The 94,783-nt window shown below is 64.7% G+C and carries 92 protein-coding genes and 2 tRNA genes (1 of these 94 only partly in view); 56 read left to right on the top strand and 38 right to left on the bottom strand.

Annotated elements, in window-relative coordinates:
• Positions 1 to 363: 363 nt before the first annotated feature.
• Positions 364 to 2,388, bottom strand: coding sequence for a S1 family peptidase (locus OUZ49_RS10955; RefSeq protein ID WP_266150422.1), 2,025 nt, complete (start codon positions 2,386 to 2,388; stop codon positions 364 to 366).
• A gap of 214 nt (positions 2,389 to 2,602) precedes the next feature.
• Here OUZ49_RS10955 and OUZ49_RS10950 point away from each other — a divergent pair, with 214 nt between their 5' ends.
• The 3 genes from OUZ49_RS10950 (at position 2,603) to OUZ49_RS10940 (ending at position 5,327) form a co-directional block, all read left to right on the top strand.
• Positions 2,603 to 3,481: a pseudouridine synthase gene (locus tag OUZ49_RS10950; protein WP_266150421.1), complete on the top strand. Its 879-nt coding sequence runs from the start codon at positions 2,603 to 2,605 to the stop codon at positions 3,479 to 3,481.
• Positions 3,482 to 3,546: 65 nt separating this feature from the next.
• Complete coding sequence (locus tag OUZ49_RS10945) at positions 3,547 to 4,614, top strand: class I SAM-dependent methyltransferase (protein ID WP_266150444.1); 1,068 nt, start codon at positions 3,547 to 3,549, stop codon at positions 4,612 to 4,614.
• Positions 4,611 to 5,327: a pseudouridine synthase gene (locus OUZ49_RS10940; protein WP_266150420.1), complete on the top strand. Its 717-nt coding sequence runs from the start codon at positions 4,611 to 4,613 to the stop codon at positions 5,325 to 5,327. The genes OUZ49_RS10945 and OUZ49_RS10940 overlap by 4 nt, the downstream gene beginning before the upstream one ends.
• Before the next feature lie 7 nt (positions 5,328 to 5,334).
• On the opposite strand, the gene OUZ49_RS10935 is transcribed toward OUZ49_RS10940, so the two are convergent.
• A complete protein-coding gene (locus tag OUZ49_RS10935; protein ID WP_266150418.1) occupies positions 5,335 to 5,535 on the bottom strand; it encodes a hypothetical protein in 201 nt (66 codons plus the stop codon).
• Positions 5,536 to 5,772: 237 nt separating this feature from the next.
• Here OUZ49_RS10935 and OUZ49_RS10930 point away from each other — a divergent pair, with 237 nt between their 5' ends.
• Complete coding sequence (locus OUZ49_RS10930) at positions 5,773 to 7,332, top strand: protein adenylyltransferase SelO (RefSeq protein WP_266150417.1); 1,560 nt, start codon at positions 5,773 to 5,775, stop codon at positions 7,330 to 7,332.
• Here the strand turns inward: OUZ49_RS10930 and trxC are convergent.
• The gene (gene trxC / locus OUZ49_RS10925) at positions 7,329 to 7,766 is read right to left on the bottom strand and encodes a thioredoxin TrxC (protein ID WP_266150416.1); all 438 of its coding nucleotides are present in this window, start codon (positions 7,764 to 7,766) and stop codon (positions 7,329 to 7,331) included. The genes OUZ49_RS10930 and trxC overlap by 4 nt on opposite strands.
• A 158-nt stretch (positions 7,767 to 7,924) precedes the next feature.
• Here trxC and OUZ49_RS10920 point away from each other — a divergent pair, with 158 nt between their 5' ends.
• Positions 7,925 to 8,332: a hypothetical protein gene (locus OUZ49_RS10920; protein WP_266150443.1), complete on the top strand. Its 408-nt coding sequence runs from the start codon at positions 7,925 to 7,927 to the stop codon at positions 8,330 to 8,332.
• A gap of 54 nt (positions 8,333 to 8,386) precedes the next feature.
• Here the strand turns inward: OUZ49_RS10920 and OUZ49_RS10915 are convergent, their stop codons facing one another.
• From OUZ49_RS10915 to OUZ49_RS10905, 3 genes are all read right to left on the bottom strand, one after another.
• Positions 8,387 to 9,169, bottom strand: coding sequence for an SH3 domain-containing protein (locus OUZ49_RS10915; RefSeq protein ID WP_266150415.1), 783 nt, complete (start codon positions 9,167 to 9,169; stop codon positions 8,387 to 8,389).
• Positions 9,170 to 9,291: 122 nt separating this feature from the next.
• A complete protein-coding gene (locus tag OUZ49_RS10910; RefSeq protein ID WP_266150414.1) occupies positions 9,292 to 11,163 on the bottom strand; it encodes a DEAD/DEAH box helicase in 1,872 nt (623 codons plus the stop codon).
• 125 nt (positions 11,164 to 11,288) lie between these two features.
• A complete protein-coding gene (locus tag OUZ49_RS10905; RefSeq protein WP_266150413.1) occupies positions 11,289 to 12,212 on the bottom strand; it encodes an oxygenase MpaB family protein in 924 nt (307 codons plus the stop codon).
• Between the two features lie 259 nt (positions 12,213 to 12,471).
• Between OUZ49_RS10905 and OUZ49_RS10900 the strand changes: the two genes are divergently transcribed.
• A complete protein-coding gene (locus OUZ49_RS10900; RefSeq protein WP_266150412.1) occupies positions 12,472 to 13,557 on the top strand; it encodes a 3-deoxy-7-phosphoheptulonate synthase in 1,086 nt (361 codons plus the stop codon).
• A gap of 8 nt (positions 13,558 to 13,565) precedes the next feature.
• Here OUZ49_RS10900 and OUZ49_RS10895 read toward each other — a convergent pair whose 3' ends face one another.
• Together OUZ49_RS10895 and OUZ49_RS10890 are read right to left on the bottom strand one after the other, a co-directional pair.
• Positions 13,566 to 14,408 carry an intradiol ring-cleavage dioxygenase gene (locus OUZ49_RS10895; RefSeq protein ID WP_266150411.1) on the bottom strand — a complete coding sequence of 281 codons (843 nt, stop codon included), beginning with the start codon at positions 14,406 to 14,408 and terminating at the stop codon, positions 13,566 to 13,568.
• Between the two features lie 115 nt (positions 14,409 to 14,523).
• The gene (locus tag OUZ49_RS10890; RefSeq protein ID WP_266150410.1) at positions 14,524 to 14,949 is read right to left on the bottom strand and encodes an OsmC family protein; all 426 of its coding nucleotides are present in this window, start codon (positions 14,947 to 14,949) and stop codon (positions 14,524 to 14,526) included.
• Positions 14,950 to 15,107: 158 nt separating this feature from the next.
• On the opposite strand from OUZ49_RS10890, the gene OUZ49_RS10885 reads away from it, so the two are divergent.
• Both OUZ49_RS10885 and OUZ49_RS10880 read left to right on the top strand, forming a co-directional pair.
• Positions 15,108 to 15,383 carry a GNAT family N-acetyltransferase gene (locus OUZ49_RS10885; RefSeq protein ID WP_266150408.1) on the top strand — a complete coding sequence of 92 codons (276 nt, stop codon included), beginning with the start codon at positions 15,108 to 15,110 and terminating at the stop codon, positions 15,381 to 15,383.
• Between the two features lie 173 nt (positions 15,384 to 15,556).
• Positions 15,557 to 16,255: a DUF1345 domain-containing protein gene (locus tag OUZ49_RS10880; RefSeq protein ID WP_266150406.1), complete on the top strand. Its 699-nt coding sequence runs from the start codon at positions 15,557 to 15,559 to the stop codon at positions 16,253 to 16,255.
• Between the two features lie 45 nt (positions 16,256 to 16,300).
• Here OUZ49_RS10880 and OUZ49_RS10875 read toward each other — a convergent pair whose 3' ends face one another.
• Entirely contained in the window at positions 16,301 to 16,783 is a 483-nt protein-coding gene (locus OUZ49_RS10875) for a YajQ family cyclic di-GMP-binding protein (protein WP_266150405.1), read from the bottom strand.
• Between the two features lie 110 nt (positions 16,784 to 16,893).
• Here OUZ49_RS10875 and OUZ49_RS10870 point away from each other — a divergent pair, with 110 nt between their 5' ends.
• Together OUZ49_RS10870 and OUZ49_RS10865 are read left to right on the top strand one after the other, a co-directional pair.
• A complete protein-coding gene (locus tag OUZ49_RS10870) occupies positions 16,894 to 18,072 on the top strand; it encodes a BaiN/RdsA family NAD(P)/FAD-dependent oxidoreductase (RefSeq protein ID WP_266150404.1) in 1,179 nt (392 codons plus the stop codon).
• A gap of 71 nt (positions 18,073 to 18,143) precedes the next feature.
• Complete coding sequence (locus OUZ49_RS10865; protein ID WP_266150403.1) at positions 18,144 to 19,031, top strand: NAD(P)-dependent oxidoreductase; 888 nt, start codon at positions 18,144 to 18,146, stop codon at positions 19,029 to 19,031.
• A gap of 210 nt (positions 19,032 to 19,241) precedes the next feature.
• Here OUZ49_RS10865 and OUZ49_RS10860 read toward each other — a convergent pair whose 3' ends face one another.
• Complete coding sequence (locus OUZ49_RS10860; protein ID WP_266150402.1) at positions 19,242 to 19,709, bottom strand: YaiI/YqxD family protein; 468 nt, start codon at positions 19,707 to 19,709, stop codon at positions 19,242 to 19,244.
• On the bottom strand, positions 19,706 to 20,587 hold the full coding sequence (locus OUZ49_RS10855) for a PhzF family phenazine biosynthesis protein (protein WP_266150401.1): 882 nt from the start codon (positions 20,585 to 20,587) through the stop codon (positions 19,706 to 19,708). The genes OUZ49_RS10860 and OUZ49_RS10855 overlap by 4 nt, the downstream gene beginning before the upstream one ends.
• A gap of 165 nt (positions 20,588 to 20,752) precedes the next feature.
• Here OUZ49_RS10855 and OUZ49_RS10850 point away from each other — a divergent pair, with 165 nt between their 5' ends.
• The 3 genes from OUZ49_RS10850 (at position 20,753) to OUZ49_RS10840 (ending at position 22,990) form a co-directional block, all read left to right on the top strand.
• On the top strand, positions 20,753 to 21,355 hold the full coding sequence (locus tag OUZ49_RS10850; RefSeq protein WP_266150400.1) for a rhomboid family intramembrane serine protease: 603 nt from the start codon (positions 20,753 to 20,755) through the stop codon (positions 21,353 to 21,355).
• Positions 21,356 to 21,473: 118 nt separating this feature from the next.
• A complete protein-coding gene (locus OUZ49_RS10845) occupies positions 21,474 to 21,836 on the top strand; it encodes a hypothetical protein (RefSeq protein ID WP_266150399.1) in 363 nt (120 codons plus the stop codon).
• A 20-nt stretch (positions 21,837 to 21,856) separates the two neighbouring features.
• Positions 21,857 to 22,990, top strand: coding sequence for an aminopeptidase (locus OUZ49_RS10840; RefSeq protein WP_380004435.1), 1,134 nt, complete (start codon positions 21,857 to 21,859; stop codon positions 22,988 to 22,990).
• 10 nt (positions 22,991 to 23,000) lie between these two features.
• Here the strand turns inward: OUZ49_RS10840 and OUZ49_RS10835 are convergent, their stop codons facing one another.
• A complete protein-coding gene (locus OUZ49_RS10835; RefSeq protein ID WP_266150398.1) occupies positions 23,001 to 23,822 on the bottom strand; it encodes a cytochrome c in 822 nt (273 codons plus the stop codon).
• 491 nt (positions 23,823 to 24,313) lie between these two features.
• On the opposite strand from OUZ49_RS10835, the gene pncB reads away from it, so the two are divergent.
• The gene (gene pncB, locus OUZ49_RS10830; RefSeq protein ID WP_266150396.1) at positions 24,314 to 25,513 is read left to right on the top strand and encodes a nicotinate phosphoribosyltransferase; all 1,200 of its coding nucleotides are present in this window, start codon (positions 24,314 to 24,316) and stop codon (positions 25,511 to 25,513) included.
• Positions 25,514 to 26,427: 914 nt separating this feature from the next.
• On the opposite strand, the gene OUZ49_RS10825 is transcribed toward pncB, so the two are convergent.
• The 3 genes from OUZ49_RS10825 to OUZ49_RS10815 all read right to left on the bottom strand — a co-directional run bounded on the left by OUZ49_RS10825 (position 26,428) and on the right by OUZ49_RS10815 (position 29,009).
• Positions 26,428 to 27,228 carry a MetQ/NlpA family ABC transporter substrate-binding protein gene (locus tag OUZ49_RS10825; RefSeq protein WP_266150395.1) on the bottom strand — a complete coding sequence of 267 codons (801 nt, stop codon included), beginning with the start codon at positions 27,226 to 27,228 and terminating at the stop codon, positions 26,428 to 26,430.
• A gap of 69 nt (positions 27,229 to 27,297) precedes the next feature.
• Positions 27,298 to 27,966 (bottom strand): methionine ABC transporter permease, encoded by a 669-nt coding sequence (locus OUZ49_RS10820; RefSeq protein ID WP_323134928.1) that lies wholly within the window; start codon positions 27,964 to 27,966, stop codon positions 27,298 to 27,300.
• 11 nt (positions 27,967 to 27,977) lie between these two features.
• Entirely contained in the window at positions 27,978 to 29,009 is a 1,032-nt protein-coding gene (locus OUZ49_RS10815) for a methionine ABC transporter ATP-binding protein (RefSeq protein WP_266150394.1), read from the bottom strand.
• Positions 29,010 to 29,170: 161 nt separating this feature from the next.
• Here OUZ49_RS10815 and OUZ49_RS10810 point away from each other — a divergent pair, with 161 nt between their 5' ends.
• Positions 29,171 to 29,656: a glutathione peroxidase gene (locus tag OUZ49_RS10810; protein ID WP_266150393.1), complete on the top strand. Its 486-nt coding sequence runs from the start codon at positions 29,171 to 29,173 to the stop codon at positions 29,654 to 29,656.
• Here the strand turns inward: OUZ49_RS10810 and dacB are convergent.
• Positions 29,641 to 31,098, bottom strand: a complete 1,458-nt coding sequence (gene dacB, locus OUZ49_RS10805) for a D-alanyl-D-alanine carboxypeptidase/D-alanyl-D-alanine endopeptidase (RefSeq protein WP_266150392.1) — start codon at positions 31,096 to 31,098, stop codon at positions 29,641 to 29,643. The genes OUZ49_RS10810 and dacB overlap by 16 nt on opposite strands.
• 274 nt (positions 31,099 to 31,372) lie before the next feature.
• On the opposite strand from dacB, the gene OUZ49_RS10800 reads away from it, so the two are divergent.
• Positions 31,373 to 31,855, top strand: coding sequence for an FKBP-type peptidyl-prolyl cis-trans isomerase (locus OUZ49_RS10800; protein ID WP_266150391.1), 483 nt, complete (start codon positions 31,373 to 31,375; stop codon positions 31,853 to 31,855).
• Between the two features lie 53 nt (positions 31,856 to 31,908).
• Here OUZ49_RS10800 and OUZ49_RS10795 read toward each other — a convergent pair whose 3' ends face one another.
• Both OUZ49_RS10795 and OUZ49_RS10790 read right to left on the bottom strand, forming a co-directional pair.
• Positions 31,909 to 32,991 (bottom strand): phospholipase A, encoded by a 1,083-nt coding sequence (locus OUZ49_RS10795; RefSeq protein WP_380004659.1) that lies wholly within the window; start codon positions 32,989 to 32,991, stop codon positions 31,909 to 31,911.
• Between the two features lie 141 nt (positions 32,992 to 33,132).
• Positions 33,133 to 33,519 carry a hypothetical protein gene (locus OUZ49_RS10790; RefSeq protein ID WP_266150389.1) on the bottom strand — a complete coding sequence of 129 codons (387 nt, stop codon included), beginning with the start codon at positions 33,517 to 33,519 and terminating at the stop codon, positions 33,133 to 33,135.
• Positions 33,520 to 33,802: 283 nt separating this feature from the next.
• Here OUZ49_RS10790 and OUZ49_RS10785 point away from each other — a divergent pair, with 283 nt between their 5' ends.
• The gene (locus OUZ49_RS10785) at positions 33,803 to 34,948 is read left to right on the top strand and encodes a winged helix-turn-helix domain-containing protein (RefSeq protein WP_266150388.1); all 1,146 of its coding nucleotides are present in this window, start codon (positions 33,803 to 33,805) and stop codon (positions 34,946 to 34,948) included.
• Between the two features lie 9 nt (positions 34,949 to 34,957).
• Here OUZ49_RS10785 and OUZ49_RS10780 read toward each other — a convergent pair whose 3' ends face one another.
• Positions 34,958 to 35,371: a hypothetical protein gene (locus OUZ49_RS10780; protein ID WP_266150386.1), complete on the bottom strand. Its 414-nt coding sequence runs from the start codon at positions 35,369 to 35,371 to the stop codon at positions 34,958 to 34,960.
• 376 nt (positions 35,372 to 35,747) lie between these two features.
• Between OUZ49_RS10780 and OUZ49_RS10775 the strand changes: the two genes are divergently transcribed.
• The 6 genes from OUZ49_RS10775 (at position 35,748) to OUZ49_RS10750 (ending at position 39,859) form a co-directional block, all read left to right on the top strand.
• Positions 35,748 to 35,957, top strand: a complete 210-nt coding sequence (locus OUZ49_RS10775; RefSeq protein ID WP_114823570.1) for a cold-shock protein — start codon at positions 35,748 to 35,750, stop codon at positions 35,955 to 35,957.
• A 277-nt stretch (positions 35,958 to 36,234) separates the two neighbouring features.
• Positions 36,235 to 36,444, top strand: a complete 210-nt coding sequence (locus tag OUZ49_RS10770; protein WP_019465668.1) for a cold-shock protein — start codon at positions 36,235 to 36,237, stop codon at positions 36,442 to 36,444.
• Between the two features lie 193 nt (positions 36,445 to 36,637).
• The gene (locus OUZ49_RS10765) at positions 36,638 to 37,468 is read left to right on the top strand and encodes an alpha/beta hydrolase family protein (RefSeq protein WP_380004425.1); all 831 of its coding nucleotides are present in this window, start codon (positions 36,638 to 36,640) and stop codon (positions 37,466 to 37,468) included.
• A 52-nt stretch (positions 37,469 to 37,520) separates the two neighbouring features.
• A complete protein-coding gene (locus tag OUZ49_RS10760) occupies positions 37,521 to 38,579 on the top strand; it encodes an NADH:flavin oxidoreductase/NADH oxidase (RefSeq protein WP_266150383.1) in 1,059 nt (352 codons plus the stop codon).
• A gap of 46 nt (positions 38,580 to 38,625) precedes the next feature.
• Positions 38,626 to 39,483 carry a pirin family protein gene (locus tag OUZ49_RS10755; protein ID WP_266150440.1) on the top strand — a complete coding sequence of 286 codons (858 nt, stop codon included), beginning with the start codon at positions 38,626 to 38,628 and terminating at the stop codon, positions 39,481 to 39,483.
• Between the two features lie 73 nt (positions 39,484 to 39,556).
• A complete protein-coding gene (locus tag OUZ49_RS10750) occupies positions 39,557 to 39,859 on the top strand; it encodes an Mpo1-like protein (RefSeq protein WP_266150382.1) in 303 nt (100 codons plus the stop codon).
• 16 nt (positions 39,860 to 39,875) lie between these two features.
• On the opposite strand, the gene OUZ49_RS10745 is transcribed toward OUZ49_RS10750, so the two are convergent.
• Positions 39,876 to 40,265, bottom strand: coding sequence for a cytochrome C (locus OUZ49_RS10745; RefSeq protein ID WP_266150381.1), 390 nt, complete (start codon positions 40,263 to 40,265; stop codon positions 39,876 to 39,878).
• A 141-nt stretch (positions 40,266 to 40,406) separates the two neighbouring features.
• Between OUZ49_RS10745 and OUZ49_RS10740 the strand changes: the two genes are divergently transcribed.
• The gene (locus tag OUZ49_RS10740; RefSeq protein ID WP_266150439.1) at positions 40,407 to 41,261 is read left to right on the top strand and encodes a tRNA threonylcarbamoyladenosine dehydratase; all 855 of its coding nucleotides are present in this window, start codon (positions 40,407 to 40,409) and stop codon (positions 41,259 to 41,261) included.
• A 168-nt stretch (positions 41,262 to 41,429) separates the two neighbouring features.
• On the opposite strand, the gene phbB is transcribed toward OUZ49_RS10740, so the two are convergent.
• Both phbB and gluQRS read right to left on the bottom strand, forming a co-directional pair.
• Positions 41,430 to 42,170 carry an acetoacetyl-CoA reductase gene (gene phbB / locus OUZ49_RS10735; RefSeq protein WP_266150380.1) on the bottom strand — a complete coding sequence of 247 codons (741 nt, stop codon included), beginning with the start codon at positions 42,168 to 42,170 and terminating at the stop codon, positions 41,430 to 41,432.
• Between the two features lie 155 nt (positions 42,171 to 42,325).
• Positions 42,326 to 43,186, bottom strand: coding sequence for a tRNA glutamyl-Q(34) synthetase GluQRS (gluQRS, locus tag OUZ49_RS10730; protein ID WP_266150379.1), 861 nt, complete (start codon positions 43,184 to 43,186; stop codon positions 42,326 to 42,328).
• Positions 43,187 to 43,334: 148 nt separating this feature from the next.
• Between gluQRS and htpX the strand changes: the two genes are divergently transcribed.
• The 6 genes from htpX (at position 43,335) to OUZ49_RS10700 (ending at position 48,908) form a co-directional block, all read left to right on the top strand.
• Positions 43,335 to 44,234 (top strand): protease HtpX, encoded by a 900-nt coding sequence (htpX, locus tag OUZ49_RS10725; RefSeq protein ID WP_266150378.1) that lies wholly within the window; start codon positions 43,335 to 43,337, stop codon positions 44,232 to 44,234.
• A gap of 109 nt (positions 44,235 to 44,343) precedes the next feature.
• Positions 44,344 to 46,215, top strand: a complete 1,872-nt coding sequence (gene htpG / locus OUZ49_RS10720) for a molecular chaperone HtpG (protein ID WP_266150377.1) — start codon at positions 44,344 to 44,346, stop codon at positions 46,213 to 46,215.
• Between the two features lie 139 nt (positions 46,216 to 46,354).
• Positions 46,355 to 47,257, top strand: a complete 903-nt coding sequence (locus OUZ49_RS10715) for an AEC family transporter (protein ID WP_266150376.1) — start codon at positions 46,355 to 46,357, stop codon at positions 47,255 to 47,257.
• A 115-nt stretch (positions 47,258 to 47,372) separates the two neighbouring features.
• Positions 47,373 to 47,771 (top strand): RNA-binding S4 domain-containing protein, encoded by a 399-nt coding sequence (locus OUZ49_RS10710; RefSeq protein WP_266150375.1) that lies wholly within the window; start codon positions 47,373 to 47,375, stop codon positions 47,769 to 47,771.
• A gap of 105 nt (positions 47,772 to 47,876) precedes the next feature.
• Entirely contained in the window at positions 47,877 to 48,452 is a 576-nt protein-coding gene (locus OUZ49_RS10705; protein ID WP_266150374.1) for a response regulator, read from the top strand.
• Between the two features lie 204 nt (positions 48,453 to 48,656).
• Positions 48,657 to 48,908 carry a hypothetical protein gene (locus OUZ49_RS10700; protein WP_266150373.1) on the top strand — a complete coding sequence of 84 codons (252 nt, stop codon included), beginning with the start codon at positions 48,657 to 48,659 and terminating at the stop codon, positions 48,906 to 48,908.
• Positions 48,909 to 48,968: 60 nt separating this feature from the next.
• On the opposite strand, the gene mutS is transcribed toward OUZ49_RS10700, so the two are convergent.
• On the bottom strand, positions 48,969 to 51,548 hold the full coding sequence (gene mutS, locus OUZ49_RS10695) for a DNA mismatch repair protein MutS (protein WP_266150371.1): 2,580 nt from the start codon (positions 51,546 to 51,548) through the stop codon (positions 48,969 to 48,971).
• Positions 51,549 to 51,833: 285 nt separating this feature from the next.
• Between mutS and OUZ49_RS10690 the strand changes: the two genes are divergently transcribed.
• The 10 genes from OUZ49_RS10690 (at position 51,834) to OUZ49_RS10645 (ending at position 62,430) form a co-directional block, all read left to right on the top strand.
• The gene (locus OUZ49_RS10690; protein WP_266150370.1) at positions 51,834 to 53,237 is read left to right on the top strand and encodes an amidohydrolase family protein; all 1,404 of its coding nucleotides are present in this window, start codon (positions 51,834 to 51,836) and stop codon (positions 53,235 to 53,237) included.
• Positions 53,221 to 54,366 (top strand): dipeptidase, encoded by a 1,146-nt coding sequence (locus tag OUZ49_RS10685; RefSeq protein ID WP_266150369.1) that lies wholly within the window; start codon positions 53,221 to 53,223, stop codon positions 54,364 to 54,366. Before OUZ49_RS10690 ends, OUZ49_RS10685 begins: the two co-directional genes overlap by 17 nt.
• Before the next feature lie 96 nt (positions 54,367 to 54,462).
• Entirely contained in the window at positions 54,463 to 54,969 is a 507-nt protein-coding gene (locus OUZ49_RS10680; protein ID WP_266150368.1) for a CinA family protein, read from the top strand.
• Positions 54,970 to 55,091: 122 nt separating this feature from the next.
• On the top strand, positions 55,092 to 56,129 hold the full coding sequence (recA, locus tag OUZ49_RS10675) for a recombinase RecA (protein ID WP_266150367.1): 1,038 nt from the start codon (positions 55,092 to 55,094) through the stop codon (positions 56,127 to 56,129).
• A gap of 17 nt (positions 56,130 to 56,146) precedes the next feature.
• A complete protein-coding gene (locus OUZ49_RS10670) occupies positions 56,147 to 56,761 on the top strand; it encodes a short chain dehydrogenase (RefSeq protein WP_266150438.1) in 615 nt (204 codons plus the stop codon).
• 19 nt (positions 56,762 to 56,780) lie between these two features.
• Positions 56,781 to 57,281, top strand: coding sequence for a regulatory protein RecX (locus tag OUZ49_RS10665; RefSeq protein ID WP_266150366.1), 501 nt, complete (start codon positions 56,781 to 56,783; stop codon positions 57,279 to 57,281).
• 84 nt (positions 57,282 to 57,365) lie between these two features.
• A complete protein-coding gene (alaS, locus tag OUZ49_RS10660; protein ID WP_266150365.1) occupies positions 57,366 to 59,999 on the top strand; it encodes an alanine--tRNA ligase in 2,634 nt (877 codons plus the stop codon).
• 265 nt (positions 60,000 to 60,264) lie between these two features.
• On the top strand, positions 60,265 to 60,471 hold the full coding sequence (csrA, locus tag OUZ49_RS10655; protein ID WP_266150364.1) for a carbon storage regulator CsrA: 207 nt from the start codon (positions 60,265 to 60,267) through the stop codon (positions 60,469 to 60,471).
• 73 nt (positions 60,472 to 60,544) lie between these two features.
• Positions 60,545 to 60,637, top strand: a tRNA-Ser gene (locus OUZ49_RS10650).
• Positions 60,638 to 61,356: 719 nt separating this feature from the next.
• Entirely contained in the window at positions 61,357 to 62,430 is a 1,074-nt protein-coding gene (locus OUZ49_RS10645) for a YXWGXW repeat-containing protein (protein WP_266150362.1), read from the top strand.
• 88 nt (positions 62,431 to 62,518) lie between these two features.
• Here the strand turns inward: OUZ49_RS10645 and OUZ49_RS10640 are convergent, their stop codons facing one another.
• From OUZ49_RS10640 to OUZ49_RS10610, 7 genes are all read right to left on the bottom strand, one after another.
• Positions 62,519 to 63,247 carry a UDP-2,3-diacylglucosamine diphosphatase gene (locus tag OUZ49_RS10640; protein ID WP_266150361.1) on the bottom strand — a complete coding sequence of 243 codons (729 nt, stop codon included), beginning with the start codon at positions 63,245 to 63,247 and terminating at the stop codon, positions 62,519 to 62,521.
• Between the two features lie 8 nt (positions 63,248 to 63,255).
• On the bottom strand, positions 63,256 to 63,957 hold the full coding sequence (locus tag OUZ49_RS10635) for a peptidylprolyl isomerase (protein WP_266150437.1): 702 nt from the start codon (positions 63,955 to 63,957) through the stop codon (positions 63,256 to 63,258).
• Between the two features lie 89 nt (positions 63,958 to 64,046).
• Complete coding sequence (locus tag OUZ49_RS10630; RefSeq protein ID WP_266150360.1) at positions 64,047 to 65,564, bottom strand: Ppx/GppA phosphatase family protein; 1,518 nt, start codon at positions 65,562 to 65,564, stop codon at positions 64,047 to 64,049.
• A gap of 81 nt (positions 65,565 to 65,645) precedes the next feature.
• Positions 65,646 to 67,748 (bottom strand): polyphosphate kinase 1, encoded by a 2,103-nt coding sequence (gene ppk1, locus OUZ49_RS10625; protein ID WP_266150359.1) that lies wholly within the window; start codon positions 67,746 to 67,748, stop codon positions 65,646 to 65,648.
• 93 nt (positions 67,749 to 67,841) lie between these two features.
• Positions 67,842 to 69,104, bottom strand: coding sequence for a phosphate regulon sensor histidine kinase PhoR (gene phoR, locus OUZ49_RS10620; protein WP_380004411.1), 1,263 nt, complete (start codon positions 69,102 to 69,104; stop codon positions 67,842 to 67,844).
• A gap of 82 nt (positions 69,105 to 69,186) precedes the next feature.
• Positions 69,187 to 69,876 (bottom strand): phosphate regulon transcriptional regulator PhoB, encoded by a 690-nt coding sequence (gene phoB, locus OUZ49_RS10615; RefSeq protein ID WP_266150358.1) that lies wholly within the window; start codon positions 69,874 to 69,876, stop codon positions 69,187 to 69,189.
• Between the two features lie 117 nt (positions 69,877 to 69,993).
• On the bottom strand, positions 69,994 to 71,679 hold the full coding sequence (locus OUZ49_RS10610; RefSeq protein ID WP_266150356.1) for a M48 family metalloprotease: 1,686 nt from the start codon (positions 71,677 to 71,679) through the stop codon (positions 69,994 to 69,996).
• A gap of 242 nt (positions 71,680 to 71,921) precedes the next feature.
• Between OUZ49_RS10610 and grxC the strand changes: the two genes are divergently transcribed.
• The 4 genes from grxC to OUZ49_RS10590 all read left to right on the top strand — a co-directional run bounded on the left by grxC (position 71,922) and on the right by OUZ49_RS10590 (position 75,092).
• Positions 71,922 to 72,185, top strand: coding sequence for a glutaredoxin 3 (gene grxC / locus OUZ49_RS10605; RefSeq protein WP_266150355.1), 264 nt, complete (start codon positions 71,922 to 71,924; stop codon positions 72,183 to 72,185).
• Positions 72,182 to 72,592 carry a carboxymuconolactone decarboxylase family protein gene (locus tag OUZ49_RS10600; RefSeq protein ID WP_266150354.1) on the top strand — a complete coding sequence of 137 codons (411 nt, stop codon included), beginning with the start codon at positions 72,182 to 72,184 and terminating at the stop codon, positions 72,590 to 72,592. The genes grxC and OUZ49_RS10600 overlap by 4 nt, the downstream gene beginning before the upstream one ends.
• Positions 72,593 to 72,793: 201 nt before the next feature.
• Positions 72,794 to 73,810: an isocitrate dehydrogenase gene (locus OUZ49_RS10595; protein WP_266150353.1), complete on the top strand. Its 1,017-nt coding sequence runs from the start codon at positions 72,794 to 72,796 to the stop codon at positions 73,808 to 73,810.
• A 178-nt stretch (positions 73,811 to 73,988) separates the two neighbouring features.
• Positions 73,989 to 75,092 (top strand): sterol desaturase family protein, encoded by a 1,104-nt coding sequence (locus OUZ49_RS10590; protein ID WP_266150352.1) that lies wholly within the window; start codon positions 73,989 to 73,991, stop codon positions 75,090 to 75,092.
• Between the two features lie 134 nt (positions 75,093 to 75,226).
• On the opposite strand, the gene OUZ49_RS10585 is transcribed toward OUZ49_RS10590, so the two are convergent.
• From OUZ49_RS10585 to OUZ49_RS10565, 5 genes are all read right to left on the bottom strand, one after another.
• Positions 75,227 to 76,171, bottom strand: coding sequence for an aspartyl/asparaginyl beta-hydroxylase domain-containing protein (locus OUZ49_RS10585; protein ID WP_266150351.1), 945 nt, complete (start codon positions 76,169 to 76,171; stop codon positions 75,227 to 75,229).
• Positions 76,172 to 76,276: 105 nt separating this feature from the next.
• Entirely contained in the window at positions 76,277 to 77,062 is a 786-nt protein-coding gene (gene thiD, locus OUZ49_RS10580) for a bifunctional hydroxymethylpyrimidine kinase/phosphomethylpyrimidine kinase (RefSeq protein ID WP_266150350.1), read from the bottom strand.
• A 9-nt stretch (positions 77,063 to 77,071) separates the two neighbouring features.
• The gene (locus tag OUZ49_RS10575) at positions 77,072 to 78,451 is read right to left on the bottom strand and encodes a PhoH family protein (RefSeq protein WP_266150349.1); all 1,380 of its coding nucleotides are present in this window, start codon (positions 78,449 to 78,451) and stop codon (positions 77,072 to 77,074) included.
• A 151-nt stretch (positions 78,452 to 78,602) separates the two neighbouring features.
• Entirely contained in the window at positions 78,603 to 79,064 is a 462-nt protein-coding gene (locus OUZ49_RS10570) for a peroxiredoxin (RefSeq protein WP_266150348.1), read from the bottom strand.
• A gap of 273 nt (positions 79,065 to 79,337) precedes the next feature.
• A complete protein-coding gene (locus tag OUZ49_RS10565) occupies positions 79,338 to 79,901 on the bottom strand; it encodes a glycine cleavage system transcriptional repressor (protein WP_266150435.1) in 564 nt (187 codons plus the stop codon).
• 289 nt (positions 79,902 to 80,190) lie between these two features.
• Between OUZ49_RS10565 and dapA the strand changes: the two genes are divergently transcribed.
• Complete coding sequence (gene dapA / locus OUZ49_RS10560; protein WP_266150347.1) at positions 80,191 to 81,084, top strand: 4-hydroxy-tetrahydrodipicolinate synthase; 894 nt, start codon at positions 80,191 to 80,193, stop codon at positions 81,082 to 81,084.
• 38 nt (positions 81,085 to 81,122) lie between these two features.
• On the top strand, positions 81,123 to 81,716 hold the full coding sequence (locus OUZ49_RS10555) for a hypothetical protein (RefSeq protein WP_266150346.1): 594 nt from the start codon (positions 81,123 to 81,125) through the stop codon (positions 81,714 to 81,716).
• 99 nt (positions 81,717 to 81,815) lie between these two features.
• Here the strand turns inward: OUZ49_RS10555 and fdxA are convergent, their stop codons facing one another.
• Both fdxA and OUZ49_RS10545 read right to left on the bottom strand, forming a co-directional pair.
• Positions 81,816 to 82,139: a ferredoxin FdxA gene (gene fdxA, locus OUZ49_RS10550; protein ID WP_266150345.1), complete on the bottom strand. Its 324-nt coding sequence runs from the start codon at positions 82,137 to 82,139 to the stop codon at positions 81,816 to 81,818.
• Positions 82,140 to 82,187: 48 nt separating this feature from the next.
• Positions 82,188 to 82,263: transfer RNA gene (locus tag OUZ49_RS10545), tRNA-Glu, on the bottom strand.
• A gap of 185 nt (positions 82,264 to 82,448) precedes the next feature.
• On the opposite strand from OUZ49_RS10545, the gene pcnB reads away from it, so the two are divergent.
• The 6 genes from pcnB (at position 82,449) to pgi (ending at position 88,304) form a co-directional block, all read left to right on the top strand.
• Entirely contained in the window at positions 82,449 to 83,810 is a 1,362-nt protein-coding gene (pcnB, locus tag OUZ49_RS10540) for a polynucleotide adenylyltransferase PcnB (RefSeq protein WP_266150344.1), read from the top strand.
• Positions 83,807 to 84,289, top strand: coding sequence for a 2-amino-4-hydroxy-6-hydroxymethyldihydropteridine diphosphokinase (folK, locus tag OUZ49_RS10535; RefSeq protein WP_266150343.1), 483 nt, complete (start codon positions 83,807 to 83,809; stop codon positions 84,287 to 84,289). The genes pcnB and folK overlap by 4 nt, the downstream gene beginning before the upstream one ends.
• A 56-nt stretch (positions 84,290 to 84,345) precedes the next feature.
• Complete coding sequence (gene panB, locus OUZ49_RS10530) at positions 84,346 to 85,176, top strand: 3-methyl-2-oxobutanoate hydroxymethyltransferase (RefSeq protein WP_266150342.1); 831 nt, start codon at positions 84,346 to 84,348, stop codon at positions 85,174 to 85,176.
• A gap of 29 nt (positions 85,177 to 85,205) precedes the next feature.
• The gene (panC, locus tag OUZ49_RS10525; RefSeq protein ID WP_266150340.1) at positions 85,206 to 86,051 is read left to right on the top strand and encodes a pantoate--beta-alanine ligase; all 846 of its coding nucleotides are present in this window, start codon (positions 85,206 to 85,208) and stop codon (positions 86,049 to 86,051) included.
• A 102-nt stretch (positions 86,052 to 86,153) separates the two neighbouring features.
• Positions 86,154 to 86,540, top strand: a complete 387-nt coding sequence (gene panD / locus OUZ49_RS10520) for an aspartate 1-decarboxylase (protein ID WP_111983712.1) — start codon at positions 86,154 to 86,156, stop codon at positions 86,538 to 86,540.
• A gap of 111 nt (positions 86,541 to 86,651) precedes the next feature.
• Positions 86,652 to 88,304 (top strand): glucose-6-phosphate isomerase, encoded by a 1,653-nt coding sequence (gene pgi, locus OUZ49_RS10515; protein WP_266150339.1) that lies wholly within the window; start codon positions 86,652 to 86,654, stop codon positions 88,302 to 88,304.
• A gap of 7 nt (positions 88,305 to 88,311) precedes the next feature.
• Here the strand turns inward: pgi and queG are convergent, their stop codons facing one another.
• Positions 88,312 to 89,388, bottom strand: a complete 1,077-nt coding sequence (queG, locus tag OUZ49_RS10510) for a tRNA epoxyqueuosine(34) reductase QueG (protein WP_266150337.1) — start codon at positions 89,386 to 89,388, stop codon at positions 88,312 to 88,314.
• Between the two features lie 59 nt (positions 89,389 to 89,447).
• Between queG and OUZ49_RS10505 the strand changes: the two genes are divergently transcribed.
• The 4 genes from OUZ49_RS10505 to mutL all read left to right on the top strand — a co-directional run.
• Positions 89,448 to 90,932, top strand: coding sequence for an NAD(P)H-hydrate dehydratase (locus tag OUZ49_RS10505; RefSeq protein WP_266150336.1), 1,485 nt, complete (start codon positions 89,448 to 89,450; stop codon positions 90,930 to 90,932).
• Positions 90,932 to 91,387, top strand: a complete 456-nt coding sequence (gene tsaE / locus OUZ49_RS10500; protein WP_266150335.1) for a tRNA (adenosine(37)-N6)-threonylcarbamoyltransferase complex ATPase subunit type 1 TsaE — start codon at positions 90,932 to 90,934, stop codon at positions 91,385 to 91,387. Before OUZ49_RS10505 ends, tsaE begins: the two co-directional genes overlap by 1 nt.
• A gap of 212 nt (positions 91,388 to 91,599) precedes the next feature.
• Positions 91,600 to 93,201: an N-acetylmuramoyl-L-alanine amidase gene (locus tag OUZ49_RS10495; protein ID WP_266150334.1), complete on the top strand. Its 1,602-nt coding sequence runs from the start codon at positions 91,600 to 91,602 to the stop codon at positions 93,199 to 93,201.
• Positions 93,202 to 93,448: 247 nt separating this feature from the next.
• Positions 93,449 to 94,783 carry the 5' portion of a DNA mismatch repair endonuclease MutL gene (mutL, locus tag OUZ49_RS10490; protein ID WP_266150333.1) on the top strand. It continues 501 nt past the right edge of the window, so only the first 1,335 of its 1,836 coding nucleotides appear in the window; the start codon lies at positions 93,449 to 93,451; its stop codon lies beyond the right edge, outside the window.

The following is a 94,783-nucleotide window of genomic DNA, read 5'->3' as shown; positions in this document are numbered from 1 at the left end:
AAAAGCCCGCAGGGTGGCTCGCAGGGATGCGAGCCAGTTTGTCGTCAGGGCAGGAGGCCCTGTCGACAAACCTCCGTAACCCACCCGCGCACCTGGAGGGCGTAGCCCGGAAGGCGCGCCATCGGGGTGGCCTTTCTCTTGGTTACTTCTCTTTGGCCACGCAAAGAGAAGTAACCCGCTGTCCGGCAGGACAGCGGAAGCCCGCGGCAGGCGAGCCCGGTCGCGGTCACATCGCAACAGAGCGAAAGGCGCTGGGTATCAGCTTGACCAGCCATTCGGCTGTTGAGAGTCAAAAGGACGATGAATAAGCCCGACCGACGTAACCACTCGGTCGGGCCCGCGGCCCATCAACCTGCCCCCGCATCAATGCTCATTGATCTGCAGCTTCTCCAGCAGCAGATTGAGCTTGCCCTTCATGGCATCTTCCGGTCGCGGTCCATCCACCCCGTAAAACGCCGTGTACAACACGTTCGGCTTGGCGTCCGCCGATACCGGCGTGCCGCCCACCGTGCCGATATACGTCATGTCGTTCTCGCTGTACGGCACACCATCGTCCGGGTGACTGCGGCGCAGCACCTTGCCCCAGTAGTTGCGGTAGCTGTCGTCCAGGTCGTCGGATGGTGCGATGTGGCGATTGACGCTGATCTTCTCGGCATTGTCGATATTGGACTTCACCACGACGTTGGAAACGTCCCACACCACCTTGCCGTGGTCTTCGAAGTAGGACATGCCCAGCACCAGCTGGCTGTCCTTGTCGATCTTCTGCAGCGCCGGCGTATAGGAGAAATCCATGCGCTTGGACTGATAGCGGAAGTCGTTGTCGTAGTCGAAGCGGATCGCGATATCCGATAGCACCGCTGGCAGCAGCTCTGTATTGGCCAGGTACTCCTTCCACTGCTCCAGGGTGCCGCTGTAGGAGACATAGAAGAAGTTGGCGAGAGCCTTGAGGTCACCCATCTCTTCGTGCGCGGATTTCGCCGTGACGACGCGGACCATCGCCGCGTAACCATCGGGAACCGGCAGCAGGAAGGCGATGAGCTTGGAGTTGTCATAGGCCATCGGCCAGACGCGTACCTGCCAGTGGCGCTGGTAGGCATCGGTGAAGGTCTGTTCCTCGCTGGGCTTGCCCAGCGAGGTCACCTTGACCTGCTCGGAACCCACGCGGCGCTGCAACGGCGCACCCTTGAGCAAAAGGTCCATGACCAGCTTGGGATCGCTGTAGAGCTGCTTGCTCGACACGTCATCGGGCTTGCGCAGATGGAACATCAGCTGATTGCCCACAACCGCCTTGGACACGTAGCCGTTGTGCGGCAGCGTGCCCTTGCTTTCGCTGGTGGTGGTGGCCACCCAGGTGCCACTGCTATTGCGATGAAGCAGGGTCGGGAACGGGTTGAGATTGGAGCTGCTATGCAGCATGCGGCTCGAACCCGAACCTTTCGGGAACATCGTGTCGGCGTTCTCCGCCAACAGGTCGTGCAGCTGCTGGTCGACGTAGGCGTCGTACAGCTTCTGAAATGTCGCGCTGAAATCCGCAAAGCTTTTGGGCAGCGGAAACTGCGCCTTGAACGTACCTGAGTGTTTGTCGTCGATGGCGTCCAGCTGGTACAGCTGGCGCGTGTCCGCAACCGCGAGGTCAGCCGGTGCCTTCAGCACCAGGTCGATGGGCAGGGCATAGTTGAGGTTTTCGTCGGGCGACTTCATCAACACGACGCCGATGACCTTGCCATCGCGGTCGAGCAGCGGGCCGCCGCTGTTGCCGGGCGAAGCCGCGGCCGAGAAGCGCATCCATTTCCAGCGACCGTTTTCCTCCTCCGGCGTCTGCGAGGTGTACAAGCCATCGCGAATCACGATGCCCGTGCCCAGCGCATTGCCGACGGCGTAGACGACATCGTTCATGGCGGGCTGCGTGTTCACTTCCAGCGGCGCGATCTTCGGTGCGTTCTTCAGCGTGAACTCGACAAAGTCTTCCTGCAGCGAGAAGCGCGTGATCTTGTCGATCGCATACACGTTGCCGTTGGCATCACGCACGGCCGGTTCGCCCATCAGGTTGCTGATGCCGATCGCCAGCACGTGGCCGGCAGTGACGTAGCGGTTGTCACCGACCGCAAACGCCGTGCCCACCGAGTAGTACTTGTCGTTGCGCAACTGGAACGGCAGCTGGTCCAGCGGCAATGGCTTTTCGTAAGTGAGCGGGTCGTTGACCGGCTTGGGCACCACGACCTCGAACGTCGCGGCCTGTACCTTGGGCAGTACCGCGGGATCGAGCGTCGCCGCGGCGAGCATAGGGGCGACCAACAGTGCCAGCCAGGCGACCCAGGCCACGGTGGGCCGCGATGCCTGCCGATTCGGGAAATGCATGTTCCGAGCGCTGCCTACCGGTTTTTCCATGTCCCGCCCCCGCCTCATATCCGTCGCGCCTTGGGGGCGCCGTCCCCGGGCCAGTGCCCATTCACGGGGGAAGTGTAGCGAAGGTTCTGGCTGGCGAAACGGGCTGCATGCACGTGCCGGCAGGATGCCTCGAGCGGGTCAGCAGCCGTCCATGGCGGAAGGCGCAAACGTGGGCGCCAGGCTCTAAGCTGCGGACTCCATACGGAAGTTACGCATGCCCCGTTCGATTGCCGCCAGCACCTTCCATTTGCCGCCCGGACCGTGGTCGACGGTGTTGGACGGCCTGTGCGCGCAATTTGCGCAAATCCCGCGCGCGCAATGGCTGGACCGGTTCGCGCGGGGACGGGTGCAGGATGAGCAGGGTCGCGCGCTGCCGGCGGATGCGCCATACCGCGTCGGCCTCTGCGTGCGTTATTTCCGCGAGGTGGCAGACGAGGTACCCATTCCCTTCCGCGAGACCTTGCTGCATGTCGACGCGCACCTGGTCGTGGTCGACAAGCCGCATTTTCTGCCGGTCACGCCGGCCGGCGGCTTTGTTCAGGAAACGGTGCTGACCCGGCTCATTCGCACGCTCGAGAACCCTGATCTGGTGCCCTTGCATCGTATCGATCGGCATACGGCGGGGCTGGTGATGTTTTCCGCCGATCCGGCCAGCCGCGCCGCCTACCAGGCCTTGTTTCGCGAGCACCGTATCGAAAAACACTACCGGGCCTGGGCGCCGGCCTTGCCACAACTCGAGTTTCCGCAGGTACGGCGCTCGCGCATCGTTGCCGGCGAGCCGTTCTTCCGCATGCAGGAGGTGCAGGGCGAGGCCAATAGCGAGACGCGTATCGATGTACTGGAGCGCGCCGGCCAGCTCTGGCTCTATGCGCTGCAGCCGATCACCGGCAAGAAACACCAGCTGCGCGTGCACATGAGCGGCTTGGGCGCGCCGATACGGCATGACACGTTCTACCCCGGGCTGACGGAGCAGGCGGCGGACGACTATGCGCACCCGCTGCAATTGCTGGCGCAGGCGCTTTCCTTTGTCGATCCGCTGAGCGGCAAACGGCGTCAGTTCCTCAGCGAGCGTGAGCTGCTTTCGCCGGAGTGAAGCGGTTTCGCCCGGCGGGCGGTTAAAATGCGGCTCTACTGATTGAGTTGGATCTTCCCTGCGTGATGGCTGCCGTGTTCTCCGCTGCTGCTCCCGATGCGGCGCTGGAGGCTTTGTTCGTTCCGTTCGAGACGGGGCAGCTCAGCCTGCCGGCGGACGGGCGCGTGTTATTCATGCGCGCGCGAGATGGCTTCCGTGTGCGCGAGATGGCGCGTCCGGGCTGGGTCTGTGAGCAGAGCTTCAAACCGTTCGCGGATGCGCTGGAACGCAGCAGATTGCGGCTGGGTGCGCCCGATAGCGAAGAGCGTTACCCCTTGGTCCTGGTGCTGCCACCGCGGCAACGCGACGAGGCGCGCGCCCTGTTCGCGCAGACCATGCGCCGTACCGCCCCCGGTGGGGTGGTGCTGGTAGCGATGCCCAATACCGAGGGCGCCAAGTCGGGCGAAGCAGACCTGGCTCGCCTGGCCGGCCCGCTGCAGGTGGTCTCCAAGCACAAATGCCGTGTGTTCTGGACTTCGCCACTGGGTGACGAAGCCACTTCGGCGCTGCTCGACGAATGGTCCGCGCTCGATGCCCCGCGACCCAACGGGGCGGGTTATATCAGCCGCCCGGGACTGTTCGCCTGGGATCGCGTGGACCCCGCCTCGGCCCTGCTGGCAGAGCACCTGCCGGCGGATCTTGCAGGACGGCTGGCGGATCTTGGCGCGGGCTACGGCTATCTCGCCACCCAGGTGCTGGCACGCTGTGCCGGCGTGACGGGTATCGACCTGTACGAAGCGGAACGACGCGCGCTGGAGCCGGCACGACTGAATCTGGAAGACGCGCAGCGTGTCTGCGGCAGGCCGGTGGCATTCGCCATCCATTGGCATGACGTGACGCAGGGACTGCCCCATCGTTACGACGCCATCGTCAGCAATCCACCGTTCCATCAAGGCCGCGCCGACCTGCCTGAACTGGGTCGCGCGTTTATCGATACGGCGGCCGGCGCATTGTTGCCGCACGGCCGCCTGTGGCTGGTGGCCAATCGCCATCTGCCCTATGAGGCCACGCTGGCCGCTCGCTTTACCGAGGTACGTACGGTGACAACGCAGGAAGGTTTCAAGGTGATCGAAGCACGCGGAGTACGCGCATGAAATTGGTCAAGCTGATCGCCAATCTCGGTTATGGCAGCCGCAAGGACGTGGCGCTGATGTTTCGCGAAGGACGCATCACCGATCCCGCTGGCGAAGTGTTGTACGCCGATGACAAGGTGCCGCACGAGCACATCCGCGTCGACGACGAGCCGCTCGATCCGCCTGCGGGCCTGATTCTTATGATGAACAAGCCACTGGGCGCCACCTGCTCGCGCAAGGATCAGGGACGCGTGGTGTACGACTTGCTGCCGCCACGCTATCGGGTGCGCGATCCGGCACTCTCAACCGTGGGTCGGCTGGATCGCGACACCTCCGGCCTGCTGCTGTTCACCGATGATGGCGCGCTGCTGCACCGGATCATCTCGCCGAAGTCGAGGGTGGCCAAGGTGTATGAGGCCACGCTAGCGCAGGATCTGCGCGGCGACGAAGGCGAGTTGTTCGGCAGCGGCAAGATGATGCTGGAGTCGGAAAAGGAGCCGCTGGAGCCGGCCGTGCTGGAGGTGTTGTCGCCGCGCCATGTGCGCCTGACCCTGACCGAAGGACGCTATCACCAGGTACGCCGCATGTTCGCTGCGGTCGGCAACCACGTGGAAACGCTGGCGCGAATTTCCGTCGGTGGTCTCACCCTCGGTGAGCTTCCGGCCGGCCGGTGGCGTGCGCTGGACGCGGGCGACGTGGCAACCCTTTTTGCGGGGCCGACGTCGTCCGCGTGAACGTGGCTCAGCCGGTCAGATACTCGCGGCGGCGGGCCAGTTCGTCTTCCCGGCGCGAATGGGCGCCGGGTTGCCAGGACACCAACTGAAACGGGTTGGGATCCTGGGCTTGAGTATTCGCCGCGTCCTGCGTATCCCTGTGGGGGAGCATCCCTGCTACCAGCTGCATTCCACGCGCAAAGGTGGAACGGGCAAGAAGCATGTGCATAGTGTCACTCCCGGCTACCCCTGCGCAGCCGACGGGTACCACTCTAACCATCTTCACTGGCTGTACACAAATGCCAATCGTCACTGAACGGAATTGCGCTTGTTGCAGGGCTGCGCGAGACGTTCATAAAGGTGAAGACGCGATCTCCCTGGCATATTTGCGGGGACGTCTTGCACCAAAACTGCCATGACCAAATATCGAGGCAGGCGCTTCACATCACCGGGAATAGGGCAGCACATGCAGCAATTGCGATTCGATAACGCCTTTACCCGTGAGCTTCCGGGTGACCCCGAAACGGGTGCGCGTCAGCGCCAGGTGTTCAGCGCGCTGTACTCGCTGGTCGAGCCGACGCCGGTGGCGTCACCGCGTGTCGTCGCCTATTCGAGCGAGATGGCGCAGACGCTGGGCCTGAGTGAGGCTGATCTCGCCAGCGCCGATTTTGCGGCCGTCTTTGGTGGCAACGCGTTGCTGGAGGGCATGCAGCCTTATGCCGCGAACTACGGCGGCCATCAGTTCGGGGTCTGGGCCGATCAGCTGGGCGACGGGCGTGCGATCTCGCTGGGTGAAGTGATCGACGCGGATGGCCTGCGTTGGGAGCTGCAACTGAAGGGCGCCGGTCGCACGCCTTATTCGCGTGGCGCCGACGGACGCGCCGTGTTGAGATCCTCCATTCGCGAATTCCTCTGCAGCGAGGCGATGCACCATCTCGGTGTGCCGACCACGCGAGCACTAAGCCTTGTCGTTACCGGTGACGCCGTCGTGCGCGACATGTTCTACGACGGCCATCCGCAGGAGGAACCCGGCGCCATCGTTTGCCGCGTGGCGCCGTCGTTTATTCGTTTCGGCAACTTCGAGCTGCCGGCAGCGCGCGGTGAAGTCGAACTGCTGCGGCAGTTGGTGGACTTCACCATTCGTCGCGATTTCCCCGCACTGCAAGGCCAGGGCCAGGCGCTGTATGCCGAGTGGTTCGGCCAGATCTGCGAACGCACGGCAACGATGGTGGCGCACTGGATGCGCGTAGGCTTTGTGCATGGCGTGATGAACACGGACAACATGTCCATACTCGGGCTCACCATCGACTACGGTCCCTACGGCTGGGTCGACAATTTCGATCCGGAATGGACGCCCAATACGACGGACGCTGGACGCCGCCGCTATCGTTTTGGCCAGCAACCGAACGTGGCGTGGTGGAACCTGGGTCGCCTGGCCATGGCGCTGGCGCCGCTGTTCGACGGCGTGGAATCGTTGCAGGCAGGCTTGGATCGCTATGCGGCGACCTACGCCGCCGCGGATCGCGAGTCGATCGCCGCGAAACTGGGCCTGGCCGAATGCCGTGATGACGACGTCGACTTGATGCGCGCCTTGCATGCGCTGCTCAGCGAAGCGGAAGTCGACATGACGCTGTTCTTTCGCGCGCTGGGCGATGTCGATATGCAGGCGCCATCACTCGCGCCGTCGCAGGAAGCGTTTTACGACGAGGTGAAGCGCGTCGAGGCGGAGCCCGCGTTCCTCGCCTGGCTGGTGCGCTATGCGGCGCGCGTCGCCGACGATCCGTTGAGGCCGGAACAGCGTCGCGCGCTCATGCAGCGTGCCAACCCGCGCTACGTGCTGCGCAACTACCTGGCGCAAGAGGCCATCGATCGCGCCACGCAAGGCGATTACGACGGCATCCGCGAATTGCTGGAGGTCATGCGCCGCCCTTATGACGATCAGCCGGGCCACGAGCGTTATGCCCGAAAACGCCCGGATTGGGCGCGCCAGAAAGCGGGTTGTTCGATGTTGTCGTGCAGTTCCTAGCGCAGCGCGCCATCCAGGAACTGTCGCAACTGCGATGCATTGAGTGCACCGGCTTGTCGCGCGACTTCGCGTCCGTCACGTAGCACCAGCAAGGTGGGAATGCTGCGGATGCCAAACCGCGAGGCCAGGGCAGGTTGCGCGTCCGTATCCACCTTCGCCAGCCGCAGCCGGGGTTCCAGGCTGCGTGCTGCCTCGGCAAAGACCGGCGCAAAGCCGCGACACGGACCGCACCAGGTCGCCCAGAAATCAATCACCACCGGCAAGTCGCCACGACCGGCCACGGCATCAAAGTTGGCGGTGGTCAGCTCGATCGGTTTGCCCTCGAACAACGGCTGCTTGCAACGGCCGCAGGTGGGGTGCTCGCCAAGGCGTTGGTCGGGAACTCGATTGAGTGCACTGCAATGAGGGCATGGGACACTCAGTACGTTGGACACGGTGGACTCCAGGTCCGAAACTCACTGGCACATCAAATGGTGCTGGCACGGCGTCGAAACAAGATGTGCATGGGCTGCCCAGGATGAACGTACGCGGCAAAGAGCACGGGAAACGCAGATCGACGCAGGCTTCGGCGATCCGCTGCGTGGTGGCCTTGATGGGAGCGTGCTGGACCCTGCCCAACACCTTGCTGGGCTTGCTGCTTGGCGTGGCCTGCCTCCCGTTTGGGGCGCGCCTGCAGTGGCGCAGTCGGGAACTGGCGCTCGCCTTTCGGCGCATGCCCTGGCCAGGTCCCGGCGGCGCCCTGACGCTTGGCAACGTCATCCTCTACACCAGCGATGAATTGAATACGCCTTGCTTGACCTATGCCCACCGTGCGGGTCAACGCCAGGAGCAACCCATCTCGCTGGCCGACCACGAGCGCGCGCACGTCTACCAATTCATGCTGCTGGGCCCGCTGTTTCTGCCGGTGTACCTGCTTTGCGGCGGCGTAAGCGTGCGCAATCCGTTCGAACGCTCGGCCGACCGCTATGCGCAGAGCGGGCGAGGGTGGTGGCCTTCATAAGCGTCGCGGAGTGGCGCTGGGTGGGCCTCGACTCAGGACCGCATGCTCGTTTGCTTATTGGCCGTTGCCGCCGTTATTGCTTGGCGCTGGGCGTGGCTGCGGCCGGGGCGCGTGGCTTTCGCCGGGCGGCCGGTTGCCCTGGTTCGGCGGCGGTCGGTTGCCACCTGCGGGCGGTGGCCGAGGATTCGTCGGTGGCCGGTTGCCCTGGTTCGGCGGCGGACGGCCGCCGCCTGGCGGATATTGCCCGGGATTCGTCGGTGGCCGATTGCCCGGGTTCGGCGGTCGCGTGACGGCAGGGGGGGGATGCGCGCCGGGATTCGGCGGTCGCGGCGCCTGACTCATCGGTGGCCGATAGGCCGGCCCGGGCGGATGGGCGACCGGGCCCGGGGGGCGATAGCCCGGCCGGTAACCCGGTGGTCGCGGAGGCGGTCGCGTCGGATAGGGCCGCCCGTACCAATAGTCGCGATCCCGATAGAACGGCCGGTCGCGGTAGTAACTGCCCCAGTAAGAGCCGATCGCGAACGCGACAATCGGAATCCCGATCTGCGCACCATAGTCGGCGATGATCACCGGCTGGCTCTGGTAGTAGTACTGCACAAAGGTGCCAGGCACCCAGCCGCGCATGCCCAGGGTGATGACGTCGCACCATCCCCAACCCGCGGTGCAGCCCTGGACGGAGACACTGGTACCGGCAGGCAATTGCGCGATGGTGGGGTAGCCCGGATCCGGTCCTGCGTACAGATCGGTGTAAGCGGTGAGCACACCGTTCAAGATTTGCGCGAAGGCGGGAGTGGCCAGGCCCAGCGCCAGCAAGACAGTCCAGATGAATCGCTTCATCGATGCATCTCCGGGTAGACGCAACCAGGAGACTGCGCCGCCGGCTTAGTCGACGTCAATGCAAATGCCGCGTTTGCCGCGCGCGATTAGCTAGCTGTTCAGCACTCGTCTTGCGCTGCCTTTCACGCCATCTCGACCAACTGTCCCTGCACTTCATTGATGGAATGCCGGATGCGCTGGCTGAAGATGGAATCTTCATGGTGGATCAGCACCAGCCGCTCCGTTGCGCGCGTCATGGCGACGTAGAGCAGGCGTGCCTCGTCGACTTCGTCCTTGCCGGGTTTCGGCAGCGAACCCAGCCCGGGGATGATCACCAGGGGAAACTCCAGTCCTTTGCTGGAGTGCATCGTCACCAGCTTCACCGTGTCGTCGACCACGAACAGCGAACTCTTGCCGTTGCCCTCAGCGAGGCGGCTGGGTATCTGTGCACGCTGCAAGGCCTCGTGCAGCTTCTCGCCCTCCCAGCCGTTGCGGAAGATCACGGCCATGTCGGACAGGCGGCGCCCGCCTGCGTGCTCGTCACGCAGGCGCTGGATGATCGCCGGCAACTGGTCTTCCATGCGCTCCACACGGATCAGCTCCGGCAGGGCGCCGCGGCGTCCCGCGCTTTCGGGGGCGATCAACGGTACCCCGTCGTCCTCGTCGGCGCGCGCCAGCAACAGCTCGTTGGCGAAGCCGCGCGCCACCGAAAGGATCTCCAGCGTGTTGCGATAGTTGAGCTTGAGGATGGTGGTGCGCCCTTGCGCCTGTACGCCCAGGCTCTTCCAGCTGAGCTTCTTGCGGTTGGCCTGGCCGTAGATGTTCTGCGCATCGTCGTACAGCACCAGCAGGGAATTGGTGTGGGGGTCGATCATCTGCACGATCAGCTTGTACCAGTCCGGCTCGAAGTCGTGGCCTTCGTCGATCAATACGGCGCCATACTGGAAACGCGGAATCTGTCCGCCGTCGACACCGGCAATCACCGCCGGCGGTAGTTGCTCGGCGTAGTGCGGCCCGTCCGCAGGCAGCGGCACGTGATAGGCGGTGAGCATGCTGCGGCACCACTTGTGGAAGTTGTAGACCTGCACCTTGTCACTGAGGCCGCGCTCGCCCATCAGCTGGTCCAGCCGTGCGGCCAGGGTCTTGTTGTAGCAAAGCACCAGGATCGGCTTGGACAGCGCGCGCGCCAGCTGCATCGCGCGAAAGCCGAGGATCATGGTCTTGCCCGAACCGGCCACGCCGTGAATGATGCGGTGCTCGTCGCCAAGCGAGCGCGCCAGCAGTTCCTGCTGCGCATCCATCACCTTGACCAGGTCGGGGATCTCCAGCGCCTGCGCACTGCTGCGGTCAGCATGGGCGAACAGGCCGAACTGGCCCTCGCCAAGCTCGACGCGAATGTCCGGGAACAGGTGCCAGCGCACGCGGTCGATCTGCGGCAAGGTCAAGGCCGTGGGGAAGATCTGCGGGAACATCGCCCACAGCCGTTCCTGGAATGCCTCGGGCTCCACCGACTCGTACATCTCGTCCTGGCAGATCACCAGGTGTGCGGGAATCACCGTCTCCAGCTGGCCAGCGTCGAATTGCTTGCGGCTGATATTGGCCAGCACCACGCCGTAGCCCCAGGGCATCAGCAGCTTGCCTTCATAGGTGTGGCCTGGCGGGTGGCGTAGCGCGGGATCCCGCTGCAGCACCTTGTAAATCTCGCTGGCGTAGTCACGCGCCTGCATCAGCGGATTGTGTTCCTTTACGCTGCTATTGCCGGTCAGCAGGGTGAACTGCGTGCGGTCGGCCTGCTGGATCGTGCCCGGCTTCCAGTCCTTCACCTCCAGCACGAGCAGGCCGCGACGCGGATGGAACACGATGAAGTCCGGGCGCCGCTGCCGGGGGCCGACGGAGACGTCATACCAGAGCAGGTAATCGTCCTCGAGCTTTTGCTCCAACCGCTCCGAAAGACGTTTCTCGCCGCTGGTCATCTGCGGCAGACAGCTGTTGCGGGTTGGAATGAGCGTCGCCAATGAGAGCCTTCCTGATGCCTTTGCGTGGCCTGCGCCGGGAGCTCTCGTGCCCCCTGGCGTTCCGATCCGGGCGACGTTAGCCGATCGGCGCAGCCTGTCAATCGCGCGCGGCGCCGGTGCTGGCCCTAGTCCCAGCGTTGCAGCGCCTCGGCAGGGACGCCAACGCGCGCGCAGGCACGGCTGGCAATGCCATCGTGCAGGGCCGCACGGAAGATGGGCGACATCGACCATAGCGCGCGGGCCGCGAGCCGCGCCTGTGCGCGCTGCAAGGGCGAGCGCTGCAGCAGGGTCTCCGCCCACGACGGCAGCAAGGCCGCCGCCGCCTGCAGGAACACATCACGCGACAGGCCGGCGATCGGCACCGGCAAGCGCACGCGCGACAATACGTCCAGTACTTCGCGCGAGCGCCCGCTGAAATGCAGTTCGGGCCGAACCTGCCTGAAGTAGTGGTTGACCTGCGCCTCCGACGCCGGCACGTCACGCGCACCCAGCGCTTCGGCGATCCGTCGCACCTCGTCGTAGTAGCGATCAGCGCCACCGGCCGGCAAGCTGATGTGGCTGTATCGCCGGTAGCCTTGCAGGAAGCTGTAGGCCTCGGTCACGTGTACCCAGGTCAGCAGGTGAGGGTCATCGGCGGAGTATGGACGTCCATCCTCCGCGATGCCCCGCACCTGTGCGTGAATGGTTTTCACGCGCTCGATCAGGACGGCCGCCTGATCGCCAGGCGCATAGGTGGTGCCGCTGACGAAGGACGTGGTACGACGCAGGCGCCCGATCAGGTCGTCGCGGAAGTTCGAGTGGTCCCAGACGCCGGCCAAAGCCAGGGGGTGCAGGGTCTGCAACATCAGCGCAGCGAGGCCACCCGCAAGCATGCCCGGGAAATCCGCATGGACGCGCCAGGTGGCGCTGTCCGGGCCGAACAGGCCTGAGTCACCTTGCGGATGATCGTAATCGACGTGCCCGCCGCCGCCGCGCGGAAAGGCGCTCAGCACCCAGCGGCGGATCGGTTCTCGGGCAGGCAGGGCCAGCAAGGTCCATGGTGAGGGCATGGGAGAAGTCTAGCCATGGTTCAAATCTAGCGCGTAGTTACAAATGCATCTTTTGCACACGAGAAATCGCTGTGTTATCTCTATCGGCCATGACGACCACCTCCGCCCACCAGTATTTTTGGTATCACGGCTATCCGATGCCGCTGGCGGAGGGTTGGGCGCGACTGTCGTAACGACAAGACACCATTCCCGAACATGCCGCCAGCCCACTACTGGCGGCTTTTTTTTGGCCGCGAGTGGGATCCTCCAGGAGAACACCGTGAACCAGCCCACCGACGATTTGCGCATCCGCGCCCTCACCACGCTCAGCACGCCGGCTGAGCTCATGCGCGATTGCCCACTGACGGCTCGCGCCGCCAGCACCGTCGCTGCCTGCCGCCAGTCGCTGCATCGCATCCTGGCCGGCGACGACGACCGCCTCGCCGTGGTGATCGGCCCATGCTCGATCCACGACACCACCGCTGCCATCGACTATGCACGGCGCCTTGCAACCGAGCGGGCGCGCCATGCCGGCGAACTGGAAATCGTGATGCGCGTGTACTTCGAGAAGCCGCGCACCACGGTGGGCTGGAAAGGACTGATCAATGATCCGGACCTGGATGGCAGCTTCCGCATCGACAAGGGCCTGCGACTGGCGCGTGGCCTCTTGCGCGACATCAACGAACTTGGCGTGCCGGCCGGTTGCGAGTTCCTGGACATGATCACGCCCCAATACATCGCCGACCTGGTGGCCTGGGGCGCGATTGGCGCGCGCACGACCGAAAGCCAGGTGCACCGTGAGCTGGCCTCGGGGCTGTCCTGCCCGGTGGGCTTCAAGAACGGCACCGATGGCAATGTGAAGATCGCCGTCGATGCGGTACAGGCGGCCTCGCAGCCGCATCATTTCATGGCGGTCACCAAGGACGGCCAGACGGCGATTGCCGCCACCGCGGGCAACGAGGATTGCCATGTCATCTTGCGCGGCGGCAGCTCGCCGAACTACGACGCCGCCCATGTCGATGCGGCGTGCGCGGCGATGGCGCGCGCGGGGCTGGACGCACGGGTGATGATTGATGCCAGTCACGCCAACAGCGCCAAGCGGCCGGAAAACCAGCCCGCGGTGGTGGCCGATATCGCGGACCAGCTTGCGCAAGGCGAGCAGCGCATCGTCGGTGTGATGGTCGAGAGCCACCTGGTCGGCGGCCGCCAGGATCTGCTGCCCGGCCAGCCGCTGCGCTATGGGCAGAGCATCACCGATGGCTGCATCGACTGGGACACCTCGCGCAGCGTGCTTGCGCGGTTGGCGGAGGGGGTGCGTGCACGCCGTGCCGCGGTCGCGCCGCGGAAGGCGGCGGGACTTGCCTGAGCAAACGCTCAGCCCCAGCCTTCGCGCGATGTATTTGCCGGATCGATAGTGAGCGTCAGCCGGGCAACCTGCGCTTCACCGGCATCGGCGGGCGTCAAGGTGGCGATCGACTGTTCGCCATGCTGGGTGAGGTAGACGTTGTCTTCCTGCAGCGTGGTTCGGGTGATGCCGTGTCGCTGATAGGGCGCGTTTTCCATGGCGGCGATGCTGGCTTGTTCTTCGAAGAACAATTGGCCGGTGTGCACCACGTGGCCGCCGCGGTAATGCCCGTCCGTCCATTGCCCGCCAACATGCAGTTTCAGGTGGATGTGGTTGCAGCGTCCCATGTAGTAGCCGGGGAAAATCGTGTGAAACGTCACCGCGCCGCGTGCATCGGCCACTTGGATGCCGCGAAGGAAAGTGAGTTCGTCAGTCGCCGCGCTTTTCGGCGGACGAGCGCCCATCCTCATGTCGCCGCTGGCGCCGGGTGGCGGGCCTGGCGGGCGCCCTGACGGCGGCGCCCCAGGCGGTGGCCCCATGCCAGGGCCTCCCGGTCCGCCCTGATCGGTGAACCCCGAATACGCGCCCTGTGCATCGCAATGCCACACCTCCAGCGCCGTGCCACTGAGCGGACGACAGGTGCGGCTATCGACGATCTCCAGGCGCAGCGTCAGCGGCAGGCCGGGTCTGCCTTCGGTGATGTCTTGCCGCAACAGCGCCCGATCGAGGTAGTAGGGTCCTTCCGTCTGCTCCGCGCTCAGCCGGCAGGCCGGGCGGCCGTCGGGCAGCGCGCGCACCATGCGCGACCAGGGCAGCACGGCGAAGCCGCCGAGGCAGAATTGCACGAAACGACGTCGATTCAGGACGGTCATCGGAAAGCGCTCTCGTGGAATGCAGGCCATGCAGGGCACATGGCCGCTCCAGACAACGCGGTACAAGGTGGCTGGGATGACAAGGCGATGCGCATCCCAGCCGCCTGGGGCTTCGCTAGTTTTCCAGCTGCGCGTCGAGCGTGATCTTTGCCTTCAAAACCTTGGACACGGGGCACGCTTCCTTGGTGGCCTTGGCGATCTTGTCGAACGTGGCGGCGTCGATGCCGGGTGCCTTGGTACGATTCGTCAGGTCGACGGTGGTGATGGCAAATCCATCGCCCTCCTTGTCCAGCGTCACCACCGCCTTGGTGTCGATGCGCGTCGCTGCAAAGCCCGCCTGCTCGAGGCCCGCGGCGAGCGCCATGGTGTAGCAACCTGCATGGGCGGCGCCGAGCAATTCTTCGGGGTTGGTACCAGGGCCGTCTTCGAAGCGCGAACGAAAGCCGTAAGGCGCATCGCGCAGTACGCCCGTATCCGTCGACACGGTGCCTTTGCCATCCTTCAGGCCGCCCGACCAGGAGGCGGAAGCGCTTTTTTTCATGATGATTTCCTCGACGTGGGGCGCAGATGTCGGCGGAAGTTTGCCGAATTCGTCATGCATGAAACGCGAAAGCCGGATGTCGATGCCTTCACGCCGGATTCGCCGATCGATGTTTTAATCTTGCGCGCCATCGTTCCATCTGCCTACGGAAGCGTTCCATGTTCGCCGAGATCAATCACAACCAGAGAGAGCACCGTTTTGAAGTCAAGGTCGACGGCATTCCCTGCGTGCTCGACTACACGCTCCTGGACGGCGTCATGACGATAACCCACACCATCGTGCCGTCGGCGGTGGGTGGTCGCGGTATTGCTTCGAATCTCGTGCGCACCGCGTTGGACAAGGCGCGCGCAGAGCACTGGAAGGTCGATCCGGCCTGCTCCTATTCGGAAATCTGGATGACGCGCCACCCGGAGTACGCGGATCTTCATGTCTGAAGTACGCGGTCGGCCCATCCCCGCCTCCTGAACCCGGCTGGCAAGCAGCTCCGCGGGAGCCTGCTGCCGCGGCAGCGCATCGAAAACGGAATTAAGATGTGCCATGCCCGAAAATCGGGTCAAGGAGGGACTGTCTTGGTGAAGAGCCGTTCGACCGCCGCAGGGGCTGGTGCATGAACGCACCGATCGACAAGCACAAGGCGAATGAAGTCGCGGGTCGCGATTGGCGACCCCTGAGCAAGCTGCGGATGCGTCCACGGCTGGCCATGGCCGGGGTCATCTTCCTCGCCGTCGGACTGGCGCTGTGGCAGGCCTTTCATTTGCGGCCCTTCACCGCGCTGCTACTGGGCTTCGATGTAGGGGCGCTGGTGTATTTGATCGCGCTTGCCATGCTGTTCAACCAGTGCGCGACGATCGATCAGATGCGGCATCAGGCAAAGGCGCAGGATGCGGGGCGCTGGGGCGTGCTGTGGGGTGGCCTGGCACTCACCGGCATCGTGGCATTGGCGTTGACCACCGAGCTGCATGCGGCCAAAAGCGGTGGCGCCGAGGCCTTGCTGATCGCCGCAGCCAGCATCGTGCTGTCGTGGCTGTTCATGAATTCGATGTTCGCCATGCACTACGCCCATGGCTACTACGGTGACTATGGCAAGAAGCACGAAGGGCTGGAATTCCCTGGCACGCAGCAGCCGGACTATTGGGATTTCGCTTATTTCGCCATCGTGATCGGGATGACGTTCCAGGTGTCCGACGTGCAGATCACCAGTCGCTATCTGCGGCGCGTGGCCCTGCTGCACAGCGTGATGGCCTTCTTCTTTAATGTCTTCATCATCGCCATCAGCGTGAATATCGCGGCCGGCCTGGCGGCCTAGGCCGTCTTTCGCCCCGGCTGGGCCGGGGCGAATCATCTGCAGCACTCAGTCGCGAAAATTGTCGAACTGCAAGGGCAGCTCGACATCGGCCTTGCGTAGCACGGCCATGGCCAGTTGCAGGTCGTCGCGCTTCTTGCCGGTGACGCGCAGCTTGTCGCCGTTGATCTGCGCTTCGACCTTGAGCTTGGCTTCCTTCAGCGTGGCCACCAGTTTCTTGGCCACGGCCTGTTCGATGCCTTGTTTGACGGTGATCTTCTGGCGGGCGCCACCCAGGTTGGTTTCCGGGTCGGCAACGTCGAGCGCGCGGATATCGATCTTTCGCGAGGTCAGTCGGCCACGCAGGATGTCCAGCATCTGCTCCAGCTGGAATTCGCTGGGGGCGCTCTGGGTGATCACGAACTGGTCCAGCACGAACTTGGCGTCCGTGCCCTTGAAATCGAAACGGCTGGCCAGCTCGCGGTTGGCCTGGTCCAGGGCATTGGTCAGCTCGTGCTTGTCGACTTCGGAAATCACGTCAAAGGAAGGCATGATGGCGGCTCGGTGAACGGTGAAGACCACGCAGTGTAAGCCATGTGGCGCCGGCTGTCGGATAATGCACGACTTGTGCAAGAGGATTGGGCGATGACGGCGGTGCGTGCGTGAAGGTGGATGTGCTGATCATTGGCGCCGGTGCGGCCGGGCTGATGTGCGCGATAGCGGCCGGCCAGCGTGGCCGGCGTGTGCTGGTGGTGGATCATGCGAACAAGGTCGGCAAGAAGATCCTGATGTCCGGCGGCGGGCGCTGCAACTTCACGAATCTCGGCGTCACTCCGGCCAGTTACCTTTCGGCCAATCCGCATTTCGCCAAGTCGGCACTGGCGCGTTATACGCCGTCGGACTTCATCGCGCTGGTCGAGAAACATCGGATTGCGTATCACGAAAAGGAGCTTGGGCAGTTGTTTTGCGACGACTCGTCCAAGCAGATCGTGCGCATGTTGCTGGATGAGTGCCAACAAGCTGGCGTGCGTATCGAGACGAGCTGCGGCGTCGAGCGGGTGCGGCGGTCGCAGGAAGGCTTCAGCGTGATCACGGCGCGCGGAGAAGTACATGCCGAGTCCCTGGTCGTCGCTTCCGGTGGCCTGTCGATTCCCAGCATGGGCGCCAGCGGCCTTGGCTATGACATCGCCCGACAACATGGGCACGCCGTGCTGCCGGTCAGAGCGGGGCTGGTCCCGCTGACCCTGAGCGGCAAGCATCAGGAGCACTATCAGGACCTGGCCGGCGTGGCCTTGCCCGCGGTGGAGGCAAGCGTGGGCAAGCGTTCGTTTCGGGCTGGCATGCTGTTCACCCATCGCGGCATCAGCGGGCCGGCGATCCTGCAGATTTCGTCCTACTGGCATGCGGGCGACGATCTGCGTATCGATCTGCTGCCGGACCAGGAAGCGGCAGCGTGGCTGTCGGCCCAGCGTGTCGCGCGCCCCGCCGCCGAGTTGAAGAACGTACTGGCGGACGTGCTGCCCAAGCGCCTGGCGCAGAGGCTGTGCGAGCTGTGGTTCGAGAGTCGGCCGATGCGCCAGTACCGCGAGGCGGAGCTGGCGAACATCGGCGCTCAGCTGCATGACTGGCCCATGGTGGCCAGTGGCACGGAAGGCTATCGCACGGCCGAGGTCACCCTGGGCGGCGTCGACACCGATGGCCTTTCCTCATCGACCATGCAGTCGAAACTCGTACCCGGCCTGTTCTTTATCGGCGAAGTGGTCGATGTCACGGGCTGGCTGGGTGGCTACAACTTCCAGTGGGCCTGGGCGTCAGGGCAGGCCGCCGGTGAGGTGGTTTGAGCACCCGTTTCGCGTGACTTGAACACGGCAAGTGCTTCACTTTCCGGATGCACTGAAAGTAGGAGCTCCTCATGAAAGTCGGCTTTATCGGTCTGGGCGCCATGGGCAGTGCCATGGCCAGCAACCTGATCAAGGCCGGTCACGACGTGACCGTGTGGAACCGCTCGCCGGGTGCGACCGAGCCGTTGGCCTCGCTGGGCGCCAAGGTGGTCAGGAGTGCGGATCGCGCGGCGCAAGGCGAAGTGCTGTTCAGCATGCTGGCCAACGATCAGGCCATGCGCGACGTCCTGCTCGCCGGTGGCCTGCTCGATGGCATGGATCAAGGCACGGTGCATGTGAATCACGCCACCATTTCCGTCGCACTGGCGAAGGAGCTGGCTGACGAGCACGCCACGCGCGGGATCCAGTATGTCGCCGCGCCGGTCTTTGGCCGTCCCGACGTGGCCGCGGCGGGCAAACTGAATATCCTCGCCGCGGGCAAGCCGATGATCATTGAACGCGTGCGGCCCTTGCTGGAAGCGATGGGCAGCCGCATCTGGCCGATGGGCGACGCGCCGGAGCGCGCCAACGTGGTGAAGATCGCGGGCAATTTCATGCTCGGCGCAGCGATCGAAAGCATGGCCGAGGCATCGGCGCTGGCGCGCGCGCATGGCGTCAGTGCGGCCGATTTCCTGGAGGTGATGACCGGCACCTTGTTCGCCGCACCGGCGTATCAGGGCTACGCCAGGCTCATTGCGGCACAGCGCTATAAGCCGGCCGGGTTTGCCTTGCCGCTGGGCTACAAGGACATCGGCCTCGCCTTGACGGCCGCCGACGCCTTGCGCGTGCCGCTTCCGTTGGCGGGCTTGCTGCGCGACAGCCTGCTCGAAGCGCTGGCCGCGGGCGACGAGGACGTCGACTGGTCGGTGATGGCGGAGGTGGCCGCGCGTCGCGCCCGCCTGGATGAGCGAGAGCTCTAAGAGCCTGTTCGCGACCCCCACCCCGATTTCCTCACCGTCATCCCAGCGGCCCTTAACAGCCGGAGGGCTGGTCAAGCTGGGATCCAGCGTCTTTGACTCTGACGGCACGTCGCGGCAACGCCTAAAGTCAATGGATCCCAGCTTGACCAGCCATTCGGCTGTTAAGAGCCACTGGCATGCCGAATAAGTGGAGCGAGCTCGACGAGGGGGTTAACGCGCCTGCCGACGCCGGGTGAGCCAGCGGTCCAGCTGGTTCGCAAACGCCTGCTTGTCGCGGGCATGAAACGCGGCCGGACCGCCGGTATCGATGCCGGCGCCGCGCAGTTCCTCCATGAAGTTGCGCATGCCCAGGCGCTGCGCGATGGTCTCGGCGGTATACAGCTCGCCGCGCGGATGAATGGCCAGGCCGCCTTTTTCGATCACCAGGGCGGCGAGCGGAATGTCCTGCGTCACCACCAGGTCATCCGGACTGACGTTTTGCACGATTTCGTTATCGGCGACGTCCAGTCCCGCAGGTACCTGGATGGATCGAATGAGACGCGAGGGCGGCGTGCGCAGCCACTGGTTGGCGACCAGGGTGACGGGAATCTGCTCGCGCTCGGCCGCACGAAACAGGATTTCCTTGATCGCCACGGGGCAGGCGTCGGCGTCCACCCAGATTTGCGCGTCGGGGTTCAATCCTGGCCGTTCCAGTGCAATGTGCCGTCAATAATGGTGTGGGTGCGCCCGCCAATCCATACCGTGTTGCCATCGATACGCACTACGAGACTCGCATCGTGACCGATCTCGCGGCCCTGGCTGACGGTGTAACCGCGCGCCAACGGGCCGGTGGGCTCGGCATGGGCGATATAGGCGGCAATCAGGCCGTTCGCCGCGCCGGAAGCGGGATCTTCCACCAGGCCAACGCCAGCGGGAAAGGCTCGCACCACGAGCTGGTAGTCCGGGTGCGCGCTGCGCGCAAACACGCACAAGCCCAGGCTGTCGGTGGCATGCGCCAGCGCGCCGATCGCCGTGTGGTCAGGCTGCCAGCGGCGCAGGCTGTCCTCGTCCGCGCATTCGGCGAGCCACCAGTGGCGGCCGCCGGCCACATAGGCGGGCGGCAGCGTGCCCAGTTCGATGCCCGCCAGTGCGCCGTGCAGCAGCGGGTGGGCATCGCGGCCGGTTTTCTCGACCGGGGAGTGGGGCGATTTCAGCAGCAATTGGCGCGTCTCGCCCTCGCCCTCGATACGGATCGGCAGCACGCCGGCGGCGCATTCCTGCCACAGCACGCCGTCCACCGGGGTCGCCAGGCCGCACAGCAGTACCGCATGGGCGCTGCCGATGCTGGGATGGCCGGCAAACGGAATTTCCTTGTGCGGCGTGAAGATGCGCACGCGGTAGCTGGCATCCGGCTGCGTCGGCGGCAACAGGAAGGTGGTTTCCACCAGGTTGGTCCAGCGGGCAAAGGCTTGCATGCGGGCATCGCTCCAGCCGGTGGCGTCAGTAACGACGCCCAGATGGTTGCCGCCGCCGCGCGTGGCGGCAAAGACGTCCAGATGCAGGTAACGGATCGACATGGATGTGGTCTGCGGGCGTTGGGGGGAGCGCGTGAAAGTCGCGAATCATAGTCCGGATTGCCCTGGAGCGCGCGGTATTTCGCCGCAGGCGGAGTCGACAAGAGGTCCGTGCGCCGCCAAGATGACGCTCTTTGTCGCCGCCCCTTGGGCCTTCTGGAACACCGCATGATCACCCTGATCATCATTGGCATCACCTGCGTCGTCTCGTTCATGGCGTTCAACAACGCGCGCCTGATGAACGACCTGATTCTGTGGCCGCCCGCCATCACCCGTCATCGCGAGTACCACCGGCTGGTGACCTATGGCGTGATTCATGCCGACGGCAGCCATCTGTTGTTCAACATGATCACGCTGTTCTTCTTTGGCCGGGCCATGGAAGGCCTGTACACGGCCAGCCTGGGCACGCTGGGCTTTGCCCTGTTCTATATCGTGGCGCTGGTGGTTTCGATCCTGCCCACCTACCTGAAGAACCGCAGCAACCCGAACTACCGCAGCCTGGGCGCATCGGGGGCGGTTTCGGCCGTGCTGTTTTCCTACATCCTGATCGCGCCATGGTCGCGCATCGTGGTATTCGTGCTGCCGATGCCGGCGATCATCTACGCCGTGTTGTACGTGGCGTATTCGGTCTACATGGACCGGCGCGGCGGCGGCAACGTCAATCACAGTGCCCATTTGTGGGGAGCGGCGTTCGGCGTGATCTTCACCTTGCTGATCCGCCCCGACGTCCTGCCGCACTTCCTTGGACAGCTGGCGCAGCCGCGCTTCTGAAGCGCCGGCGGGCAGGCACGGCTGGCGGGTAAATATTCCTGGTTCAGGCGGCCTGCATTCAGTGGGCACTTAGCCATTGGGGTCTAGCGTAGAGCTACCCACCCCTGAGGTTTCGGTCATGAAACGCATGCTTGCCGGCATCGCCCTGGTGGCCGCCACCTTGGCGATTTCCGGCTGTTACTACGACCCCGGTTACAACTACGTTCGTCCCGGCGTGGCCTATGGCGGCGATGCCTACTACGGTACCGGCGTGGTCTATAGCGGCGGCTACTACCCGGGCTATTACTACCCGGGCTACTACGGCTACTACGGTTGTTGCTACGGACCGACGGTGGCGGTCGGGATTGGTGGCTGGTACGGCGGGGGCTACTACGGACGTTACTACGGTCATGGCGGGTATTACGGCCATGGCGGCTACTACGGCCACGGCGGCCACGGCTGGAGCGGCGGGCACGCCGGACATGGCGGAAGCGGCCACTGAAGTCAGTGCACAATGGCGGCATGAGCTTGTTTGCCTTGCTGCCACCCACCAGATCCATACTTAAGCCCATCGTCGTTCTGGCGGTGGGCTTAATGCTTGGCGCCTGCAGTACGATGGGTTACTACGCCCATGTGGCGGGCGGGCAGGGAGCCCTGGTGCTGCATCGCGAACCGGTCGCCAAGGTCATGGATGACCCCGCCACTGATCCGGCGGTGAAGCAGCGGCTGGCCTTGTCGCAGCAGGCGCGGCGATTCGCTTCCGAGCGTCTCGGCCTGCCTGACAACCGCAGCTATACCAGCTACGTAAAGCTCGATCGGCCGTACGTCGTGTGGAACGTCCTGGCCACGCCGCGCTATTCCGTCGAGCCGATCCAGCATTGCTTTTTCATAGCCGGCTGCGTCGCATATCGTGGCTATTTCGAGCACGGCAAGGCGAAGGCGGAAGCGGCTCGGCTGGAGGCGAAGGGCAACGATGTCTACGTCAGTGGCGTCAGTGCGTATTCCACGCTGGGCTGGTTCGCCGACTCGATCCTCAGCAGCATGATGCGCTGGGACGACGACGAACTGGTCGGAACGATTTTCCACGAATTGGCGCACCAGCTGCTTTATGTGAAGGACGACAGCGCGTTCAACGAGTCCTTCGCCAGCTTCGTGCAGGAAGAAGGCTTGCGCCAATGGCGTCAATCACGCGGGCTGCCGCCCCAGGACGATCACGTCAAGGCGATGGACGACGGCTTCACCAAGCTCGCGCTCGACCTGCGCGAGCGCCTGAAGACCCTCTATACAAGCGGCGCGGACGAAGCCGCCCTGGCCGCCGGCAAGGCGCACGAGATCGAGGCCTTTCGCATTCGCTACGCGCAATGGCGTGAGCGCGAGTGGCCGCACGATCACAGCTATGACGCGTGGGTAGCGGCGCCGATCAACAACGCGCGCTTGCTGCCTTTCGGGCTCTACGATCGTTGGACGCCAGCATTCGCCCTGATGTTCGCGCAGGCAGAACAGCAATGGCCGGCGTTCTATGCCAGCGTGCGCGAGCTTTCCAGGCTCGCTCCGGCGCAACGCGAAAAAGCCCTGCAGCAGTGGCTCGACGCGGCGGCTCCGGCTAAACCGGTGGCCGGGGATGAAGCCAGCCGCGCTCCGGGCGATCTTCGCTAGCGGGGCGACGTTACTGTTTGCTATGGATCTTGCGGCCACTCATGTGGCGCAGGTAGGCAAGCAGCGCATCCATATCGCCATCGGACAAGGCCTGCCGGTCAAAACCCGGCATGCGGGCCTGCGGCCACTGGCGCAGTGACTGCGGATCGCGGATATACGCCCGCAGCAGGTCCCCACGCAGGTATTCGGTCGGGTTGTGCGGAATGTTGAGGTCGGGTCCGAGTCGCGCATCACCCTGGCCATTGAGCGTATGGCAGGCGAAGCAGGTGCGTTGGAACACCGCAAAGCCTTGCTGCACCATGCCATCCGGCTTCAGCGCGGGATCGGGCCGGATGCCCGGGAAGCGCTCTGCCACTGGCGGGAGCTTGCGGATGGCGGCCAATTGATAGGGCCATTGCTCCGGGCCGATCTTCATCGACGAGGGATCGGTCCACACCACATAGAACGGCCCGGCATCGCCCTTGCCGTCGGCAAGCGCGGGCCACGGATGCGCCGGTTCTTCGATGGCCAGCCAGGCTTCTGCGCCATGCGCCTGGCGGATGAGCGCGGCGGGGATCTCGGCGGCGAAACCATCCGTGGCGACGAACAACAGGGCGTCCTGGGCGGAGGAGCCGTCCAGCAACGCCTTGAGCGGAACGGCGCGATAGCGCATGGCGCGTTTGAACGCCACGTCGTCGGGAATGCTGATCGTGCGCGCGTCATCGCGTGCGAGCAATTGCGTGGTGTCGTAAGTGCGCACGCCGTGACCGAGATCGATCTTCAAGTCTGCCGCGTGTACGGGGAGGGCAAGGCACAAGGCAAGCAGGGACAGCCGGCGCAGCAGCGAGGTCATAGGATTTCCTGTCGTAAGCGCCGCGGATTGTAGAGCCAGGCGAAGTTCATCGCGGCGGACCTGGAGAAGTGCTTGCGGCGACCGCATCTTGGAGTCGGTTGGAAAACTGCGTTGGCTGGCAAGAAGTCATTATGTTCAATGATTTAGTGAGCCACGCAGGTGCGTATCCAGCGCCGTGAGCCGCGCCAGCTTGCCAGAAGCTGAATGAAACCGAGGCAGCCCTTGAACTAGATCGGGGGCGGCCACACTAATGAAACGTATCGCCGTGACGGCGACAAGAAGTGGTGCAGCAAGATCGTGCCACTGAGGGGTCGGTCCATTTCCCCTCTTTGTTTTTGAGACCGGCCTGACAGAACCTCGGTAGTCCCTCCCCTGACTACCGAGGTTTTAATTTTTCTGGCGCCACGACACGCTCGCTTCGCAGGGTCGTGGACGGGGATAATCGTTGGCACCGCCGCGCCTCGTGCGTTGCCTTGCCGCCTGAGCGACCCATGATCGTCACCTCCCTGCTCGACACCGACCTGTACAAGTTCTCCATGATGCAGGTGGTGCTGCACCATTACCCGGCGGCGCAGGTCGAGTACAAGTTCAAGTGTCGCAACCCCGGTGTCGACCTGGTGCCCTATATCGACGAGATTCGCGCCGAACTGGCTGCGCTGTGCTCGCTTCGCTTCAGCCCGGACGAACTGGACTACCTGCGCAGCTGGCGCTTCATCAAAAGCGATTTCGTCGATTTCCTCGGACTGTTCCAGCTCAACGCGAAGTATGTCGAGATCCATCCCGCCACCGATCGTCCCGGCGAGATCGAGATCCGCCTTCGTGGCCCGTGGCTGCACACCATTTTGTTCGAAGTGCCGCTGCTGGCCATCGTCAACGAAGTGTATTTCCGCAACACCCAGCCAGGGCTCGACCTCAGCGAAGGCAGGCGCCGCTTGCGCGAGAAGATTTCGCTACTGCGCGATACCGACGGCTACCAGGCCTGCCGCATCGCCGACTACGGCACGCGCCGCCGTTACTCCCGCGAGTGGCATGAAGAAGTGGTGACCACGCTGCGCGATGGTTTGGGTCAGCAATTGGCCGGCACCAGCAATGTCTTCCTGGCCCGCAAACTCGGCCTGACGCCACTGGGCACGCTCGCGCACGAATACTTGCAGGCGCATCAGGCGCTGGGGCCGCGCCTGCGCGATTCGCAGATCGCGGCACTGGAAACCTGGGCCAAGGAGTATCGCGGCGACCTCGGCATTGCGTTGTCGGACGTCTACGGCTTGAGCGCCTTCCTGCGCGATTTCGACATGTACTTCTGCAAGCTGTTCGACGGCACGCGGCACGACTCCGGCGAGCCGTTCGCCTGGGGCGAGCGCGTACTGGCCCATTACCGCGCCAATCGCGTCGACCCTCGCAGCAAGGTGCTGGTGTTCAGCGACGGCCTGGATATCCCGAAGGTGATGCGCCTGTACGAACACTTCAACGGCCGCTGCCAGCTCGCGTTTGGCGTCGGAACCAATCTCACCAATGACGTGGGGCCGGAAGCCTTGCAGATCGTCATCAAGATGATCCGCTGCAACGGTCAGCCGGTGGCGAAGCTGAGCGATTCGCCAGGCAAGAATATGTGCGAGGACAGCGCTTACGTGGCGTATCTGCGACAGGTGTTCGAGATTCCGGCGGAGCCGGAGGCGGCGATGGCGGGGTAGGGTACCCGGGCTTTTTAATCCTCACGGTGATCCTAGCGAACGCTAGACAAGCGCGCAGCACGCCCACAACTCCCTCACCGTCATCCCCGCGAAGGCGGGGATCCAGCGCCTTTCGCTCTTTGGACCGGTTTCCGCGACCTGGCTCGCCTGCGGCGGGCTTCCGAGCCGCTGCCGCGGCCCGGGTTACTTCTCTTTGCGTGGCCAAAGAGAAGTAACCAAGAGAAAGGCCACCCCGATGGCGCGCCTTCCGGGCTACGCCCTGCAGGTGCGCGGGTGGGTTACGGAGGTTTGTCGACAGGGCCTCCTGCCCTGACGACAAACTGGCTCGCATCCCTGCGAGCCACCCTGCGGGCTTTTCCTCCACCCACCCGCCGCGCCATAGGGGACCCGGAGAGCGGCAGAGCAACCCCCAAAGCCAAGGCGAATGCCAAGCAAGTGCGATGAGCAGCGCATCGCGCTGCTCGAGCCTTGGGCTTTTGACGGTGGGGCCCCTGTGCGGCGGTGAGGGGCGGACGATCAGGCCCCGCAGGGGGCATCGGCAGGGATGCCGATGCCTTTTCGTCAGGGCAGGAGCCCTGTCGAAAAGCCCGGCCGACCCTCACGGACTTGCCGAGCGATCAGCTCGGCAAGCGCCAAGCGGGGTGCCCTTCTCTTTGGTTACTTTCTCTTGGGCACGCAAGAGAAAGTGACCCGGCCTCCGGCAGGAGGACGGAAGCCCGCCGCAGGCGAGCCAGGTCGCGGTCAAGCCACAGCAGAGCGAAAAACGCTGGATGACAAGCGTTGCTGTTGAAAAGCGCTTCCCGCTTGATCAGCCCTTCGGCTGTTGAGAGCAGCGGGGATGACGGTGAGGGGCTGGCGAGAGCCGCAGCGAAGACGAGCCTCACGACAGCGCGTCAGCGAAACAACGGCGCCACTCAGAATGCGGGCAACACCGCCCCCTGATACTTCTGCTCGATGAACGCCTTCACCTCAGGACTATTGAGCGCCTTGGCCAACTTCTGAATGCGCGGATCATCCTTGTTGTCGGGGCGGGCGACGAGACCGTTGACGTAGGGCGAATCCTTGTCCTCGATCAACAGCGCATCCTTGATCGGATTCAACCCGGCGGCCAGCGCGTAGTTGGTATTGATCAGGGCGAGGTCGACCTCGTCCAGCGTGCGCGGCAACATCGCGGCTTCCAGCTCGCGGAACTTCAGCTGCTTGGGGTTGGCCACGATGTCCTTCGGTGAAGACAAGGGGTTGCCGGGATCCTTCAGCGTGATCAGGCCATGCTTGGCGATCAGCAGCAGGGCGCGGCCGCCGTTGCTGGGATCGTTGGGCAGGCTCACGGTGGCGCCGTCGGCCAGCTGATCGATGGACTTGAGCTTGCGCGAGTACGCGCCGAACGGCTCGATGTGTACGCCCGTCACCATGATCAGGTTGGTGCCGCGCTCGTGATTGAACGCGTCCAGGTACGGCCTGGTCTGGAAGTAATTCGCATCGACGCTCTTTTCCAGCACCTGGACGTTGGGCTGCACGTAGTCCGCGAATACCTTGATCTCAAGGTCGATGCCCTCCTTGGCAAGGAGGGGCTTGACCTGCTTGAGGATCTCGGCGTGCGGTACGGCCGTGGCGGCCACCACCAGTTTCTGGCTGCCGGCGTCACCGCCAGGCTGGGAAGACGAGCAGCCCGCCAGCAGGAGCAGGGCGGCAGCAATGGCGATCAGCTTCTTCATGGTGGGATGCCCTGGTGCAATGCACAAGAATAGCCGTCCATACCGCTGGATGCAAAGGAGCGCCGCAAGTCAGTTCCGGGTGTAGTGCGCCACGATGCGGTCGCCAAGCATCTGCAGCAGCTGCACCAGCACGATCAGCAGCACCACGGTGACCAGCATATAGTCCGATTTGTAGCTCAGATAACCATAGCGATAGGCCAGGTCGCCGAGGCCGCCGGCGCCGATGGCGCCACCCATGGCGGTATAGCCCACCAGGGCGATGGCGGTGACGGTGGTGCCGGCGATCAGGCCCGCGCGCGCCTCCGGCAGCAGGACGTGACGCACGATCTGCCACGTGCTGGCGCCCATGGCCTGGCTCGCCTCGATCACACCGCGTTGCACTTCGCGCAGCGCAGTTTCCACCAGGCGCGCGAAGAATGGCGCGGCGCCGATCACCAGCGGCGGAATCGCTCCGCGAATGCCGAGCTTGGTGCCCACCAATACATAGGTGACCGGCATCAGCACGATCATCAGGATGATGAACGGAATCGAGCGCAGGATGTTCACCACCAGCGATAGCACGGCGTACAACCTGGGCATGGCGCGCAACTGGCCCTTGCCGGTGAGATAAAGCAGCACGCCAAGCGGCAGGCCGATGGCGACGGTGAGCAACAGTGACCCGCCCAGCATCAGCAAGGTATCGATACAGGCCTGGCCGAGCTCGCTCCAGTCGTCGATGTTGGGAAACAGGTTTTGCATCAGTGGCAGGCTCACGATTTGTTCTCCGGCGACATCGTCTTGATTTCCTCGACCTCGATGCCCGCCTGGCGCAGGATGGTGAGCGCATCGTCGACCCGTGCGCCCTGCATGGCCAGCGTGAGCTGCCCATAGGGCAGATCCTTGATGCGATCGATGCGGCCGGCGAGGATGTTGAAGTCCACGCCGGTCTCGCGCGCCACGCGACCCAGGGCGGGCGTCCAGGTGGTCTCGCCACGGAACGACAGTCGCATGACCCGCCCCGGCACGTGTGCGAACGGTGCCTGTTCGCCTGCCGCTTCCTCCGGCAACGCTTCGTTGACGAAGCGCCGTGTGGTCGGATGGCGCGGATGCAGGAACACGTCAGCTACCGAACCGCTCTCGACGATGGTGCCGGCATCGAGCACGGCAACTCGGTCGCAGACGCGGCGAACCACGTCCATCTCATGGGTGATCAGCACGATGGTGAGCTTGAGTTCGCGATTGATCTCCGCCAGCAGGTCCAGCACCGACGCGGTGGTCTGCGGATCGAGCGCGCTGGTGGCTTCATCGCACAGCAGGATCGACGGACGGTTGGCCAGCGCTCGTGCAATCCCTACACGTTGCTTTTGTCCACCGGAGAGCTGTGCAGGGTACTTGTCGGCATGTGCCGTCAGGCCGACCCGGGCGAGCAGTTCGTCCACTCGCTTGCGCATGCTCGCCGCATCGCTCTCGCCCGCGAGCCGCAGCGGGAACGCCACGTTCTCCGCCACGGTCTGAGAGGCGAGCAGGTTGAAGTGCTGGAAGATCATGCCAATGCGCTGGCGCTGCTGCCGCAATGCCGCGGCGGGCAGGGCCGTCATATCGGTGTCGTCGACCAGGATACGGCCGCCGCTTGGGCGCTCCAGCAGGTTGATCAGCCGTATAAGTGTCGATTTACCCGCGCCGGAGTGGCCAATGATGCCAAAGACCTCGCCATCGGCGATCTCCAGATCGAACGGCTGCAAGGCAGAAACGTCCCTGCCGTCGACGCGGTAGGACTTGTGGACGGCCTGAAATCTGATCACGGGGTACCTTCGGGTGGGAGCCGGCGATGCCGGCCGGCGACAAGCATAAATCATGTGCCAGGCGGGTTCCTTCCCGCCATCATCACGGAACGTTATATCGATATCGCCGTGTTGACGTACTCGGGATTAGACTTGCCGGATCTTCCAGCAGGATCGCCGCGATGACCTCTGTCTACGACTTCTCCGCCCGCGACATTGATGGCAACGAGCGCTCGCTCGCCGAATGGCAGGGCAAGCCCATGCTGATCGTCAACGTGGCCTCCAAGTGCGGCTTCACGCCGCAATACACCGGGCTGGAAGCGCTATGGCGGGCCGCCCGCGACAAGGGCCTGGTCGTGCTTGGGTTTCCCTGCGACCAGTTCGGCCATCAGGAGCCCGGTAACGAGGCGGAGATCCGCAACTTCTGCTCCACCAGCTACGACGTGAGCTTTCCCTTGTTTTCCAAGATCGAGGTGAATGGCGACGGCGCGCATCCGCTCTACAAGTGGTTGAAGAGCGAGGGCAAGGGCATCCTGGGCAGCGAGTCGATCAAATGGAACTTCACCAAGTTCCTGATCGATCGCGATGGTCAGGTGGTCAGGCGCTACGCACCGACCGATACGCCGGAAAAGATCAGCAAGGACCTGCAGTCTCAGTTGGCCGGTTGAGCCGCCACACTCGGTGACGTGGCCGGCGCCTCGCTGCGGCTACGCAAGCCGGCCAGCATTACGGCAATGGCGTCGATATCGCGACTGGCGCTGGGAGCGCCGGATGGCGGATCGTAGTTGTTGAGCATGATGGCGAATGCCAGCCGTTCGCCGTCGGCCGTGGTGACGTAGCCCGCCAGGCAGTGCACGAAGCTCATGCTGCCGGTCTTGGCGTGCACGTTGTTTTCGGCTGGCGTGTTCCGCATGCGCCATTGCAAGGTGCCATCGACGCCCGCGATCGGCAGCGATTCCTTAAGCGCATCCGCGTAAGGCTGGGCTGCGAGATAGGTCAGCAGTCGCGCCATCGCGTTGGGCGTGGCCAGGTTGCGCCGCGACAGCCCGGTACCTTCCTCGATCAGGCTGGCCGATGGCGTGATGCCCATGCGCTCGAGCAGCTCGTGCATGGCGCGGATGCCCCAGCGCTCGGTAGTGATGAAGCCGGTATTGCCCTCGCTCTGTTCCGCGAAGGCCTGGGCGCGGACGCCGGCGAGCAGCAGCAGGTTCTGCAGATACAGGTTTTGCGAACGCTTCAAGCCGCGCTGCAGGATATCCCGCACCGGCGGCGACAGCACTTCTGCCAGGGTGCGTGCCTGGGTGTTGCGCGCGGTATCCCGGCGCGGCCACTGCAGCGACAGCAGTTTTCCGTCGAGCTCGATGCCATGGCGCAGCATGGCCTGGCGCAGCAGATCGCCTGCGTAATAGGCAGGATCGGGCACGGCCAGCTTGTAGCTTTGGGCAGGCGAGCGCGCGGCGATGTTGCCGAACGCGTAAAGCGTGCCATCGCCCGGGGCGCGGTAAAGATTGATGTCGTTGCGCGTGCGCGGCTCGCTGGTAGTGACCTCGCTGATCACATGGGGCATGGCATCGGCGGGTTCGAAGCTGATGGCCGCGTGGCCGCCGGACGATGCCGCGGGCGTGACGGTGACGTCGACCTGGTTGTCGCGCACGCTGAGGGCGGTTGCCGGCACGGCAAACCAGCTCTGCAGGTCGGTGGCCTCCCAGCCGGAGCCCATCACGGGGCCGGCAAAATAAGTGGCATCCGCAATCAGGTCGCCATGCACGCGGCGCAGGCCCTGCGCGGCCAGTTGTGTGGCCAGCTGGTCTGGCCAATCGCTGGTCGCCGCGTCCGAACCAAGCGTGGGGTCGCCCATGCCGTAGAGGATTAATGGGCCGTCCAGTCGGCCATTGCGGATCTCACCGCTGGCCATGACGCGGGTCGGAATACGGTAGTCCGGATCCAGCTCGCTCAGCGCGATTGCGGCGGTGAACAGCTTCGCGGTGGAGGCCGGCTGGAACAACTGGTCGGCGTGGTGTGTGTAGAGGGTGCGGCCGCTGTCCAGCGAAACGACGGCGATGCCCCAGTCGGCGCCGGCAAAGCGCGGCTGGCCGATGAGTTCGTTCACCTGGGTCGCCAGCGAGGGCGTTCGAGCCGGGGCGGGTGGCGTGGAAGCCGGCTGCGGGGTTGCCGCCAGGGTCCCGATCGAGAGCAGCAAACCCATCACCCCGGCGCATAGAACGGCGCCAGCACGGCGGCAGGATGGGCGTCGCGGCATGACCATGGGGCAAGTATCGCCAATCGCCCCGGTCGTTGCCTAGCCGATGCCGCTGGGGCCAGTCTGTTAATCTTTGCGGTTCGTGCCGGGCCTCCCGGCGCCCCTATCCCCATACGAGAACGTCATGCAGATCGCAGAGAACACCGTTGTTTCCTTCCACTACACGCTGACCGACGACCAGGGTCAGGTACTCGACAGCTCGCAGGGTCGTGAGCCGCTGGTGTACCTGCAGGGTGTGGGCCAGATCGTGCCGGGCCTGGAAAAGGCGATGGAAGGCCGTCAGGTTGGCGACCAGTTCAAAGTGGACGTGGTGCCGGAAGAGGGCTACGGCGTGCGTCACCCGGAACTCGTGCAGGAAGTGCCGCGCGAGGCCTTCCAGGGCGTCGAGGACATCCAGCCGGGCATGCAGTTCCAGGGCCGTGGCCCGCAGGGTGTCATCAACGTCACGGTGACCAAGGTCGAGGACGACAAGGTGCACATCGACGGCAACCATCCGTTGGCTGGCCAGGCGCTGCATTTCGACGTGCAAGTGACCGACGTGCGCGCGGCCACCGAGGAGGAGCTGTCGCACGGTCACGTGCACGGCGAAGGCGGTCATCACCATTGATGCCCCTGGGCGGCGTTGCCATCAGCGCAGCGCCGTCCTCTTCGCGCATCGGCTCAGTACCAGTCGAGCAGCGACAGGCCAAGGCCCAGGTAAGTGGCGTTGTGGTTGTAGTCGATCATGCTCTCGCCGTAGCCCTTGAACAGCTCCATATAGCCGCGCAGGTTGCCGACGATGGGGAAGGCCCAGGTGAACTGTGCCGCGCCGTGGCTTTCGCTGCCGCCGCGTAAGGAGTGACGCAGCATCAGGCCGAACTCCTGGCCACGCCATTCGTGCACGATCTGCATGTCGGCGCGGCCCACGTAGTTGCTGATGTCCGGGTTGTCGTTGGTGCTGCTGCTTTCGGGAATGCGCCACCACGGACGCAGCATCACCGTCCAGTTCTCACGCTCGAATCCCACATAGCCCATCACGCGGTTCCAGCTTCGCGACAGCGGATCGGACTGACCATTGGATTCGTGGTTCAGCGCGATGCCAAGCAAGCGGCCATTCCATCCGGCCACCTCGTAGTTCGTGTTGAAGACGAGAATGGCTTCGGGCTCATAGTTCGTTTCGCGGAAGGGGCGCGAGTTGGCTTCCTTGTAAACCTGCCAGCGCGAGGACTGGGTATAGGCCACCCAGAGATCGCCCTCATCGCCGAATACGCCTTGCCAGACCTTGGTCTTCAGGCTGAGCTGGAACTTGCTTTCAATGTTGTCCAGGTCCTGCGGCTTCTCCACCGTATTGTTCGGATTGGGACTGGTCGGCTGGCTGTTCTGGTTGCTGCTGGCAAAAAACGGCATCACCGTGATCGGCTTGTAAGCGCGAACGTTGAAGGTGCCGAGCTTGCTTTCGGGCGATAGTTCCCAGCGACTGTCGAACAAGGAGACAGCTTGCTGCCCGGGTGACAGCGTGGTTCCGGTATCCGCCTTGGCCTGCTCGTGGCCGAACACGGTGCCTTGCGCTGCGGATGGCTCACGCTTCTTCTGCGCCGCCGGCAGATTTTCGCGACCGGTAGCGTGGTCATAACAGGCCAGACGCTGCGCATCGTTTTCCAGCGCGGTACACGCGCGAATATCCATCGGATCAGGCGTCTGCGCGCGCGCGGCGACGACCAAGCCTGAGGCTATGGCCAGGGCCGCGAGAGAAATCGGTCGCATCATCGGGGGCTCCATCCATGTCGGGCAAACGATCGATCTGATCACTGCCTGCGTGCCAGCCGCATACCATCGCCGGCATGCATTGCATGTGACGACGCGGGCCACGCTCAGCGTGACCCGCGTCGGGAGCCTCCATCTTACTTATTTAGTGCTGAGCCAGCGCTCGTATTCGGCCTTCGTGATGTGACCGGTTTTGGCTTTGTCGACAAAGGCGAAGTCATTGGCCAGCAGCGGATAGGCCGTGGCCTGATCCGCGGTGATGTAGCGCGAGCCACCGGACAGCTCCTCGAAGCTGGGCGCCGGGCCGGCGACGACCGGCGGCACGGTGGACTTCACCGTCAGCTGGCCTTGCGGCGTTTGCATCTGCGCGCTGCTGGTCACCGCGCCAGGTGACGAGGCGGGCATGCTTGCGGTGGGAGCGGGCGGCGGAGCAGACATCGGTGCGGGCTGATCCTGCGCCAGCAACGAGCCGGCCAACAGCATCGAGCCGGTGGTAACTATTGCAAGAAGAGGTTTGCGGTATGTCATGTCGTTACTCCATGCCAGAATGCGTGGCTTGTGGACGAAAGCGCGGTAGCGACGATCACGGCGGTGTCATGCTCTGAGGGCTTCCGCGCTAAGCCCAACGCTAGCAAAGGCACTATAAATGCCGCCCCAACATAGGCATCGCGATCACGTGAAGTCATCGTTACCGTTGTCGATCCCTTCATCCGCATCTGGATTTTCGCTGAAGTTGTCGCAAGCACAGCGCATTCATCTTGCAGCGCAAGGATTGTTGCATTCACCGCGTGCACGCGCACGGCCCGACGCCGTGCTCGCTACCATCACACGCATGCGACTGCTGCAGATCGACAGCATTCATGTAGTCGCACGCAGTCCCTATCTCGTGCTGCATGCGCGCCTTGGCGACTACGACCCGCAATGGCTGGATGATGCGTTGGATGCCGGTCGTCTGGCCGAGAGCTGGGCGCACGAAGCCTGTTTCGTGCCGTCGGCCGATCTGCCGTTGCATCAGGCCTGGCGCAGGCAGCGATCCACGCATTGGGCCTACAAACACGCCGCGCGCATGCATGGCGAACATCGGCAGGGCATGGATGGATTGCTCGATCGCATTCGCGCCGCGGGTGCCATGCGCGCGGCGGACTTCGAAGGCGAAAAGCGTGGCGCAGGCGGCTGGTGGTCGTGGAAGCCGGAAAAGCGTTGGCTGGAGGCGCTGTTCGCGATGGGCGAGTTGATGGTGACGCGCCGCGAACGATTCCAGCGCGTGTACGATTTAAGCGAGCGCGTCGAAGCCAAGCTCGATCCGCCGATGGATAAAAGCCTGCTGCAGTTGGACCACGACGCCTTGCGGCGGCATTTCATTCTCGACAGCGTGCGAGCCTTGGGCGTCGCCCAGGCGCGCTGGATCGCTGACTATTACCGCCTGAAACCGACGGTTACCGATCGGGAACTCGCACCACTGGTGGCGAGCGGAGAGCTGCTTACCGTGCGGGTCGCGGACTGGAAGGTGCCGGCCTATGTGCATGCCGAGCATGCAGATCTGCTGGCGCAGGCCGCGCAAGGCAAGCTGCGCGGCACGCACACGGCCTTGCTGTCACCGTTTGATCCGGTGGTGTGGGACCGTTCTCGTGCGCAGGCCTTGTTTGGTTTCGAATACACCATCGAATGCTATGTGCCGGCACCCAAGCGCACTTATGGCTACTACGTGTTGCCCATCCTGCATCGCGGTCGCCTGATCGGTCGCCTCGATGCCAAGGCGCATCGCAGCGATGGCGTGTTTGAAATCAAGGCGCTGTTCCTGGAGCCGGACGTCGAGCCCACGCCGAGCCTGCTTCGCGATGTGGCCAAGGCCATCGCGGCTACCGCGCGTTGGCATGGCACGCCAGCCGTGCGCCTTACTCGTAGCCGACCCTCGAGCATCGCGACGGCGCTGCGCCCGCTGTTGCGCGAGTCCTGAGCGAAGCGGTCAGCGCGCGTTGCCGGCCGTCGCAGCAGGGGCAGGACCGACGGGCCCGCAGGGTTTTCCGTGCAGCATCTGGCTGAGCTGCCCAGCCATCGCCGCGCAGCGTGCGCTCAGTAGCGGGCGGACCTTCGGGTCCTGCGCGCCCTGCAGCAGGCTGGCGCGCATGGTCTGGTAGCGTCCTTCGAGCTGGTCTGGCGGAAATACCGCCGCGGCGCGATGGCAGGCCAGATAGTTGGCCAGGTAGTCGTCGCAGGCGGCAATGCCCGTCTTGCCGCCGCTCTGTGGGGTCGCGCTGGTCGCCGCAGGGGCCCCCGCGACCGCGTTCGGGCGGGTTTGCGGCTTGCTGGCGCAGCCCGCCAGGGACAGGCCGGTAACCAGCAGGGCGACAAGGGCAAGGCGGCAGCAATGGGGCGTCATGGAGCTTCTCCTGCGCAGGAAACGGCCGGTCCTGGGCACTTGGCGTGGTACTTAGGTGTATTTTTGGGGGCTACGGGGAAATAGCCCCGTCAGTTAAAGCGCGATGAAATGCGAAGACGGCGTGAAAATCAAATAGGACGTTATCCGACCCAACGGGCATCCATTCAGGTTGGGAAAAATGCCTATTCGCGTTGCAGGCGCCAAGCAGCTATGATGCGCTCACTGTGTTTGCCGGGGTCACCAGAGTTTTGTGACCCGATGCAGCTGATCTCGATCTAGCCTCATCGCCTCACCCCTAGGGTTTCCTAGCACACCAGTAAGCCGGCCAGCGCGTGTTGCGCAGGCTGAGTCTTTCAATCCTAAGGAGTGATTCAATATGTCTGATCGTCAGATCGGTACCGTCAAGTGGTTCAACGACGCCAAGGGTTTCGGCTTCATCAGCCGTGACAATGGCCCGGACGTTTTCGTGCATTTCCGCGCGATCCAGGGCAATGGCTTCAAGAGCCTCCAGGAAGGCCAGAAGGTCAGCTTCAAGGTTGTGCAGGGCCAGAAGGGTCTGCAGGCCGACGAAGTGATGGCCGCCTAATTCCCGGCTAACACGCAAGATTAAAAAGCCAGGCAGTAATGCCTGGCTTTTTTTATTTTTGAAGTAAATGTCATTGAAATGTGAAGTGATTAGAGACATTCACTTGCATTAAAGAAATCCGTTATGCTTGGTTCACTGTGGTTGCTCGGTCACGTGCGTGCCCGGTGCGCGACTCGCAAGGGTCCACATCGCTTCACCCGATCCCTGCATGCCCAGTAAGCCGTCGGCCATAGGGGAGGCTGACTTGTCTCAGCATCGAGTCAGATCGGAGTGAGTCATGTCGGATCGTGAAGTTGGCACAGTCAAATGGTTCAACGACGCTAAGGGTTTCGGCTTCATCAGTCGCGAAAGCGGTCCTGATGTCTTCGTGCATTTCCGGGCTATTAGCGGTTCGGGTTTCCGTAGTCTGAAGGAAGGGCAGAAGGTGAGCTTCAAAGTCGTGCAGGGCCAGAAAGGCCTGCAGGCCGATGAAGTCGCCCCAGCCTGACGTAATACGCGCAGATGGAAAAAAAGGCCGGCGCAAGCCGGCCTTTTTCATGCGTCGGACTTTTTCACCATGTATGGATTGGTTAGCCTGCGAGGCTCCCTTGCCCCAAGCCGCATTAATGTCCGTTCCATTATCGACACTGACCTCGCCACCGGCCTGTATCGCGCTGCCTGCGACTGCCGCGGATGGCGCCGTGGCAGAAGTACTTCTGCAAATGCCCGCAGGCGAAGTTCGCCATGTGTTGTATTGGCTGCCCGCACTTGGGGTATCCGCCAGGCAGTATCTGCCACTGGCGCAGGCGCTTGCGCAGCGCGGCGTGGCCGTGGCCATCCATGAGTGGCGTGGCATGGGTTCCAGCAATCGTCGCGCAGGTCGCCAGCAGGACTGGGGCTACCGTGAGCTGCTGCAGGACGACGTGCCGGCTGGCCTGGCCTCGGTACGCAGACATTTGCCAAGGGCGAGTTATGCCATGGGCGGGCACAGCCTCGGCGGCCAACTCTCCTCGCTCTACGCCAGCCTGCATCCGCACGAGATCGCCGCGTTGCTGATCGTGGCAAGCGGATCACCCTACTGGAGGCAGTTCCGCTACGGCCGTTTCATACGGCTGGCTTTTCACGCGGTCCCCTTGATGGCGCGGTTGTTTGGGCGGTTTCCTGGGCGTCGCCTCGGTTTTGGCGGCAATGAAGCCCGCGGCGTGATGACTGATTGGGCGCGTAGCGGGCTCACCGGCCGCTACGCGGCGCAGGGCATGAGCGAGGATTTCGAGCAACGACTCGGCGAACTCGATCTGCCCGTGCTGGCCCTGCGCCTCTGCGACGACTGGCTTGCGCCCGAAGCGTCCCTGGCGTGCCTGCTCGCCAAGATGCGCCTAGGCCAGCGGGAACAGCGGGTCATCACGTCCGCCGATCTGGACGGCAAGCCTGCCGATCACTTCAGCTGGATGAAGACACCGGCACCCATCGCGTGGCGGGTGGCGGACTGGTTTGATGGGGTCGCGAAGGGGGCCGGTGATGCCGGCCCTTGAAGCCTGTCCCCGGCGTCGGCATGTGTAGCGGATATTCCCACCGGCAGGACCGATGAATCTCTATACGCCCCTGACACAGCGCAGCCTCGAATTGCGCAACCGGCTCGTGATTGCCCCGATGTGCCAGTACTCGGCGGTCGATGGCATGCCCGATCATTGGCATCTGGTCCACCTGGGCAGTCGTGCCGTTGGCGGTGCGGCCCTGGTGATCGCCGAGGCGACGGCGGTGTCCGCCGAAGGGCGCATCTCCCCGGGCGATGTCGGCCTGTGGAACGAGCAGCAACTGGCCGCATGGCAGCCGATCACGCGCTTCATTGCCGCGCAGGGAGCGATTCCCGGGGTGCAGCTGGCGCATGCCGGGCGCAAGGCCAGCGCCCAGCGCCCGTGGGAAGGTGGCCGGGCGCTTGCTGCCAATGAAGGTCCGTGGCCGACCGTGGCACCCTCCGCCCTGCCGTTCAATCACGACTGGCACGTGCCAGCGGCGCTGGACGAGCAGGGCATCGCCAAGGTCATTGCGGATTTTCGCGTGGCAACCCGGCGTGCCTTGGCTGCGGGCTTCAAGCTGATCGAGATCCATGGCGCGCATGGCTATCTGCTGCACCAGTTTCTTTCGCCGCTAAGCAACCATCGCACGGATGCTTACGGCGGCAGTTTTAAAAATCGCACGCGGCTGATGCGCGAGGTAATCGTGGCCGTGCGCGAAGAGTGGCCGCAACACCTGCCGTTGTGGCTGCGCATTTCCGCCACCGACTGGGCGGAAGGCGGCTGGGACATCGAGCAGAGCGTGCAACTGGCCAAGGCGGTAAAGTCGCTGGGCGTCGATCTCGTCGATGTGTCCAGCGGTGGCGTGATTGCCGGCGTGAAGATCCCGCTGGCGCCCGGCTACCAGGTGCCGTTCGCTGCGCGAATCCGTCGCGATGCCGACATAGCCACCGGTGCGGTAGGGCTCATCACCGAATCGACACAGGCGGCCAGGATCATTGACGATGGTGCGGCCGATGTGGTGCTGGTCGCGCGGGAAAGCCTGCGTGATCCTTATTTCCCGCGGCGCGCGGCGCAGGAACTGGGTGTCAACATCGAAGCGCCGGAACAGTATCAGCGGGCCTGGTAAACCAGCGCCCCCGCAACCAAGGAGCCAGACCGTGGAACAGCAACCGATGTTGATCGAAGGCCGTGTGCACGACCTGGGCGATGGCTTCAATGTGCGGCGCCTGCTGCCGGTACTGCAGGCACGGCATGTGGGTCCGTTCGTGTTCTTCGATTACATGGGGCCGGTGACGTTCCTGTCGGACAACGGCATGGACGTGCGGCCGCATCCGCATATCGGGCTGGCCACCGTCACCTGGTTGTTCGAGGGCGTGATCCGCCACCGTGACAGTCTCGGCAGCATTGCCGACATCCGGCCCGGCGAAGTGAACTGGATGACCGCGGGACGCGGCATCGTGCATTCCGAACGTACCCCGCCCGAGGCACGCGGCGGCGGCCTGCGCACGCATGGCATCCAGGTATGGGTGGCGCTGCCGAAGAAGGATGCCGAGGTCGAGCCGGAGTTTCACCACCACGGCGCCGCGGAGTTGCCGCGCATCAACCTGCCCGGTGCCGAACTGGTGCTGATTGCCGGCACGGCCTACGGCCAGGCTTCGCCGGTGAAGGTGTTTGCGCCGATGTTCTTCATCGAGGCGACGCTGGCGGCGGGTGCCGAGCTGCCCTGGCCGGACGAGCATGTCGAGCGCGGCGTCTGCGTGACGGAAGGCGAGGTCGAATGGGACGGCCTGGTCGTGCCGCCGATGCAGGCGGCCGTGCAGACAGGCGCCAGTGCGCCGCCGTTGCGCGCGCGTAGCGCCAGCCGGGTCATGCTGTTCGGCGGGGCGCCACTGGATGGCGAGCGTCACCTGTGGTGGAACTTCGTGTCCAGCAGCCGGGAGCGCATCGAGCAGGCCAAGGCGGACTGGGTGGCGCAGCGCATGGGCACGGTGATCGGCGACGACAAGGAATATATTCCGCTGCCGTCGTGATCATGCTGCAGGCCCGCATGCATCGGCGTAGGCGACGGATTAACCTGAAGCCAGCTCACCAACGGTCAAGTGCATGTCCGGCTACGCCAGCTTCCGCGAGTTCTATCCGTTTTACTTGAACGAGCACAGCGACCTTCGCTGTCGGCGCATGCATTTCGCCGGCAGTACGCTGGTGTTGCTGGTGATCGCCGTCGCGCTGCTTACCCGCAACGCGTGGTGGCTATGGCTGGCGCCGGTTGCCGGCTACGGCTTTGCCTGGATCGGGCACTTCGTCTTCGAGAAGAACCGGCCGGCGACGTTTACCCATCCGCTCTATAGCCTGATGGGCGACTGGGTGATGTATTGGCAGATCCTGCGCGGCAAGGTATCGATCTGACCCGGCCAGGCGCCGCTCAGCGATATTGCTGGTGACAGGACTGACAGACCTCGTCGATCGGCTTGACGGCCGCCGCCAGGGCGGGGCAATTGGCCGGTGCGGCCAGCAAGGCGGCCTGGGTCTTGTCGTGCAGCTTGGCCGCCTCGTCCAGGAACGGCTGGTCGACCCCAGGGAACGCCTCGCTGATATCGGCCTGGGTTTCCAGCAAGCGGGTGAGATGCTGGCGCGCCTGCACGGCATCGCAGCGTTGGGCTCTGACGGCGGTGTGCAGTGCGCCCACGTGGTGGGCCATCACCGACATCACCGCATGCGGCAACGGATTGCGTTCGTGCAGCGTGTTCATGACCGACACCGTGCCGATGATGCCGATGACGAGTCCCAGCAAGATCGAAATGGCAACACGCATGCAATAGCTTCCGGTGGCAAACGCAAAGGGGCGGCAAGCATAACCTGTCGCTCACCCCGGTGGTCGCGCCAGGGGTGAGCTGCGGCCGCCGCCTACTGCGGCTAAAATGCCCTATGTTCAAGATCTTGGAATCCAAGCGTGATGCATCCTGAAGGCCTAGCGGGTTCCGCCGCCGCGCGTCATCCGCCCGATGATGCGCCCGTAGGTGAAGTCGCCTTTCCGTACGAGCGCTTCGCAGGTGTAGAGCGGCTTTATGGTGTCGGTTCGGTCAAGCGGTTGGCGCAATGCCACGTCTGCGTGATCGGCATCGGCGGCGTCGGCTCGTGGGCGGCGGAAGCCTTGGCGCGCAGTGGCGTGGGTCGGCTCACCCTGATCGATGCCGACGAAGTGTGCGTGTCCAACACCAACCGTCAGCTGCATGCGCTGGACGGCCAGTACGGCAAGTCCAAGGTCGGCGTGATCGAGCAGCGTCTGCGTGCGATCAATCCGGCGATCAGGATCGACGCGATCGAGCGCTTCCTGACGCCTTCGACGCTGGATGAGTTGCTCGATCGCGGCTACGACATCGTGCTGGATGCCTGCGATGCGTTTCGCGTCAAGCTGGAAGCCATCGCCTGGTGTCGTCGCCGCAAGCTGGCGATGGTGTCGGTCGGCTCGGCCGGCGGTCGCACCGATCCGACGCAGATCCGCGTGCGCGACCTGTCGCGTACCGAACACGATGCGATGTTCAGCCTGATCCGCAAGAAGCTCCGCCAGGACTTCAACTTCCCCCGCAATCCGGATCGCTACTTTGGCGTATCGGCCGTGTACTCATTGCAGAACGTGCAGTATCCGCAGCCTGACGGCACGGTATGCGGCACCCGCCCACCAGGCGTGGCTGGCGCCGATGCTTTGAATCTTGCCTGCGGTGGTGGCCTGGGCGCGGCTACGCATGTCACCGGGGCGTTTGCGTTTGCTGCGGTGGCGAAGGTGATGGAGAAGCTGCTGGGGAACTGAGGCGGCGTGGCCTCTCACCGAAACCCTTTCGCCTGCCCACCCCTGTAGGAGCGCACCCTGTGCGCGATCGGACTTGCCGTGATCCCGCGTCATCGCTTCGTAGGCTTTTCGCGCACAGGGTGCGCTCCTACATTGCCCCTCTCCCCGCTGGGGAGAGGGGCAAGGCGCTTACCAACCCATGTAGTGGCCGCCATTGATGGCGAGGTTGGCGCCGGTGATCCAGCCGGCTTCCTCGCCGGTGAGGAAGGCCACCGCATGCGCGATTTCTTCCGGCTTGCCGAGGCGTCCCACCGGAATCTGCGCAATGATCTTCTCGCGTACCTCTTCCGGCACCGCCATCACCATGTCGGTACCTACGTAGCCGGGTGACACGGTGTTCACCGTGATGCCGAACTTTGCGTTTTCCTGGGCCAGCGAAATGGTGAAGCCGTGCATGCCCGCCTTGGCCGCCGCGTAGTTGGCCTGGCCGTACTGGCCCTTCTGGCCGTTGATCGAGCTGATCTGCACGATGCGACCCCACTTGTGCGTGCGCATGCGCTCGATCACCGGGCGGGTGACGTTGAAGCAGGCATTGAGGTTGGTGTTCACCACTTCCATCCACTGCGGATAGGTCATCTTGTGGAAGGTGGTGTCACGCGTGATGCCGGCATTGTTGACCAGGATCTCCACCGGGCCCAGCGAGCTCTCGATGATCGCGGCCATGGCCTCGCAGGAATCGGGATTGCAGACGTCGGCGGGAACCAGCAGCACCTCGATGCCGTCCTTCGCCATCATCGCCTTCCATTGTTCGGCCTTGGCCTGGTCGCGATAGTTGGTGGCGACCCGATGCCCCTGCTTGGCGAGATAGCGAACGATCGCCGTACCGATACCGCCCGTGCCGCCAGTGACCAATGCCGTGCGCTGCGTCATGCCTTGTCTCCAGATTGTGCCTGATGTCATTGCGACCCGGTCCGTGCCGCCGGGCGTAACCATGTGTACCTATCTAACATGGCAAAACGTCTACGGCGAGCACGTAGTTCGACCGCGATGTGCGGCGGGTCATAACCGGGATTGTTTATAGCGTCTTATGCGGCTGGCCGTTCGCTGCAGTGCGGCAAACTTTCAGGGGCAAAGCGATCGAGCGCATCAGCCAGTGCCAGGCCGGGTTCGACGATGTCCGACGGCACCGCAAGATCGAGAAAGGCGAGGGCGCGTCGCAATGCAGGCATCGGATGGGTGGGATCCACCGGGTGGGCCCGTTCGGTCTTGGACAGCTTGCGGCCACCGGCATCCAGCGCCAGCGGCAAATGCAGGTAAGTAGGCGTAGGCAGGCCCAGGCATTGCTGCAGGAAGATCTGCCGGGGCGTGGAGTCCAGCAAATCATTGCCGCGCACGACCTGGGTGACCCCCTGGAAGGCATCGTCCACGACGCAGGCGAGCTGGTAGGCGTAGTAGCCCTCGACGCGCCGTATCACGAAATCGCCGGCGGTGCTGCGAAGGTTCTGGGTTTGCCGGCCTTGCAGGGCATCGTCGAAACCGATGTCGATGTCCGGCACGCGCAGTCGCCAGGCAGGTGTCCGGTCGGCGGCAGGTGGCGCCAGGCACGCGCCGTCCAGGTGCAGCCCGCCGGCCAGGTCGTTGCGGCTGCACCAGCAGGGAAAGACCTGATTGGCGGCCTTCAACTGCTCGAAGGCCTGGTCATAAGCGGCCATGCGTTGGGACTGAAACAGCGCTGGTGCGTCGGCCACCAGGCCAAAGGCGGGCAGGGCCGCCAGGATGCTTTCGGCGGAGCCCGGCATTTCGCGCGGCGGGTCGATGTCCTCCACCCTCAGCAACCATTGCCCACCGGCGTAACGCGCGCATAGCCAGCTGCCCACGGCGGCAACCAGGGAGCCGAAGTGCAGGTGGCCGGTGGGCGAGGGGGCGAAGCGTCCGCGATAACTCATCGGCGCATTTTAAGCAGGCCGATCGATGAACGCGGGGCTTTGCCGACTCGATATAGGCCAAAAAGCTCTTGAAACGGAGCGCTATAGCCCCGAATCTTGATAGGCGGCCTTAGCCGCACTCCCTTTCATGACTGCCCGAGAGACAGCCATGCGTCGCATCGCATTGTTCCTGCTTACCAATATCGCCGTCCTGTTCCTGCTGAGCATCGTCTGCCATCTGTTTGGCGTCGATACCTGGGCCGCTTCCCGCGGCTACGGTGGCATGGGCGGCTTGCTGGCCTTTGCCGCCATCTTCGGCATGGGCGGCGCCTTCATCTCGCTGGCGATGTCCAAATGGATGGCGAAGATGTCCACCGGCGCCCGGGTGATCGAGCAGCCGCAGAACGAGGGCGAACGCTGGCTGCTGGACACCGTCCGTCGCCATGCGCAGAACGCCGGCATCGGCATGCCCGAAGTGGCGATCTACGACGCGCCGGAAATGAACGCATTCGCCACCGGCATGAACAAGAACAGCTCGCTGGTGGCGGTAAGCACGGGCCTGCTGCAGCAGATGGACCGCGAGCAGGTCGCGGCGGTGCTTGGCCACGAGATCGGCCACGTCGCCAACGGCGACATGGTCACGCTGACCTTGATCCAGGGCGTGGTGAACACGCTGGTGATCGTGGCCGCGCGCGTGGTCGGTCGGCTGGTCGACAGCTGGTTGTCGGGCGGTCGCGATAGCCGCGATGGCGGTGGCATCGGTTACTTCGTTTCTGTGATGGTGCTGCAGCTGGTGTTCGGCTTGTTCGCCTCGATGATCGTGATGGCGTTCTCGCGCTGGCGCGAATTCCGCGCGGATGCTGCGGGTGCCAAGCTGGCTGGCCGTGGCGCGATGATCTCCGCCCTGCAGCGCCTGCAGGTGCAGCACGGCGAAAGCACCTTGCCGCAGACGATTGCCGCGTTTGGCATTTCCGGCCACCTGGCCACCGGCATGAAACGGCTGTTCATGAGCCATCCGCCGCTGGAAGAGCGCATTGCCGCGCTGCAGAGCGCGTCCTCGAACGCATGATCCTTCACCCTCTCCCGACCAGGGAGAGGGTTAGATAAGGGGCCGCCTTGTCGGCCCCTTTGTGTGTGCCGAACCCCTTCCTGTTCGATCTCTTCAAGAGTCTTTCCGCATGACGAATACCGCGCCCGAAACCCGCAAGTTCGAAGCCGAAGTCGCCCAGGTACTGCACCTGGTGACGCACTCGCTGTACTCGCACAAGGAGATTTTCCTGCGCGAGCTGATTTCCAACGCCTCCGACGCCTGCGACAAGCTGCGTTTCGAATCGATCGCAAACCCCGAGTTGCTGGCAGGCGACGGCGAGCTGCATATCGATGTCAGCTGGGACCCAGAGGCGCGTACGGTCACGGTGCGCGACAACGGCGTCGGCATGAGCCGTGAGGAAGTGGTGGCCAATATCGGCACCATCGCCAGCTCCGGCACGCGCCGCTTCCTCGAAGCGATGAGCGCGGAGCAGAAGACCGACGCGCGCCTGATCGGCCAGTTCGGCGTGGGTTTCTACTCTTCCTTCGTGGTGGCCGATCGCGTGACGGTGCTCAGCCGTCGCGCCGACCAGCCGGCAGGCGAGGGCGTGAAGTGGGAGAGCGACGGCAAGGGGGAGTACCAGCTGGCACAGGTGGAGTTGGCCGAGCGCGGCACGGCCGTGATCCTGCATTTGAAAGCGGACGAGGACGAGTTCCTGAAGAGCTGGGAATTGCGCTCGCTGATCCGCAAGTATTCCGATCACGTCGCGTTCCCGATCCGCATGCCGAAGGAGCAGGACGGCAAGCCGGGCGCGGAGTGGGAAACCGTCAACGACGCGTCGGCCCTGTGGGCCAAGCCGCGCAACGAGATCTCCGACGAGGACTACCAGAGCTTCTACAAATCGTTGGGCCACGATTTCAACGACGCGCTGGCCTGGACGCACAGCCGCGTCGAGGGCAGCCAGAGTTTCACCACGCTGCTCTACATCCCCGAGCAGCCGCCGTTCGACCTGATGATGGGCGGGCGCGACGAGCGCAAGGGACTCAAGCTCTATATCAAGCGCGTCTTCATCATGGACGCGGCCGAGGAGCTGTTGCCGAACTACCTGCGCTTCGTGCGTGGCGTCGTCGATGCGGATGACCTGCCGCTCAACGTGAGCCGCGAGATCCTGCAACACAATCGTCAGCTCGAGCGCATTCGCGCGGCATGCATCAAGCGCGTGCTCGATCTGCTGGAGAAGCTGGCGCGCGACGAACCCGAGAAGTTTGCCACCTTCTACAAGGCCTTTGGCAACACGCTGAAGGAAGGCATTGCCGAAGACCAGGCGAACCGCGAGCGCATCGCCAAGCTGCTGCGTTTTGCCTCGACCAAGGGCGACGGCGCGGTGCAGACCGTCTCGCTGGACGACTACATCCTGCGCATGGCGGTGGGCCAGGACACCATCTGGTACATCACGGCAGACAGCTACACCGCCGCGGTCGGCAGTCCGCAGCTGGAGGCGTTCAAGGCCAAGGGCATCGAAGTGCTGCTGATGTTCGATCGCATCGACGAATGGATGCTTGGCAGCCTCAATGAATACGCCGGCAAGAAGCTGAAGAATGTCGCCAAGGGCGAGCTACCGTTGGACGAAGCCGACAAGAAACAGCAGGAAGCGGCCAGCAAGGCGGCCGAGCCGGTGGTGAAGAAGCTCAAGGAGCTGCTGGGCGATCGAGTGAGCGAAGTGCGCGTGTCCGCTCGCCTCACCGACTCGCCTTCGTGCCTGGCGTTGTCGGATTACGAAATGGCGCCGCATCTAGCGCGTTTATTGCGTGAGGCTGGCCATGACGTACCCGACAACAAGCCGACGCTGGAGATCAATCCCCAGCATCCGCTGCTCAAGCGGGTGGAGGCCGAAGGCGATGCGGCCAAGGCCGCCGACCTGGCTAACCTGCTGCTGGATCAGGCGGAGATCTCCGCTGGCGCACAGCTGCCCGATCCGGCCGCCTTCGTGCAGCGACTCAATCGCCTGATCGTCGGCTAAGCCTTGCCCGTCATTCCGGCGAGTGCGGCGTCCTGCAGGGCGCAAGCCGGAATGACGGGGCCGCAAACCAACCCAGGCCGCGCCAGGGCCGCCTGCCGGCGCTCGTTATACTGCGTCCCTTCCGCTCGAAGGGATGTCCATGGGCACCTTGCTGTTGCTGTTCGTCTGCCTGCTGCTGGGCGCGCTGGTCGCGCGTTACGCGAAACCGCCTGCCGGCATCGTTCACGGCATCAACTGGTGGGTCATCAACATCGCGCTGCCGGCCCTGGTGCTGGAGCTGGTGCCGAAGGTCAGCATCGACAGGCAGCTGTGGTTTCCCGTGGCGGCGATGTGGGTGGTGTTCTTTGGCGGCTGGCTGTTGTTCGCCACGCTGGGCCGCTGGCTGGGCTGGTCGCGCCAGCGGATCGGCGCGCTGACCCTGGTTTGTGGCCTGGGCAATACGTCGTTCATGGGTTATCCCATGATGCAGGCGCTGCATGGCAAGGAAGGGCTGGCGCTGGCGGTGGTGGCCGACCAGCTGGGTTGTTTCCCCTTGCTGGCGTCGGCGGGCGTGGCGGTCGCATCGCTGTATGCGGGAAAAGCAGCGCAACCGGCCGTGATCGCCCGGCGCATTCTTACCTTTCCGTCGTTCCTGGCGCTGGTCTTGAGCGTGATTGTTGGTGCTCTAGGTGGCTGGCCGAGCTTGCTGGACAGCGTATTCACGCCCATCGGCGCGACCCTGACACCGTTGGCCCTGTTCTCGGTGGGCATGCAATTCAAGTTCCATCTCGGCGAGCGGCCGCTTTCCGCGCTGACGCTCGGCCTGGGCTGGAAGTTGGTGCTTGCCCCTTTGGCCTGCTGGTTGTTGGGCACGGCCGCGGGCGTCGGCGGGCTGACCCTGACGGTGGGTGTGCTGCAGGCGGGCATGGCACCGATGATTTCGGCGGCGATTCTTGCCGACGAGTACAAGCTTGAGCCCAGCCTGGCCAACACGATACTTGGCGCGGGCATCGTGCTGTCGCTGATCACGGTTCCGCTGGGCAATTGGTTGCTCGGCGGTTGAGGAAAGCCGGATCTGGACGCTTCACCTCGCGCATTGACGCGGTGTTTCATCAGCGCTCGCTGCTTCAGGTCGAGAGACCGCTGCTCACGACCCTCCGATGGGCGACAATACGCCCATGTCATCAGCTCAATCGCAATCCACGGGCCCGGTGCGCGCCGACGTATGGCTATGGGCCGCCCGCTTTTTCAAGACACGCAGCCTGGCCAAGCAGGCCATCGACGGCGGCAAGATCGACCTCAACGGCAGTGGCTGCAAGCCGGCCAAGGCCGTGCATGTGGGCGACGTACTGCGCATCGGTCGGGGCGTGGAGCGGCTGGAAGTCGAGGTGCTGGCGTTGTCGGAAAAGCGGGGGCCAGCCAGTGACGCCCAGACCCTCTATCGCGAAAGCGAAGCCAGTGTGACGGCACGCGAGGCGGCGAAGGCCCAGCGTAAGCTAGTCGGTGCCATGGCGCCTCCAGGGCGGCCGGACAAGCAGGAACGTCGAGAATTGCGACGGCTTAAGGATTCCATGTGAGTCACCCATCGCAGATTCCGGCGCGAATCTGCGGGAGCATCAACACCGGCGAGAAGCCGCACAAAGGTGCGGCTTCGGTTCGACGTGATGTGGAAGGGGAAGGCGATGACGGGCTTGGCATTCTTAAAGCGACTGCTTGCTGGCGCGACAGAGGGGCGGGCGCCGGGGGTATTGCGTAAGGCCGAACAGGGCGCGCGCGTGCTGGTGGTCGATGATTCGGCCACCATCCGGGCCGTGCTGGGGCGCATGCTCGAGGTCGAAGGCTATGCGGTGACGCGAGCCGCCGATGGCGAGCGGGCGCTGGAGATGGCGCGCAGCGAGCCGCCTGACCTGATCTTTCTCGATATCGTGCTGCCGGGCATCAACGGCTTTGCCGTGCTGCGTGCGCTACGCCACGACCCGCTCACCCAGCACGTGCCAATCGTGATGATCAGCGGCAACCAGCAGGCGACCGAGCAGTTCTATGTTCAGCGCTTTGGCGCCGACGACTTCATCAGCAAGCCGTTCGGACAGGCCGAGGTGGCGCGCAGTATCGACCGGCTGGTGGGATTCGGGCGCCTGTCGGCGCGTCAGCCGGGTGTCGTCGTGCCGCTGTCCGCGTCCGCGGAAACGATCCCCAGCCTGCTTGCCAATGCGACCTTGGAGTCGCCGCCAGAGAACATGTCGAACCTGGCCGCCTGAGCTCGAAGCGAAGCACGCGGTTGTAGACAAAACAGGGCGGCGATCCTTGCGGGTCGCCGTTCTGATCGTTGCCGCGGCTTCGTCGAGTACGGGGTGTGCGGTGTTTGAAACGCACCGTCTTTTGGACGCGCGGCGGGTTTCACGTCGGCGCAACAGCCACTTGTCGACGATCGGGATCCTGCTACGAACGCGTGGAGAGTCGGCATGGCCGAGACGATCGAGGAAGGCTCGCTGGTATTCGTCGCCGATGGCGAAGACGGCATCGGTTCCGTGCGCAAGATCCTGGCCGACGAATCGGCGCTGGTCGTCTACATCGAAAACAGCGGTGATTTCGTCATACCTCGCGCGGCGGTGCGGGCGGTGCATTCCGGCAAGGTCGTTCTCAACCTGGACGAGCTGCCGCGACCGGTGCTCGAAGCCATCGGCCATGCCAGGAAATCGGAGTTCCCGCACTGAGGCAGGGAAAGCGGGCGCCAGCAAGTGGCGCGCATGCCTGAGGCCTGCGCGTCTTGCTTCTCAGGCGAGTGACTTGAGCCGGTAAAGCGCTTCCAGCGCCTCGCGTGGCGACATGGCGTCGGGGTCGATGCCCTCCAGCGCCCGCTCCACTACGGAAGACTGCGTCGCGAACAATCCAAGCTGTGGTGACTCCTGCGCGGGAGCCTTGCTGGTTGCCGAGGATGCGTGCTGGTACATGCCACGCTCGAGTTCGGCCAGCGTGCGACGCGCATCGGCGATCACCGACTTGGGCAGGCCAGCCAGCGCGGCCACCTGCAAGCCGAAGCTGCGATTGGCCGGTCCTTCCTTCACCGCATGCATGAAGACCAGCTGCTCGCCGTATTCGACGGCGTCCAGGTGCACGTTGGCGATCGACGGATATTCGTTGGCCAGTTCGGTCAGTTCGAAGTAGTGCGTGGCAAACAAGGTGTAGGAGCGGCTGCTGGCGGCCAGATGCACGGCGGCGGCACGCGCCAGGGCCAGGCCATCATAGGTGCTGGTACCACGGCCTACTTCGTCCATCAGCACCAGGCTGTGTTCGGTGGCGTTGTGCAGGATATTGGCCGTCTCGCTCATTTCCACCATGAAGGTGGATTGGCCGCGCGAAAGATCGTCGCCCGCGCCGATGCGCGTGAACACGCGATCGATCGGGCCGATCACCGCACGCGATGCCGGCACGTAGCTGCCGATATGCGCAAGCAGCACGATCAGCGCGTTCTGGCGCATGTAGGTGGACTTACCGCCCATGTTCGGGCCGGTGATGACCAGCATGCGACGGGCGTCGTCGAGCACCAGATCGTTTGGCTCGAACGGTTCCTCGCGCACCTTTTCCACCACCGGGTGGCGGCCGCGTTCGATCGCGATGCCGGGTTCGTCGGACAGTTCCGGCGCACTCCAGTCCAGCGTGGTGGCGCGCTCGGTCAAGCTGGCGATGACGTCCAGCTCGGCCATGGCTGAGGCGGCGTGTTTCAGTGGCTCCAACTGGGCGATCAGCGTGTCGAGCAGTGCCTCGTACAGCGCACGCTCGCGCATCAGCGAGCGTTCCTTGGCCGACAGCACCTTGTCCTCGAACGTCTTCAGCTCTTCGGTGATGTAGCGCTCGGCATTCTTGGTGGTTTGGCGACGCGTGTAATGCGTGGGTGCCTTGTCCGCCTGACCCTTGCTGATCTCGATGTAGTAACCGTGCACGCGGTTGTAGCCCACCTTGAGGGTGGCAATGCCGCTGACGGCCTTCTCGCGTTCTTCCAGTTCGACCAGGTACTGGTCGGCGTTGGTGGCGAGCCGGCGCAGCTCGTCCAGCTCGGCATCGTAGTCGTCGGCGATGACGCCGCCGTCGCGCTGCAGCACCGGTGGTTGCGCGACCACGGCGCGGGCGAGCAGGGCAGCGGTATCCGCATGGTCGCCAATGCGCGCGACCAGGGCATGCAGCAGCGGGCTGTCCAGCGACTCGATGATGGCGCGCAACGCCGGGGCGGCGGCCAGGCCGTCGCGCAGGGTGGACAAGTCGCGCGGGCGCGCGGAACGCAGGGCGACGCGGGCGAGGATGCGCTCCAGATCGCCGATGCCGCGCAACTGCTCGCGCAGGGTTTCGTATTGGCGACTATCGATCAGCGTGCCGATCGCTTGATGACGACTGCGCAGCAGGTCGCGCGAACGCAGCGGGCGGTTCAGCCAGCGGCGCAGCAGGCGCGCGCCCATCGGCGTCACCGTTTCGTCCAGCACACCGAGCAAGGTGTGTTCGGTGCGGCCGCTGGGGTGCGTATCGAGTTCGAGATTGCGACGCGTCGCCGCATCGAGCGCAATGGTGTCGCCCGCGCTTTCCACGGCCATGCCGGAAAGATGCGGCAGGGCACTCTTCTGCGTTTCCTCGACGTAGCCGAGCAGGCAGCCCGCCGCTGCAATCGCCAGCGGCAGGCGATCCACGCCGAAGCCGCCAAGGTCGCGGGTGCCGAAGAAGCGGTTGAGCTCGCGGCGTGCGGCATCGCCGTCGAAGTGCCACGGCTGGCGCTTGCGCAGGCCGGGGAGATTGCTGACGAACTTGGGCCACGCCCCGTCTTCACCCACCAGGGTCTCGGCAGGTTGCAGGCGCGCCAGTTCCGCGGCCAGCGCTTCGGCGCTGGGCACTTCGCTGAGCAGGAAGCGACCGCTGCTCAAGTCCACCCAGGCCAGCCCGTACGCGCCGTGTGGACCCGTCGCAATGGCCATCAGCAAATTGTCGCGGCGCTCTTCCAGCAGCGCGGCGTCGGTGACCGTACCCGGCGTGACGATGCGCACCACCTTGCGTTCCACCGGCCCCTTCGACGTGGCGGGGTCGCCGATCTGCTCGCAGATGGCCACCGACTCGCCCAGGCGCACCAGCCTGGCTAGGTAATTCTCGGCGGCGTGATACGGCACGCCCGCCATCGGGATCGGCTGGCCGGCCGACTGCCCGCGCTGGGTCAGCGTGATGTCCAGCAGCCGCGCCGCCTTGCGTGCATCGTCATAGAACAGCTCGTAGAAGTCGCCCATGCGGAAGAACAGCAGCACATCCGGGTGCGCAGCCTTGGCGGCCAGGTACTGGCGCATGAAGGGCGTGTGGCTTTCGAAATCCTGGGCGACCATAACGTGCTGTTCTGTCGGGCCAACGCGATGTTGTTGGCCGTGGCGGGAGGGCAAGGCGCGCCCCTCGAAAAATGCCCGCCAAGATAACCCAAATGCCTGACCATGTATTCCGGCGCATCCACCTTCCTGCTTGAAGGCTTTGCCGAAGATTCGCCCATCGGGGCAACGCAGCAGGGGCTCGGCTAGGCCGGTGAGAGCGCCGGGGTTTGCGGGTCGTTGCGTGCCCCTCCCTTGACCTCTGGCACGGTTGTGACGCGGAGAATCCGGCCTGTAGGATCGACCGCCATGTCTACTCTCTCTCGATCTGCCTCCTATCTGGCGGTAGCGCTGGTTTTTGCGCTTGCTGCTCCCGTCGCCTTTTCCGCAGGGAAAGAGGCACCCAAGCCAGCGGCTGCCGATACCGTCACGCTCTACGCCGGAGCCACCGTTATCGACGGTACGGGCGCGGCGCCGCGTCCCGATCAGGACATCCTGGTGCAGGGTGAGCGGATCGTGGCGGTCGGCCCGCACGGCTCACTGGCCGGCGCGCAGGCTGCTGGGCTGCACACCGTCGACCTGCACGGCAAGTACGTGATCCCAGGGTTGATCGACAGCCATGTGCATATGGCCACGCCGCCAAATGCGAAGCGTGCCCAGGCAGTCTTGCGGCGCAATCTCTATGCCGGCGTTACCGCCGTGCGCGACATGGCGGACGATCTGCGTTCGGTCGGCGAGTTGGCTCGTGCATCGCGCGCCGGGGAAATTCCCGCGCCTGATATCTATTACGCCGCGGTGATGGCGGGGCCCGAGTTCTTCGCCGATCCGCGCGTGGGTGCCGCAAGCTTCGGGATGGCGCCGGGCAAGAGTCCGTGGATGCAGGCCATCGACGGGCAGACCGATTTGCGCGAGGCAGTCACGCTGGCGCGCGGTACCTCGGCCACGGCCATCAAGGTCTACGCCGACCTGCCACCGGATCTGGTGAACGCCATTACCCAGGAAGCGCACCGCCAGCACCTGATGGTGTGGGCGCATAGCGCGGTGTTCCCGACGCGCCCGGCCGATGTCATTGCGGCGGGTGTCGACGTGGTCAGCCATGCCTGTTACCTGGCCTACCAGCTGGAGCCGGTGATGCTGAAGTCCTATGAGGACCACACGCCGTTCCACGAGGCGCTGCTGGCGCCGAGCGGCGACGATCCGGTCATGGCGGGTCTTTACCGAGACATGCTCAAGCACGGCACCATCCTGGATGCGACCGGCAGCTTGTTCGTGCGCTATGACGCCGAGCGCAAGGCGCATCCCGAACGGCACCCGTTGCGTTGCACCGGGCCGACCACGATCCGGCTGGTGCGCCAGGCCTGGCAAGCCGGCGTGCCGATCTCGACGGGCACCGACAGCGACGGCGGCGTCAACGACGCCTGGCCGGCGGTGTTCGACGAGATCTTGTTCCTGGCGCATGACGTGGGCATGCCGTCCTTGCAGGTGCTTCGCTCGGCCACCCTGGTCGGTGCCGAGGCGGCCGGACAGGCAAAGGACATGGGCTCGATCGAAGCCGGCAAGTTGGCGAATTTCGCGGTGCTGTCGGCCGATCCGGTGAAGGACATCAACAACATCCGCAGTATCCGCATGACGGTGAAGCGTGGGCACGCGTACCCGCGGGCCGATTACCGACCGGTGACGAAGGACGAGATGGGCAATGGCGATGACGATTGATCGGCGGACGTTTCTGACCGGGGTGACGTGGGCGGCAGCCGCTTCGATGCTGCCGTGGGAAGCGCGCGGCGCAGTTTCGCAGGGTACCGGCATGGCCGATGGCGGCATCATCATCAACGCCCTGGGTGGTCTCGACGACCCCAATCGCGGCGCGGACGGCCTGGTGCCGGAGCTTTCGCCGCGCGTGCTGGCGGAAGCGCACGCTTCCGGGCTTACCGCGGTCAACATCACGCTGGGTTATGTGTCCGGGGCGGACGATCCGTTCGAGGCCAGCGTGCGCGACATCGCCGCTACCGATGCCCTGGTGCGCCAGCATGAGCGCGATGTGCTCAAGGTGCTGTCCGCGGCCGATATTCGCCGGGCCAAGGCCGAGAAAAAAGTCGGCCTGATCTATGGCTTCCAGAACGGCGCCATGATGGGCAACGACGCCAAGCGCGTCGACATCTTTGCCGACCTGGGCGTGCGCGTGTTCCAGCTGACCTACAACCCGGCCAACCAGCTGGGCGATGGCTCGATGGCGCCGGAAAACCGCGGGCTGACACCGTTCGGGCGCGAGGTCGTGGCACGGCTCAATGCGCGCAAGGTCATGGTCGATCTCTCGCACAGCGGCGAACAGACCTGCCTGGATGCCGCACGCACGTCCACCGCGCCCATCTCGATCAATCACACCGGCTGCCGTGCGGTGGCCAACCTGCCGCGCAACAAGACCGACGCCGAGCTGAGGCTGGTGGCGGAGCGGGGCGGCTTCGTCGGCATCTACTTCATGCCGTTCCTCAACGTTTCGGGGCACGCCCATGCCGAGGACGTGGTGGCGCATATCGACCATGCGGTGAATGTCTGTGGCGAGGATCACGTGGGCATCGGCACCGATGGTTCGGTGACCCAGATCGACGACCTCAACGTCTACCAGGCGGCCTTGGCGAAGGAAATCGCCCAGCGCCAGGCGGCCGGCATCAGTGCCGCCGGCGAACGGCCGGACACCTACCCGTTCGTGGTCGATCTGCGCGGACCACGGCAGTTCCAGAAGCTGGCGCAGCTGCTTGCGGCGAAGGGTTATTCGAGCGGGCGCATCGAAAAAATCCTCGGTACGAATTTCCTGCGCTACGCCCAGACCATCTGGGGCGGCTGAGCCTGCCGTTCGTCAAGGCCTTGGCCTGAGGCAGGGAAGGGGGTAGAACGGGCGGCTGCGCAGTGGTGCGTAGCTGCCTTCCCCAGGAGTTCCCCCATGGAGTTGTCTGTTCCCAGCGATGCCGACCTGCTGGCCCTGGCCGAGCAGGTGGCCGCCAGCGTGCAGCAGCGGCGCCTGATGCTGGTGACCGCCGAGTCGTGCACCGGCGGCTGGATCGCCAAGGCTTTGACCGACCTGCCCGGCAGCTCGGCCTGGTTCGATACCGGCGTGGTGACCTACAGCTATGGCGCCAAGGAGGCCTTGCTGGGGGTCAATCCGCGCACGCTGGAGCTGACCGGTGCGGTCAGCGAGGAAACCGTGCTGGAGATGGTCTCCGGCGCGCTGGCCCGCTTCGGCGCCGGCGTAGCTGTGGCGGTGACCGGCATTGCCGGTCCCACTGGGGGCACGGCGGAAAAGCCTGTCGGCACGGTATGGATCGGCTGGAAGCGCCGCGGTGGCTACGCCTTCGCCAAGTTGTTCCGCTTCGATGGCGATCGCGAAGCGGTGCGTCGGCAGACCGTGGCCGCGGCGCTCAATGGGGTGCTCAAAGTCCTGACGGACTGAGTCGCCAGGGCCTCCCTGACCCGCTTCACCATTGTGGGATACTCCGAAATTACAGATCGCAGTCCGTGAGACTACCCGCGGGCATCATGCACTCATTCACTGCCACCCCAGGATTCAAGACGATGGATGACAACAAGCGCCGCGCGCTCACCTCCGCCCTCGGCCAGATCGAGAAGCAGTTCGGCAAGGGCGCGGTCATGCGCCTGGGCGATCGCACCGACGACGCCATCGAAACCGTTTCCACCGGCTCACTGGGCCTGGACATCGCCCTGGGCGTGGGCGGCCTGCCACGCGGTCGCGTGGTGGAAATCTACGGTCCGGAATCGTCCGGCAAGACCACGCTGACCCTGCAGGTCATCGCCAACTGCCAGAAGAACGGCGGCACGGCGGCTTTCGTCGACGCCGAGCATGCGCTGGACCCCTCCTACGCCGCCAAGCTGGGCGTCAACGTCGACGACCTGCTGGTCTCGCAGCCGGACACCGGCGAACAGGCGCTGGAAATCGCCGACATGCTGGTGCGCTCGGGCGCCGTGGACGTGGTGGTGGTCGACTCGGTCGCCGCGCTCACGCCCAAGGCTGAAATCGAAGGCGAAATGGGCGACTCCCACGTCGGCCTGCACGCCCGCCTGATGAGCCAGGCGCTGCGCAAGCTCACCGCCAACATCAAGAAGTCCGGTTGCCTGGTGATCTTCATCAACCAGATCCGCATGAAGATCGGCGTGATGTTCGGCAGCCCGGAAACCACCACCGGCGGCAACGCGCTGAAGTTCTACGCTTCGGTGCGTCTGGACATCCGCCGCATCGGCGCGGTGAAGAAGGGCGACGAGGTGGTCGGCTCCGAAACCCGCGTCAAGGTGGTCAAGAACAAGGTGGCACCGCCGTTCCGCCAGGCCGAATTCGAGATCCTGTACGGCGAGGGCACCTCGCGCGAAGGCGAGATCATCGAGCTGGGCGTGGCCCAGAACCTGATCGACAAGTCCGGCGCCTGGTACAGCTACAAGGGCGACCGCATCGGCCAGGGCAAGGAGAACGTACGCCAGTTCCTGCGCGACAACCCGGCCATCGCCAATGAAGTCGATACGGAGCTGCGCGCTCGCCTGCTGGCCACCAGCGGCGGCAAGCCGGCACCGATCTCCGAAGAAGCGATGGAAGAGATCTGAGCATGGCCGAGCGACGTCTGCGCATCCTGCTGATTGGCGCCTCCGGCACCCTCGGCAGCGCCGTAGCGGCCGAGCTGGGCCAGCGCCACGAAGTGATCAGCGCCGGACGTCAGTCCGGCGACGTGCGCATGGATCTCACCGACGTGGCCAGCATCCGTCAGGGACTGGCCCAGGCCGGTGAGCTGGATGCCGTGATCAGCACCGCTGGTCGCGTCACGTTCGCGCCGCTGGCGGACTTCGCCGCCGCGCCGTTCGGCGAGTCCAAGCACACGCTCGGCATCACCGACAAGCTGATGGGCCAGGTCAATCTGGCCCTGGCCGCGCGTGACCATCTGCGCGATGGCGGCTCGATCACGCTGACCACCGGCATCCTGGCCGAACAGCCGATCGCCCAGGGCAGCTCCGCCAGCCTGGTCAACGGCGCGGTGGAAGCGTTCGTGCGGGCGGCGGCGATCGAGCTGCCGCGCGGCTTGCGCATCAATGTAGTGAGCCCGAACGTGCTGGTCGAGGCGATGGGCGATTACGCGCCGTATTTCCGCGGTTTCGAGCCGGTAACGGCGGCCCGCTCGGCGTTGGCGTACAGCCGCAGCGTGGAAGGCCTGCAGACCGGCCAGGTCTACAAGGTCTTCTGAGGCGGCGGCGCCGGGTGCCATGAAACGCCGCTCCGACGGGGAAGACAGCAAGAAACCCAAGCCCAGCGCCTATAGCAAGGCGCTGGGCCTGCTGGCGCGGCGGGAGCATTCCCGTCGCGAGCTGAAACTCAAGCTGCGCCAGGGCGGCTACGAGGGCGAGGAGGCCGGCGCGGCCCTGGATCGCCTGGGTGAGCAGCACTATCAGGACGACGACCGTTTCGCCGAGATGCTGGTGCGCAGCCGGGTGGCGCAGGGCTACGGCCCCATGCGGGTGCGGGCCGAGTTGAAGAGCCACGGGCTGGCGGATGCGCGTATCCGCGAGGTGCTGGATGCCGCCGAGGTCGACTGGACGGCCGTGGCGGCCGCCCAGCTGCGCCGTCGCTATGGTGCCGCCGGCGCGTCCGACCACGAGGAAAAGGCCCGCCGGGCGCAATTCCTCTTGCGTCGGGGCTTTCCCGCCGCCACAGTACGGAGTGTTACCCACGCCGACGTGGACGACACAGCCGACGGTGATTCCTGAAACCCATCATCCAGCGATGATGGCGGGGTGGCCGCGGCGGTGCGGTCCTGGCGTGACTCCTCCTTGATGGCCCTCCCCAGTCGCATGAAAACCGCCGAAATCCGCTCGACTTTCCTCGATTATTTCCGTTCGAAAGATCACACCATCGTGCCGTCCAGTTCGCTGGTGCCGGCCAGCGACCCGACCCTGTTGTTCACCAACTCGGGCATGGTGCAGTTCAAGAACGTGTTCCTGGGCAGCGAGAAGCTGCCGTATACGCGCGCGGCCGATGTACAGCGCTGCCTGCGCGCCGGCGGCAAGCACAACGACCTGGATTCGGTGGGCTATACCGCGCGCCACCACACCTTCTTCGAGATGCTCGGCAACTGGTCGTTCGGCGACTACTTCAAGCGTGATGCCATTGCGTACGCGTGGGAGCTGCTGACCGAGGTCTTCAAGCTGCCCAAGGACAAGCTGTGGGTCACGGTGTATCACACCGACGACGAAGCCTACGCGCTGTGGAACAAGGACATGGGCGTGCCCGCCGAGCGTATCGTGCGCATTGGCGACAACAAGGGCGCACCGTTCGCTTCCGACAATTTCTGGCAGATGGCCGACACCGGTCCCTGCGGTCCCTGCACCGAGATCTTTTACGACCACGGCGCCGACATTGCCGGTGGTCCTCCGGGTTCGCCGGATGAAGACGGCGATCGCTATATCGAGATCTGGAACCTGGTGTTCATGCAGTTCGACCGCGCGCCCGACGGCACGCTGTCGCCGCTGCCCGCGCCATGCGTGGATACCGGCATGGGCCTGGAGCGCCTCGCCGCCGTGCTGCAGCACGTGCACTCCAACTACGAGATCGACCTGTTCCAGCACCTGATCAAGGTGGCTTCCAAGCTGACCGGCACGGCGGACCTCGCCAACAAGTCGCTGCGCGTGATTGCCGATCACATTCGCGCTTGTTCCTTCCTCATCGTCGATGGCGTGCTGCCGTCGAATGAAGGTCGCGGTTATGTGCTTCGCCGCATCATTCGTCGCGCGCTGCGTCATGGCTGGATGCTGGGCGTGCGCGGCGATTTCTTCTGGAAGATGGTGCAGCCGTTGGTCGAGGAGATGGGCGAGGCTTATCCGGAACTCGTCGCCAAACAGTCTTTTGTCGAGGAGGCGCTGCGTACGGAAGAAAAGCGTTTCGGCGAGACGCTGGAAAACGGCATGCGCCTGTTCGACACGGTGGCGGCCAAGGCCGGGAACACGATTCCGGGCGCCGACGCGTTCCGTCTCTACGACACTTATGGTTTTCCCGTGGACCTGACCGCCGACATTGCGCGCGAGCGCGGCATGTCGGTCGACATGGACGGCTTCGAGCTGGCGATGAAGGAGCAGCAGGAGCGCAGCCGCGAGGGCGGCCGCTTCGAAGCCAAGGGCCAGATGCCGGCCGAACTCGCCAGCCAGCTCGCCCCGACGGCCTTCCTCGGCTACGAGGCGCTGGCGGGTCAGGGCAAGGTCATTGGCATCGTGCGTGCCGGAAAACAGCTTGATCAACTGAGCGATGGCGAAGAAGGCCTGGTTATCCTCGACCGCACGCCGTTCTACGCCGAATCCGGCGGCCAGGTGGGCGACACGGGCGCGCTGGTGAGCGGCGCCGGGCGCTTCAACGTCGGCGACACGCTCAAGATGGGCGGCGTGTTCTTTGGCCATGCCGGTCGTTGGCAAGGTGCGCAGCCGCTTCGCGTTGGCGATGCCGTCGACGCCACCGTTGACCAGGCGCGTCGGCAGGCCATTGTGCTCAATCATTCGGCCACCCATTTGCTGCACGCTGCCTTGCGCAAGGTGCTGGGCGAGCACGTCACGCAGAAGGGCTCGCTGGTGGCACCGGAGCGTCTGCGCTTCGACTTCTCGCACTTCAAGCCGCTCAGCGCAGACGAACTGCGTGAGATCGAAGCCCTGGTGAACGCCGAAGTGCGGCGCAACGCGCCTGCCGAAGTGCATCAGATGGCCTACGACGCCGCGATCGAGTTCGGCGCCATGGCCTTGTTCGGCGAGAAGTACGGCGACGAAGTGCGCGTGCTCAAGATGGGTGAGTTCTCCACCGAGCTGTGTGGTGGCACGCATGTCGGCCGCACCGGTGATATCGGCCTGTTCAAGATCGTCAGCGAAGCGGGCGTGGCGTCGGGCGTACGCCGCATCGAGGCCGTGAGTGGTGCCGGTGCCCTGGACCATGTGGCCGAGGAGGAGCGCCGGCTTGGCGAACTCTCGCAGCTGCTGTCTGCCCACGGTGACGACAGCGTCGACAAGCTGCGCCAGCTGTTCGACAAGCAGAAGAAACTCGAGCGCGAACTGGAATCGCTGCGCGCCAAGGCGGCCGGTTCAGCCACCGCCGATCTCGCTTCCACCGCCCAGGACATCCATGGCATCAAGGTCATTGCGGCCCGCATCGAAGGGCTGGACGCAAAGGCCCTGCGCGACAGCGTGGACAACCTCAAGCAGCAACTTGCCGATTGCGTGATCTTGCTGGCGGGTGCGATGGATGGTCGCGTGTCGTTGGTGGCCGGCGTGCATGGCAAGGCTTTGGGCCGCGTCAAGGCCGGTGATGTGGTCGCCCATGTGGCCGGACAAATCGATGGCAAGGGCGGTGGCCGTCCCGACATGGCGCAGGGTGGTGGCAACGACAGCAGCGACCTGCCGCGTATTCTGAATGGTCTGACTGGCTGGATTGGCGAGCGACTGGCCTCCTGAGGCCAGTCAACCGTTCAGCGCAGTGCCCCGTTTACGCATTGCGCTGCCCTCGGACGCTCGGCTAGTATCCAAACACTGCCGGCACCGAAGTGTTGCGACGGTGTCGCTCGACATGGCATCTACAGAGGGATGCCTGGTCTGTGAAACCGGGGAAGGCGGTAGGGCCTTCGACGGGTAAGATCGTCGAACTGCCAGACGGTGAAGCTCAGGGGTGAGGCATAACCGTCTGTTGGCCTATGACCAAAGTATTCATGGAGTGGCAAACATGTTGATTCTGACCCGCAGGGTCGGTGAAACCTTGATGATCGGTGACGAGGTGACCGTTACCGTCCTAGGCGTGAAGGGCAACCAGGTGCGTATCGGCATCAACGCGCCCAAAAACGTGGCTGTGCATCGCGAAGAGATCTATCAACGGATCAAGAACGAGCACGAGCCGGATGGCAGCGCCTCCAGTGAGTCTGGCGAGCACTGACGATCAATTAAAGCTTTACCTCGAGCGTGCCGGTTAGTATCCTTGCCGGCTCCGCAGAGATGCGGACAAAACCGGAGAGATGCCCGAGAGGCCGAAGGGGCTCCCCTGCTAAGGGAGTATAGGGTCAAAAGCCTTATCGAGGGTTCGAATCCCTCTCTCTCCGCCAGATACGCAAAAAGCCCCCCAGCGGGGCTTTTTGCGTATCTGGCGGAGAGAGAGTTGTGGACGAACCCTCCGGTTCGACAAATTCGTCCGGAACGAATTTGGACAGCCGCAGGCTGGCCCTGGAGCGCGCAGCGCGGAAGGGTGAGGCCCATGGATGGGCCGAACAATCCCGACCTCCACGCAACCAAACGTCCACCTGACGAAGCCCCCAATGGGACTCAAGCGTATCTGGCGGAGAGAAAGGTGTGGACGAACCCTCCGGTAACTCGGCACATCCTGTGCCTCGCCCTCCGGGCCATCGGCTGCGCCGATGTTCGCTCCGGCATCCTGCCTCCGCAGTCGACAAAATTGCCTGGAGCAATTTTGGACAGCCCAAAGGGCTGGCCCTGGAGCGCGAAGCGCGGAAGGGTGAGGCCCAAGGATGGGCCGAGCAATCCCGACCTCCACGCCACCGAACGTCCACCTGACGAAGTCTTCTAGCTCAGGCGCATCAGACGAAGAGAGAGGCGTGGACGGAGCCTACAGTTCGACAAAATTGCCCGTAGCAATCTTTGGGCAGCCCCGAGAGCTGCCCTTTGCCCGACGAAGCTTCTGGCCAAGCTCCCAGGCGCCCCACCAAGCCCCTCCTGAACGCCATAGAACCACCCCCGGCAACCAAGTACGGCCCGCTCACCCCTGCCGCGTTACCTTAACTATCCCAACCCTCGCGGAGGGCGCGCCATGGACAAGCTCCGGCTCGATCATCCGGCACGATGGACAACCCAGCGACTGCTGGGCTTGGTCGCAGCCGCCATCGTATGGGCGGTGGCCGCTGCCACACCGCTCCCTGCCCGGGCCGAGGTGTCAATCGACTTGGGCGTCTCCGTGGGCTATCCGCCACCACCCTTGCCGCTCGAGGAGCAGCCGCCCATTCCGGGGTCGGACTACATATGGACACCTGGTTACTGGGCCTGGGGCGATGACGGCTATTACTGGGTGCCGGGTTTCTGGGTGCTGGCGCCGTTTTACGGCGCCTTGTGGACGCCTGCCTATTGGGGCTGGTTTGGACGCGTCTGCGTGTTCCACCCGGGGTACTGGGCGCGCCACGTCGGTTTCTATGGGGGCATCAACTATGGCTTCGGTTACCCGGGTCACGGTTATGTCGGTGGTCGTTGGGGGCCCGGCGGTTTCTATTACAACCGCGCGGTCAATCAGATCCATGATCCCCGGGTCACCAATGTCTACGATGCGAGGGTGGCGAACAATGGCGTGATCAATCGCACCAGTTTCAATGGTGGCCCGGGCGGTACGGTCGCCCAGCCGTCTGCGCAGGACGCGGCCGTTGCACGTGAGGCGCATGTGGCGCCGGTGGCTGCGCAATTGAAACAGGTGGCGACGGCCAATCGGGATCCTTCGATGCGCGCCTCGGTCAATCACGGTGCGCCGCTGGTGGGGGCTACAGCACGAGCGAGTGCCGCCAACAGGCGTGCAAGCGCGCAAGCGATGCCCGTGGCGAATGCGCAGCGCACGCTTCCCGTGGTGCCAAGCTTGCACAGCGCGACGGTGCTCCGCTCGGCGGGTTTTGCGCCACATGCTGCCGGCGCCTCGCAGCGGTCGACGGCCCAGGTCGCGCGGGGGTATGCGCCAGCAAGCAGCAGTGCCATGAGCCACGCGCGAACGCTTCCAACCTATGCGTACCGCCCCGGCAATAGTCAGGTCGCCTACCAAAGGCCTGCTGTGCACGCCGCACCGGCAAGTCGCCCAGTCCACGTTGCAGGGCCAGCACACGCTGGTGGTGGTGGCATGCGTCACTGAAGGATGGCGCAAAAAAATCCGCCGTATCGCATGGCGAGCGGCGGATCGATGATGGGCCGTCAACGGCTTGCGCCGGAGCAGTTGGGGTTCAGGCCAGCGCCAGTCCACGCAATTCGGCGCCTTCCGGCGTGACGCGGAGCACCGAGCCTTGTTCGTACCAGTCGCCAAGCACGATGCGCTCGGCCGGGTGACCGTCCAGATCGAAGCGGTGCGTGGCCGGGCGATGCGTGTGGCCGTGGATCAGCCGGGTCACGCCGGCCTTGCGCATGGTCCCGGCCACGGCGTCGGCGTTGACGTCCATGATGGCTTCCATGGCACTGCCGGTGTGCGCGCGGCTCTCCGCGCGCGCCTTGGCAGCCAGGGCGCGGCGCGCCTCCAGCGGCATGGCCAGCACCTGCGCCTTCCATGCCGGCGAACGCAGCTGCTTGCGCACGGCCTGGTAGGCCACGTCGTCCGTGCACAGCACGTCGCCATGCATCAACAGGGTGGGGCGGCCATAGAGGTCGTGCACGGTGCCGTCGTCGAGCAGGCTGAAACCGGCGCGTTGCGCGAAGTTCTCGCCGAGCAGGAAGTCGCGATTGCCCACGATGAAGTACACCGGCACGCCGCTCTCGCGCAACGCGCGCGTGGCGTTGGCAATGCGGGTGGGAAGTTCGGCATCGTCGTCGTCGCCGACCCAGGCTTCGACCAGGTCGCCGAGGATATAGACGGCATCGGCGGAGCGCGCTTCATCGCCGGCGAGAAAGTCCTCGAACAGGCGGGTGATCTGCGGGCGGCTATCGTCCAGATGCAGGTCAGAGATGAACAGCGTTGCCATCGAGGTGCTCAACCCTTGCTCTTGCCATGCGACTTGTCGCCCTTCGCCGCTTTGTCGGCGGCGGGAGCGGCGGGCTGCGTGCTGCTGTTGGCCGCTGCCGGCGCTTCCTCGCCAACCACGTTGGCGCTGTCGATCACGACCAGCGGGTTGGGCACGTCGCCGGAGAACGGACCGAGGCCGCGCGTCGGCAGCCCGGCAATCTTGTCGACCACATCCATGCCCTTGATGACCTTGCCGAAGACCGCGTAACCCCAGGTCAGGCCACTCTGGTTGCCGACAAAGTCGAGGCGGCGGTTGTCCACCAGGTTGAAGAAGAACTGCGAGGTGCCCGAGTTGGGGTCGGCGCCGCGCGCCACGGCCACGGTGCCGCGCAGGTTGGAAAGGCCGTTGTCGGCTTCGCTGGGAATGGCCGAGCGTGTCCGCTTCGGCTGCAGGTCGCGCGTATACAGGCCGCCTTGCACCAGGTAACCCAGGATCGCGCGATGCATCACCGTGCCGCTGTAGAAGCCGTCGCGCACGTATTGCAGGAAGTTGGCCACGCTCTTCGGTGATTTGTCCGGATAGAGCTCCATCGTGATGTCGCCCTGCGACGTGTGCAGCACCACTTGTGGGTGCGCTTGCGGGACGGGCGCGGTAGCTGGCTTGGTGCTTTGCGCGTTGAGCGCCAGCGGCGAAATCAGCAGGAAGGCGGCGAGCAGGATTCGGGACATGGCGGTCAGGGCGGCGTGTGGCATCCGGACATCATACGCGGCCGAGGCGTGGCATGGCTCGCGGGCTCGACTGGACGTGCTGGCAACAGTCAGGACGGATGGACTTCCAGCAACAGGCCGAGTTCGTTCAAGGGCGCCTGTTCCTGCTCCAGGTCGGCTTCGCTGAGCGGATGCTGGTCCAGCCAGGCCGAGGGCAAGGTCAGGCGCATGCGGTGGCTGGTGGCAGCCAGTTGCATCTGCGGTATCGACTCGGCGCGGCGGGCGCGGCGGAACAGCACGGCCAGGCGCAGCAGGGCGGTGATGTAACGGGCCAACTGGCGATAGCGTTGCGGCAGCGCGGAGAACACCGCCTTGTCGGGCCGGCGCCGGTGCGATTCGACGATGGCGGCCAGCAGCTGCTGTTCCTGCCGGGAGAAGCCGGCCAGGTCCGCATGGCGCAGGATGTATGCGCCGTGATGATGGTGCTGGCTGTGCGCGATGGCGAGGCCGATTTCGTGCACGCGCGACACCCACGACAGCCACTCGCGCGCCTCGCTGTCGAGTTTCCACGAGCGTGCGATCTGGTCGAAGAACATCAGTGCGGTGGATTCGACGCGACGGGCCTGGGCGCGGTCGACGCCATAGCGATTGGCCAGCGAGTCGATGCTGGCCGTACGCGGGTCGGTGCCGCCGGCGCGGCCGATCAGGTCCCACAGCAGGCCTTCGCGCATCGAGCTTTCGCATACGCGCATGCGTTCGATGCCAAGCGCTTCGAAGGCGGCCTCGAAGATCGCCACGCCACCGGCGATCACCGGCGCGCGGTCCTCCGCCAGCCCGGGAAGCTTCAGTGCATTGATTTGTCCCTGCGCCAGCAAGGCGTCGCGCAACTGGGCGAGCGATGCGGGCGTGATGCCATCGTCGGAAAGCTTCATCGCCTGCACGACCGAGCCGATGGCCTTGGCCGTACCCGAGGAGCCGTAGGCTTCGAGCCAGCCGGATTCGCGGAAGTCCTCGGCAAACTGCTGCAGCAACACGCCGATTTCGCCATTGGCGCGCTGCCAGCGTTTGCGATTGAGCTTGCCGCCGGGAAAGAAGCGCAGCGTGGAGGCGATGCAGCCCGCTTGCACGCTTTCCGTGTGCAGCGGGGCGAAGCCGCGCCCGATGATGAACTCGGTACTGCCGCCACCCACGTCGATAATCAGCCGGCTCTCGCGCGAAGCGGGCAGGTCGTGCGAGGAGCCAAGGAAGATCAGGCGGCCCTCCTCGCGACCGGAGACGATTTCCACCGGGTGTCCGAGCGCCGTTTCCGCCGCCGTCAGGAAGGACTGCGGCGAGGCCAGCCGGCGCACGCTGTTGGTCGCCACGGCGCGTACGCGAATCGTGGGGACTCCCGCGATGCGCTGGCCGAAACGGGCCAGGCAATTGAGCGCACGGGCACGATGCTCCGCATCGAGCGTGCCGTCAGCGCGCAGGCCGGCGGCCATGCGCACGGTCTCGCGCAGGCGGTCGATCACCCGCGGCTCGCCGTGCTCCACCCGGGCCACCACCATGTGGTAGCTGTTGGAACCCATGTCCACGGCGGCGATCAGCTCGCCGTCCTTGATCTGGGTCTGATCGCCTTGGCTCATGCGGGGCTCGTTTCGGGCTGCTGAGGGCGGATTCTCTCATGCAGCAGCGGATGCGCGAAACGCTGTTTGTGTGTACAGGAGCTATTTCACGGTCGGTATCAGTTGCGACAGCAGGTACTGTTGGGCGCTGTGCGGTGGCTCGTCGCCCGGCTCGGCGCGGGTGTAACGACCGTGGCCGTCGAGCAGCCACGCCTCGGTGTTGTCAGCCAGATAATTTGCCAGCGTTTCGTCGTAGACACGTTGGGCCAGGGCCGCTTCAAGGATCGGAAACGCGACCTCGATGCGGCGCCTGAGGTTGCGCTCCATCCAGTCCGCGCTGGCGCAATAAAGCTCCGGCGCACCATCGTTGGCGAACCAGTAGACGCGGCTGTGCTCGAGGAAGCGACCGACGATCGAGCGAACGCGGATGCGCTCGGAGATGCCGGGCAGGCCAGGGCGCAGGGTACAGGCGCCGCGCACGATCAGGTCGATCTCCACGCCGGCCTGCGACGCGCGGTACAACGCCTGGATCACGTGCGCCTCGTTGAGCGCATTGAGCTTGGCCACGATGCGCGCCGGGCGCCCCGCTTCTGCGTGGACGGTCTCGCGCTCGATCTTCTCCAGCACGCTGCGGTAGAGCGTGAACGGTGAGTGCAGCAGGTATTTCAACTCGATCACCGGTCCCAGGCCCGACAACTGCTGGAACACCTTGTGCAGGTCTTCGCCGATGCCGGGGTGCGACGTCATCAGGCCGATATCGGTGTAGGTGCGGCTGTTGGCCTGGTGGTAGTTGCCGGTGGACAGGTGCACGTAGCGGCGCAGTACCTCGTCCTCGCGTCGCACGATCAGCAGCATCTTGGCGTGCGTCTTGTAACCGACCACGCCGTAGACCACCTGTACGCCGGCTTCCTGCAGGCGCGTGGCGAGGCGGATATTCGCCTCCTCGTCGAAGCGCGCGCGCAGTTCGATCACCACGGTGACGTCCTTGCCGTTGCGCGCGGCTTCCACCAGCAGGTCCACCAGCGGCGTGTCGACGCCGGCGCGGTACAGGGTCTGCTTGATCGCCAGCACGGCGGGATCCTGGGTCGCCTGGCGCAGCAGATCCACCACGGCGGCGAACGACTCGTAGGGGTGATGCAGCAGCACGTCGCGTTGGCGCAGCACTTCGAACTTGCAGCGGCTGGCATCGAAGGCCGCCGGGAGTTGCGGAATGAAGCGAGGGAACTTCAGCTCTGGACGATCCAGCCCGTCATAGATGGTGCCGGCGCGAATGATGTTGACCGGGCCGTCGCAGCGATAGACGTCCGTCTCTTCCAGCTCGAAATTGGCGATCAGCATGGCCACGATCGCCTTGGGGCAATCGTTGTTGATCTCCAGTCGGACCGGGCGCGCATAGCCGCGTCCCACCAACTCCTCGGTCAGGGCACGGGCGAGATTGTCGACCTCGGCCTCCTCCACCATCAGCTCGCTGTTGCGGGTGACGCGGAACTGATACGAGCCGGCCACCTTGAAGCCCGGGAACATCTGATCGACAAAGCCTTGCAGCAGTTCGGCCAGGAAGACGTAGTTGTCGCCGCCGTCGCAGACTTCGTCGGGCAGGCGCACGATGCGCGGCAGCGATCGCGGTGCGCGCACCAGCGCCATGTGGCCCTCGCGCCCAAAAGCATCGCGGCCTTTCAGAACGACGGCGATGTTCAGGGTCTTGTTGAGGATGCGCGGGAACGGGTGCGCCGGGTCCAGCCCCAGCGGCGAAAGCACCGGCAAGACCTCGTTCTCGAAATAGCCCTGCAGCCAGCGGCGCTGGCGCGTCGTCCAGCGCTTGCGGGTGAGGAAGTGGATGCCCTCAGCGTCGAGCGCCGGGCCGACCTCGTCCTGCCAGGCCACGTATTGTTCCGTCACCAGATCCAGCACGCGCTTGCGGATGCGGGTCAGCAGCTCGCCCGAGGGCAGCCCGTCCGGCCCCGGTGCGGCCGAGCCGAACATGTGGTGATGCTTGAGCATGGCCACGCGCACCTCGAAAAATTCGTCGAGGTTGTTGGCCACGATGCTCAGGTAGCGCAGGCGCTCCAGCAGGGGGACGCGGGCGTCCCGCGCCTGCGCCAGTACGCGGAAATTGAATTCGAGCGCGGCCAGCTCGCGGCTGAAGTAAAGCTCGGGAGCGGCACGATCGGGGACAGGCAAGGGAGTGGCGGGTTTGCGGCGCATTCCGCCATTCTGGCCCAAGCCGCGACTTAGTACATGGCGCAGTGCCGCGTAGCGTGACGGCCGTTCGGTCGCCGCCACGTCGGCGCGTCGCGCTTACTCCGGATCGCCCGGTACGAGCAGGCGTTGGTTGTTGAACCAGCAGGAAAAGGTGGAGCCCTGGCCAGGTTCGCTCTGGATGTCCAGGCGCGCCTGATGCAGGTTCAAGACGTGCTTGACGATGGACAGGCCCAGGCCGGTGCCGCCGCTCTCGCGCGAGCGACTGGACGACACCCGGTAGAAGCGCTCGGTGAGACGCGCCAGGTGCGAAGCGGGGATGCCGTAGCCCGTGTCGGTCACCGAATAGACCGCGCCGTCGGCCGTGCGCCTCCAGCGAATCACGATGCGCCCGCCGGTCGGCGTGTAGCGCACCGCATTGCTGACCAGGTTGGAAAGCGCGCTGTGCAGGTCCTTGGGCGAACCCAGTAGATCGACGTCGGCGGTGGCTTCGAGGGTGACCTGATGGCGGCCCTGGCTGAGCGCTTCGGCTTCCTTGCGCAGGGTGGCCAGCAGCGGCGTCATCGGTACGCGCTCGTCCTGCACGTGCTCCTGGGTTTCCAGGCGCGACAGCGTGAGCAGGTCCTCGACGATCTGTCCCATGCGCTTGGATTGCGCACGCATCTCGTTGAGTACCGGCGCGAGCTCCGGCACATCTTCCGGATCAATCAGTTCGAGATAGCCGTGGATCACCGTCAGCGGCGTGCGCAGTTCGTGCGACACGTTGGCGACGAAGTCGCGGCGAATCTGCTCCAGTCGCGTGAGATGGCTGATGTCCCGCGCCAGCAGCAGGCGCTGGCGGCGACCGAATGGCAGCAAGGTCACGTTGATATGGCGGTTCGGATGGCCCGGCGCGGCGACATCGTTGAGCGGCTCGCGCGCACCTTCCTGCAACCAGGTGGCAAGCTCGGTCGTGCTAAGGCGCTCATCCAGATGCGCGCCGCGGTCCTGCGGGCGACGCAGGCCGAGCAGTTCTTCAGCCGCATGATTGAACCAGCGGACATGCTGCTCGTTATCGAGCAGGACGACCGCATCCGGCAGGCTGCCGGCGGCACTGCGCAGGTCGCGCAAACTGGAGGCAATGCGGCGGGAGCGCGTCATGAAGCGGTCATGTTGGAGGGAAGTCACCGTGGGGCTTGTCGTCATCATGAGCCGTGCTTGATGACGGATTCGGGTCAGTAGCAAGACGATTTCGGCGATCGCGACCAAGGCCACGCCCGTTGCTATGTGGCCACCTGCAAGCCAGCCGACAAAGGCGCCCGCGAGCAAGCCGGCCGCGAGTGCGGCCGGCAGCATCAGGGAGCGGTCGAGGGGCTTTGGCATCGGAGCGTCTAGGGCAAGAGTGCCTGCTGGCGGTCACCCAGCATCGGCAAAAGCCGCCGCGCCCGCAAGAGCGGCGGGTGCGTCAAACGCTGGCGGAGAAGCGATAACCGGCGCCACGCACCGTTTGCACCATGTCATCGAGCTTCCATGGCTCAAGCGTTTTGCGCAGGCGACGGATGTGTACGTCCACCGTGCGTTCTTCCACGTACACGCTGCCGCCCCAGACATGGTCGAGCAGTTGCGCGCGCGAATAGACGCGTTCCGGATGGGTCATGAAGAAGTACAGCAGGCGATATTCGGTGGGCCCGATCGTCACCGGCTCGTCGCCGGCGAACACGCGATGGGCGGGGCCGTCGATGCGCAGCCCGCCGAGCTCCACCATGCCCGAGCCATCGTCGCCCTGGCTGCGACGCAGCACGGCCTTGATGCGGGCAACCAGTTCGCGGGTGGAGAACGGCTTGATCACGTAGTCGTCGACGCCGGCTTCCAGCCCGTTGACGCGGTCCATCTCCTCGCCGCGCGCCGTGAGCATGATGATCGGGACTTCCCGGCTCAGCTCCTCCTTGCGCAGGCGGCGGGCCAGATCCAGGCCGCTGGTGCCCGGCAGCATCCAGTCGAGCAGGATCAGGTCCGGCACCTGTTCGGCGATGGCCAGTTGAGCCGCGCGTGCATCTGCGGCGTGAATAGCGTCCATGCCAGCCTTGCGTAGGGCAAAGGCGACCATGTCGCGGATCGAAGCTTCATCTTCGACGATCAGTATGCGTTTATGCACGCGTGAGTCCGCTTGTATGGCCTATGACGCAATTATTGCAGCGGTATAATGTTACGCCGCGATGACATTTCACACAGTCACAACGTGACGGTGTCGTCTTTAGGTCATTTTGGCGGCTCAACGACCGCCCTGGTCCGCGCTGAAACAGAGCCGCCCCTGGCAGGCGGCGCCGTTCTTCAACGGCTGCTGGCTGCGGCCATCCGGGTTGTCGTCGGTTTGCACTCGCCGCTTGCGCAGCTCCATCACCAGTGGGGTGAGGTCGCTGATGCGGGCCTGGATGCGGGCCCGGGCGTAGTAGTCCAGGTCAGGCCGCTGCAGCAGGCGTTTCAACTGCTCCATGGCGTCAAACGGGCGCCCGGACAGGTAGGAGGCATCGGCAAATGCTTCGCCCGCGCGAATGGGGTCGCCGGCCTTGTCGCTGGCCCGGGCAAAGGTGCGATACAGCTCGGGCTCCTCGTTATTGTCCAGCATGGGCAGCAACATGACGGCCGCCTGCCTGGCCTCGTCCTGGCTGCCGCCTTCGGTGAGGGCCTTGGCGTAACTCATGGCGATGGCGCGGTTGCGAGGGGACTGCGTGTTCAGCTCCGCATACAGCGACAGCGCCTCCGCCCGACGACCGGCCTGGTTCTTGGCGTCGGCCATGGCCAGGCGCAGGACCTGGTTGTCGGGATGCGCGGTCAGCAGGGGCTGCAGTTCGTCCATGGCCTTGGCGCCGCGATTGCTGCGAATAAGTGCCAGGGCGTAGCCATAGTGGTTCGATGGCGTGTTGAAGTCGCGATTCGTTTGCAGGTTGGATGCGTAGTAGGTGGACAGCTGCAGCGCGTCGCCGGATAGCACGCGGATGCGTTCGCGCATCAACAGGAAGGTGTCCAGATCCCCCTTGTGGGTGTTGCTGGACAGGCTGGTGGGGTCCTTCACGTAGAGGATCGGCGCGGTGCTTTTCTCCCACTGGGTCTTGTCCAGCGTGGAGCCCGACGGGCGACGCTTCTGTTCGGCGAGCAGTGCGGCTGCACGGGCCTTGGCGTCGCTGATGCGCGATTGCGTGACCGGATGGTCCTGCAGGAACGAGGGCACATCGCCCAGGTCGCCGCCGGAGCCGACGCGCATGGTGTCTTCCATCCGCCCGAAGAACGAGGCCATCGCGTTGGGGTCGTAGCCGGCGTTGGCAAGCGTCTGGATGCCGGCTCGATCGGCCTCGGTTTCGTCCTTGCGGGTGAAGTTGATCTGGCGCTGCATCAACAGGCCCTGGCCACCCAGCAGGATCGCACCGGCGGCATCGCCGGCACCGGCGCCGGCGCCCGCGGCGATGGCGCCGAGCAGGACCAGCGCCATCAGCGGCGTGTCCTTCTTGGAGGCCTCGAATGCGCGCTCCAGGTGGTTTTGCGTGATGTGCCCGATTTCGTGGGCAATCACGCCGGCCAGCTCACTTTCGCTGTCGGTGATGATGACCAGGCCGGAGTTGACCACGATATAGCCACCCGGCGCCGCAAAGGCGTTGATCACCGGGTCCTTGGCGATGGAAAAGACAAAATGGTCCTTGGGCTTCTCGCTGCCGGCGACCAGGCGATAGCCCAGGTCGTTGATGTAGTCATCCAGCATCGGGTCGTCCACCATCATGTCCAGCGCCCGCATCTGGCGGAGCATGGCGGCACCGTAGTCCTGCGCCTCCTGTGGCGAGATCAGGGCGTTGGCCGAACTGCCCAGATCGGGCAGGCGCACGTCCTTGTCCTGGGCGTTCGCGCTGAGGGTCAGGCCGGCGCAGAGCAGCGCGGTAAGCAGGCGCGACAGCGCAAGCCCGCCCATTGCCCGCGCGCCACCACGCATCTTCTTGCGCTTTTCGAGCCCGGGGGCCGGAGGGTCCAGGCGGGGACTATGAGGTGTGGCTGAAGAGGCGTTGGGCATACGTGGTGACATGCGCATAGGTCAGCGACAATACCACTTGTGACCGTCACTTATGGCGTCGGTTCAGTGTTCCCTTGGCTTGTTTCCAGGGTGGGTTATCCCCATTTTGAAGCGGCCGTATTTTTTCGGTGCCGGAGTTCCCCGTGTCCAAGATCGAGATCTATTCAACTGCTGTTTGCCCTTACTGCGTCTCCGCCAAGAACCTGCTCAAATCCAAGGGACTGGAGTGGAGCGAAGTGCGCATCGATACCGACCCGGGGCAGCGGGAGCTGATGCTGGCGCGCAGCGGTGGCCGCCGCACGGTGCCGCAGATCTTCATCAACGACCAGCACGTGGGCGGTTTTGACGACCTGGTCGCCGCCGATCGCAGCGGAAAGCTGGCCGAACTGCTGGGGGCCAGCGCATGAGCAAGCCCATCGACGAACAGGGCAGCAAGGATCGGGTGGCCGAGTTCACGGCGTTTCGTCATCGCATGAACGAGCGCATCCTGTCGGAAGACAACCAGGTGGTGCGGCGTTTCTTTGCCCTGGATACGCAGACCTACAAGGCCGGTGCGCTGGACGTGAAGACCAAGGAATTGCTGGGTCTGGTGGCGTCCATGGTGCTGCGTTGCGATGACTGCATCAGCTATCACGTGGCTCAATGCAAGGACGTCGGGGTCACGCGCGAGGAGTTCTTCGAAACCTTCAGCGTCGGCCTGGTGGTGGGCGGCTCCATTGTGATCCCGCATCTGCGGCGTGCGGTGGATTTCCTCGACCAGCTCGAGTCGGGCGAGGCGGCGCAGACCGCGGCCGACTGTGCCAGCCATGCGTGAGTGAAGTCCCGGTGGCGGCCACCTCCTTGTCGCCGCCTTGACGCGTACGAGTTTATGCAATGCAGCGTGCGAGGATTTGCAACGGCGGTGCCGTGCTTTTCACTGGCCGTGACGCAGGCCATGGGCGATAATTGACAGGATTTATCACCCTGCAAGCCCCCGCTGCAGGGTTGCGTGATTCCAATTTCAAGGAGTGTCCCCATGAGCAAGACCATTGCCGTGATTCCGGGCGACGGCATCGGCCCCGAAATCATGAACGCTACGCTGCGCGTGCTCGACGCCCTGGACTGCGGTTTGTCCTACGAGTTCGTCGAGGCCGGCATGGTTGCGCTGGAGAAGCATGGCGACCTCCTGCCGCAGGCGACGCTGGACTCCATTGCCAAGCACAAGGTGGCACTGAAGGGTCCGCTGACCACGCCGGTAGGTGGTGGGTTCACCTCGATCAATGTCACGCTGCGTCGTCATTTCGACCTGTACGCCAATGTACGTCCGGCGATCAGCTTCCCGGGCACCAAGGCGCGCTTCGAGAACATCGACATCATCACGGTGCGCGAGAACACCGAAGGCGCGTATCTGTCCGAAGGCCAGACGCTGTCGGAAGATGGCGAGACCGCGATCTCGATGGTGCGCAACACCCGCAAGGGCAGCAGCCGCATCGTGCGTTACGCCTTCGAGCTGGCTGTGAAGAAGGGCCGCAAGAAGGTGACGGCCGTGCATAAGGCCAACATCATCAAGACCGCGTCGGGCCTGTTCCTCAATGTGGCCCGTGAGATCGCCAAGGAATATCCGCAGATCGAGTTCAACGAGATGATCGTGGACAACGCCTGCATGCAGCTGGTGATGAAGCCGGAGCAGTTCGACGTCATCGTCACCACCAACCTGTTCGGCGACATCCTGTCGGATCTGTGTGCCGGCCTGGTCGGCGGCCTGGGTCTCGCCCCGGGCGACAACATCGGTGCCGAGGCGGCCATTTTCGAAGCCGTGCATGGTTCGGCTCCGGACATCGCCGGCAAGGGCATTGCCAATCCGTGCGCGCTGCTGCTGGCGGCGGCCGACATGCTCGATCACCTGGGCATGGTGGACAAGGGCGACAAGATGCGCAACGCGATCCGCGACACCATGACCCATGATCGCGACAGCGTGACGCCGGACCTGGGCGGCAAGGGCAGCACCTCCAGCTTTGGCGACGCCATCGTCAAGCGCGTGCGCGCCGCCTGAGTCCTCGTTTCCAGTTTCGGAAAGCCCCTCTTCGCGAGGGGCTTTTTTATTGCGAAATTTTTCGCGGGCGAACGCGTGAAAGCGCGTTTTTCTGCGGCTTTTTCAGGGTCCCCGTCGCAGCTCTTTACGTGGCGACACTCGTAAAATTCGCAACTGCTCTCAAGCTTCTTTACGTGCGATGCAAGCCTTTTCCGATCTGTATACGACCTGGTTGAACTGGACGACCCTGCATGCCGTTCAGCCCGCACTGCTGGCCTTGCATCTGTCCTGGTTGCTAAGCCAGGCGCCGGATATCGCCGAGTATTTCCTGCTGACAGTGTTGCAGGTGGCCGTGATCATTTGCCTGCTGCGACCGCTGGAGAACATCTGGCCGGTGGAGCGCTGGGAGCGGCGAACCAGTACGTTTATCGATTTTCGCTATACCTTGCTGAAGCTGTTCGTGATGCTGCCGCTGTTCACGTATCTGGTGCTGTTTCCGCTGAACCAGTGGATGGGAGGCGACAGCGACGGCGATGGCGCGGGGCTGGTCAGTATCCAGGCGGGCGTGCCGTGGCTGGCCCATCACCCGGTCGTGCTGTTCGTGGTGTATTACGCGATCTACGACCTCGTCTACTACCTGGTACATCGACTGCAGCACGCGATTCCCTGGTGGTGGGCGCTGCATAGCCTGCATCACAGCCAGCGCCAACTTAGCTGCTGGTCGAACGACCGCGACAATTATCTTGATGACGTGCTGGAAGCGTTGAGCATCGCCGGCGTCGCTGCGCTGATCGGTGTGTCGCCCACCGAGTATGCCTTGCTGGTGTTGCTGGGCGAGTTGTTGCAGAACCTTGGGCATACCAATATCCGCCTGCACTTCGGCCCGGTGCTGGGCAAGATCCTGGTCGATCCGCGTTATCACCGCCTGCACCACATGCGCGTGGATCCCGAAAGGCCCACGCTGCACGACTGCAACTATTCCTTCGTCTTCCCGATCTGGGACATCCTGTTCGGCACGGCGCTCTTTGGCGAAGCGGCAAGACCCACCGGCGTGTGCGATCCGATGGTGGACGCGGATAACCAGTACGGCATTGTGGGGCAGCAGCTCAGTTCGCTGCGTCGTTTCTGGGGTGCCATCACTTGTCGTGCCGGTTGGATGCCGGGCGACGTGGCGTTCGATGAGCGCTATCGCCCGATCTCCACGCGGCATATCGATCTGCACGAGATGGACATGCGCCATCGCGAATTGCCAGCACACACGGCGACTGCGCCCCAGGGCGCGACTGAGGCGAGGGCGCTTTAGCGTAGCCTGGGCCCCGAGCAAGTCGAAAGCCCGCCTGTGAACGGGCGCAGCGGGCGCCAGGGGAGTCGAGGTGCTGGGGTCGCCGGGTGGCGGCTTTGCCAACGCGTTTCTGAGGCGCGATAGCGCCCCTCTTTTCAGCGGAAGAACGGCCAGGGCGCCAGGAAGATCAACCACATCAGCACCAGCATGCCCAGATACTTGGTTGCGCGGAACAGCTTGGGATGCTTGCGTTTGAACGTGCGGTTACGTTCGCGGCTGCGCTGGTTGAGCGCGAAGACGCGGTTGACGAAGCCGGTCTTCTCTTCGGGCGACTCGGTGTTCGGCGAGGCGGTGATCTTGCCCATGAACGCGCCCACGCGATGATTGATCGCATTCATCCAGCGCGTGCGTAGCGGACGTTCCACGTCGGCAAACAGGATCACCCGAGTCTGGTCCGTCCGGTTCTCGGCCCAATGCACGTAGGTCTCGTCGAAGACCACGTCCTTGCCATCGCCCCAGCTGTGCATTTCACCGTCGACGAAGATGCGGCACTCCTCCGAATTGGGCGTGATCAGGCCCAGGTGATAGCGCAATGAGCCGGCAAACGGATCGCGATGCGGATTGAGCTTGCTGCCTGGCGGCAGCAGGGCGAACATCGCCGCCTTCACGCTCGGAATCGAATTGAGCAGGGCGACCGTCTTGGGACACAGCGTTTCGGCGGAGGCCAGCGGTTCGCCATACCACTTGAGATAAAAGCGTTTCCAGCCCTGCTTGAAGAAGCTGTTGAAGCTGGCGTCGTTGTTCTTCTCCGCGGCGCGGATATAGCCCTCGTCGAACAGGTGCATGGCCTCTTCGCGGATGGTCTGCCAGTTGGCCTGCAGCAGGTCGAGCTGCGGAAAGCCGCGGCGATCAAGGATCGGTCGCGCCGGCACCGCCGAAAACGCGTACATCAGCAGGTTGTACGGCGCGAACACCGCGGAGTGGTCCACCAGCTGGCGGTCGAAGCGCAGGCGGCTGCGGCCGCGCAGGTGCACCAGCAGCACGCAGAAGGTGAACAGCAGGACCAGGATCAAGAGCACAAGGCGCGGAGCAAGAATCATGGGAAAGCGCGGCCAGTGGGCGGAAAGCCCTCATTCTACTCCTTGACCGAGGCGATCCATCCGACCGGTTCAGCGGCCGTGCGGGTTGGGGCGTCCCCCCGTGGATCAGTGGCCGAGCACGTGCACGGGTCCGCCACCGGGCCGGTAGCTGCGCTCCAGCGCGCGGTGGACGTAGGCCACGGCGCGGCGCACAGCTGAGCGTGGTGCCTGTCCCTTGGCGAGTTCGGCGGCGATCGCGGAGGCCAGCGTGCAGCCGGTGCCATGGCCTTCGATGGGCATGCGCGGATGGCGAAGCTCCATCACGCCGCGGTCGTCGTAGTAACGGTCCACCACGTCGCGTTCGTCGGCATGGCCACCCTTCAGCAGGACGCTGCGGGCGCCGAACCCCAACAGGGCTTCGCCAGCGTGATCGAAGTCCTTGGGCGTACGTAGCTTGCGGCCAAGCAAGGCTTCGGCTTCGGGCAGGTTGGGGGTAAGCACGTCCGCCAGTGGAATGAGTTCGTCGACCATGGCTTGCACGGCGTCGGTATCCAGCAGGCGTGCGCCGCTGGTCGCGATCATCACCGGGTCGACCACCAGCCATGCCGGTTGGCGTACGCGCATTTCCTTCGCCACCAGGCGAGTGACCGCGGCGCTGCCCAGCATGCCCGTTTTCACGGCGCCGATCGGAAAATCGTCGAACACCGCGGCAATCTGGCTCTGGATGTGCTTGAGCGGCACGCTATGCACCGCTGTGACGCCACGCGTGTTCTGCGAGGTGATCGCCGCGATCACCGAGAGCCCGTGCACGCCGCGCGCGTGGAAGGTTTTCAGGTCGGCCTGGATGCCCGCACCACCGCCGGAATCGGATCCGGCGATGGTGAGGGCGATGGGTGGTGCGCTACGTGACATCGGCAGAGCTTATAGCGCCTCCGACGCGAAGTCCGCCAGGCGCGAGCGTTCGCCGCGGCGCAAGGTGATGTGCGCCGAGTGATCCCAGTGCTTGAAGCGGTCCACCGCGTAGGTGAGGCCGGAGGTGGTTTCGGTCAGGTAGGGCGTGTCGATCTGCTCCACATTGCCCAGGCAGATGATCTTGGTGCCGGGGCCGGCGCGGGTGATCAGTGTCTTCATCTGCTTGGGCGTCAGGTTTTGCGCCTCGTCGATGATCAGGTAGCGACTCAGGAAGGTGCGCCCGCGCATGAAGTTCATCGAGCGGATCTTGATGCGCGAGGCCAGCAGGTCGTTGGTGGCCTGACGTCCCCAGCTGCCACCTTCCTGGGGGTTGGTGAGCACTTCCAGGTTGTCGGTGAGCGCGCCCATCCACGGCGTCATCTTCTCTTCCTCGGTACCAGGCAGGAAGCCGATGTCCTCGCCGACCGAAACGGTGGCGCGGGTCATGATGATTTCGCGGTAGCGCTGCTGGTCCATCACCTGCGCCAGGCCGGCAGCGAGCGCCAGCAGCGTCTTGCCGGTGCCGGCGGTGCCGAGCAGGGTGACGAAATCCACATCCGGATCCATCAACACATTGAGCGCGAAGTTCTGTTCGCGATTGCGTGCAGCGATGCCCCACACGCTGTGGTTGGCGTGGCTGTGGTCATCCAGCAACACCAGGGTGGCCTTGGCGTCGTCGACGTGGAGCACGCGCATTTCGACGCTGTTGTCGCCGGGCAGGAACAGGCACTGGTTCGGATACCATTCCTCGTCCTTGTGCCGGTCCAGCTTGTAGTAGGTACGGCCGCGCTCGTTCCACGACTGCACTTCGGGATGGCGGTCCCAGAAGTCCTCGCTGAGTTCGGTCGAGCCGGTGAAGAGCAGCGCGAAGTCGTCCAGCGCGCGATCGTTTTCGTAGTCTTCCGCGTGGATGCCGTAGATCTTGGCCTTGATGCGGAGATTGATGTCCTTGGTGACCAGCACTACCGCGCGATCGGGATTCTGGTCGCGCAGTTCGATCACCGCCGACAGGATCTGGTTGTCCGCCTTCCCGTGGCCGTTGGTGGTGCGCTGCTGGAAATACAGGCGGCCCACCGCGGTGCCGCGCTTGAGATTGATGCCTTGCGGATTGGTCAGCTCCAGGCCATTGCTGATGCCATGGCCATTGCCGCGTTCGATCAGCTCATTGAGAAAACGGCTGACCTGGCGACCATTGCGGGAGACTTCCGAGGCGCCCTTTTTCTTTTCGTCCAGTTCCTCCAGCACGGTCATGGGGATGAAGACGTCGTGCTCTTCGAAGCGGAACAGCGAGGTCGGATCGTGCAGCAACACATTGGTGTCGAGAGCGTAGATGCGCTTGCTTCCGGTCATACGGAAGTAACCTCTTCAGAGTGCGAGGTGAATGAATCGCGGCATGCGGTATACCGCGGGGAGCCGGCCTCGGCGGCCGGGGTGCCGTCAACCACGCCAGTCGTCCATCCGGGAGGACGGTCGCTGGCGTGGCGGGAAGGGCGGGAGGCAGTCACTTGGCGGGGATGGCATCGAGCACGGCTTGGGCATGGCCAGGAACTTTCACGCTGCGCCATTCCTGCACCAGCTTGCCCTCCGGATCGATCAGGAAGGTACTTCGTACGACACCCATGTGACGTTTTCCGTACAGCACCTTCTCGTGGATCACGTCGAAGGCCTGGCACCAGGTTTCGTCCGGATCGGAAACGAGCGGGAACGGCAGCTCCTGCTTGGTGGCGAAGTTGGCGTGGGACTTCACCGAATCGCGCGAGACCCCGATGATTTGCGCGTGGCGCTTCTGGAAGGCCGGATAGAGATCGCGGAAGTCTTTTGCCTCGTTGGTGCAGCCCGGGGTGCTGTCCTTGGGGTAGAAATACACCACCACCCACTGGCCTTTGAGACTGTCGAGTTTCAGCTCGCCGCCGTCGCCGGTGGAGCCTTTGAGCTTGGGGACTTTTTTGCCGACTGCGGGCATGGGTTCTCCGGCGAAGCCGCGGGCGGCTTCGACTGGTGGCTGGCGAGAGGGAAAGGCAGGGCGGTGAAGGCTGACGCGCGGGCGGGGGCGGTGCGCCTAACGATCGGTGCTGCTCGACCCGCCTGCTGCATGCGCGTACTCCAGTGCCTTCTGGAGATAGAGACTAACGCTTACAGCGACGGATAACAGCCCTTGCAAGGTGCTGTGCTGGGCGGCATTCTCAGCGATCTGGGGGCGGTCGCCAAAATCGCACTCGCGCGCCCCCCGCGGACCTTAAAACTTCACCGGGTCCATGATGGCGTCCAGATTCAGGCCATCGCAGAATTCCAGGAAATCATCGCGCAGCGCAGCGATATGGGTCTGCGCCGGAATGCCGATGGTGATCTGCGCCTGGAACATTTCCGCACCGGTCTGCATGGCCTGGTAACGCAGCGAGCTGAGCTGCTCGATGACGATGTCGCGGCGATCGAAAAAGTCGATGATCTTCACCAGGATGCCCGGCCTGTCAGCCGAGATCACCTCGATCAGATAAGGCAGCAGGTGCGAATGATGTTCCCGTGGTCCGGTGCGGTAGTGGACCAACCGCAGCTCCTCTTCGCGCGCCAGCTTGGTCAGTGCCGACTCCAGCTTGGCCACCGCGTCCCAGGCGCCGGTGGCGAGCAAGGTCAACGAGGTATCCGAGCCAAGCGTCGATACACGTGCGTCAGCCAGGTTGCAACCGGCCTCCGCAATGCGCCGGGCCAGCGTCAGCAAAGGGGTTCGTGGGGCTGGGGTCAGCGTCTGGATCAGCAGCTGATTGTCAGTGCCGGTTCGCGCGGAGGAACGATTCAAGGAAATCCACCTGTGGCAACCCCCGTACGCCGCGGGGTGGCGGTTGACTGCCCGAGCTTACTTGCCGCCACTGGAAGGCCGCAAGTAAGGCCTTGTCGCATGGCATGGAGGGGGCGCCGCGGGTGGGCATGGCGTGCGTCGATGGCGCGGGCTGGCCCCATCGACCCGCGTGGCGGGCGCCCGCGCCAGGCTTGAGCGCCGCGGTGGGGCGCAGGGATCGGCCGCTAAGGCCCTGTATTGGCCGGAGAAGGATTTCCGGTAACATGCTGGGCTTGATTTTCAGCCGGAGCCGGTTTTGGACATTCGCGGAAGCATCTGTGCACTGGTCACGCCGTTCGCGGCGGACGGGGCGCTCGATCTGGCGGCATTCGGGCGGCTGCTCGATTACCAGCTCGAGGGTGGCACGGAAGGCGTCGTGGTCGCCGGATCCACCGGCGAGGCACACATGCTTGAGCACGACGAATACGAGCGTTTGCTGGCCTTCACGGTCGAGCGCGTCGCGGGTCGCATGGCGGTGATCGCCGGTACCGGCGAGGCGGGCACGGCCAAGACGGTGGCGCTGACCCGTCGGGCCAAGGCGCTGGGCGCCCAGGCAGCGCTGGTGGTGGCGCCTTACTATGTACGCCCGACCCAGGAAGGGCTGCGCCGGCACTATGTGGAAGTGGCGGAGCAGGGCGGCCTGCCGGTGCTGCTGTACAACGTGCCCACCCGCACGGCCTGCGACCTGTTGCCGGAAACCGTGGCGGCACTGCGCGACCATCCGTCCATTGTCGGGATCAAGGAAGCGGTCAGCACCGACGAGCGCATTCGTGCCTGTGCGGAACTTGCGCGGCCGGATTTCGTCTATCTGTCCGGTGATGACGGCACCGCCGCCAAGGCCATGTTGGCCGGGGCGGCTGGTACTATCTCGGTGGTAGCCAATCTGGTGCCTCGCGCGTTTCGTATGTTGTGCGACGCGGCCACGGCGGGCGACCGGCTCGAGGCCCAGCGCTGTGATGCAGTGCTGGCACCGCTGGTGGAGGCGCTCAATTGCGCGCCAAACCCGATCGCGGTGAAGGCTGGCTTGCCATCGTTGGGGCTGGGTACGGCGTCGCCACGTCTACCCTTGGTTGAACTGGAAGACGGTCCTGACCGCGCGCGACTTCGCGAAGCGCTGGCGGGTCTGGCATCCTTGGCGAATGCGGCCTGACGTTTTGGCCAACTGATACTCCTACGGAATTTGCTTACATGAAGAAAACCCCGCTTGTCGTGGCCTTGCCGGTTTTGGCCGTTTCCGCCTTGCTGCTCTCCGGCTGTGGCATGTTCCGTTCGCACAAGGCCTGGGAAGCGGCCAAGCAGGAGTCGCCGCTGGAAATCCCGCCGGGCCTGGACACGCCATCCACGAGCGCTGCCTTGGTCATTCCTGAGCCGGGTGCCAACAACCCGACCTCCAATGGCGCGACGGCCCATCTCGGCAAGAGCGGTGGCACTATCGCTGACGGCTTCGTGCTGAACGACAATGTCGACAGCACCTATCGCCGCGTGAGCCAGGCGCTGGAAAAGGGCGATATCGGCGAGGTGGTTGCGCATGACGACGCATTGCGCACGTTCACCTTGAACGTCATCGCCTCGGACGAGCCTACCGCCAAGAAGGGCTTCTTCAGCAGCATGTTCAACGGCAAGTCGAAGCAGACGGCCGACGCGCCGGGAGCAGCCCCGCATCAGGTGCAGCTGACCGTCGGCGGCAGCGGCGAAAAGGCCAGCGAAGTCCGCGCCCAGGGCGATGCCGCGGCGGTGGCCAAGGTGGTCGATACGCTCAAGTCGCGCCTTGGCGGTACCTGAGTAGCGCAGCCTTGACCACGAAAACGCCGCCCTCGGGCGGCGTTTTTTTTGTCGGATGGGTGGGATTTGCGTGGGCGGCGCGGGCCCCGGATGGGAGCTTCAGCGCTCGAGCAGGTCGAGCTTACCGGGCTTGTTTTCCCAATCCTTGGCGTCCGCCAGGCCATCCTTGCGCTCGGTAATCACCGGCCAGCTCTTGGCCAGATCCGCATTCAGCGCCACGAAGGATTCCTGCCCGGCAGGCACGTCGTCCTCGGGGTAAATGGCATTGATCGGACATTCCGGCTCGCACAAGGTGCAGTCGATGCACTCGTCCGGATTGATCACGAGGAAGTTGGGACCCTCGTGGAAAGCGTCAACAGGGCAGACCTCGACGCAATCGGTGTACTTGCACTTGATGCAGTTATCGGTGACGACAAAGGTCATGCTGTCGCGCGCCTATGCTGGAAGCCGGGGCCCGTGCCAGGCCGGAAGTGGCGCTCCCTACGAGGTTCGAACTCGTGTTCCCGCCTTGAGAGGGCGGTGTCCTAGGCCACTAGACGAAGGGAGCGAAATGCACCGGAGCGCGCTAGTATATCGGAATTGTTTCGCCCGGCAATGCCCGAGGACGCATTTTGTCCGGCCGTGAGGAACGATTCCGCCTGGTCCGTGAAGCCAGGGCGGGCATGGAGGCGGCGCCTGGCGCCGCGACTGATCGCTTTGAATGGCGCCACGCGCCGCAAGGATCCACACCGCTTGAATCACGACGCAAGGACCAACGCCACGGCTGCACTGCGCATCATTCCGCGCGAGCAACACGTGATTTCGCGCAAGAACATCAGCAAGGCAGCGTTGCGCGTGCTGTATCGCCTCAATGAGGCCGGTTATCAGGCCTATCTGGTGGGCGGTGCCGTGCGCGATCTCCTGCTTGGTGGGCACCCGAAGGATTTCGACGTCGCCACCAACGCCACGCCGGAAGAGGTAAAGAAGCTGTTCCGGAACTCGCGCCTGATCGGACGTCGTTTCCGCCTCGCCCACGTGGTGTACGGACCCGAGATCATCGAGGTGGCCACGTTCCGCGGCACCGGCGAAGAGGACGCCAGCGCAGGCGATCGCCACATCGTCGATGGTCGCATCGTGCGCGACAACGTATGGGGCAGCATCGAAGAGGATGCGATACGCCGCGACTTCCGCGTCAATGCGCTCTATTACGACATCAGTGATTTCTCGGTGCGCGACTACGTCGGCGGCATGCAGGACGTGGAGAACCGCGTACTGCATCTGATCGGTGATCCTGCCACCCGCTACCGCGAAGACCCGGTGCGCATGCTGCGTGCTGTTCGCCTCGCCGCCAAGCTCAATTTCCGCATCGATGCCGCCGCCTCGGCGCCATTCGCCGAGCTGGGCCCGCTGTTGGCCGATGCGGCGCCGGCACGGCTGTTCGATGAGTCGCTCAAGCTGTTCCTGGCCGGTCACGGGCTCAAGAGCTTCCACATGCTGGAACAGACCGGACTGTTGAAGTTCATGTTCCCGGCGACGGCGCGCGCGCTCAAGCGGGGCGACAAGGCCTTGCGCGCCCTGATCGAGCAGGGGCTCGCCAATACCGATGCACGGCTTGCCGAAGGCAAGTCGGTCACCCCTGCGTTCCTGTTCGCCGTGCTGCTGTGGGGAGAGGTGCGCGATCTGGCGCACACCTGGATCACCAAGGGTATGGAAAGCACGGCAGCGTGGGATCGCGCGGCCGCGCAAGTCGTCGCCGAACAGTGCCAGCGCGTGGCGATACCTCGCCGTTTCACCCTCACCATGGAAGAGATCTGGGCGTTGCAGCCGCGTTTCGAGCAGGTCCAGCGCAAACGCGTGTTCCGCCTGATGACGCACCCGCGCTTTCGTGCCGCCTTCGATTTCCTGTTGTTGCGCGCGGCGGAGTCGCCGGCGATCAACGAACTGGGACAGTGGTGGGCGCACGCGCAGCAATTGCCCCATGAGACGCTTGCCGCCGCGCTGGCCGGCGTGCCGCAGGGCAGTGTCGCTGAGCCCGCTGCTGCCGCCGCGAAGCCGCGCAAGCGCCGCCGTCGCAAACCGGCGGGCAAATCGGGTCATAAATCGGATTCGGTGTGACCGCAGCCTTCATTGCACTGGGCAGCAATCTGGGTGATGCGCGTGCGCAGGTGCTGGCCGCCTTTGACGCGCTGGCGAGCTTGCCGGGCACGCAGCTGCGCGCCCGCTCCCAGCTTTACCTCACGCCGCCGTGGGGTGTGCTGGATCAGCCGTCGTTCGTCAATGCCGTGGCGCTGGTCGACACGACGCTGACGCCCCACGAGCTGCTGGATGCGCTGCTGGCGATCGAGCGAGCCGCCGGGCGAGTGCGCGACGGAGAGCGCTGGGGACCGCGCACGCTTGATCTGGACGTGTTGCATATGGACGCCATCGTCATGTCGGACGAGCGCCTCAGCCTGCCGCACCCGCGCATTCGTGAGCGCGCCTTTGTCTTGTTGCCGCTGCACGATCTTGCAGCGGAGCTTGTTTTGCCGGGGCAAGGACGCGTCAAGGATCTGCTTGCCGCCCTGGACGTCGCCGGATGCGAACGCCTGCCTTGAGCCTTTCACGTCGAGCGCGGGATAATCGGCGTCCATTTCCGCTCTGAGGAATTGTTGTGTACGCGCAAAAAGCGAACGCACCCACACGCAAGCCGGTCACCGTACCGTCGCTGCGCGCGATGAAAGCGGAAGGTCGTCGCATCGTCATGCTTACCGCCTATGACGCCACGTTTGCGACGCAGCTGGAACTGGCGGGAGTCGATATCGCCCTGGTCGGCGATTCGCTGGGCATGGTGATCCAGGGGCATTCGAGTACCTTGCCGGTGACGCTCGACCACATGGTCTATCACACCAGCATCGTGGCGCGTGGCCTTTCCTCGACCTTGCTGGTGGCGGACATGCCGTTTATGGCCGATCGCGACGTGCCTCATGCACTCGAGGCTGCCGCCCAGCTGGTGAGCGAGGGTGGTGCCGCGATGGTCAAGATCGAGGGCGCTTCGCCGCATATCCTGGAGGCCATCGAAGCCCTGGTGGAACGGGCGATTCCGGTCTGCGCGCATCTCGGCCTGACGCCGCAGTCGGTGCACAAGTTTGGCGGCTTCCGCATCCAGGGGCGCGAGCAGGAAGCAGCCGACCACATGGTGGCGCAGGCGCAAGCGGTGGAAGCGGCAGGTGCTGCCCTGCTGGTGCTCGAAGGGATTCCGACGGCCTTGGGCGAGCGCATTACCCGCGCCGTGTCGATCCCCACCATCGGGATCGGTGCCGGCCCGCATTGTGACGGCCAGGTCCTGGTGCTGCAGGACATGCTGGGCATCACGCCGGGCAAGCGTCCGAAGTTCAGCAAGGATTTCCTCGCAGGACGCGATTCGGTGGCCAAGGCCATCGCCGCCTACGTCGAGGATGTGCGCACTGGCGCCTTCCCGGCTCCTGAACACTGCTTCGAATGAAGCCAGAGCCCCCCTAGAGCAGAGCAGACATGCAGACTGTGCAAGACGCCGCGGCATTGCGCGCCATGATCCGCGGTTGGCGCGGGCAGGGCCTGACCGTGGGTTTCGTGCCCACCATGGGCAACCTGCACGCCGGCCACCACTCCCTGATCAAGCTGGCCCGCGCCCGCGCCGATCGGGTGGTCGCCAGCGTGTTCGTGAATCCCACCCAGTTCGGTCCCAACGAGGACTTCGAGCGTTATCCGCGCACGCTCGTGCAGGACCAGGGTGGACTGGCCGAGCACGAGTGTGACCTGCTGTTCGCGCCGGAAGTGGCCACCATGTACCCGTTCGGTGCACAGAACAGCGTCAGCATTCACGTGCCCCAGCTCACCGAGACGCTGGAGGGGGCGCATCGGCCCGGCCATTTCGATGGCGTGGCGACGGTCGTCTGCAAGCTGTTCAACCTGGTCCAGCCCGACCTTGCCGTGTTCGGCCAGAAGGATTTCCAGCAGCTCAAGGTGATTGAGCGCATGGTGCGCGACATCTCGCTGCCGGTGAAAATCATGGCGGCGCCGACGCTGCGCGCCGACGACGGCCTGGCGCTCAGCTCCCGCAACCAGTACCTGTCGGCCGCCGAGCGCGCGCTGGCGCCCCAGGTCTATGCCACGCTGCAGCAGATGCGCGACCTGATCGCCAAGGGCCACGCCCGTACGGTGGTGGAGCAGGCGGCGGCGTCCAAGCTGGCGCGGGCTGGCTTCGATCCGGACTATGCGGCGATCCGTCGCATCGAGGACCTGGCCGAGCCGGCCGACGGCGAGCGCGAGGGCCTGGTGGCCCTGATTGCGGCCCGTCTGGGCCAGACCCGCCTGATCGACAACTTGCCGTTCGACTGAGCGTCCCCATATTGCCGTCGAAAGCAGGGCAATGTTGCGATGCGGCGTTGCCCCGCTGGATAATATCGAGCTACGCGGGCTGTACCTGCCGGAAACGAAGTCATGAATCTGAACATGCTCAAGGCCAAGATCCACCGTGCGACGGTGACCCACGCCGAGCTCCATTACGAAGGCTCCATCGCGATCGACGGCCTGCTGCTCGATGCCTCCGGCATCCGCGAGTATGAGCAGATCCATGCGTGGAACATCAACAACGGCAAGCGCTTCGTCACCTACGCGCTGCGTGCCGAAGAGGGTTCCGGCATCATCTCGGTCAACGGCAGTGCGGCCCACCGCGCCCAGCCGGGCGACCTGGTCATCATTGCCGCCTTCGCCCAGCTGTCCGAGGCCGAAGTCGAGCAGTTCCAGCCGACCCTGGTCTACGTGGATGCGGACAACCGCATTTCGCACACCAACCGCTCGATTCCGAAGCAGATGGCCGCCGCCTGACAGGCCGCGCCCGGCTGATGGCCGGGCTGACCGCAGTGCAACATTGGTGCTGGCATCGAGGGCTGGGAGCTGCGTAAGATCGGCGTTCCCTCCCTCCACGCATGAGAGCCCATGTCGCCCGAGCGCCGTTCGTCCTTCCTGGCAGAGCATGTTGACCGTCTTGCACGCACTCATCTGCGTGACTTGCTGAAGGACACCGCGCGCGGCAAGCGCCTGCGGCACCGGGCTGGCCCGATCCTGTTGGATCTGAGTCGCCAGAAGCTGGATGAGGCGGCGCTGGAAGCGCTGGGCGCGCATGTCGAGGCCAGTGGCTGGCAGGCCGCCCGCGACGCCATGTTCGCGGGCGCATCGATCAATACGTCCGAACAACGCGCAGTGCTGCATACGGCGTTGCGCGCCAGTGGCTCGCAACTCGCCTCGCCAGCGCCGCGTGAAGCGCTGGAGCAGATCGAACAGGCACTGCAGCGCATCGGTGCCCTGGTGCAGGCCGTCGGGCAGGGCGACGCCTCCCCCTTCGGCGTCGCGCCCGGTATCACCGACATCGTCAATATCGGCATTGGCGGCTCCGACCTGGGGCCGCGCTTGGCCGTGCGTGCGTTGGCGCCGTTCCACGTGCCGGGCCTGCGCAGTCACTTCCTCACCAATGTCGATGGTCAGTCGGCCTACGAATTGATGCATACGCTCGATCCCAGGCGCACCCTGGTCATCGTGGTCTCCAAGACCTTCACGACCCAGGAAACCCTGCTCAACGGCGGTGTGCTGCGCGACTGGATCAGCCGCGCCTATGACGGCGACGCCGAGGCTGTCGCGCGCCATTTCCTCGCCGTGAGTGCCAATGTGGCCGCCGCGGAGAGCTGGGGCGTGCCGGCGGCGCAGGTGTATCCGATGTGGGACTTCGTCGGCGGGCGTTTTTCCTTGTGGTCGGCCGTCGGCCTGTCCCTGGCCCTGGCCATCGGCATGTACAACTTCCGGGCCTTGCTGGCCGGTGCCGCCAAGGTCGATGACCACTTCCGAAGCGCGCCCTGGCAGGAAAACCTGCCGGTGCTGCTGAGCCTGGTGGAACTGTGGAATCGCAATGCCCAGGGCCGCAGCAGTCGTGCCGTGGTGCCGTATGCGGATCTGCTGACCGATCTCACCTCCTACCTGCAGCAGTTGGAGATGGAGAGCCTGGGCAAGCAAGTCACGCCGCAAGGGCAGCCGATCACCCAATCGACCTCGCCAGTGGTGTGGGGCAGCGTCGGCACCAATGCACAGCACGCCTATTTCCAGGCGCTGCATCAGGGCACGGACGTGGTGCCGCTGGAATTCATCGGCGTGGTGAGGCCGGCGCACGACTTGCAGGCGAATCACGACGCCTTGCTGTCGAACCTGCTGGCGCAGGCCGCGGCGTTGGCACTGGGCAAGACCTTTGATGAAGCCTTGGCGGAGGCCAAGGACGGCGACGAATCGGCGCGGCGTGTGCTTGCGGCGCAGCGCACCTTCCCGGGTGATCGCCCGAGCACGGTGATCATGCTCGATGCGCTGACGCCAGAGAGCCTGGGTGCACTGATCGCGCTGTACGAGCACAAGGTGTTCATGCTCGGTCACCTGTGGGGCATCAATGCGTTTGACCAATGGGGCGTCGAGTTGGGCAAGTCGATAGCACGGCAAATCCTGCCGGCGCTGGATGGCAGCCTGGACGACACGGCTTCGTTTGACTCAGCGACGCGCGCCTTGATCGAGGCCATCCACGAGCGCCGCACGAAGCAGCACGAACGCAGCTGACAGGTGCCTAGGCCTGCGCGGAATGCCGCGCCAGCGCCCAGGCGACGTGTTCCCGCACGATGGGCGAAGCGTGTTCGGCGCGGGATAGCAGCGCTTGCCGCACGGCGTCCGTGTGCGGCGCGTTGCCAAGCGCGACTGCGATATTCCGCAGCCAGCCCTCGTAGCCGGTGCGGCGTATCGCCATGCCTTCGGTGCGTTGCAGGAATTCCTGTTCGCTCCAGCCGAACAGCTCGATGAGCTTGGCCCCATCGAGTTGGTGGCGTGGTGCGAAATCCGGCTCGGTGGCGTCCTGCGCAAACTTGTTCCACGGGCAAATCAGCTGGCAGTCGTCGCAGCCGAAGATGCGGTTGCCCATCGGCGCGCGCAGTTCCTCCGGGATGCTGCCGCGCAGTTCGATGGTGAGATACGAAATGCAGCGGCGCGCATCGAGCTTGTACGGTCCGACGATGGCCTGGGTCGGGCAGATGTCGATGCAGCGCCGGCAGCTGCCACAGTGCGCGCTGGCCGCTTCGTCGACCGGCAAGGGCAGGTCGGTGTACAGCTCGCCGAGGAAGAAATACGAGCCGGCCTGGCGATTGATCAGCACCGTGTGCTTGCCGATCCAGCCGAGCCCGGCATTGCGCGCGATCGCTTTTTCCAGCACCGGGGCGGAATCGACGAAGGCGCGGTAACCGAAATCGCCGATGGCTCCATGAATGCGTTCGGCCAGCTTCTGCAGCCGGTTGCGCATCAACTTGTGGTAGTCGCGTCCCAGCGCATAGCGCGCCACGTAAGCGGCCTCGGGTTCGTCCAGCACGTTCCACGCGTTGCGTGTCCCTGGCGGTACGTAATCCATGCGCACCGAGACCACGCGTACGGTGCCTGGCTCCAGTTCGTGCGGGCGACTGCGCTTGTCTCCGTGACGCGCCATGTAGTCCATCTCGCCGTGGTGACCGTCATCCAGCCAGCGCTTGAGGTGGAGCTCGTCTTCGCCCAGATCCGTCCCGGCGATGCCGGCATCGGCAAAACCCAGCTCACGCGCCCAGCGTTTGATGTCGAGGGCGAGCGCTGCGTAGTCGGGTGGGTCAAGGGACGTCGCGGACATGCGCCTATTGTAGGTGCTCCAGGCATAGGTCCTGCGGCAGCCATGCCTATAATTCACCGATGACCGCCAGCGACCACCGCCACGAGCTTTACACCGTCGACCAGGTGCGCGCGCTCGATCGCCGCGCGATCGACGCACTGGGCATCCCAGGCTACGAACTGATGCAGCGCGCCGCGGCGGCAGCGCTGGTGTGTCTGCGGCAGCACTGGCCGCGGGCGAGGCGGATCGCGGTGTATTGCGGACCTGGCAACAATGGTGGCGATGGATTCTTGCTGGCTGCGCTGGCGCACGAGGCAGGCTTGCATGCCGACGTGATCGCCCTGGGCGAGAGCCAGGGCGACGACGCGGTGCGTGCGCGCCGCGAGTTCGAACTGGGCGGCGGCACGGTGCATCCGTGGCAGGGCAGTGGCGAGCTGCCCCTGGCGGACGTGCAGGTCGATGGTTTGTTCGGCACCGGGCTGCGGCGCGCGCTGGCGCCCGACGTGGCGCAGCTGGTGCGCCAAATGCAGGCCCGCGGCGCGCCGATCCTCGCGCTGGATGTGCCGTCGGGCGTGAATGCCGATACGGGCGAAGTGCCGGGCGAGTCCGTGCAAGCGGATGTCACCGTCACCTTTATCGCCGCCAAGCGCGGCCTCTACACGGCGCAGGCGCCGGGTTACGCGGGACAGTTGCAGTTGGAGCCGCTGGGCCTGCCCGAGTCGCTGTGGCACGGATGCCGCGCGGACGCCGAACTGCTGCGGGTGCAGACCCTGGCTCCGCGCCCGCGGCAGGTGCACAAGGGCAACAACGGCCACGTGCTGGCCATTGGCGGCGACCACGGCACGGCAGGGGCGATTCGCCTGTGTGGCGAGGCTGCCCTGCGTGGTGGTGCGGGCCTGGTCAGCGTGGCGACCCGCAGCGAGCATCTGGTAGCGCTCAATAGCGCGCGGCCGGAATTGATGGCGCATGAGGTGAATGGGCCACAGGCGCTGGCGCCCTTGCTCGAGCGCGCCACCGTGCTGGCACTGGGGCCCGGTTTGGGACAAGGCGCCTGGGGCCACGCGCTGTGGCTGACCGCACTGGAGTCCGGGCTGCCCCTGGTACTCGATGCCGACGGCCTGAACCTGCTGGCGCGTGAGCCGCGGCAGCTGACCGGGCGCGCCGTGCTGACGCCACACCCGGGTGAGGCAGCGCGCTTGCTGGGCTGCGATACCGCGAAGATCGGCGCCGACCGTTTCGCGGCCGCGCGCGAACTGGCACGCCGTTACGGTGCGATCGTGGTCCTGAAAGGCGCTGGCAGCCTCGTGGCCGAACCCGAGGGGCGCGTGGCGGTATGTCCCTGGGGCAATCCCGGCATGGCTTCCGGTGGCATGGGCGACCTGCTGACGGGCATCATCGCGGCCTTGCTGGCCCAGGGCTGCGAGGCATGGCAGGCGGCCTGCCTCGGCGTGGGACTGCACGCGCGCGCGGGTGACCTGGCGGCCCGCAAGGGCGGCGAACGCGGCCTGCTCGCCAGCGATCTGCTGGAGCCCCTGCGGCTCCTCCTCAACGGAAAGGGCGCCTGATGGATCACCACTGGGAGCTGGCCGACGAAGCGGCTACGGCCGCGCTGGCCCGACAGCTGGCCGGCGTGCTCGATGAGGGGCTGGTGGTCTACCTGCACGGTGACCTGGGGGCCGGCAAGACCAGCTTCGCGCGAGCACTGCTCGGCGCGCTGGGCGTCGGCGAGCGGATCAAAAGCCCTACCTACAGCCTGGTCGAGTCCTATCGCGCCCAGGGTCGGGCGGCCTGGCACCTGGATCTCTACCGCATCGCCGATCCGGGCGAGCTCGAATGGCTGGGTCTGGATGCGCTGTCCGACCCCGCGGCCCTGGTGCTGGTGGAATGGCCTGAGCGAGGCACCGGCGCCCTGCCGACGCCCGACCTGATCCTGCACCTGAGCTACGCCGGCAGTGGTCGGGCCGCTGCCATGGAAGCGCGTACGGAGCGCGGCGCGAGAATCGTGTCCCGGCTGTCCTGAGCACGGCCCGTAGGCCGCTTGGCGCGGCGCTTTTCAGCTAAGTATCGGTACTGCTTGAGATTTTTCTTCCTGGCTTGCATCGGCAGGAAGCCTTCAGTTTGCGTGGCTTGCGGCCGATAGCTGGAGGTGATCTGACAAAACACCTGCAGGTTATGGATATTCAAAGGAAAACATCTTGCAATCGGCAGGCGAGTGGGCTTCAATTCCGCACCATGAAGGGATATAGGACGCATCCTGCTTTGCTCGGTGCCATGGCCTTGATGGCCCTGGTGCCCGTTTGCGTTGCGCGTGCGGCCGATGTGAAGTCCGCCCGCGTGTGGGCGGGCCCCGAATACACCCGCGTCGTGCTCGATGTGTCCGGCCCGGTGACCTACAAGGTCAAGCAGGACGGCGACCAGCTGACGGTCGACGTCAACGACAGTTCGATCAGCAGCGATTTCAGTTCTCCCTCCGCCCAGGGGCTCTACAAGGGGCTCAGTGGCGAGCGACAGGGCAGCAATGTCCGGCTCACGGCGAAGATCGACCCCTCCAGCAGCATCAAGAGCTTCCTGCTGAAGCCGCAGGCGGACTACGGCTACCGCCTGGTGGTGGATCTTTATCCAGGCAGCGGCGTGGCATCCAAGCCTGTCGCGCGCGGGTCGGACGACGACGGCCCGGCGGCGGTGGCCGCCGCGCCAGCCGTATCGGCGCCGGATCCGGCACCGACCTACACGCCGGCGCCCGCGCGCAGCGGGGGCAAGTCCGGCCTCAAGCCCACCCAGAGCGGCATGGCTTCCACGCGGGCGGCAGCGGCGTTGTTGAACGGCGAGCGCAAGGTGGTGATTGCGGTCGATGCCGGCCATGGCGGCGATGATCCGGGCGCGCATGGTCCCAGCGGCACGCTGGAGAAAAACGTCACCCTCGCGGTCGCGCGCCAGTTGGCGGAACAGATCAACCAGCAGCCCGGCATGCGTGCCGTGCTGACACGCAGCACGGACTTCTTCATCCCGCTGGCGCAGCGTTACCAGATCGCGCGCAACAACTCCGCGGACCTGTTCATCTCGATCCACGCCGACGCCTTCGTCAATGGCGACGCCAGGGGTTCATCGGTGTGGGTGTTGTCGCCGCGCGGCAAGACCAATATGGCGGCCCAATGGCTGGCGGACGGCCAGAACCGCGCCGACCTGATCGGTGGCGTTACGCTCGACGACAAGAACGACGGCCTGGCCGCCGTCTTGCTGGACCTGCAGCAGGGCTATTCCATGCAGGCCAGCGAGTCGGTGGCCGGCAACGTGCTGAGCGCCCTCGGCAATCTCGGCCCGACCCATCGTGGCTACGTGGAGCGCGCCAACTTCGTGGTGCTGCGTTCGCCCGACGTGCCGTCGATCCTGGTCGAGACCGCCTTCATCAGCAATCCGGACGAGGAGCGCAAGTTGCGCGATCCCGCGCACCAGGCGCGCCTCGCCACGGCCGTGATGAGTGGCGTGCGCAGTTACTTCGAAGCTACGCCGCCGCCTGGTAGCTGGTTTGCCGCCCAGGCGGCGCGGCGCAGCGGCGTGGCGCTGGCATCCTCGAAGAACAGCGATGACGACACCTCGGCCCGCGCCAACAAGGCGGTGGCGCAGGCGATGGCCTCGTCCAGCCAGGGTTCCGGCGGCGATGCAGCAAGCGCCGACGATGGCGTGCGCGACCTGCACCGGGTCGAACCCGGTGAGAACCTGCGCAGCATCGCCCGCCAGTACGGCGTCAGCATCGATGCGTTGAAAAACGCCAATCGCATCAATGGCGAGAGCGGCGTACGCGTAGGCATGGTGTTGACCATTCCCGCGAGCTGAGCGAAGTCGCGGCAAGCGCAAGCGTAGCCTTGGCGCCTTTTCACCCCTTCCTCCACCCCACCTATCCGTCATCCCAGCGGAAGCTGGGATCCAGCGTCTTTCGCTCTGGCGAAGCGTCCAGGGCAAAAGCAAAGTCACTGGATCCCAGCTTTCGCTGGGATGACGGTGAGGAACGAGGGGAGTCGTGAATGGGCTTCGGGGCGGCGCTCCGCTTTCGCCCGTGAGGGTCAGGCTTTAAGCTTCGCCGATGCCTGTCATCCGTGCCCTTCCTCCCGAACTCATCAACCAGATCGCCGCTGGCGAGGTGATTGAGCGGCCTTCGTCCGTGGTGAAGGAGCTGGTCGAGAACAGCCTCGATGCCGGTGCCACCCGCATCGAGGTCGACATCGAGCAGGGCGGCGCGCGCTTGATTCGCGTGCGTGACGATGGCTGCGGGATTGCAGCGGATGAGCTGCAGTTGGCTGTGGCCTCGCATGCCACCAGCAAGATCGGCAGCTTCGACGATCTTGAGCATGTCGCCAGCATGGGATTTCGCGGCGAAGCGCTGGCCTCGGTGTCGTCGGTGGCGCGTTTCGCGCTGACCTCGCGCGCGCAAGGGCAGGACACTGCATTCCGCATCGAAGTCGATGGCGGCAAGATGCAGGCCGCGCGCCCTGCGCAGCATCCGCAGGGCAGCAGCGTCGAAGTGCGCGACCTGTTCTACAACGTACCCGCACGCCGAAAATTCCTGCGCGCGGAGCGAACCGAGTTCGCGCATATCGACGACCTGCTGAAGTCGCTGGCGCTGGCACGTCGCTCGGTGGAATTTCGCCTGAGCCATAACGGCAAGCCCGTGCGCATACTCAAGGCGGCACGCGACGAGGGCGCGGCATTGCAGCGCGTGGCCGAGGTACTGGGCGAAGAGTTTCCGCAACAAAGCCTGCGTGTCGATCACGCGGCGGCAGGTTTGCACTTGTCCGGCTGGGTTGGCTTGCCCACGGCGTCTCGTTCGCAGGCGGATTCGCAGTACTTCTACGTCAACGGGCGCCTGGTGCGCGATCGCATCGTGGCTCATGCCGTGCGTCAGGCCTATGCCGATGTGCTGTTCCACGGTCGTCACGCCGCGTTCGTGCTCTACCTGGAACTTGATCCGGCCGGCGTCGACGTGAACGTGCATCCCGCCAAGCACGAAGTGCGTTTCCGCGAGCAGCGGCTGGTACACGACTTCCTGTTCCGCACACTCCATGAGGCGCTGGCGCAGACGCGAGCGGGGCACGTGGGGCTGCCGATGCAGGAGGCCGCTGCGGTGCCGACGCCGTCGTACGGCTTGTCATCCTTGCCCACGCATGCGTCTTCGGCACCGGCGTGGCCGAATTCTTTCAGCCAGAGCCGGCTCAGTCTCGGCGTGCGCGAGGAGCCACTGGCGGGCTACGCTGCCTTGCTGGGTGAGCCGGCCGCCGCGCAGGCGCCATTGGCTTACGCGGCGAATTCGCCCATGCCCGAGGCGGCGGATGACGAAGCGCCGCCCTTGGGCTTCGCCATCGCGCAACTCAAGAGCATCTATATCCTCGCCGAGAATGCACATGGCCTGATCCTGGTCGAC

This window comes from Dyella halodurans, assembly GCF_026283925.1.
GTDB lineage: Bacteria > Pseudomonadota > Gammaproteobacteria > Xanthomonadales > Rhodanobacteraceae > Dyella > Dyella halodurans.
The sequence above is the reverse complement of the archived record's forward strand: the minus strand, read 5'-3'. Positions and strand labels throughout refer to the sequence as shown.

Coding starts and splice junctions, on each gene's coding strand:
- OUZ49_RS10955 (WP_266150422.1), bottom strand. CDS start 2,388: ATGGAAAAACCGGTAGGCAGCGCTCGGAACATGCATTTCCCGAATCGG.
- OUZ49_RS10950 (WP_266150421.1), top strand. CDS start 2,603: ATGCCCCGTTCGATTGCCGCCAGCACCTTCCATTTGCCGCCCGGACCG.
- OUZ49_RS10945 (WP_266150444.1), top strand. CDS start 3,547: ATGGCTGCCGTGTTCTCCGCTGCTGCTCCCGATGCGGCGCTGGAGGCT.
- OUZ49_RS10940 (WP_266150420.1), top strand. CDS start 4,611: ATGAAATTGGTCAAGCTGATCGCCAATCTCGGTTATGGCAGCCGCAAG.
- OUZ49_RS10935 (WP_266150418.1), bottom strand. CDS start 5,535: ATGCACATGCTTCTTGCCCGTTCCACCTTTGCGCGTGGAATGCAGCTG.
- OUZ49_RS10930 (WP_266150417.1), top strand. CDS start 5,773: ATGCAGCAATTGCGATTCGATAACGCCTTTACCCGTGAGCTTCCGGGT.
- OUZ49_RS10920 (WP_266150443.1), top strand. CDS start 7,925: ATGGGAGCGTGCTGGACCCTGCCCAACACCTTGCTGGGCTTGCTGCTT.
- OUZ49_RS10915 (WP_266150415.1), bottom strand. CDS start 9,169: ATGAAGCGATTCATCTGGACTGTCTTGCTGGCGCTGGGCCTGGCCACT.
- OUZ49_RS10905 (WP_266150413.1), bottom strand. CDS start 12,212: ATGCCCTCACCATGGACCTTGCTGGCCCTGCCTGCCCGAGAACCGATC.
- OUZ49_RS10895 (WP_266150411.1), bottom strand. CDS start 14,408: ATGACCGTCCTGAATCGACGTCGTTTCGTGCAATTCTGCCTCGGCGGC.
- OUZ49_RS10890 (WP_266150410.1), bottom strand. CDS start 14,949: ATGAAAAAAAGCGCTTCCGCCTCCTGGTCGGGCGGCCTGAAGGATGGC.
- OUZ49_RS10885 (WP_266150408.1), top strand. CDS start 15,108: ATGTTCGCCGAGATCAATCACAACCAGAGAGAGCACCGTTTTGAAGTC.
- OUZ49_RS10880 (WP_266150406.1), top strand. CDS start 15,557: ATGAACGCACCGATCGACAAGCACAAGGCGAATGAAGTCGCGGGTCGC.
- OUZ49_RS10875 (WP_266150405.1), bottom strand. CDS start 16,783: ATGCCTTCCTTTGACGTGATTTCCGAAGTCGACAAGCACGAGCTGACC.
- OUZ49_RS10865 (WP_266150403.1), top strand. CDS start 18,144: ATGAAAGTCGGCTTTATCGGTCTGGGCGCCATGGGCAGTGCCATGGCC.
- OUZ49_RS10855 (WP_266150401.1), bottom strand. CDS start 20,587: ATGTCGATCCGTTACCTGCATCTGGACGTCTTTGCCGCCACGCGCGGC.
- OUZ49_RS10850 (WP_266150400.1), top strand. CDS start 20,753: ATGATCACCCTGATCATCATTGGCATCACCTGCGTCGTCTCGTTCATG.
- OUZ49_RS10845 (WP_266150399.1), top strand. CDS start 21,474: ATGAAACGCATGCTTGCCGGCATCGCCCTGGTGGCCGCCACCTTGGCG.
- OUZ49_RS10840 (WP_380004435.1), top strand. CDS start 21,857: ATGAGCTTGTTTGCCTTGCTGCCACCCACCAGATCCATACTTAAGCCC.
- OUZ49_RS10835 (WP_266150398.1), bottom strand. CDS start 23,822: ATGACCTCGCTGCTGCGCCGGCTGTCCCTGCTTGCCTTGTGCCTTGCC.
- pncB (WP_266150396.1), top strand. CDS start 24,314: ATGATCGTCACCTCCCTGCTCGACACCGACCTGTACAAGTTCTCCATG.
- OUZ49_RS10825 (WP_266150395.1), bottom strand. CDS start 27,228: ATGAAGAAGCTGATCGCCATTGCTGCCGCCCTGCTCCTGCTGGCGGGC.
- OUZ49_RS10820 (WP_323134928.1), bottom strand. CDS start 27,966: ATGCAAAACCTGTTTCCCAACATCGACGACTGGAGCGAGCTCGGCCAG.
- OUZ49_RS10810 (WP_266150393.1), top strand. CDS start 29,171: ATGACCTCTGTCTACGACTTCTCCGCCCGCGACATTGATGGCAACGAG.
- OUZ49_RS10800 (WP_266150391.1), top strand. CDS start 31,373: ATGCAGATCGCAGAGAACACCGTTGTTTCCTTCCACTACACGCTGACC.
- OUZ49_RS10795 (WP_380004659.1), bottom strand. CDS start 32,991: ATGCGACCGATTTCTCTCGCGGCCCTGGCCATAGCCTCAGGCTTGGTC.
- OUZ49_RS10790 (WP_266150389.1), bottom strand. CDS start 33,519: ATGACATACCGCAAACCTCTTCTTGCAATAGTTACCACCGGCTCGATG.
- OUZ49_RS10780 (WP_266150386.1), bottom strand. CDS start 35,371: ATGACGCCCCATTGCTGCCGCCTTGCCCTTGTCGCCCTGCTGGTTACC.
- OUZ49_RS10775 (WP_114823570.1), top strand. CDS start 35,748: ATGTCTGATCGTCAGATCGGTACCGTCAAGTGGTTCAACGACGCCAAG.
- OUZ49_RS10770 (WP_019465668.1), top strand. CDS start 36,235: ATGTCGGATCGTGAAGTTGGCACAGTCAAATGGTTCAACGACGCTAAG.
- OUZ49_RS10760 (WP_266150383.1), top strand. CDS start 37,521: ATGAATCTCTATACGCCCCTGACACAGCGCAGCCTCGAATTGCGCAAC.
- OUZ49_RS10755 (WP_266150440.1), top strand. CDS start 38,626: ATGTTGATCGAAGGCCGTGTGCACGACCTGGGCGATGGCTTCAATGTG.
- OUZ49_RS10750 (WP_266150382.1), top strand. CDS start 39,557: ATGTCCGGCTACGCCAGCTTCCGCGAGTTCTATCCGTTTTACTTGAAC.
- OUZ49_RS10745 (WP_266150381.1), bottom strand. CDS start 40,265: ATGCGTGTTGCCATTTCGATCTTGCTGGGACTCGTCATCGGCATCATC.
- OUZ49_RS10740 (WP_266150439.1), top strand. CDS start 40,407: ATGCATCCTGAAGGCCTAGCGGGTTCCGCCGCCGCGCGTCATCCGCCC.
- phbB (WP_266150380.1), bottom strand. CDS start 42,170: ATGACGCAGCGCACGGCATTGGTCACTGGCGGCACGGGCGGTATCGGT.
- gluQRS (WP_266150379.1), bottom strand. CDS start 43,186: ATGAGTTATCGCGGACGCTTCGCCCCCTCGCCCACCGGCCACCTGCAC.
- htpX (WP_266150378.1), top strand. CDS start 43,335: ATGCGTCGCATCGCATTGTTCCTGCTTACCAATATCGCCGTCCTGTTC.
- htpG (WP_266150377.1), top strand. CDS start 44,344: ATGACGAATACCGCGCCCGAAACCCGCAAGTTCGAAGCCGAAGTCGCC.
- OUZ49_RS10715 (WP_266150376.1), top strand. CDS start 46,355: ATGGGCACCTTGCTGTTGCTGTTCGTCTGCCTGCTGCTGGGCGCGCTG.
- OUZ49_RS10710 (WP_266150375.1), top strand. CDS start 47,373: ATGTCATCAGCTCAATCGCAATCCACGGGCCCGGTGCGCGCCGACGTA.
- OUZ49_RS10705 (WP_266150374.1), top strand. CDS start 47,877: ATGACGGGCTTGGCATTCTTAAAGCGACTGCTTGCTGGCGCGACAGAG.
- OUZ49_RS10700 (WP_266150373.1), top strand. CDS start 48,657: ATGGCCGAGACGATCGAGGAAGGCTCGCTGGTATTCGTCGCCGATGGC.
- mutS (WP_266150371.1), bottom strand. CDS start 51,548: ATGGTCGCCCAGGATTTCGAAAGCCACACGCCCTTCATGCGCCAGTAC.
- OUZ49_RS10690 (WP_266150370.1), top strand. CDS start 51,834: ATGTCTACTCTCTCTCGATCTGCCTCCTATCTGGCGGTAGCGCTGGTT.
- OUZ49_RS10685 (WP_266150369.1), top strand. CDS start 53,221: ATGGCGATGACGATTGATCGGCGGACGTTTCTGACCGGGGTGACGTGG.
- OUZ49_RS10680 (WP_266150368.1), top strand. CDS start 54,463: ATGGAGTTGTCTGTTCCCAGCGATGCCGACCTGCTGGCCCTGGCCGAG.
- recA (WP_266150367.1), top strand. CDS start 55,092: ATGGATGACAACAAGCGCCGCGCGCTCACCTCCGCCCTCGGCCAGATC.
- OUZ49_RS10665 (WP_266150366.1), top strand. CDS start 56,781: ATGAAACGCCGCTCCGACGGGGAAGACAGCAAGAAACCCAAGCCCAGC.
- alaS (WP_266150365.1), top strand. CDS start 57,366: ATGAAAACCGCCGAAATCCGCTCGACTTTCCTCGATTATTTCCGTTCG.
- csrA (WP_266150364.1), top strand. CDS start 60,265: ATGTTGATTCTGACCCGCAGGGTCGGTGAAACCTTGATGATCGGTGAC.
- OUZ49_RS10645 (WP_266150362.1), top strand. CDS start 61,357: ATGGACAAGCTCCGGCTCGATCATCCGGCACGATGGACAACCCAGCGA.
- OUZ49_RS10640 (WP_266150361.1), bottom strand. CDS start 63,247: ATGGCAACGCTGTTCATCTCTGACCTGCATCTGGACGATAGCCGCCCG.
- OUZ49_RS10635 (WP_266150437.1), bottom strand. CDS start 63,957: ATGTCCCGAATCCTGCTCGCCGCCTTCCTGCTGATTTCGCCGCTGGCG.
- OUZ49_RS10630 (WP_266150360.1), bottom strand. CDS start 65,564: ATGAGCCAAGGCGATCAGACCCAGATCAAGGACGGCGAGCTGATCGCC.
- ppk1 (WP_266150359.1), bottom strand. CDS start 67,748: ATGCGCCGCAAACCCGCCACTCCCTTGCCTGTCCCCGATCGTGCCGCT.
- phoR (WP_380004411.1), bottom strand. CDS start 69,104: ATGCCAAAGCCCCTCGACCGCTCCCTGATGCTGCCGGCCGCACTCGCG.
- OUZ49_RS10610 (WP_266150356.1), bottom strand. CDS start 71,679: ATGGGCGGGCTTGCGCTGTCGCGCCTGCTTACCGCGCTGCTCTGCGCC.
- OUZ49_RS10600 (WP_266150354.1), top strand. CDS start 72,182: ATGAGCAAGCCCATCGACGAACAGGGCAGCAAGGATCGGGTGGCCGAG.
- OUZ49_RS10595 (WP_266150353.1), top strand. CDS start 72,794: ATGAGCAAGACCATTGCCGTGATTCCGGGCGACGGCATCGGCCCCGAA.
- OUZ49_RS10590 (WP_266150352.1), top strand. CDS start 73,989: ATGCAAGCCTTTTCCGATCTGTATACGACCTGGTTGAACTGGACGACC.
- OUZ49_RS10585 (WP_266150351.1), bottom strand. CDS start 76,171: ATGATTCTTGCTCCGCGCCTTGTGCTCTTGATCCTGGTCCTGCTGTTC.
- thiD (WP_266150350.1), bottom strand. CDS start 77,062: ATGTCACGTAGCGCACCACCCATCGCCCTCACCATCGCCGGATCCGAT.
- OUZ49_RS10575 (WP_266150349.1), bottom strand. CDS start 78,451: ATGACCGGAAGCAAGCGCATCTACGCTCTCGACACCAATGTGTTGCTG.
- OUZ49_RS10570 (WP_266150348.1), bottom strand. CDS start 79,064: ATGCCCGCAGTCGGCAAAAAAGTCCCCAAGCTCAAAGGCTCCACCGGC.
- OUZ49_RS10555 (WP_266150346.1), top strand. CDS start 81,123: ATGAAGAAAACCCCGCTTGTCGTGGCCTTGCCGGTTTTGGCCGTTTCC.
- fdxA (WP_266150345.1), bottom strand. CDS start 82,139: ATGACCTTTGTCGTCACCGATAACTGCATCAAGTGCAAGTACACCGAT.
- panC (WP_266150340.1), top strand. CDS start 85,206: ATGCAGACTGTGCAAGACGCCGCGGCATTGCGCGCCATGATCCGCGGT.
- panD (WP_111983712.1), top strand. CDS start 86,154: ATGAATCTGAACATGCTCAAGGCCAAGATCCACCGTGCGACGGTGACC.
- pgi (WP_266150339.1), top strand. CDS start 86,652: ATGTCGCCCGAGCGCCGTTCGTCCTTCCTGGCAGAGCATGTTGACCGT.
- queG (WP_266150337.1), bottom strand. CDS start 89,388: ATGTCCGCGACGTCCCTTGACCCACCCGACTACGCAGCGCTCGCCCTC.
- OUZ49_RS10505 (WP_266150336.1), top strand. CDS start 89,448: ATGACCGCCAGCGACCACCGCCACGAGCTTTACACCGTCGACCAGGTG.
- tsaE (WP_266150335.1), top strand. CDS start 90,932: ATGGATCACCACTGGGAGCTGGCCGACGAAGCGGCTACGGCCGCGCTG.
- OUZ49_RS10495 (WP_266150334.1), top strand. CDS start 91,600: ATGAAGGGATATAGGACGCATCCTGCTTTGCTCGGTGCCATGGCCTTG.